The organism is Streptomyces sp. NBC_00667, from assembly GCF_036226825.1.
GTDB lineage: Bacteria > Actinomycetota > Actinomycetes > Streptomycetales > Streptomycetaceae > Streptomyces.
Genome location: NZ_CP109022.1, coordinates 6259313 through 6374655, shown reverse-complemented (window position 1 = coordinate 6374655; position 115343 = coordinate 6259313). Strand labels below are relative to the sequence as shown.

Annotated in this window: 81 protein-coding genes (2 of these 81 running past the window's edge); 33 read left to right on the top strand and 48 right to left on the bottom strand. The window is 74.0% G+C overall.

Features of this window, described 5'->3' with window-relative positions; all coding sequences use genetic code 11:
* A protein-coding gene (locus OHA81_RS28865; protein ID WP_329200706.1) for an SDR family NAD(P)-dependent oxidoreductase crosses the window boundary here: on the bottom strand, positions 1-1662 show its beginning. The gene continues 5484 nt to the left of window position 1, outside the view; 1662 of the gene's 7146 nt are visible here — the first part of the coding sequence; it begins with the start codon at positions 1660-1662; its stop codon lies off the left edge, out of view.
* Between the two features lie 462 nt (positions 1663-2124).
* On the opposite strand from OHA81_RS28865, the gene OHA81_RS28860 reads away from it, so the two are divergent.
* Positions 2125-3018, top strand: coding sequence for a LysR family transcriptional regulator (locus tag OHA81_RS28860; RefSeq protein WP_329200705.1), 894 nt, complete (start codon positions 2125-2127; stop codon positions 3016-3018).
* A gap of 91 nt (positions 3019-3109) precedes the next feature.
* Positions 3110-4330 carry a putative Ig domain-containing protein gene (locus tag OHA81_RS28855; protein WP_329200704.1) on the top strand — a complete coding sequence of 407 codons (1221 nt, stop codon included), beginning with the start codon at positions 3110-3112 and terminating at the stop codon, positions 4328-4330.
* Here the strand turns inward: OHA81_RS28855 and OHA81_RS28850 are convergent.
* From OHA81_RS28850 to OHA81_RS28840, 3 genes are all read right to left on the bottom strand, one after another.
* Complete coding sequence (locus OHA81_RS28850) at positions 4317-4931, bottom strand: DUF3592 domain-containing protein (RefSeq protein ID WP_329200703.1); 615 nt, start codon at positions 4929-4931, stop codon at positions 4317-4319. The genes OHA81_RS28855 and OHA81_RS28850 overlap by 14 nt on opposite strands.
* Positions 4932-5136: 205 nt before the next feature.
* A complete protein-coding gene (locus OHA81_RS28845; protein ID WP_329200701.1) occupies positions 5137-5991 on the bottom strand; it encodes a DMT family transporter in 855 nt (284 codons plus the stop codon).
* Positions 5992-6057: 66 nt separating this feature from the next.
* A complete protein-coding gene (locus OHA81_RS28840; RefSeq protein ID WP_329200699.1) occupies positions 6058-6912 on the bottom strand; it encodes an MmyB family transcriptional regulator in 855 nt (284 codons plus the stop codon).
* 239 nt (positions 6913-7151) lie between these two features.
* Between OHA81_RS28840 and OHA81_RS28835 the strand changes: the two genes are divergently transcribed.
* A complete protein-coding gene (locus tag OHA81_RS28835; protein WP_329202593.1) occupies positions 7152-8525 on the top strand; it encodes an MFS transporter in 1374 nt (457 codons plus the stop codon).
* Positions 8526-8706: 181 nt separating this feature from the next.
* The gene (locus tag OHA81_RS28830) at positions 8707-9453 is read left to right on the top strand and encodes a hypothetical protein (RefSeq protein ID WP_329200697.1); all 747 of its coding nucleotides are present in this window, start codon (positions 8707-8709) and stop codon (positions 9451-9453) included.
* Positions 9454-9470: 17 nt separating this feature from the next.
* On the opposite strand, the gene OHA81_RS28825 is transcribed toward OHA81_RS28830, so the two are convergent.
* From OHA81_RS28825 to OHA81_RS28805, 5 genes are all read right to left on the bottom strand, one after another.
* Positions 9471-9866 (bottom strand): DUF2267 domain-containing protein, encoded by a 396-nt coding sequence (locus OHA81_RS28825; protein ID WP_329200696.1) that lies wholly within the window; start codon positions 9864-9866, stop codon positions 9471-9473.
* Positions 9867-10017: 151 nt separating this feature from the next.
* Positions 10018-10701 (bottom strand): esterase/lipase family protein, encoded by a 684-nt coding sequence (locus OHA81_RS28820; protein WP_329200694.1) that lies wholly within the window; start codon positions 10699-10701, stop codon positions 10018-10020.
* 194 nt (positions 10702-10895) lie between these two features.
* Positions 10896-11405, bottom strand: coding sequence for a hypothetical protein (locus OHA81_RS28815; protein WP_329200692.1), 510 nt, complete (start codon positions 11403-11405; stop codon positions 10896-10898).
* Complete coding sequence (locus tag OHA81_RS28810; RefSeq protein ID WP_329202591.1) at positions 11402-12655, bottom strand: molybdopterin-dependent oxidoreductase; 1254 nt, start codon at positions 12653-12655, stop codon at positions 11402-11404. The genes OHA81_RS28815 and OHA81_RS28810 overlap by 4 nt, the downstream gene beginning before the upstream one ends.
* Before the next feature lie 580 nt (positions 12656-13235).
* Positions 13236-14102 carry a helix-turn-helix domain-containing protein gene (locus tag OHA81_RS28805; RefSeq protein ID WP_329200690.1) on the bottom strand — a complete coding sequence of 289 codons (867 nt, stop codon included), beginning with the start codon at positions 14100-14102 and terminating at the stop codon, positions 13236-13238.
* A 244-nt stretch (positions 14103-14346) separates the two neighbouring features.
* Between OHA81_RS28805 and OHA81_RS28800 the strand changes: the two genes are divergently transcribed.
* From OHA81_RS28800 to OHA81_RS28780, 5 genes are all read left to right on the top strand, one after another.
* Complete coding sequence (locus tag OHA81_RS28800; protein WP_329200688.1) at positions 14347-22158, top strand: non-ribosomal peptide synthetase; 7812 nt, start codon at positions 14347-14349, stop codon at positions 22156-22158.
* Positions 22155-32693, top strand: coding sequence for a non-ribosomal peptide synthetase (locus tag OHA81_RS28795; protein ID WP_329200686.1), 10539 nt, complete (start codon positions 22155-22157; stop codon positions 32691-32693). Before OHA81_RS28800 ends, OHA81_RS28795 begins: the two co-directional genes overlap by 4 nt.
* Positions 32694-32761: 68 nt before the next feature.
* Positions 32762-32962, top strand: a complete 201-nt coding sequence (locus OHA81_RS28790) for an MbtH family protein (RefSeq protein ID WP_329200685.1) — start codon at positions 32762-32764, stop codon at positions 32960-32962.
* 101 nt (positions 32963-33063) lie between these two features.
* Positions 33064-34386 (top strand): MFS transporter, encoded by a 1323-nt coding sequence (locus OHA81_RS28785; RefSeq protein ID WP_329200683.1) that lies wholly within the window; start codon positions 33064-33066, stop codon positions 34384-34386.
* 209 nt (positions 34387-34595) lie between these two features.
* Positions 34596-34781, top strand: a complete 186-nt coding sequence (locus OHA81_RS28780; RefSeq protein ID WP_329200681.1) for a hypothetical protein — start codon at positions 34596-34598, stop codon at positions 34779-34781.
* A gap of 81 nt (positions 34782-34862) precedes the next feature.
* Here OHA81_RS28780 and OHA81_RS28775 read toward each other — a convergent pair whose 3' ends face one another.
* Complete coding sequence (locus OHA81_RS28775; protein ID WP_329200679.1) at positions 34863-35402, bottom strand: hypothetical protein; 540 nt, start codon at positions 35400-35402, stop codon at positions 34863-34865.
* A gap of 194 nt (positions 35403-35596) precedes the next feature.
* Entirely contained in the window at positions 35597-36634 is a 1038-nt protein-coding gene (locus tag OHA81_RS28770) for a helix-turn-helix transcriptional regulator (RefSeq protein WP_329200678.1), read from the bottom strand.
* A 182-nt stretch (positions 36635-36816) separates the two neighbouring features.
* On the opposite strand from OHA81_RS28770, the gene OHA81_RS28765 reads away from it, so the two are divergent.
* Positions 36817-37035 carry a response regulator transcription factor gene (locus OHA81_RS28765; RefSeq protein ID WP_329200676.1) on the top strand — a complete coding sequence of 73 codons (219 nt, stop codon included), beginning with the start codon at positions 36817-36819 and terminating at the stop codon, positions 37033-37035.
* Here the strand turns inward: OHA81_RS28765 and OHA81_RS28760 are convergent.
* The 10 genes from OHA81_RS28760 to OHA81_RS28715 all read right to left on the bottom strand — a co-directional run bounded on the left by OHA81_RS28760 (position 37029) and on the right by OHA81_RS28715 (position 61156).
* Positions 37029-38351, bottom strand: coding sequence for an MFS transporter (locus OHA81_RS28760; protein ID WP_329200674.1), 1323 nt, complete (start codon positions 38349-38351; stop codon positions 37029-37031). The genes OHA81_RS28765 and OHA81_RS28760 overlap by 7 nt on opposite strands.
* A gap of 41 nt (positions 38352-38392) precedes the next feature.
* The gene (locus tag OHA81_RS28755; RefSeq protein WP_329200672.1) at positions 38393-39964 is read right to left on the bottom strand and encodes an amino acid adenylation domain-containing protein; all 1572 of its coding nucleotides are present in this window, start codon (positions 39962-39964) and stop codon (positions 38393-38395) included.
* Between the two features lie 126 nt (positions 39965-40090).
* Positions 40091-43345, bottom strand: coding sequence for a non-ribosomal peptide synthetase (locus OHA81_RS28750; RefSeq protein WP_329200671.1), 3255 nt, complete (start codon positions 43343-43345; stop codon positions 40091-40093).
* Between the two features lie 129 nt (positions 43346-43474).
* Positions 43475-46684: a non-ribosomal peptide synthetase gene (locus OHA81_RS28745; RefSeq protein ID WP_329200669.1), complete on the bottom strand. Its 3210-nt coding sequence runs from the start codon at positions 46682-46684 to the stop codon at positions 43475-43477.
* Positions 46681-48462, bottom strand: coding sequence for a condensation domain-containing protein (locus tag OHA81_RS28740; protein ID WP_329200667.1), 1782 nt, complete (start codon positions 48460-48462; stop codon positions 46681-46683). The genes OHA81_RS28745 and OHA81_RS28740 overlap by 4 nt, the downstream gene beginning before the upstream one ends.
* Entirely contained in the window at positions 48459-48680 is a 222-nt protein-coding gene (locus OHA81_RS28735) for an MbtH family protein (protein ID WP_329200665.1), read from the bottom strand. Before OHA81_RS28735 ends, OHA81_RS28740 begins: the two co-directional genes overlap by 4 nt.
* Positions 48681-48730: 50 nt before the next feature.
* Positions 48731-50998 carry a pyridoxal-phosphate dependent enzyme gene (locus OHA81_RS28730; protein WP_329200663.1) on the bottom strand — a complete coding sequence of 756 codons (2268 nt, stop codon included), beginning with the start codon at positions 50996-50998 and terminating at the stop codon, positions 48731-48733.
* Between the two features lie 2 nt (positions 50999-51000).
* Entirely contained in the window at positions 51001-52008 is a 1008-nt protein-coding gene (locus OHA81_RS28725) for a GHMP family kinase ATP-binding protein (protein WP_329200662.1), read from the bottom strand.
* Positions 51974-53554 carry an argininosuccinate lyase gene (locus OHA81_RS28720; protein ID WP_329200661.1) on the bottom strand — a complete coding sequence of 527 codons (1581 nt, stop codon included), beginning with the start codon at positions 53552-53554 and terminating at the stop codon, positions 51974-51976. Before OHA81_RS28720 ends, OHA81_RS28725 begins: the two co-directional genes overlap by 35 nt.
* A gap of 96 nt (positions 53555-53650) precedes the next feature.
* A complete protein-coding gene (locus OHA81_RS28715) occupies positions 53651-61156 on the bottom strand; it encodes a non-ribosomal peptide synthetase (RefSeq protein WP_329200660.1) in 7506 nt (2501 codons plus the stop codon).
* Positions 61157-61410: 254 nt separating this feature from the next.
* On the opposite strand from OHA81_RS28715, the gene OHA81_RS28710 reads away from it, so the two are divergent.
* Positions 61411-61869 (top strand): hypothetical protein, encoded by a 459-nt coding sequence (locus tag OHA81_RS28710; protein ID WP_329200658.1) that lies wholly within the window; start codon positions 61411-61413, stop codon positions 61867-61869.
* Between the two features lie 158 nt (positions 61870-62027).
* Here OHA81_RS28710 and OHA81_RS28705 read toward each other — a convergent pair whose 3' ends face one another.
* Complete coding sequence (locus OHA81_RS28705; RefSeq protein ID WP_329200656.1) at positions 62028-62759, bottom strand: hypothetical protein; 732 nt, start codon at positions 62757-62759, stop codon at positions 62028-62030.
* 492 nt (positions 62760-63251) lie between these two features.
* On the opposite strand from OHA81_RS28705, the gene OHA81_RS28700 reads away from it, so the two are divergent.
* Positions 63252-64379: an AMP-binding protein gene (locus tag OHA81_RS28700; RefSeq protein ID WP_329200654.1), complete on the top strand. Its 1128-nt coding sequence runs from the start codon at positions 63252-63254 to the stop codon at positions 64377-64379.
* 38 nt (positions 64380-64417) lie between these two features.
* Here OHA81_RS28700 and OHA81_RS28695 read toward each other — a convergent pair whose 3' ends face one another.
* The 6 genes from OHA81_RS28695 to OHA81_RS28670 all read right to left on the bottom strand — a co-directional run bounded on the left by OHA81_RS28695 (position 64418) and on the right by OHA81_RS28670 (position 70644).
* Positions 64418-64900, bottom strand: coding sequence for a hypothetical protein (locus OHA81_RS28695; RefSeq protein WP_329200652.1), 483 nt, complete (start codon positions 64898-64900; stop codon positions 64418-64420).
* A gap of 202 nt (positions 64901-65102) precedes the next feature.
* Complete coding sequence (locus tag OHA81_RS28690) at positions 65103-65711, bottom strand: GOLPH3/VPS74 family protein (protein WP_329200650.1); 609 nt, start codon at positions 65709-65711, stop codon at positions 65103-65105.
* Positions 65712-65922: 211 nt separating this feature from the next.
* Positions 65923-66858 (bottom strand): NADP-dependent oxidoreductase, encoded by a 936-nt coding sequence (locus tag OHA81_RS28685; protein WP_329200648.1) that lies wholly within the window; start codon positions 66856-66858, stop codon positions 65923-65925.
* A gap of 302 nt (positions 66859-67160) precedes the next feature.
* Entirely contained in the window at positions 67161-68579 is a 1419-nt protein-coding gene (locus OHA81_RS28680) for a cellulase family glycosylhydrolase (RefSeq protein ID WP_329200646.1), read from the bottom strand.
* A 158-nt stretch (positions 68580-68737) separates the two neighbouring features.
* A complete protein-coding gene (locus tag OHA81_RS28675) occupies positions 68738-69634 on the bottom strand; it encodes a hypothetical protein (RefSeq protein ID WP_329200644.1) in 897 nt (298 codons plus the stop codon).
* On the bottom strand, positions 69631-70644 hold the full coding sequence (locus OHA81_RS28670; RefSeq protein WP_329200642.1) for an SPFH domain-containing protein: 1014 nt from the start codon (positions 70642-70644) through the stop codon (positions 69631-69633). The genes OHA81_RS28675 and OHA81_RS28670 overlap by 4 nt, the downstream gene beginning before the upstream one ends.
* Positions 70645-71027: 383 nt before the next feature.
* On the opposite strand from OHA81_RS28670, the gene OHA81_RS28665 reads away from it, so the two are divergent.
* The 4 genes from OHA81_RS28665 (at position 71028) to OHA81_RS28650 (ending at position 76080) form a co-directional block, all read left to right on the top strand.
* Positions 71028-72425, top strand: a complete 1398-nt coding sequence (locus tag OHA81_RS28665) for an MFS transporter (RefSeq protein ID WP_329200640.1) — start codon at positions 71028-71030, stop codon at positions 72423-72425.
* 57 nt (positions 72426-72482) lie between these two features.
* The gene (locus tag OHA81_RS28660) at positions 72483-74411 is read left to right on the top strand and encodes a helix-turn-helix domain-containing protein (RefSeq protein WP_329200638.1); all 1929 of its coding nucleotides are present in this window, start codon (positions 72483-72485) and stop codon (positions 74409-74411) included.
* Positions 74412-74463: 52 nt separating this feature from the next.
* A complete protein-coding gene (locus OHA81_RS28655; protein WP_329200636.1) occupies positions 74464-75381 on the top strand; it encodes a MurR/RpiR family transcriptional regulator in 918 nt (305 codons plus the stop codon).
* 315 nt (positions 75382-75696) lie between these two features.
* A complete protein-coding gene (locus OHA81_RS28650) occupies positions 75697-76080 on the top strand; it encodes a hypothetical protein (protein WP_329200634.1) in 384 nt (127 codons plus the stop codon).
* Positions 76081-76104: 24 nt separating this feature from the next.
* Here the strand turns inward: OHA81_RS28650 and OHA81_RS28645 are convergent, their stop codons facing one another.
* Both OHA81_RS28645 and OHA81_RS28640 read right to left on the bottom strand, forming a co-directional pair.
* Positions 76105-77490, bottom strand: coding sequence for a sensor histidine kinase (locus tag OHA81_RS28645; protein WP_443056801.1), 1386 nt, complete (start codon positions 77488-77490; stop codon positions 76105-76107).
* A 58-nt stretch (positions 77491-77548) separates the two neighbouring features.
* Positions 77549-78226 carry a response regulator transcription factor gene (locus OHA81_RS28640; RefSeq protein WP_329200630.1) on the bottom strand — a complete coding sequence of 226 codons (678 nt, stop codon included), beginning with the start codon at positions 78224-78226 and terminating at the stop codon, positions 77549-77551.
* A 133-nt stretch (positions 78227-78359) separates the two neighbouring features.
* Between OHA81_RS28640 and OHA81_RS28635 the strand changes: the two genes are divergently transcribed.
* Complete coding sequence (locus tag OHA81_RS28635) at positions 78360-78980, top strand: hypothetical protein (RefSeq protein WP_329200628.1); 621 nt, start codon at positions 78360-78362, stop codon at positions 78978-78980.
* Between the two features lie 10 nt (positions 78981-78990).
* Here the strand turns inward: OHA81_RS28635 and OHA81_RS28630 are convergent, their stop codons facing one another.
* Together OHA81_RS28630 and OHA81_RS28625 are read right to left on the bottom strand one after the other, a co-directional pair.
* Positions 78991-80616 carry an AMP-binding protein gene (locus tag OHA81_RS28630; protein WP_329200626.1) on the bottom strand — a complete coding sequence of 542 codons (1626 nt, stop codon included), beginning with the start codon at positions 80614-80616 and terminating at the stop codon, positions 78991-78993.
* A 111-nt stretch (positions 80617-80727) separates the two neighbouring features.
* Positions 80728-83010 (bottom strand): HelD family protein, encoded by a 2283-nt coding sequence (locus tag OHA81_RS28625; protein WP_329200624.1) that lies wholly within the window; start codon positions 83008-83010, stop codon positions 80728-80730.
* A 246-nt stretch (positions 83011-83256) separates the two neighbouring features.
* Between OHA81_RS28625 and OHA81_RS28620 the strand changes: the two genes are divergently transcribed.
* The gene (locus tag OHA81_RS28620) at positions 83257-83598 is read left to right on the top strand and encodes a hypothetical protein (protein WP_329200622.1); all 342 of its coding nucleotides are present in this window, start codon (positions 83257-83259) and stop codon (positions 83596-83598) included.
* Positions 83599-83660: 62 nt separating this feature from the next.
* The gene (locus tag OHA81_RS28615; RefSeq protein ID WP_329200620.1) at positions 83661-84473 is read left to right on the top strand and encodes a class I SAM-dependent methyltransferase; all 813 of its coding nucleotides are present in this window, start codon (positions 83661-83663) and stop codon (positions 84471-84473) included.
* A gap of 60 nt (positions 84474-84533) precedes the next feature.
* Here the strand turns inward: OHA81_RS28615 and OHA81_RS28610 are convergent, their stop codons facing one another.
* On the bottom strand, positions 84534-85973 hold the full coding sequence (locus tag OHA81_RS28610; RefSeq protein ID WP_329200618.1) for a multicopper oxidase family protein: 1440 nt from the start codon (positions 85971-85973) through the stop codon (positions 84534-84536).
* A 447-nt stretch (positions 85974-86420) separates the two neighbouring features.
* Here OHA81_RS28610 and OHA81_RS28605 point away from each other — a divergent pair, with 447 nt between their 5' ends.
* Positions 86421-86924, top strand: coding sequence for a hypothetical protein (locus OHA81_RS28605; protein WP_329200616.1), 504 nt, complete (start codon positions 86421-86423; stop codon positions 86922-86924).
* 63 nt (positions 86925-86987) lie between these two features.
* On the opposite strand, the gene OHA81_RS28600 is transcribed toward OHA81_RS28605, so the two are convergent.
* From OHA81_RS28600 to OHA81_RS28575, 6 genes are all read right to left on the bottom strand, one after another.
* Positions 86988-87581, bottom strand: a complete 594-nt coding sequence (locus OHA81_RS28600) for a TetR/AcrR family transcriptional regulator (RefSeq protein WP_329200614.1) — start codon at positions 87579-87581, stop codon at positions 86988-86990.
* A 70-nt stretch (positions 87582-87651) separates the two neighbouring features.
* Positions 87652-88245, bottom strand: coding sequence for a HutD/Ves family protein (locus OHA81_RS28595; RefSeq protein ID WP_329200612.1), 594 nt, complete (start codon positions 88243-88245; stop codon positions 87652-87654).
* 53 nt (positions 88246-88298) lie between these two features.
* On the bottom strand, positions 88299-90062 hold the full coding sequence (locus OHA81_RS28590) for a glycosyl hydrolase family 18 protein (protein ID WP_329200610.1): 1764 nt from the start codon (positions 90060-90062) through the stop codon (positions 88299-88301).
* Positions 90063-90213: 151 nt separating this feature from the next.
* A complete protein-coding gene (locus OHA81_RS28585; RefSeq protein ID WP_329202589.1) occupies positions 90214-91608 on the bottom strand; it encodes a VWA domain-containing protein in 1395 nt (464 codons plus the stop codon).
* 150 nt (positions 91609-91758) lie between these two features.
* Positions 91759-91962 (bottom strand): cold-shock protein, encoded by a 204-nt coding sequence (locus OHA81_RS28580; protein ID WP_030228921.1) that lies wholly within the window; start codon positions 91960-91962, stop codon positions 91759-91761.
* Between the two features lie 236 nt (positions 91963-92198).
* Positions 92199-93161: an NADPH-dependent F420 reductase gene (locus tag OHA81_RS28575; protein ID WP_329200608.1), complete on the bottom strand. Its 963-nt coding sequence runs from the start codon at positions 93159-93161 to the stop codon at positions 92199-92201.
* On the opposite strand from OHA81_RS28575, the gene OHA81_RS28570 reads away from it, so the two are divergent.
* Positions 93069-93560 carry a hypothetical protein gene (locus OHA81_RS28570; protein WP_329200606.1) on the top strand — a complete coding sequence of 164 codons (492 nt, stop codon included), beginning with the start codon at positions 93069-93071 and terminating at the stop codon, positions 93558-93560. The genes OHA81_RS28575 and OHA81_RS28570 overlap by 93 nt on opposite strands.
* Before the next feature lie 69 nt (positions 93561-93629).
* Here the strand turns inward: OHA81_RS28570 and OHA81_RS28565 are convergent, their stop codons facing one another.
* The 4 genes from OHA81_RS28565 to OHA81_RS28550 all read right to left on the bottom strand — a co-directional run bounded on the left by OHA81_RS28565 (position 93630) and on the right by OHA81_RS28550 (position 97377).
* Entirely contained in the window at positions 93630-94991 is a 1362-nt protein-coding gene (locus tag OHA81_RS28565; RefSeq protein WP_329200604.1) for an FAD-dependent oxidoreductase, read from the bottom strand.
* Positions 94992-95139: 148 nt separating this feature from the next.
* The gene (locus tag OHA81_RS28560; protein WP_329200602.1) at positions 95140-95673 is read right to left on the bottom strand and encodes a GNAT family N-acetyltransferase; all 534 of its coding nucleotides are present in this window, start codon (positions 95671-95673) and stop codon (positions 95140-95142) included.
* Positions 95674-95744: 71 nt separating this feature from the next.
* Positions 95745-96812, bottom strand: coding sequence for a GNAT family N-acetyltransferase (locus OHA81_RS28555; protein WP_329200601.1), 1068 nt, complete (start codon positions 96810-96812; stop codon positions 95745-95747).
* A 76-nt stretch (positions 96813-96888) separates the two neighbouring features.
* A complete protein-coding gene (locus OHA81_RS28550) occupies positions 96889-97377 on the bottom strand; it encodes a hypothetical protein (protein WP_329200599.1) in 489 nt (162 codons plus the stop codon).
* A gap of 256 nt (positions 97378-97633) precedes the next feature.
* Here OHA81_RS28550 and OHA81_RS28545 point away from each other — a divergent pair, with 256 nt between their 5' ends.
* The 4 genes from OHA81_RS28545 to OHA81_RS28530 all read left to right on the top strand — a co-directional run bounded on the left by OHA81_RS28545 (position 97634) and on the right by OHA81_RS28530 (position 101728).
* Positions 97634-98218, top strand: a complete 585-nt coding sequence (locus tag OHA81_RS28545) for an HPP family protein (protein WP_329200597.1) — start codon at positions 97634-97636, stop codon at positions 98216-98218.
* A 150-nt stretch (positions 98219-98368) separates the two neighbouring features.
* Entirely contained in the window at positions 98369-99118 is a 750-nt protein-coding gene (locus OHA81_RS28540; RefSeq protein ID WP_329202587.1) for a VOC family protein, read from the top strand.
* A gap of 55 nt (positions 99119-99173) precedes the next feature.
* The gene (locus OHA81_RS28535; RefSeq protein ID WP_329200595.1) at positions 99174-100232 is read left to right on the top strand and encodes a PHP domain-containing protein; all 1059 of its coding nucleotides are present in this window, start codon (positions 99174-99176) and stop codon (positions 100230-100232) included.
* A gap of 134 nt (positions 100233-100366) precedes the next feature.
* Positions 100367-101728: an NAD(P)/FAD-dependent oxidoreductase gene (locus OHA81_RS28530; protein ID WP_329200593.1), complete on the top strand. Its 1362-nt coding sequence runs from the start codon at positions 100367-100369 to the stop codon at positions 101726-101728.
* A gap of 90 nt (positions 101729-101818) precedes the next feature.
* On the opposite strand, the gene OHA81_RS28525 is transcribed toward OHA81_RS28530, so the two are convergent.
* Complete coding sequence (locus OHA81_RS28525; RefSeq protein ID WP_329200591.1) at positions 101819-102688, bottom strand: UbiA family prenyltransferase; 870 nt, start codon at positions 102686-102688, stop codon at positions 101819-101821.
* A 108-nt stretch (positions 102689-102796) separates the two neighbouring features.
* Between OHA81_RS28525 and OHA81_RS28520 the strand changes: the two genes are divergently transcribed.
* From OHA81_RS28520 to OHA81_RS28510, 3 genes are read left to right on the top strand one after another with little or no spacing between them, the layout of a single operon-like run.
* The gene (locus OHA81_RS28520; protein ID WP_329200589.1) at positions 102797-103858 is read left to right on the top strand and encodes a type III polyketide synthase; all 1062 of its coding nucleotides are present in this window, start codon (positions 102797-102799) and stop codon (positions 103856-103858) included.
* A gap of 14 nt (positions 103859-103872) precedes the next feature.
* Positions 103873-104412 (top strand): isoprenylcysteine carboxyl methyltransferase family protein, encoded by a 540-nt coding sequence (locus OHA81_RS28515; RefSeq protein WP_329202585.1) that lies wholly within the window; start codon positions 103873-103875, stop codon positions 104410-104412.
* A complete protein-coding gene (locus tag OHA81_RS28510; protein ID WP_329200587.1) occupies positions 104409-105437 on the top strand; it encodes an NAD(P)/FAD-dependent oxidoreductase in 1029 nt (342 codons plus the stop codon). Before OHA81_RS28515 ends, OHA81_RS28510 begins: the two co-directional genes overlap by 4 nt.
* A 73-nt stretch (positions 105438-105510) precedes the next feature.
* Here the strand turns inward: OHA81_RS28510 and OHA81_RS28505 are convergent, their stop codons facing one another.
* Entirely contained in the window at positions 105511-106653 is a 1143-nt protein-coding gene (locus OHA81_RS28505) for a hypothetical protein (RefSeq protein WP_329200585.1), read from the bottom strand.
* 176 nt (positions 106654-106829) lie between these two features.
* On the opposite strand from OHA81_RS28505, the gene OHA81_RS28500 reads away from it, so the two are divergent.
* The 4 genes from OHA81_RS28500 (at position 106830) to OHA81_RS28485 (ending at position 109374) form a co-directional block, all read left to right on the top strand.
* Positions 106830-107147: a hypothetical protein gene (locus OHA81_RS28500; RefSeq protein WP_329200583.1), complete on the top strand. Its 318-nt coding sequence runs from the start codon at positions 106830-106832 to the stop codon at positions 107145-107147.
* A 105-nt stretch (positions 107148-107252) separates the two neighbouring features.
* Positions 107253-107444: a DUF6381 family protein gene (locus OHA81_RS28495; protein ID WP_329200581.1), complete on the top strand. Its 192-nt coding sequence runs from the start codon at positions 107253-107255 to the stop codon at positions 107442-107444.
* A 16-nt stretch (positions 107445-107460) separates the two neighbouring features.
* On the top strand, positions 107461-107970 hold the full coding sequence (locus OHA81_RS28490) for a mycothiol transferase (protein WP_329200580.1): 510 nt from the start codon (positions 107461-107463) through the stop codon (positions 107968-107970).
* 255 nt (positions 107971-108225) lie between these two features.
* Entirely contained in the window at positions 108226-109374 is a 1149-nt protein-coding gene (locus tag OHA81_RS28485) for a serine hydrolase domain-containing protein (RefSeq protein WP_329200578.1), read from the top strand.
* Between the two features lie 69 nt (positions 109375-109443).
* On the opposite strand, the gene OHA81_RS28480 is transcribed toward OHA81_RS28485, so the two are convergent.
* The gene (locus tag OHA81_RS28480; RefSeq protein WP_329200576.1) at positions 109444-110796 is read right to left on the bottom strand and encodes a M64 family metallopeptidase; all 1353 of its coding nucleotides are present in this window, start codon (positions 110794-110796) and stop codon (positions 109444-109446) included.
* Between the two features lie 137 nt (positions 110797-110933).
* On the opposite strand from OHA81_RS28480, the gene OHA81_RS28475 reads away from it, so the two are divergent.
* The gene (locus tag OHA81_RS28475) at positions 110934-112292 is read left to right on the top strand and encodes a tetratricopeptide repeat protein (protein WP_329200574.1); all 1359 of its coding nucleotides are present in this window, start codon (positions 110934-110936) and stop codon (positions 112290-112292) included.
* Between the two features lie 20 nt (positions 112293-112312).
* On the opposite strand, the gene OHA81_RS28470 is transcribed toward OHA81_RS28475, so the two are convergent.
* Both OHA81_RS28470 and OHA81_RS28465 read right to left on the bottom strand, forming a co-directional pair.
* On the bottom strand, positions 112313-113242 hold the full coding sequence (locus tag OHA81_RS28470; protein WP_329200572.1) for a LysR family transcriptional regulator: 930 nt from the start codon (positions 113240-113242) through the stop codon (positions 112313-112315).
* Positions 113243-113432: 190 nt separating this feature from the next.
* Positions 113433-115343, bottom strand: partial view of a TIM-barrel domain-containing protein gene (locus tag OHA81_RS28465; protein WP_329200570.1) — the 3' portion only. The gene runs 1317 nt beyond the window's last position; only the last 1911 of its 3228 coding nucleotides appear in the window; its start codon lies off the right edge, out of view — the gene reads right to left on this strand; it ends in the stop codon at positions 113433-113435.

Sequence of the window (115343 nt, the reverse complement as noted above, 5' to 3'; positions counted from 1 at the left end):
GGTCTCCTCGAAGGTGTCGGCGTAGGGCGTGGCCGCGCAGCGCGTCGCGTGGCCGGGCGCGGTGTGCAGCAGCACGGTGCGCGTGCACTCCACCGCCGTCCGCTGGAAGCCCTGCAGCACCGCGCCGGCCGTCACCGCCTCCCGGGTGAACAGGTAGGCCGTTCCCATCAGTACGCCGACCCGCGCGCCGCGCGCCGCCAGTGGTGCGGCGGCCGCCGCCGCCATGGCCGCGGAGCGCTCGTCGTGGATACCCCCGGCGAACAGCACGTCCAGCGCTTCCGGTTCGGGGCAGGCCAGCAGCCGTTCGATCTGCTCCTCCCACAGCGGGAAGGAGGCTCGCGGTCCGACGTGCCCGCCGCACTCCAGCCCCTCGAACACGAACCGGCGGGCCCCTTCGGCGAGGTACCGCTCCAGCAGCCCCGGTGAGGGCACGTGCAGGTGGGTGCGGATGCCTGCGGACTCCAACGGCGCTGCCTGCGCCGGGGTGCCGCCCGCGATGATCGCGTACGGCGGCCGGGCCTCGGCGACGGCCGCCAGCTGCTCGCGCCTGAGTTCCGGCGGGGCGAAGCCGAGCAGGCCCACGCCCCAAGGGCGTTTCCCGAGCCGTTCGGCGCTCTCCGCCAGCAGCCGGCGTACGTCCGGGCCCTCCATCACCGCGAGCGCCAGGTAAGGGACCCCGCCCGCGGCCGCCACCGCCCCGGCGAAGGCGGCCTGGTCGCTGACCCGGGTCATGGGGCCCTGTGCGACGGACGACGGCCGGGTGAGCGGCCGGGCCGACACCGCCGCCGACAGGTGTCCGGTGATGGCGGCCCGGACGGCCCGGAGCACGCCGCCCGTGGTCCGGTGGTGCCCGGCGAGCCGGGCGGCCGAGGCCGCGTCCTGCCCGACCGGCAGCAGCTGCGTCCGCAGGTCCCGGGCGCCGAGCAGGGCGTACACGGGCCCTTCGGGCGGTTCCAGGTCGGGCCGCGCGTAGACGCGGTGTCCGTCGACGAGCCGCGTCTCGGAGCCGTCCATCGCCCTGAGCGCGGCGGCCACCTGCCCGGGCAGACCCGCCTCCCCTTCGGTGGTCAGGGCCAGTTGTACGTCGAGCAGGACCCCGGCCGCTCCGCCCGCGACGGCGGCCGCCGCCGTGTGCGGGCCGATCCCGCCGAGGGCCCGTACGGGCACCCCGACGTCCGGGTCCCCGAGCAGCTGCTGGAGCAGCACGAAGGTGGTGGCGCCGCCGACCCGGCCCCCGGCTTCGTGGCCCTTGGCGACGAGCGCGCCCGCGCCTGCGGCCACGGCGGCCGCGGCTTCGGCCCGGCTGGTGACCTCGGCCCAGACCCGGGGCCGTCCGGCCGCCGCGGCCCAGGCGGCCACCTCGGTCGCGGTGTGGTTCGTGGGGTCTGCGAGCAGCACCGTGTCCACCTCGGCCGGGAGATCCTGCGGCCGGGTGGGGCAGGCGGCGGGTACCCGTACTCCGTAGCGCCGCCCGGCCCCCAGCCTGCGGGCCAGTTCCGCGAAGCCGCGCCGCGCCGCGCCCGGCTCCCGGCCGAGGTCGAGCAGCCCCAGGGCCCCGGCCCGCTCGGCTGCGGTCACGATCCTCGGGTGCGGCTCCTCGAAGGGGCTGACGGCGACGACGAGGTCACGGGTGGCGGCGGAATGCGGGGGCTGGGGGGTCACGGACGCTCCTCTTCCAGTGCTGTGTACGTGGCGCAGTACGGGGCGGAAGAACGGAAGGGCGCAGGGCTGTGGCAAGGGAGGGCGCGGCCGTCTCGTACATCGGCCGGGCGACCCGCCGTCGGTACCGGTCTTGTTCGGTTGTCGAACATCCTCACGCCGCGTTGCATCGTGCGGGGGCCGCCTCACACTGTCAACAGGCATGCGGAATCGCCTGCTTCACACCATCGGCGGGCGCCCGCCGCGGGCCGGGACACCTGAACCGGCCTTCGGTGCGCCGTGGCCTGGGGCGTTACCCGTCCGGCCGGGCGGCCCCGGCCCGCAGACCGGCGCGGGGCGGGCCCGCGGGCATGCCGCGCCGGCATACCCGGCCGCCCCTCCCTGTATGAACGACCGCCGATGGCACGGCAGTTGTTCACGCGACTGGCACTTACGAGTGCGGCCGCACGCGGTTACCGTCCGGTCATGACCCCCACACTCGTACAGTTGCGCTACCTCGTCGCCGTCGCCGACTGCCGGTCCATCACCGGCGCCGCTTCCTCGGTCTTCGTCGCCCAGTCCGCACTGTCGCGTGCCGTCCAGGCCATGGAACGCGATCTGGGCGTGGAGCTCCTCGCCCGCCGGGGAAGGGGGGTGGACCTCACACCGGAGGGGGCCCGGGTCGTCCGGCTGGCCCGTACGGTCCTCAACGCCGTGGACGCCATAGACGACATAGGCAACCCCCACGGGAAGGGCGCACGGGCCGCCCTGACCCTCGTCACGACCCCCACCCTCGCCCTCGATCTGGCCACCGACCTGGTCACCGCCTTCACCGAACGGCATCCGACCGTGGACGTCCGGGTCCGCCAGCACGACAGCAGAGAGGCGCTGACCGCCGAAGTCGGCAACGGGCGTTCGGAGCTGGCGCTGGTCGACCTGCCCGTCGACAAGGAGTTCTCGGCCCATTTCATCCAGGAGCGGGAGGTGGTGCTCATCTCGCCGATCGGCTCCCGCCTGCCGCAGCCCCTTCCGTTCCGCCTGCTCGACGGCCTGCCGATGGTGCTGCCCACCCCGGGGACCGGCCGGCGCACCGAGATGGAGGCCATGTTCAGCTGCCTGGGCGTGCGGCCCGTACCGTGTCTGGAAGTGGATGAGCGCCTCGCGTGGGTGACGGGCGTGACCGACGGGCGCGGCTCCGTGATCTGGTACCGCGACGTGGTGTCGAGGGCGTTCGGCAGCCGGGCCGAGATCCGCTCGTTCACCCCGCCCCTGCTGCGCCCCGTGGGCATCGCGCACGCCCGCCGGCCGCTGAGCCGGGCGGCCCGCGCCTTCATCGCGCACGCCGTGCACGATGCGCCCGTACGGGAACCCGTGCGCTGACGGAAGGAATGCCCGCCCGGCATCGAACGATGCGCGAACGGTGGGCCGTTGGGCCTGGCGCCCCTTGCCGACACACCCTCACATGGGGCGCATGCCACGACTCCTCACGCCCCGCCTGGCCGCCGCCGCCCTCGCGACCGCGGCCGTCGCCACGATCCTGCCGTCCGCCGCCTGGATGAGCAGCGCCACCGCCACGGCGGCGGCCGCGCCCCCGGCGCCGGAGAAGAAGTGCACGCTCCCCGGCGGTCTCACCGAGCTCAGCGGTCTCGCCATGAGTCACAAACACCCGGGTGTCTTCTACGCCGTCAACGACAGCGGCAACACCAACCAGGTCTTCGCCATCGACTGCGGCTCCACCACCGGCCGGCTCGCGGCCACCTTCACGGTCTCCGGCGTCGGCAACACCGACTGGGAGGCGCTGGCGATCGGCAAGGACGCCTCGGGCGGCCCCGCGATCCTCGTCGGCGACATCGGGGACAACCTCGCCGGCCGCGCAGAAATCACGGTGCACTCCTTCGCCGAACCCGACCAGCTGGCCAACGCCACGGTGACGCCGGTGACCTACCGCTTCGCGTACGCCGACGGCAGGCACGACGCCGAGTCGCTGCTCGCCGACCCCGTCTCCGGGCGGCTCTACGTGGCGAGCAAGGTCATCGGCGCGGCGGGCCGGCTGTACCAGGCCCCGCTGCCTCCGGTGACCGGGCAGCTCAACACCCTCACCGCGGTCCGGCCGGGCCCGGTGTTCGCCACCGACGGCGCGTTCTCCCCGACGGGGACCTCGTACACCCTGCGCAGCGGCGGGCCGCTGGGCGCCAACACCGCCACCGTGTACGACGCGGCGGGGGGCAAGCTCGCGGACGTCGCCCTGCCCGCGCAGTCGCAAGGCGAGACGGTGACGTACGCGGACTGCTCCGACCTGCTCGTCGGCTCGGAGAACGACACGCAGATCTGGCGGGTACCGCTGCCGCCGGAGGCAGCGCCGGGCTGTGGTTCCGACCCGACCCCCACTCCCACGCCGACCCCCACTCCCACCCCGACCCCGACGCCCGATGGCTTGAAGTTCCCCAGCCCCGGTCCGCAGACGTGCAAGTTCAACCAGTCCTGCACCATCCGGTTGACCGCCACCGGCGGGAAGCCCCCCGTCCGGTACTCCGCCTCCGGTCTTCCGTGGGGCCTGGCCCTCGACCCGGCGTCGGGGCGCGTCTCGGGCAAACCCTGGAGCAGCGGCACGGTCACGGTCACCGCGAGCGCCACCGATTCCACCGGGGCCGCCGCCGGTACGGCCTTCGCCCTGGCCGTCAACTGGTTCTGAGACGGTCCGAGGGCCCCTCCGGGGCCCGCTTCGCCCAGGCGATCACCGTACTGAGGCCGAGCAGGGCGGCGGCCCAGGCAGCGGGCTTCCAGGGCGTGGTCCGCCCCTCCAGCTCCGCGGAGACCCGTTGCGCGGGATCGTAGGCGACCTCGACCCGGTCGCCGACCTCCGCCACGGCCCGGTCCTCCTTCAACTCGGCCGGGTAGCCGCCCGGGCAGCCGAGGACGAAGCGGTACACCGTCCGCGTGGGCGGAGCGCCTTCACCGGCGGAGTGCTGCACCTTGGTGTGCACCTCCCGCACGGCGCAGGTGGCGGTGGCCGGCCGGGCAGCCGCCTGGTCGGCGGCCGCCACCGTCAGGAGCATCCCCAGGGACAGCAGCAGCGCCCCGAAGAACCCGCCGCTGCCTCCGACCAGCACGGCGTACGCCGCGCAGCAGCCGAGGACCAGTACGGCGCCGCCCACCAGCGCGACGGCGCCCGAGGGCGCCGAGGAGCCCCCGTAGCACCAGCTCGCCCACCCGTACACACCGCCGGCGGCCACCCACGGCAGTACCGCCGTACCGGCCCGCCGAACCCGCCGGCCACCGTCATGCACCCCCACCACCCCCACCCATTGGGACGCCCCCGCCCCACCCCCGGTTGCCCCGGAGCACAGGCGCGCGGGGATTTCGTGGCGCATGCGCGGACACTCGACCGCCGCCACGCTGACACGGGCCGCCGGTTCGCCGTCCCGATGGTCTCCACCGTCCGCCGCGTCGCCCACGTCAGGCCCGGGCCGGGCGAGCGGGCCGGTGACCCCGCGGCCCTCAGTCGGCGCTCGCGCCGGCCCGGGCCAGAGCGAGCACCCCGGCGCAGATCAGGGCCACGCCCAGCAGTTGGGGGAGCAGCCACCAGTGGGTGCGCAGGTGTTCCTCGTACAGCAGCACCCCCAGCGCGACGCTCACGCCCGCGTCGCCGAGGGTCAAGGCGGGCTGCGACGCGACCAGCGGGCCGCCCTGCATGGCGTGTTCGAGGAACAGCAGGGCGCAGATGCCGGTCGCGCCGAAGGCGTAGGTCTCCCAGGTCGTCAGGAACGCGACGACGCCGTGCTCGTCGAGCACCCGCACGGCCGACTTCATCAGCGCGGCCGTGAGCGCGTAGCAGACGGCGGTGGCCGCGCCGAGGCACCCGGCCCGCATCCGGCCGGGCGGCCGCCGCAGTCCGACCACCGCGAGCACCGCCACCGCCAGCGCGCACGCCGCCATGGCCGGCGCCCAGCGGTCGACCGGGACATGCGTGTGCTGCCCGGCCGGTGATGCGGCCACCAGTACGATCGCGAGCCCGGCCACCACGCCCGCCACGGCGAGCCACATCCGGCCCGGCAGCCGGCTCCGCGCGACCATCGAGGCGATCAGCAGCGCGAGCGGAAGCTCCAGTACGAACAGCGGCTGCACCAGGGACAGCGCGCCCGTGGCCAGCGCCGCGGCCTGCCCGACGCCGGCCGCGATCACCGCGAGGATCCCGGCGATCCACACCGGCCGCCGCAGCAGATCGCGGATCAGGCCGAACCGCAGGCCCCGGCCCTGGGGGACGGTGAGCGCCGCCCGCCGCTGCAGCACGGTCGCGAGCGCGTTGCTGAGCGCCGCGAACAGCGCGAAGAGGACCGGCAGTACGAAACCCATGGCCCGATCCTCACCGCACGCGCCGGCGCACCGCGCCCGCGACACGTCCGCGCCGCGGCCCGTACCTCAGGCCGGGACGAGCGACAGGGACCGCAGGCGTTCGAGACGCTCCCGGGTCTCCTCGTCCAGCGGTACGTAGGTGACCAGCCGCGGTCCCGCCGCCGGACCCAGCCACAGGTTGGTGTGTTCCAGGTGCAACAGCCCCACGTGGCGGTTGCGGATGTACTTCGACTTCCCGCCCTGGCCGACCACCTCGTGCCGCGCCCAGATCTCCCTGAACTCGGGCGACGCCGCTTCCAGCCGCGCCAGCAGCGCCTTCCAGGCCGGCTCGGCCAGGTGCTCGGCCATCGAGGCCCGGAACTTCGCGGCCATCAGCCGGTTCGTCTCCGGCAGTTCCACCACGGCGTCCCGCCAGTCCTGGTCGGTGAAGGCCAGCCACAGGCAGTTGCGGTCCTCGGGCGCCACCCGGTCGAGGTCGCACAGCAGCTGCCCGTACGTCCGGTTGTACGCGAGGATGTCGTACCGGCTGTTCTGTACGGCGGCCGGGATCGGGTCCAGCTGGTCGAGCATCGCCCGCAGGGCCGGCGTCACGCTCGGGCAGGGCGTGAGCGGCGCCGGATCGACACCGCCGGCCAGGGCGAACAGGTGCGCGCGTTCGCTGCGGTCCAGCAGCAGGGCACGGGCGAGCGCGTCGAGCACCTGCGGGGACACCTGGATCTCGCGCGCCTGCTCCAGCCACGTGTACCAGGTGACGCCGACGGCGGCGAGCTGCGCGACCTCCTCGCGGCGCAGTCCGGGGGTGCGACGGCGGCGGCCCCGTACGAGGCCCACCTGCTCGGGGGTGATCCGCTCCCGGCGGCTGCGCAGGAAGTCCGCCAGTTCGTGCCGGCGCATGTCGCTTTCGGGGGCCACAGTGGTCATGGTTCCAGGGTGCCGCACCTCGCATCCCCTTGCCAGGTACTGCTGGTACCAGGATAAGGAGACTCTGGTACCAGGCTGAGCGCGGGTGGATCGTCTTCCTCGTGAGCGAAGCAACGAACACGACCCAAGCGACCCGAGCGACCCTGCGGCGCGCCGACCCCTCGCCCCCTCGGCTCCCCTCGGGCCCGGCCACCACCACGGGCACCACCTCCGTCCCCGTCGTCCGCCACGAAGCGGCGCTGGGGGCCCTCGGGCTGTTCACCGTGCTGCTGGGCGCGGCCCTCCCACTGATCGACTTCTTCATCGTCAACGTGGCGCTGCCGGCCATCGACAGCGACCTCGCCGCCGGCCCCGCCCTGCTGGAACTGATCGTCGGCGGCTACGGAGTCACGTACGCCGTACTGCTCGTCCTCGGCGGCCGCCTCGGCGACACGATCGGACGCCGCCGGCTGTTCCTGGCCGGTATGGCCGCCTTCGGCGTCACGTCGCTGGCCTGCGGCCTGGCGCCCACCGCCTGGACGCTGGTCGCGGCGCGGGTGGCGCAGGGGGCGTCGGCGGCGCTCATGCTGCCGCAGGTCCTCGCCACCATCCAGGCCACCACGCAGGGGCCGCGCCGGGCCCGCGCCATGAGCCTCTACGGTGCGACCGCGGGGCTGTCGATGGTCGCCGGGCAGATCCTCGGCGGCGTGCTGGTCGCCGCCGACGTGGCCGGTTCCGGCTGGCGTTCGGTGTTCCTCGTGAACGTCCCGGTCGTGCTGGCGGGGCTGGTGCTGGCCGTCCGCGCCGTTCCGGAGACCCGGTCGAACCGGCCCGCCACGGTCGACGTACCGGGAACGCTGCTGCTGGCGCTCTCCCTCGTGTCCCTGCTGCTGCCGCTGACCGAGGGCCGGGCGGCCGGATGGCCCCTGTGGACGTGGGTCTCGCTGGCTGTCTTCCCGCCTGCGGCCGTGGCCTTCTACCTGACCGAGCGCCGTGCCGACCGCCTCGGGCGGACCCCGTTGGTCCCGCCGAGCCTGCTGCGGCTGGAATCGCTGCGACGCGGCCTGATGATGGTGGTGCCGTTCTCGATCGGGTTCAGCGGGTTCATGTTCGTCATCGCGGTGTCGCTCCAGCAGGGGCTGCGGATGGGGCCGGTGCCGGCGGGGCTCGCGCTGGTGCCGATGGCGCTCGCCTTCTTCTCGGCCTCGCTGGCCGGACCGCGGTTGATCGGCCGTTACGGCAGCCGGGTCGTCACCGTCGGCGGGGTACTCCAAGCCCTCGGCATCGGCCTGCTGTTGCTGGCGGTCCGGGGCGACTGGCCCGAGCTCGGGCTCCTCGCCCTGGCGCCGGGTGTCGCGGTGGCGGGTCTCGGCCAGGGTCTCCAACTGCCCGTACTGATGCGTTTGATGCTTTCGGACGTACCGGCCGACCGGGCCGGTGTGGGCAGCGGGGTGATGGTGACCACGCAGCAGTCGGCGCTGGCCCTCGGCGTCGCGACCCTGGGCAGCCTGTTCCTCGCGCTGACGGAGTCGGTGGGGATGCGGGACGCCGTCATGACGACCCTGCTGGTCCAACTCGGCCTGATCGCGGTGACGGTACTGCTCAGCCTCCGCCTCCCGCGCGTCATGCGGTGACGGGGGCGGCGGCCGCGGCGAAGCCCCTACGGGCGCTCGGGGTCGGCCTCGCCACCGGGTCAACCTGTCCGTGTTTACCGGTCGGTGCGGGAAGCGTGGTGCGGGTTTCGGGTAAAGAACGGCTTGCGTCTGGGTAGCATCCGGAAGCACCACCGTGAGGTATGAGGAAAGTGAGCCGCACATGGCCGACGAGCCTGTCACCACGCCCATCCACGACCTGTACGCGCAGCGGTTCGCCGCCGATCTCGAAACCAACCGCAAGGAACAGGCGGACCTGACCGCGCAGATCGAGGAACTCGAAGCACGCCTGAGGCAACTCAAGTCGGACGAGAACTGGCTCTGCGGAGTACAGGGCGTACTTCCCCCCGCCGGCGCCGTGGAGGCCACGGTCGCGGCCTCGCCCGCGACGGACGCCACGGGCGCCGTTCCTCGGCCCCGCCGGGCGAAGAAGAGCACGGGCGGCGCGGCGCGGGCGAAGAAGGACTCCGGCGCTGCCGTACCCGCCGCGGAAGCCAAGGCCGCCGTCCGCAAGCCGGCCGCCCGCAAACCCGCTGCCCGCAAGGCGGCCGCCCGCAAGCCCGATGCCGCCCTGCCCGGCACCAGGAAGCCGGCCGGGGCGGAGGAACCCCCGCTGCGCGAACTCGTCCACGCCCTCCTGGTGCAGGCCGCCGAACCCCGCATGGTGAGCGAGGTCACCGCCGATCTGGCGCGGGCGCACGCCGGCCGCAAGGCCTCCGGTCAAGTGGTCCGCAACACCCTGGAAGGACTCGTCAAGAAGGGGCAGGTGGAGAAGGAACACCGTCAGGGTTCGGTGATGTACACCGCCGTCCGGCCCTCCGCGCAGGGGGTGGTGTCCGAGGCGGGCGCCGACGCCGAAGCCGGCACGGTTCCCGCCACGGACACCGCCGCTGCCACCGCCGCGCCTTAGTCGACGGGCGGCCCTCGTCAGACCGGTTCGGGGAGGCCGAACAGCAGCGCGTACCCGGGCGGCAGCTGGGCGAGCGCGCGCTGGAGAACGTCCGCGTCGACGACGTCGGCCACGGTACTGAGGACCGCGCCGCTGTCCCAGTGCGCGGTGTCGGGGGTCGCGCCCTCGATCAGGAGCGCGACCGCTTCCGCGAACTCCGGCGGCCCCAGTGGTGAGGTCGCCGGGACCGCGTCGAGGAGGGGCGGCGAGCAGGGGGCGGGGAGCTGGGCGGCGAGTTCCTCGCGCTCGCCGTCCGCCAGGTGGCCGCCCAGGGTGGCCAGCACCGCCCGGGTGGAGCGCTCGGCTTCACGTGCGGTCGGATATTGGCCGCGTTCTTGGACCTGGGCCAGGTACTCGTCCCATGCGATGGCCACGGTGGGCCTCCTCGTCTTCGTCCTGTTTCGTGCTCGCTTACAGGGCGAGCCTGCCCCGGACGGCCCGCCGCAGCCTCCGGGCAGCACGTGCATCTGGGCCGGGTCCGCGGGATCCCACCCGTTCGGTGGTGAACCGCCGGTCGATGACCGCTCAGCCGACGTGGGCCCTGACCTCCTCGTAGACCCTGGCGTCGGCGGGGAAGGCCGTGTGCTGCACGCATCCGGTCTCGGTGTTCACCGCGCCGTCGAGGGCGACGGAGCTGCTGTCGGGGCTGATGATGCTGTCGCACTTCGACCACCACGTGGCGTAGCGGGGTGAGCCAGGGGTCTCGTCACCGGCGTTGAGCTCGCCCAGGAAGCGCGACCCGGGGCGCATCTCGACGCAGGACGCGCCGCCGCACAGCATTGCGGCGCCCGTGCCGTGGTTGGGGCCGGCGAGGGAGACCCACGCGTCGACCTTGTGCTCGCCTCCGAGGTTCTTGAGGTAGTAGCGGGAGGAGAGGGAGCCCATGGAATGCGTGACCAGGTCGACCTTGGCGGCGCCGGTGGCTGCGAGGACGCGGTCGATCTCGTCGGCGAGCTGGTGGGCGGTCGTGACGTTGGACTGGGAGGTGGGGTAGCTCCACTGGTCCAGGCGGCCGGCCGGCCAGCCGTCCGAGCGGAAGCGGTCGGCCATGGTGTTCCAGGTGGAACCGTCGCTGTTCCAGCCGTGTACGAAGACGATCGGATCGGGCCCGCCGGCAGCCGGTGCCGTCGCCACGGCGGCAGCCTGGGGGATGAACGCGGCGAAGGCGAGTGCAGCGGCGGGCAGGGCCCGCAGGAGGTTGGGGTTCACGCCGCCAGGTTGTAGCGGAGCCACCCGTCCCGGTCACCGGCTCCGGCCGACCCCCTCACCCGACTGGACGCCGTCTTTCACCCGAGGAACGTTTCGCCGCGGGCCGGTCCCCGGCTCGTCGCCCGGATCCTGCGCCGCCTCACGGCGCGTACCGGCCCGTACCTGCCTGCGCATGCCCGCGCCGGCGCCCGCGCTCAGCGGCGTCGGCGCCGCGGCCACCGCGGCGTGCTGCGGGCCTGACGCCGGCGGCGCGCCGCCCGTGCAGGCCGCGCCGCGTGCCACCTGCGGGCCAGGAGGACCGCTGCCGAGGCGGCGAAGAGGGCTGCGGTGATCAGCAGCCAGCGTCCCAGGAAGCCGTCGGCCGGGAGCCCGGTGGCCGCGGTGTAGTGGCCGACCCGGCGCAGGATCAGCGGCCACCAGACCAGCAGCAGGAGCCCCGAGACGAAGGCCGGGACGCGTACGTGGTTCACGTCCGGCCACGGCGCACCCGGAAGCTGCGCGGCCCGGTCGAGCACGGAGTACAGGGGGAGCAGCACGAGGTCGTGCACGAGCGCCGCCCCGACGAACCACAGGGCCACGCCCACGGTGTCCCCCTCGAGCAGGCGCACGCCCGCGTGGGCGGTGAGGGCGAAGGAGGCCAGTACGAGCAGCAGGTGCAGCGGGGAGGCTCCGTAGCACCGGCGGAACGAGGTCGCACCGCTCATGCCGGCTCTCCGAAGGTGAGGCGGGTGACCCATTTGGTGTTGTTGACGCCGGGGGCGCCGGGGACGATGACGCGGGCCGGGTAGCCGTGGTCGGGCGAGAGGACTGCCCCGTTGACGCGCAAGGCGAGGAGCGAGCGGTGGTCGCGCACCTGGTTGTCCCGCAGGGCCACCGAGCTGAACGACCCTCCTCGCTGCACCGATTCCACCAGGACCTGCGGGGCCTGCGTGCCCGGCCCGACCAGTGCCGCCAGAGCAGTGAGCCGTACCCCGCTCCACAACTGGTCGGAGGTGGACCACCCCTCGACGCAGGCGATGGGCAGGGCCGCCTCGTTCTGCTCCATGGCCAGCAGATCCTCCCGGGTCAGCACCACCTGGCGGCCCGGGCCGCGTACGGTCAGCCGCCAGGCGGGGCCGATGTCACTGGGCCGGATGCCGACGGAAGCCGCGGTCTTGTTGATCTGGAAGCCGTTCGGCCCGGAGCCGGGGTCCAGGCCGTGCGGGGCGAGCAGCGCGGTGCGGCGCCACCGGCCGCCCACGCTCTGCCCGGCCGTCACCGCGAACAGCGCCAGGGAACCGAGCCCGACCATGCCGACGGCCCCGCGGCGGGAGATGGTCGCCGCCGCCGGCCGGGGTGAGACCAGCCCGGCCGCCTCCGGGGTACCGGCCGCCGGCCGCGCGCCCGGGGCGCGTACGGCGCGGACCGCTCGCGGCAGCCGCGAGGCGACGTGCACGGCGAAGGCACCGATGAACACCCACGCTCCGTAGAAGTGCAGGGTGTAGAAGGAGCCCGGGAAGATGTAGTGCAGTTGCACGTTGAGGATGCCGGTGGCGAACTCGAAGCCCGCGCCGCCCACCAGCAGGAGCAGTGACAGGCGCTCGATGCCGTGGCTCACCGACCGCACGGGCGGCCATTCGAACAGTTTGGGGATGACCGACCAGAGCTTCGCCAACAGCACCGGAACGAGCACGATCCCGAGGACGACGTGCAGGCCCTGGGTCAGCCGGTAGAGCCAGTGCGGCGAGGTCGGCCAGGAGAACAGGTAGAAGCCGAGCCATCCCTTGTCCGGAGTCTGGTCGTTGACCGGCGCCAGATCCGGGTTGTACGCCGCGTACGACAGCAGGCCCGTCACGAACAGGAGGATGACTCCGACCAGCAGCACGAGCCCGAACACGGCTGTCAGCCACGGTCCCCGCAGCGGGCTGCGCCAGAATTCGGGACGCGCGGGTCCCGGCGGCGGGGCAGCGGGCAACCGGACCGCGGGTGCGCGCCGCGGCCTGGGGGCGGGCCCGGGGCGGCCCTGCCCGTCGTCGTTCGCCTCCACCGGGACCACCTCCGCGCACGCGCTCGCCGACCGTCGGGGAGACGATCTCGCACGGGAGGCCCCTCCGGGCCGGTGACACGCCCTCCGGGGCCGCACGGTGGCGCCGCGACCCCCGACCGGCCACCACTGCGGCGCGGCGCGGCCGCTCCCCCTCCGACCGCACCGACCGCGCCGACCGCGCCGACCGGAGCCCGGCGCGGCCCCCTCCCCCGCGCCGGGCTCCGGTGCGCAGTGGCCCCGGTCCGCGCCGGGCCACGGTCCGCGGTGGCCCCGCTCCCCGTCAGCGGCCGTCCGGTCCACCGCCCTCCCGGCGCCTGCGGCGACGTTGGCCGAGGGCCCCCGCCACAGCGATCAAGCCTCCTGTGAGCGCGCCGGACACCAGGATGCGCAGCAGGTTCTCCATCGAGTACTCCCCCTCAGAGCCGTGGGTGCGGGTGCCTGACCGGCTACGAACGGGGACACTACCGACGTGCGGGCGGCCTGGCTTGGACGAATGTGACCTCGCCCCTCACAGCGCGACGGCTCCCTCCGCCACCCGGGCGGCGGCCATCCGGGCGGGAGTGGTCCCGGCCAGGTCCCGGAACTCCCGGTTGAGGTGGGCCTGGTCGTAGAAACCACAGGTGGCGGTGACTTCCGCGAGGTTCACGCCCTCGCGGGCGAGCAGCCCCGCGGCCCGGTGGAAGCGCAGCACGCGGGCCGACGTCTTGGGCGTCAGGCCGATCTGTTCGGTGAACCGGCGTACCAGGTGGCCCCGGCTCCATCCGACTTCCGCCGCGATCCGGGCGACCGGTACCGCACCGCCGGCGCGGGAGAGCAGTCGCCAGGCGTGGCCCACCTCGGGAGCGGGGTCCGGGCCGCGTTCGATCCGGGCCGCCAGCGCGTCGTCCAGCAGGTCGAACCGGGCCTGCCAGCTGCCGGCGGCCGCCAACCGCTCCACCAGCACCCCGCCTTCGGGGCCGAGGACGTCGCCGAGGCCGGCCACCCTGTTGGTCAACTCGCTCATCGGCACGGCGAACAGCCGGTAGGCGCCCAGTGGGGTCAATTCGAGCCGGATCGCCTCCTGGCCACCAGGGTGGTCACACACCCGGGGCCCGTCCTCCAGCCCGGCGACCAGCGAGCCGGTCACCGCGCTGCCCCGACCCGCCTCCCCCAGCCGGCGGACCTGGGCGAACGGCTCCCCCAGACTGATCAGCACGACCGCCCGGCCCGTGGGAACCAGCCGCACCCGGTACGGCGCGGCCGCCGCCTCCCAGTAGCCCGCGTAGCTGTGCAGGAACGGGCGCAACCTGGCCGGCCACGGCCGGGTCACCCGCCACCGGTCCCCCACCCGGGTCATCTCGACGCCCGGGCCGGCCGTGCCCGTCCTCGACGCCATCCGCACGTCCTCTCCCCTCCCCCTCCGGCGCCGACGGCGTCAGCGCCGGAGGGACTCCCGCACCACTGCATGGTCGAGGCATCAGCCTAGACATGTCACGTACCTGCGGGACCGGGTTGCGCCGGTGGGCCCGAGGCCCTGTCAAGGGGCGTATTCGTGGGACTTTCCGGCCTTCGCGCCGGTCACGGACAGTGGCCCCAGTCGTCGTTGATCGACCGATCCGACTGAGGAGACTGACCACCGCATGGCCACTCACGACCACGGGTTCCTGCCCCTGACCTCGCCGCAGAGCGGCGTCTGGTTCGCGCAACAGCTCGGTCCCGCCCGCTGCGACTACACCATCGGCGAGTACCTGGAGATCCACGGGGCGCTGGACGCCGATCTCTTCGAGCAGGCGCTGAGCCGGACGCTGGCGGAGACCGAGGCGCTCGGCATGCGGTTCGCCGAAGTGGAGGGCGAGGTACGGCAGATGCGCGCCGACCGGCCGCCCTTCCGGCTGGCCACGGCCGATGTCGGCGCCTGCTCCGATCCGGCCGCCGAGGCCGACGCGCTGATGCGGGCCGAGCTGGCGCGGCCGACGGACCTCGCGACGGGCGACGTGTCGCGGCACCTGCTCGTACGGACGGGACCGGGGACCCACCGCTGGCTCCAGGCGTACCACCACATCGTGGCCGACGGGGTGAGCGGGTCCCTCCTCGCCCGCCGCGTGGCGGAGGTGTACTGCGCCCTGGCGACCGGCGCCCCGGTGCCCGCCTGCGACGCGGCGCCGTGGGAGCGGATCGTCGCGGAGGAGCGCGCCTACCGGCAGTCCGAGGAGCACTCCCGCGACCGGGAGTTCTGGCGGGCGAAGCTCTCCGGCGCCCCCGAACCCGTGAGCTTCACGGGACACTCCCCGGCCCGGCCGACCGGCACTGCCGTACGGGTGAGCCGCGAGCTCGACCCCGTCGACGCAGGGACCTTGCGGGACGCCGCCCGGCGGCTCGGCACCCGCTGGTCGGCTCTGGTCATGGCGGCAGCCGCCGGCTACCTGCACCGCGTCGGCGCCACCGAGGACGTGGTCCTGGGGCTGCCCGTCACCGGGCGCACCACACCCGCCGCGCGCCGTACGCCGGGGATGTTCTCCAAGGTGCTGCCGCTGCGCCTGAGGGTCACGGGGTCGATGTCCGTGGAGGAGCTGGTCCGCAGCACCTCGGCGGGGATCAAGGAGGCGCTGCGGCACCAGCGTTACCGTGTGGAGGAGCTGTACGGCGGCGCGGACGGATCGGGGGCCCGGCCCTGGGACGCCGTGGTCAACCTGATGTCCTTCGACTACGGGCTCTCCTTCGACGGCGCGCGTGCCACCGCGCACAACCTTGCGGTCGGCCCGGTGGACCACGTGTCGGTCAATGTCTACGACCGCGGTGGGGAGGGCCCGCTCACCGTCCAGGTCGAGGGCGACGCGGCAGAGGGCGGCACGGACGCGCTCGCCGCACAGCAGGACCGGTTCATCCGGTTCCTGGTGGCGCTGGCCACCGCCGACCCGTCGGCCCCGGTCGACTCGCTCGGGCTGCTGACGGACGCCGACGAGGAGCGGCTGGCCCTCCTCGGCGACGGCGGCAGCACCGCGACCACGCGAGGCGCATGCCTGCACCGGCTGTTCGAGGAGCAGGCGGCGCGCACCCCGGACGCGGTGGCCGTGGTCTGCGCCGACGAGCGGCTGAGCTACGCCGAACTGGACGCCTGGGCCGAGGACATCGCGGGCCGGCTGCGTCCGCTGACCGCCCCGGGCATGCCCGTCGGTGTCAGTGTGGAGCGCTCCCCGGCCATGGTCGCCGCGCTCCTCGGCATCCTCAAGGCGGGCGGCTGTTACGTGCCGCTCGACCCCGCGCTGCCGCGCCGCCGGATCGCGTACGTGGTCCGGGACGCGGCCATCCGTACGGCCGTTGCCGGTCCCGGCGCCGCCGACTGCCTGCCCGCGGAACTGGACGCCGTGGTGGCGACGGGCGACCGGCCCGCCGGACCGGTCGCCTCGGCCCACTCCCGCCCGGACCTGCCGCTGTCCCCGGACAGCCCCGCGTACCTCCTGTACACCTCGGGCAGTACGGGCGAGCCGAAGGGGGTCCTCGTCCCGCACGCGGCGGCGGCCGACTTCGTCCTCGGGCACCTGGCCCTGTGCGGTGCGGGAGCCCCCACGACGGCCCGGGGCTCCGGCGAGCGGTTCCTCGGCTTCGCGTCCCTGTCCTTCGACGTCTGCGTCCTCGACGTCTTCGGTGCGCTGCTCAGCGGCTCGGCCCTGGTCCTCGCCACCGACGAGGAGCGCACGGACGTCGACCGCCTCCAGGCGCTGCTGGCCCGGGAGCGGGTCACCGTCGCCGACCTGCCGCCCGCCCTGCTGCCCCTGCTCGACCCGACCGCCCTGCCCGCCCTGCGCTTCCTGTCCACCGGCGGCGAGGCGCCCTCCGGGGACGCCGTCGACCGGTGGGCCGGCGACGGGCGCGAGGTGTGGAACGCCTACGGGCCGACCGAGGCCGCGGTGTCCGTCACCATGCACCGGTGCGCGTCCCCCTCCGGCGGGCGGGTCCCGCCCATCGGCCGCCCCATGGTCAACCACCGGGCGTACGTGGTGGATCCGCAGCTGCGCCTGCTGCCGCCCGGCGCGGCCGGCGAGTTGTGCGTCTCCGGCGCGGGACTGGCCCACGGCTACGCGGGGCGCCCCGGGATGACCGCCGAGCGGTTCGTGCCGGACCCGTTCGCCGAGGTGCCCGGCGAACGGATGTACCGGACCGGGGACCTCGTCCGCTGGTCGGCGCAGGGCGAGCTGGAGTTCCTCGGCCGCATCGACCAGCAGGTCAAGGTCAACGGCCACCGCATCGAGCTGGGCGAGATCGAGAGCGTACTGGGCCGCCACCCCTCGGTGGGCCAGGCCTCGGTCACCGTGCACGAGGCGGCGGGCGGCGGCCGGCGCCTGGTCGCCTTCGTGGCGCCGGCCCCCGGTGCGACGGCGGCCGGAGCGGCGGAGCTCGCCGCCCACTTGGCCGAGGCGCTTCCCCGCTACATGGTTCCCCACACCTTCGTCGAACTGGACCGGCTGCCGCTGACCGCCGGCGGCAAGGTGGACCGCAAGGCGCTGGTCGTCCCGGCCGGCGCGGAGGCACCGCCCGCGACGGCCGACGGGCCGCAGGGCCCGTACACCTCGGCCGAGCGGACCCTGAGCGCACTGATCGGTGAGGTCCTCGGCTGCCGGGCGGCCCCCGGTGACAACTTCTTCGCACTCGGCGGCGACAGCATCGCCGCCCTGAGCCTGGTCAGCCGGGCCCGGGCGCGGGGGTTCTCCTTCACCCTGCGCGAGGTCTTCGAGCACAAGACGGCCTCCGCGCTCGCCGCGGCTGCCGCAGGCCCCACGGGCGGCGCGGCCGGAACCGCCGGTGAGGAGGAATACGGCGAACTGCCCGCGACGCCCGTCATGCGGTGGCTGGTGGAGGGGCCCGGCCCGTACGGCCGTTTCAGCCAGTCCCTCGTGCTCGCCCTGCCCGAGGGTGCGGACGACACCCGCCTGCTCCGGGTCCTGCAGGCGGTCGTCGACCACCACGCGGCCCTTCGGCTGCGCACCGCCGACGGCCCCGAGGGCACGCTCTGCTCGGTCGGAGCGCCGGGAACGGTGGACGCGGCCGGCCTCTACCGCAGCGTGGACACCACCGGGCTGGACGACGCGGCACGCACCGCCCTGATGGAGCGGGCGGCGGCCGACGCCGCCGCTGAACTGGACCCCGCCGCCGCAGTGGTGTTGCGGGCGGTCCGCTTCGGGGGCGCAGGCGCCCCGGGACGGCTGCTGCTGTGCGTGCACCACCTCGCGGTGGACGGGGTGTCCTGGCGCATCCTGATGGAGGACCTCGCCGAGGCCTGGGCGGCGGTGTCGGAGGACCGGCCGGTACGGCTCACCCCGGGCGGCGCCTCCTTCCGCGACTGGGCGGAGCACCTCCAGCGGCAGGCCCACTCCCCCGAGGTCCTGGAAGAACTCCCCTTCTGGCAGGCGGCCTTGGCCCCGGTCACGGCCCCGTCCGCGGCTCCCGCGCCGTGGGACCGGGTGCCCGACCCGGTCCGCGACACCGCCGGCACCACCCTCACGCTCACCCTGGACCTCCCCGCGGAGGTCGCCGCCCCGCTGCTCTCGGCGGTTCCCGCGGCCCTTCGTACCGGACCTGCCGAGATCCTGCTCGCGGCGCTCGCCCTGGCGACCCGCGATCCCCTGGCCGGTGGCGGCAGCGGGCCCGGGGCCCTGCTGCTCGACCTGGAGGGCCACGGCCGGGCCGACCGCACGGGCCGGCACGACCTGTCCCGCACCGTGGGCTGGTTCACCACCCAGTACCCGGTCCGGCTCGACCTGAGCGGTCTCGACGCGGCCGGGGCGCGCACCGGCGGTGACGCGCTCGCGGAGCTGGTGGGCCGGGTCCACGACACCCTGGCGGCCGTGCCCGACCACGGCACCGGCTACGGCCTGCTGGCCCGGCTGAACCCGCGGACCGCGCGGGAGCTGGCCGGGGCGGCGCAGCCGCGGGTCCTGTTCAACTACCTGGGGCGGTTCGACGCCTCGGGGGACTCCCCGTGGGGGCCGGCCGCCGAGGCGGGCGGTCTGCGCGCGGCCTGCGATCCGCAGATGCCCGTCGACCACTGCCTCCAGATCGACGCCCTCGCCCTGGACGGACCGGCGGGCCCCGCCTTCCGCGCCGTCCTCACCTGGCCGCAGCACCTGGTCGACCGGTCCGAGGCGCAGGCCCTGGCCACCGGGTGGGAGGAGTCCCTGCGGCTGCTGGCCCGCTGGGCGCCCTCGTCCGCCGGGGCGGTGCGGCCCGCGCCCCGGGACTTCCCCCTGGTGCGCCTCACGCAGCCGGAGGTCGACCTGCTGGCGGACCGCTACCCCGCCATGAGCGACGTCACCACCCTGTCCCCGCTGCAGGAGGGCTTGTTCTTCCACGCCTCCTATGACGCCGCGGGCGTGGACGCCTACACCGGGCAGCTCGTGCTGACCCTGGACGGCGCCCTGGACCCCGGGGCCCTCGCCTCGGCCTGCCGCGGACTCCTGGCCCGCCACAGTGCACTGCGGGCCGCCTTCACCGACCGCGGCCTGGACCGGCCCGTACAGGTCGTCCTCGGTGCGGTGGACGCCCCGTGGGAGAGCGCCGACCTGTCCGGCCTGGACGAGGAGGCGCGGGAGCGTGCCTGGGAGGAGCTGCTGGCCGCGGACCGGGGACGCCGCTTCGACCTGGAGCGGCCGCCGCTGGTGCGCTTCACCCTGGTCCGGGTGGGCCCCGGCCGCCACCGCCTGGTGATGACGAACCACCACATCCTGTGGGACGGCTGGTCCTCGGCGGTCCTGCTGCGCGAACTGCTCGCCGGCTACGGAGCGGCCACCGGCCCGGAGCCGGCCGACGCCGTGCCGGGCATCCCCTACCGGGACCACCTCGACTGGCTGGCCCGCCAGGACCGGGACGCCGCCACCGCCGCCTGGGGCTCCGCCCTGGCCGGTCTCGACGAGCCCACCTTGCTGGGGGCCGCCGACCCGCACCGGCTCGACGCGCTGCCCGAACGGATCTCGCTGGAACTCCCGCCCGGCCTGACCGAGCGCCTCACCGAGCGGGCCCGGTCCGCGGGCATCACCCTCAACAGCGTGGTGCAGGGTGCCTGGGCGGTCCTGCTGTCCCGGCTGACCGGCCGCGACGACGTGGTCTTCGGCGGTACCGTCTCGGGCCGCACGGCCGACCTCGAAGGCATCGAGGAGATGGTCGGGCTGCTGATCAACACCCTGCCCGTCCGCATGCGGGTGGACCGGGCGGAGCCGCTGATCGCCGCTCTGGGCCGGTTCCAGGACGAGCAGGCCCGGCTGATGGACCACCAGCACCTCGGCCTGGCCGACATCCAGCGTGCCACCGGGCTGGGCACGCTCTTCGACACCACCGTGGTCGTCGAGAACTACCCGCTCGACCTGGAGTCGATGCGGGAGCCGGTCGGCGGAGTGCGGCTGACGGGGGTCGACGGCTGCGACGCCACCCACTACACCCTCAACCTGATCGTCCTGCCGGGTGAAAGGCTGCGACTGCACCTGGACCACCGGCCCGACGTGCTGGACGCGCGGGCCGCGCGCAGCGTGGCGGACGCGCTGGAGCGGCTGCTGGTCACCGCGGCCGACGCTCCGCGGACCCCGGTCGGGGAGATCGACCTGCTCTCCGCCGAGCAGCACCGGCTGATCGAGGAGTGGAACGGCACGGCCGTCCCCGTGCCCGACACCACGCTCGTGGAGCTGTTCGAACGGCAGGTGGCCGCCACCCCTCACGCCCCGGCGACCGTGTTCCGCGGGGAGCGGCTGTCGTACGCGGAACTGGACGCGCGCGCCGAGCGGCTCGCGGCGGCGCTGCGGGCCCGCGGTGCGGGTCCGGAGCGGATCGTGGCCGTCGCGCTGCACCGCTCGACGGAGATGGTGGTGGCGCTGCTGGCCGTGTTGAAGTCCGGGGCGGCGTACCTGCCGGTCGACCCCACCCTCCCCGCGGACCGGGTGGCGTACCTGCTGTCGGACGCGCGGCCGGTGCTGCTGATCACGACCGAGGACGTGGAGCCGCTGCTGCCCGGGACCGGGCCGGTACGGGTGCGCCCCGACGCGGCAGCCGGGGCCGACGGGCCGGCGGCGCGGGCGCCGCTGCCCTCGCACCCGGCGTACGTGATCTACACCTCCGGTTCGACGGGCCGGCCCAAGGCGGTCGTCGTGGAGCACGCGGCCATCGTCAACCGGCTGCTGTGGATGCAGGACCGCTACGGGCTGGGCCCCGACGACCGGGTGCTCCAGAAGACCCCGTTCGGCTTCGACGTGTCGGTGTGGGAGTTCTTCTGGCCGCTGCTGACGGGCGCCGTGCTGGTGGTCGCCGAGCCCGGCGGGCACAAGGACCCGGCCTACCTGGCCGGGCTGATCCGGCGCGAGTCGGTCACCACCGTGCACTTCGTGCCGTCGATGCTCGCGGTCTTCGCGCAGGAGCCGACGGCCGGCCGGTGCCGGTCCCTGCGCCGGGTGGTGTGCAGCGGCGAGGCGCTGCCCGAGGAGCTCAAGAACCGGTTCCTCGATGTGCTGGACGTGCCGCTGCACAACTTGTACGGGCCCACGGAGGCCGCGGTCGACGTGACCCACTGGGACTGCCGCCGCGAGGACCGGGGCCCGGTGCCGATCGGCAGGCCGATCTGGAACACCGCGCTGTACGTCCTCGACCCGGCCGGGCTCCCCGTACCCGTAGGTCTTCCCGGCGAGCTGTACCTCGCCGGTGCCGGGCTGGCCCGCGGCTACCTGCGGCGGCCGGAGCTGACCGCGGACCGCTTCCCGCCGGACCCCTTCGGGCCGCCGGGCTCGCGGATGTACCGCACGGGTGACATCGTCCGCCGGCGTGCCGACGGGGCGGTGGAGTACCTGGGCCGCACCGACGACCAGGTGAAGATCCACGGCTTCCGCATCGAGCTCGGCGAGATCGAGACCTCCCTCGCCCGCCTCCCCGGCGTCGGCCGCGCCGCGGTGGTGGTCCGCGAGGACGCGCCGGGCGAGCGCAGGCTCGCCGGATACGTGGTCCCCGCCACCGGGGCGGTGCTCGATCCGGCGGCGATGCGGGCCGAACTGGCGCGGGCGCTGCCGGAGTACATGGTGCCCCTGCTGGTCGTGCTCGACACCCTGCCGGTCACCCCCAACGGCAAGCTCGACCGCAAGGCGCTGCCAGCCCCCGCCTCCCAGGCCGCCCCCGCGGGGCACGAGCCGCCCGCCGGGGAGACCGAGGAGTTCGTCGCGCTCGTCTGGGAGACGGTCCTGGACCGCACCGGCATCGGTCGTCACGACGACTTCTTCGCGCTCGGCGGCCATTCGCTGAGCGCCACCCGGGTGGCGGCCCGGCTGCGCCAGGCACTCGGCCTGGAACTGCCCCTGCACACCCTCTTCGAACACCGGACCGTCGCAGGCCTCGCCATGGCGGTCGAAACGGCCCTCTTCGCCGACATCGCCGCCACGGCGGACGACGCAGCACTTCCACTCGTAACCCAGGGAGAGACCTCGTGACCACCCAGGAGAGCTCGCCGGCGGCTGTGCCGCCGGCCGTCGACAGCCGGCTCGCCGCGGCCCGTGAGCTGCTGCGCCGCCGGGTCCAGGCCGCGCTGGCCGATCCGTCGGCCGCCCACGGCCCTGCGGCGGGCGGCGCGGAAGGCACCACGGCCGGGGACGGCGCCCCCGCCCGTGAGCCCGTCGCCTCCTTCGCCCAGGAGCGGATGTGGCTCGCGGACCGGATGGCGGACGGCCGCTCCGGATACGCGGTCCCGCAGGTCGTCCGGATGCGTGGCACGCTGCGCCCGGAACTGCTGCGCCAGGCCCTGACCGCCGTGGTGGGCCGGCACGCCACGCTGCGCACCGTCTTCGAGGAGCGCGACGGGCTGCCGCACCCCGTCGTCCTGCCGGCGTCCCTGGCCGTACCGCTGCCGGTCCTCGACCTCGGTGCGGGACCTCTGGAGGACCTGGAGCTGCGGGCCGAAGGACTGGCCCGCGAGGAGGTCCGCCGGCCCTTCGACCTGGCCGACGGCCCCTTGTTGCGCGCCCTGCTGATCCGGCTGGGCGCGCAGGACCACCTGCTGGTGCTGGTGGTCCACCACATCGCCACCGACGGCTGGTCCATGGGATTGCTGTGGCAGGAACTGGCCGACGGCTACACCGCCCTGGCACAGGGCCGGCCGCTGCCCGCACCGGCCCTGCCGCTCGACTACCAGGCGTACGCCCGCTTCCAGCGCGAGCGCTTCGACCACGGCTTGATGGAGAACCAGTTGAGGTACTGGGAGCACTCGCTCGCCGGCCTCGAACCGCTGGAGCTGCCCACCGACCGGCCCCGGCCGACCCGCCGGAGCGGCGACGGACAGAGCCTGGCGTTCACCCTCGACCCGTCGCTCACCCAGCGGCTGCGCGGCCTCGCCGAGGCCCGCGGAGTCACCCTGTTCATGACGCTGCTCGCAGGGTTCCAGGCCGTGCTCGCCCGCTACGGCGGCAGCACCGACATCGCGGTGGGCACGCCGGTCGCCGGGCGCGACCGGGTCGAACTGGAGCCGCTGGTCGGCTTCTTCGTCAACACGCTGGTCCTGCGCACCGACCTGTCGGGGGAGATCGGCTTCGACGGGCTGCTGGACCGTGTCCGCCGCGTCACGCTCGACGCGTACGACCACCAGGAGGTGCCCTTCGACCGGGTGGTGGAGCGGCTGAGTCCCGAACGGGTCGGCGACCGCAACCCGCTGGTACAGGTGATGTTCGCGTCCGCCCAGGACGAGACGGCCGGGCTGCGCCTGCCGGGGGTCGACGCGCAGGCGGTCACCGCCGACTTCGGCGGCTCCCTCTTCGACATCAGCGTGTTCGTGGCCGAGGGCGCCGACAGCTGCACGGGCTCCTTCGTCTACGACACCGACCTGTTCGACCGCGCCACGGCGGAACTGCTCCTCGCCCACTACCTGGAGCTGCTGGCCGCGGCCGCGGCCGAACCCGGCCGCCCCCTCGGGGAGCTGCTGCCCGCCGCCGCCACCGCCGAGCGCCTCGTCGGGGCGGGGCACGGCGCCGTGCGCACCGACCTCGCCCCCGCCGCGCTGCCCGCCCTGTTCGCCGAGCGGGTGCGCAGCTCCCCCGGCGCCGTGGCCGTCGTGTGCGGGGCGGAGCAGCTCACGTACGCCGAACTCGACTCCCGCTCCGACGCACTGGCCGCCCTGCTCACCGAGGCGGGAGTCGTCCGCGAATCGGCGGTGGCGCTGCTGCTGGAGCGCTCCCTCCAGGTGCCCGTGGCCATGCTGGCCGTCCTGAAGGCGGGCGGCGCGTACGTCCCCCTCAACGCCGGCTTCCCGGTCGAGCGGCTGCACTGGATGCTGGAGCGGACGGGCGCCCGGCTGCTGCTCACCGATCCGGTCACGGCCGGCCACGAGGCCGTCGCCACCGTACCGGCCGGCGTACGGGTGCTCGACGTGACGTCGGGGCGGGCGGGGGCGGTGACGGCCGCGGCGGACCTTCCGCCCTGCGTGCCGGACCAGCTGGCCTACGTGATGTACACCTCGGGGTCGACGGGCGAGCCCAAGGGCATCGCCGTCACCCACGCCAACGTGGCCGCACTCGCCCGGGACGCCTCCTTCGGCCCGGCGCACCGCCGGGTGCTCGCCCACTCCCCGCTGTCCTTCGACGCCTCGACGTACGAGCTGTGGGTGCCGCTGCTGGCCGGAGGCACCGTCGTGATGGCACCGCCCGGCCGGATCGACACGGCGGCGCTCGCGGACCTGGTCCGGGAGCACGCGGTCACCACCCTGTGGCTGACCGCCGCCCTGTTCGACCTGGTGGTCGACGAGTGCGTGGAACTCCTCACCGAGGTCCGGGAGGTGTGGACCGGCGGCGAGGCAGCATCACCGCAGGCCTTCCGCCGGGCCCTGGCCGCGGCCCCCGACACCCTGCTGACCAACGCCTACGGCCCCACCGAGACCACCACCTTCGCCACCCGGCACACCCTGGACGCCCGTGCGGGCCACGGCGTCGAGGGGCGCGTCCCCATCGGCACGCCGCTGGACGACACCCGGCTGTACGTACTGGACGAGCGCGGCCGCCCGGTGCCCGAGGGCGCCGTCGGGGAACTGTGCATCGGCGGCACGGGACTCGCCCGCGGCTACCTGGGCCGGCCCGGACTGACCGCCCGCCAGTTCGCCGTCGACCCGTACGGGCCGCCCGGTGCCCGCATGTACCGCACCGGCGACCTGGCCAGACGCCGCCCCGACGGCACCGTCGACTACCTGGGACGCGCCGACCAGCAGGTGAAGATCCGCGGCTTCCGCATCGAGCCCGGCGAGATCGAAGCCGAACTGCTGCGCCTGCCGCAGATCGGCCGGGCCGCCGTCGTCGTGCGTGCCGACTCCTGCGGCGAACAGCAGCTCGTCGCGTACGTGGTGCCCGCGCCCGGCGGGAGCGCCGACCCCGACGAGCTGCACCGCGCGCTCGCCGCCCGCCTCCCCGCCTACATGCTGCCGGCCGCGATCCTCCCGCTGGAAGAGCTGCCCGTGACCCCCAACGGGAAGCTGGACCGCCGCGCCCTGCCCGCTCCGCCCGAACAGGGCGTGCAGCGGTCCGGTTTCACCGCTCCCGCCTCCGCCACCGAGGAGCTCGTCGCCGAGGTGTGGGGCGAGATGCTCGGCCAGGACCGGATCGGGCGGCAGGACGACTTCTTCGCCCTCGGCGGCCACTCGCTGCGCGCCACCCGGGTGGTGTCCCGGCTGGGCGCCCGGCTCGGCGGGGCCGTCCCGCTACGGCTGCTGTTCGAGAACCCGGTGCTCGAAGGGTTCGCCGCGGCCCTGGACCTGCTGCGCGGGGACACCCCGCCGGCCGACCCGGCGGACGCCGCCGACGACGTGATCGGCCCGCGCCCGGCCGACTCGCCGGCGCCGCTGTCCTTCGCCCAGCAACGCCTCTGGTTCCTGGACCAGTTGCAGCCGGGACGCCCCGACTACAACATCCCCGTCGTCGCCCGCCTGCACGGAGCGCTCGACGCGGCCGCCCTCCTCGACGCCCTGCGCACCGTCGTCACCCGGCACGAGGTGCTGCGCTCGCGGATCGGCGAGGGACCGCTCGGTCCCGTACAGGCCGTCGAGCCGGCGGAGGTGTTCGTCCCGCTGCTCGCCGACCTCTCCCCACTGCCGCTGGAGCAGGCCCGTTCGCGGGCGCTGGGCATGGCGTACGCGGACGCCGCGGCTCCCTTCGACCTGACGGCCGCGCCGCTGCTGCGGGCCCGGCTGGTGCGGACGGCCGCCGAAGAACACCTCCTCGTGCTGGTCCTCCACCACACCGTCGGCGACGGCTGGTCGATGCCGGTGCTGTGGCAGGAGCTCTCGCACTCCTACGCCGCGCTGCGCCGCGGCGAGCAGCCGGCCCTGCCCGCCCTGCGCGTCCAGTACGGGGACTTCGCGCACTGGCAGCAGCAGCGCCTCGCCTGCGGCGCGGCCGACCGCGGGATCGCCCACTGGCGCGCCCGGCTGGCCGGCCTCGCGCCGCTGGAACTGCCCACCGACCGGCCGCGCCCCGCCACCCGCTCGGGTGCCGGCGACACCGTCTCCTTCGAAGTGCCGGCCGCACTCGCGGCCCGCCTGGGCTCCGTGGCCCGGGAGCACGGCGCGACCCTGTTCATGGTGCTGCTGGCCGGCTTCCAGTCGCTCCTGGCCCGCTACACGGGGCAGCACGACATCGCGGTGGGTTCCCCCATCGCGGGCCGCGACCGCACCGAACTCGAGCCGCTGATCGGCTTCTTCGTCAACACCCTGGTCCTGCGCACCGACCTGTCGGGCGATCCCGCCTTCACCGCGCTGCTGGGCCGGGTCCGGGAGACCGCGCTCCAGGCGTACGAGCACCAGGACGTCCCCTTCGACCGGCTGGTGGAGGAGCTGCGGCCGGAGCGCGACCTCAGCCGCAACCCGCTGTTCGACGTGCTCTTCCAGCTCCACCCGGAGCAGCCGGACGCGCTGCCGCTGGAGGGGGTGCGGGTGGAGACCGTCGAGACCGCCAACGGGACCTCGAAGTTCGACCTCAGCCTGGCCATGACCGAGCACCCGGGCGGTCTGACGGGCACCCTGAGCTATGCCACCGACCTCTTCGACCGCGGCACGGCGGAGCGGTTCGGCGCCCACTACCTGCGCCTGCTGCGCTCGGCCGCCGAACGGCCGGACGCGCCCCTGTCCGCGCTGGAGGTCCTGTCGGTGGGCGAGCGGGCCGCCCTGCTCGGGGAGGGCTCCCCCGCCGCCGCGCACCCCGCCGCGCCCGCGGCGACCCTGCACTCCCTGGTGGAGGAGCAGGCCCGGCTGCGGCCCACCGCGGTCGCGGTGACCTGCGGGGAACGCTCCACCGGTTACGGCGCGCTCAACGCGGCCGCCAACCGGCTGGCCCGCCGGCTGCGGGAGCGCGGCATCGGCCCGGAGACCACGGTCGCCGTCATGACCGGCCGTGACACCCGTACGGTCGTCGCCGTACTGGCCGTCCTCAAGGCGGGCGGCGCCTACGTCCCCCTCGACCCGGGACACCCGGCCGAGCGGATCCGTACGGTCCTCGCGGACAGCGGGGCCCGCCTGGTGCTGACCGGCGGACTGCCCGACGGGCTCCCGCCCCGGATGCCGGACTCCGTACCCGTGCTGGAGGTGGACGAGGTCACCCCGGTGGCGGGCGCCGCCGACGCGGACGACCCGGAGGCGGCCGACCTGCCCGCCCTGGCCGGACCGGGCAACCTGGCCTACCTGCTGTACACCTCCGGGTCCACCGGCAGGCCCAAGGGCGTCGCCGTCCCGCACGCCGCGATCACCGGCTATCTGGCCGCGCTGACCGCCACCTTTGGGATCGGCGCCGAGGACACGGTCCTGGCTCGCACCGCGCTCACCTTCGACCCCTCGGTCCGCGACCTGTTCGCCCCGCTGACCACCGGCGGGCGCGTCGTACTGGCCTCCGAGGACGAGGCCGCGGACCCGGACGCGCTGGCCCGGCTGCTGCGCACCGAGCGGGTCACGGCCCTGCTGTCGATCGTGCCGTCCATGCTGGCCCCGCTGGTCGAGGCCGTCCCGGAGCCCTGCCCGGACCTGCGGCTGGTGATGACCACGGGCGAGGCGCTCACCGCGGGGCTGGCCCGCGCGGCCCGCGCGCTGGGTCCGGCGGAGCGGCTGCGACTGGTCAACCAGTACGGACCGACCGAGTGCACCAACACCACCACCTACCACGTGGTGACGGACGCCGACATCGACAGCGGCCGCATCCCCATCGGCCGCCCGCTGCCCGGGGCCCGCGTCCTCGTCCTCGGTGAGCACCTCGAACCGCTCCCGCGCGGCGCTGTCGGCGAGCTCTTCATCGCCGGCCGCGGAGTCGCCCGCGGCTACCTGGGCGATCCCCGCCGCACCGCCGAGGCCTATCCGCCGGACCCCTACGGTCCGCCCGGCGCCCGGATGTACCGGACGGGCGACCTGGCGCGGCTGCGCGCCGACGGGGTCCTGGAGTTCCACGGCCGCCGCGACAACCAGGTCAAGGTCCGGGGCCACCGGATCGAGCTGGGCGAGGTGGAGGCGGCCGTACTGCGCCACCCGGACGTGGCGCGCGCCGTCGCGGCCGCCCACGGCGAGGGCGCCGACCAGGCACTGGTGGCGTACGTGGTGTTCGAGCCGGGGGCGGCCGCTGACGCGGCGGCCGTGCTCGACGCGGTGCGCGAGGTGCTCCCGGCCGCGCTCGTGCCCTCGGTGCTCGTCACGCTCGACGCCCTTCCGCTGACGCCCAACGGCAAGGTCGACCGCCGGGCGCTGCCCGCGCCGGAGCCCGGCACGGGCGGGGCGGCCCGCGCGTACCTGGCGCCGCGCACCGAGCTGGAGCGCACGGTCGCCGAGGTGTGGGAGGAGGTGCTCGGCGACGGCCCGGTGGGCCTGCGCGACCACTTCTTCGAGCGCGGCGGCCACTCCTTGCGGGCCACGCGGGTCATCTCGCGACTGCGGACCCTGCTGGGTCTGGAGATCCCCGTGCAGTTGCTGTTCCGCCACCCCGTCGCCGGTGACCTGGCTCGAGCGCTGGCCACCTCGGCGGACAGCGGCGAACGGGCGATCCCGGCGCGGGCGGCCGGACCGGGACCGCTCTCGTTCGGTCAGCAGCGGCTGTGGCTGCTGGACCGGCTGCAGCCGGGACGGCCCGACTACAACATGCCGGGGGCGATGCGGCTCAGCGGGACGCTCGACACCGCGGCGGCCCTGGGCGCGCTGCGGGACGTCGTCACGCGTCAGGAGGTGCTGCGTTCGCGGATCGCGGCCGACGGGGGCGGTGTGGAGGAAGCCCGCCTCGTCGTGGAGCCGGTGGAGGTGTTCTCTCCCGCGTTCACCGATCTGGTCACCGGTGCGCCGGCCGGCACCGATGCGGCCGCCGCCGAGGAGCGCGCGCTCGAACTGGCCGCGGCGGATGCCGCCCGGCCCTTCGACCTGGCCGCCGCACCTCTGCTGCGGGCCCGGCTCATCCGGGTCGCCGAGCGGGAGCACCTGCTGGTGATCGTCGCGCACCACATCGCCTTCGACGGCTGGTCGGTCGCCGTGTTCTGGCGGGAGTTCTTCGCCGCCTACCGTGCGCGGACCGAGGCCGGCGCCGAGCCGCTGCCGGAACTAACCGTCTCCTACGGCGCGTTCGCGGCATGGCAGCGGGAGCGGCTGACCGGCGACCTGCTGGCGGAGCAGCTCGGCTACTGGCGCGGACAGCTGGCGGGGCTGGCCCCGCTGGACCTGCCCACCGACCGGCCGCGGCCGTCCGTGCCCTCCGGGCGCGGCGACCAACTGCCCTTCACCGTGCCCGCGCCGCTGCTGGAGCGGCTGCGCGAACTGGGCCGACAGCACGACGCCACCCTCTTCATGGTGCTGCTGGCCGGCTTCCAGGCGCTGCTCGCCCGCTGGTCGGGGGCCCAGGACGTGGCGGTGGGCTCGCCCATCGCGGGCCGCGACCGCAGTGAACTGGAGCCGCTCGTCGGCTTCTTCGTCAACAGCCTGGTGCTGCGGGGGGACCTGTCCGGAGATCCCGCGTTCACGACGCTGATCGGCCGGGTCCGGGAGACCTGCCTGGAGGCGTACGCCCGGCAGGACGTTCCCTTCGAGCGGCTGGTGGAAGAGGTGCATCCGCAGCGCGACCTCAGCCGCAACCCCCTCTTCCAGGTGATGCTGGTGCTGAACGAGGAGGCCGCGGCCGCGCCGGCGCTGCCGGGTCTGGCCGCGGAGCCGCTCGCCCTGGCGAGCGGCGCCTCGAAGTTCGACCTGTCCCTGTACTTCTCCGAGGAGGACGGGGAACTGCACGGGGAGGCGGTGTTCGCCACCGACCTCTACGACCGGCAGACCGTCGCCCGGATGACGGACGCCCTGCTGGAACTGCTCGCCCGCGCTGCGGACGCGCCCGACGCACCGGTCGGCTCGCTGGCCCTGCTCGGCGCGGCCGAGGAGCAGCGGGTCCTGCACGAGTGGAACGACACCGCCGAGGCGGGCGCGGACCGGCCGTTGCACGAACTCGTCGGGGAGCAGGCCGCGCGCACCCCCGGCGCGGTCGCGGTCGACGACGGTACGCGGAGCCTGGACTACGCCGGGCTGTGGGCGGCCGGCGGGCGCCTCGCCCGGGAACTGGCCCTGCACGGGGTCGGCCCGGACACCGCCGTCGCGGTGTGCGTGGAGCGCTCGGTCCTGCTGCCGGTGGCGCTGCTGGGCGTACTGCGCTCGGGCGGGCTGTACGTGCCGGTGGACCCGCAGTACCCGGCCGACCGGGTCGCGTACATGCTGTCCGACAGCGGGGCCCGGGTGCTGGTGGTCGCCGGTGGCGGCGCCCGGCTCCGGACGCCCGACGGCGTGCGGGTGGTCGACCTGGAGGCGCTCCTCGCGGCCGACGGCGCGGCCGGCCCCGCCGGGGCTCCCGCGCCCGTCGCGCTCGCCCCGGAGCACCTCGCCTACGCCATCTACACCTCCGGGTCGACCGGTCGGCCCAAGGGGGTCATGGTGCCCCACCGCGCCCTGGCGAACTTCGCCCGTGACATGACACGACGGCTGGCCCTCGCCCAGGGGGACACGGTGGCCGCGGTCACCACGGCGTCCTTCGACATCGCCGTGCTGGAGCTGCTGGTGCCGCTCGCCGCGGGAGCCACCGTACGCGTCGTGGACCGCGAGACGGCTCGGGACGGAGTGCTGCTGGCCAGGGAACTGGACGCGGCCGCCGCCACCGTGGTGCAGGCCACCCCGGCCACCTGGCACCAGCTGATGGAGACGGGCTGGCGCGCCCCCGCGGTACGGGCGCTGTGCGGTGGCGAGGCACTGCCTGCGGCCCTCGCCGAGCGGATGCGTGCGGCCCTGGGCACCGTGTGGAACGTGTACGGGCCCACCGAGACGACCGTCTGGTCCACGGCCCACGAACTGTCCGGCCCCGCGGGCGGCGGTGCGGTGCCGATCGGCTCGGCACTCGCCAACACCCGGCTGTACGTGCTGGACGAGCGGATGCGTCCGGTCCCGGCCGGCGTGTTCGGCGAGCTGTTCATCGCGGGTGACGGGGTGGCCCGCGGCTACCACGGCCGGCCCGCAATGACCGCGGACCGCTTCGTCCCCGACCCGTACATGCCGGGAGGCCGGCTGTACCGCACAGGGGACCTGGTGCGCCGGCTCCCGGACGGCAGCCTGGAGTACCGGGGCCGGGCCGACGGCCAGGTCAAGGTGCGCGGCCACCGCATCGAGCTCGGCGAGATCGAGGCCGCGCTCGCCCGCCACCCGCAGGTGCTGGCGGCCGCCGTGGCCGTCCACGGCGAGGGCGTCGACGCGGTACTCGCCGGATACGTGACCTGGCGGGACACCGAGGGGGACCTGCGGGCCCTGGGTGACTTCCTGCGCGAGGACCTGCCCGAGTACATGGTCCCGCGGGTCCTGAGCGCGCTGGAGCGGCTTCCGCTCACGCCCAACGGCAAGCTCGACCGGCGGGCGCTGCCCGCCCCGTCGGCCGCGGCTGCCCTGGAGGGCCGGGCACCGCGGGTGGCGCCGCGCGACGCGGCGGAGCTGCGGATGGCCCGGCTGTGGGAAGAGGTCCTCGGGGTGGCGCCGATCGGCGTCCGCGACGACTTCTTCGACCTGGGCGGCCACTCGCTCAAGGCGTTCCGGCTGATGGGCGCCGTACAGCGGGAGTTCGGGGTGGAGCTGCCGCTGAACATGGTGTTCCGCCGGCGCACCGTGGAGCTGCTCTGCGAGGCGCTCCCGGAGGCGGGCGCGGCGGCCGCCCGGCTGCTGGTCCCGCTCGCCGAGGGGGATCCGGCGCGGCCTCCGCTGATCCTGGTGCACCCGCGCGGCGGTGACGTCGTCTGCTACCGGGACCTGGTGCGCGGGCTGGCCGAGGCCCCGGCCGGCGACCGGCGGGTCCTGGGACTGGAGTCCGTCGGCTACAACACCGCGGACGTACCGCTGGAGCGGGTGGAGGAGATGGCCGAGCGCTACCTCGCCGCCGTCCGGGAGGAGGTGCCGAACGGCCCCTATCTGCTGGCGGGCTGGTCCTTCGGCGGTACGGTCGCCTTCGAGATGGCGGTACGTCTCGAAGCCGCCGGGGAGACGGTGGCCTTCCTCGGCCTCGTCGACACGGCCGCTCCCGGTCCGGTGCCGCGCGCGGACGCCACGGCGGGCGATCCGGATCTGCTCGAGTACGGCATCGCCGCCGGGCTCGACGCCGCCGAAGCGCGCGGACTCGACGAGGACGGCCTCCTCGACGCGCTGGTCCGGCGCGGCCGCGAGGACGGCAGCCTTCCCCGCGGTGCGGCCCCGCAGGCACTGCGGCGCCTGCTGCGGGTCGCCGAGGCCAACGGCGCCGCGTCGGCGGCGTACCGCACCGAAGCCGTCCTGAACGCGGCCGTCCACCTCTGGACGGTGGCCGAGGTGCACGGCGAACTCGCCACCCCGCTGGTGGATCCGGGGCCCTGGCGGCTGCGCACCGGCGGAGCCCTGCGGCACGCGGTGGTCCCCGGCAACCACCACACCGTGATGGACCCGCCGCACGCCGCGGCGTTGGCGCGGGCTCTCGGCGGGGCCCTGCCCGCCTGACCCGAAGTTTCCGTACCCCCGACACGCACCCGACACGCACCCGACACGACAAACAAGGAGAGACAGACATGAACGACTCGACGACCCGGCAGTTCCTCGTGGTGGCCAACGACGAGGAGCAGTACTCCCTCTGGGAGACCGACCGGCCCGTCCCGCCCGGCTGGTACGGACAGGGCTTCCAGGGCACCAAGGACGAGTGCCTGGCGCACATCGACCGCGTGTGGACCGACATGCGCCCGCGCAGCGTCCGCCTGGCCGCGGCCGGCTGACCGCCGCCCGACCGCCGTCCCACTGATCACCGCGGCGCCCGGCGTCCCTCCCCCGGGGGGCCGGGCGCCGCGGCGCACGAAGGAAGGACCGAAGAACCGTCATGAATCCGCCCGTGCCACCCGCGCCGCCGCCGCGGCGGCTGCTGCCCCTGTTCACCCTGGTGGCAGTCTCCGGCGTCTCCTCCCTCGGCATCGCCATGACCCTGATCGCCGTGCCCTGGTTCGTCCTCCACGGCACCGGCAGCGGCGCCCGCACCGGGTTGGTCGCCGCGGCGGAGATGCTGGGGCTGCTGTGCTCGGCCGTGCTCGCCGGCCCGGTCGTGGACCGGTTGCCCGCGCGGGCCGTCAGTACCGGTGCCGACGTGCTGAGCGCCGCGGCCCTGGCCCTGGTTCCGCTGCTGCACTCCCGGGACGCGCTGCCGCTGCCGGTCCTGGTCTGCCTGGTGTTCGTGGTGGGCGCTGCGCGCGGCCCCGCCGACACCGCGAAGCAACTCCTGCTGACCGGGGCGATGGAGGGCGCCGGCGTCACGGCGGAGCGGGCGACCAGCGCCGTCGAGGGGGCCCGCCGGATCGGCATGATGACCGGCGCCCCGCTGGCGGGGCTGCTCATCGCCACCGCGGGGCCGGTACGGACCCTGTGCGCGGACGTGGCGGCGATGCTGTTCTGCGCCCTCCTCGTGGCCCTGATGGTCCCGGCCGCGGGCGCGACCCGCACGACGGGCCCGGGGGTGACCTCGTACGTACGGGACCTGCGCACGGGATGGACGCGGTTGCGCGACGACCGGCTGCTGCGGGCCATGACCACCGTCCTGCTGGTGACCAACGCGCTCGACGGGGCGCTGAACGGAGTGCTCTATCCGGCGTACGGCACGCGGGTGCTGCACAGCAGTTCCCTGTTCGGGGCGATGGTCACGGCCATCGGGGCGGGGGCGCTGCTGGGTGCGGCCCTGTTCGGCTGGACCGGTCACCGGGCTCCGCGCCGCGCCCTGTTCGTGGCGGCCTTCGTACTGGTGGGAGCGGTGCGTTGCGCCGCTCTGGCGGCCGAGCCGGCGCCGGTCGTGCTGCTGGCGCTGCTGACCCTCTCCGGGATCGGGTCGGGGGTGGTCGGGCCGCTGATGATGTCGGTGGCGTACCAGCGGGTGCCGCAGGAGGTGCGCGGGCGGGTCTTCGGGCTGCTCGTCGCCTGCGCGCTGGCGGCCACACCGCTCGGCATGCTCGGTGCGGGGGTCCTGCTGGACCGCTGGGGGCTGACCTGGTCCCTGGTGGCGACGGGGGCCGTCTACCTGGGTGTCACGCTCGCGCCACTGGTGCTGCGGGTATGGCGCCAACTGGACATACCGGATCCGGCCATGCCCCAATGGGATCAGACCGGGGGCCGCGCCGAGGGTGCGGTTCAGGTACCGGTTCCGGCGTCGAGCCACTGAGCGGTTCGTATGGTTTGAGGGTGATTTGCCGCCCCTCACCTTAACGCCAGGCAGCTTGATGAACGCTCGGGTGGCACTCCACGGGTGCTCGCGGACGGCAGAGTTGGTTTCGCAGGACAACGACCGGCGCGGTTCCCCCACGAGGCGGACCGCGTCACCACCAGACCATCTCCTGGGGGGAACCCATGCTGAAGCGCTACCTTCTCACCGTGTCCGTCACGGTTGCCGCCCTGCTGGTGCCGGCCGGCGCGGCCTCGGCCGACACCGGCCCGGACGCCCCGGCGGCCACGGCGGAGGTCCACGCCCCCGCCCCGCGCCCCGTGATCGTGCGGAGCACCACCAACTCGGGTACGGAGCGGGGCAAGACCCCCACCGACAGCTCCTGGGGCGGCTGACGCCCGCACCCGCCCGACCAGCGGGTGCAGGACGTACGGGAAGGGGCCGCCTCGTCGAGGCGGCCCCTTCCCGTACGTCGCTCAGCCCGTCGGGGCCCGCAGACGCGTCACGGCGTAGCGGGCACCCGCGGTGAACTCGGCCCGGCGCGACCAGTGCGCCGGGACGTACAGCACCTCACCGGGGCGCAGGCGGCACGCGAACGACGTGGGGCCCGGTTCGGTGGCCGCCGCGGTCCGCGTACGGGAGAGCCGCCAGGTCCCGGCGCCCGCGATCTGGTGGACCAGCAGGTGGTCGCCGCCGCCGTCTCCGGGCCGGACCGCTCGGGCGGCGCCCTCGCCGCCGTCGGCGGTGTCCACGGCGAGGGTGCGGGCCGAAAGCCCGGTCAGGCAACCCAGTTGGGCCGTCAGGAGACCGAGCTGGCTGTCGGCCAGTTCCGGCTCGCAGGCCCCCGGTCCTTCGACGAGGGCGGGGTGGTCGTACTCGGGCCACAGGATGCCGGGGGCGCGTCCGAGGTGGACCGACAGGAAGAGGCCCAGCTCCCGCAGGTGCAGCGCCGCCGGCTCCTCCACGGGACGAAGCCCCGTCCCGCACACCGCGGATCCGTCGTCCGGCATGTCCATGTGCCCCGCCCCCTTGACTTGCGCCGATCGGCCGCGGCTTCGGCGTCGGCGTTCCCGGCACGGGCGCGCGGGCGACGGACCGTCAGCTCACGGCTCTCATCGGGGAAGCATCCGGCACGGGGCCGCGCCGGCACCAGACACGTGTACCCGTTCCCGGATTCGCGCGACAGGAACGGGGGGCCGGCGGCGGCAGTTCACTCCTCGGGCACGTCGGCGGCGGCGAGGCCGGGGGCGGCTTCGGCGGCGGCGAGGCCGGGGTCGGCGCCGAGCAGTCCGCGCATGGCTGCGGCGACCCCCGCCTGGAAGCGGCTGCCGGCGCCCAGCTCCTCCATGATGTCGGCGATGTGACGGCGCGCCGTACGCAGGGACATCCCCAGCCTCCTGGCGATGGCCTCGTCCTTGAGCCCCGCACCGAGGAGTTTGATGATCGTCTCGTGGATCTCTCGAGCCACTTCCTCCAGCCCCTGGCCGGCCGCGTTGGAGAACGGCGTGGCCAGGTCCCAGGTCTGCTCGAAGATGGAGCAGAGGTAGGCCACGGTGGAGGGTTCACGGATGACCACCGCCCCCCAACTGCCGTCCTGGGCCGGAATGAAGGCCAGTTCGCGGTCGAAGACGATCAGGCGGCCGAACAGCTCGTGGGCGGTGCGGTACTCCGCACCCAGGGCCGAGGCCGCCGCGACATAGGCCTGGCTGGGGCCGTTGAAGCGCGCGGTGTGGTGGTAGAGGCTGCGGATGGATATGCCGCGTTTCAGCATGGCCTCGTCACGGCGCAGGGCCTCCTGCATGGCCTCCGGCACCCGGCTGCCGCCGCCCGGCTGCGAGGTCAGCATCTCCCTGACACAGGCGTCCGAGGCGCGGTTGAGGGCGCCGCGTACGTCCTGCAGGTTCTCCAGGACCTCCAGGGACTCGCCCGCGGTGCGGCGCTGGAGGTAGTGCGGTTCGAAGCGGCCGAGTTCCGCGCGGATGCCGCTGATCATCCGCTCGCGCTCGCGGATCTGCACCTCCAGCGGGGCGACGAGCTGGGAGGCGGCGGTGTCGGGCGCGACCGCGAAGGCCACCGAGGTGTCGTCGGGGCCGATGTGGAGCAGGTGCGCCCGGCGCAGCCGTTGGGTGCTGCGGCGGACCTCCTCCGGATCGCGGCCGGTCGCGGAGGCGACGGCGTCCACTTCGAGGCTCCGGTGTTCGAGCACCCATCCGTAGACGTCCAGGTCGGCGTCCTCCAGATCAGGCACCAGGTCGGAATCAACGTTTGCCCCATTTTGCACTTTTTACCCCGGGTCGCTTTGCTGCCAGGCATGTTGGTGAGGTGCCCGTCCCCTGGCCCCAGGATAAACAAGACGAAAGTCTGTTCCTACGGAACACGGCCGCACCTGCGCCCCGTCACCACGCACCCGGACAACCCGAGGAGTACCCCGTGCACGACACCGCTGTGAACAGCGTCGCCCTCACCCCGCGCGAGCGGGAGGTCCTCGCCCACCTCGCGCAGGGCGACACGTACCGGATCATCGCCCGCCGGATGGGGCTCAGCCCGCACACCGTCGACACCTACCTGCGCCGGCTGCGCAGCAAGACCGGGGCCGTCAACCGCACCCAGCTCACCCACCTGGCGTTCCAGCTCGGCTACGGCTACTGAGCGGCGGCCTCGGCCGGGACGGCGGGCTGCTCCTCGAACTCCCGCATCCGGCGCAGCGGCGAGCACACCAGGACCAGGGGAGCCGCGGACAGCGCCGCGGTGAAGAGCCACAGCGCGGCCCGCACGCCGAACACCTCGCCGAGGACGCCGGCGAGCACACCGCTGACCGGCAGGACGCCCCACACCAGGAAACGCATGGTGGCCGTCATGCGCCCGAGCAGGTGCGGCGGGCACACGGTCTGCCGGTAGGCCACCTGGCAGATGTTGTACACGGTCACCCCGGCCGACTGGACGAGCGATCCCAGCACGAACAGCGCGAGGCGCCAGCCGTTCCCGGCCAACGGCAGGAGGAGCCCGAACGGCATCGTGACCAGCAGCGACAGCCAGGTCAGCCGGGCCGCTCCCACGGCGCGCGTCAGGCGTTCCGTGGCGACCGCGGCGAGCAGCGAGCCGACCGTGGCCGTGGTCAGCACCCAGCCGACCGCCGCGGGCGCCAGCCCCACCGTCCGGGTCAGGAAGAGGACCTCGACCGCCATGACCCCGCTCAGGAACAGGTTCACCGAGGCCGTGTTCAGGGCGATGAGCCGCAGGACCCGGTGTCCCAGTACGTAGCCGAGGCCCTCGCGGATGTCACGGAGCAGGTGGCGGCGCCCGGCGGGGGCGGGCCGCTCCTCCCGGGCGCGGATCCGTCCCAGGAGGACGACGGAGGCCAGTGAGGTGGCGGCTTGTCCGGCGAGGGTGCCGGCCGGGCCGAACAGCTGGACGAGGAAGCCCGCGACGCCGGGCCCGCTGAACTCGGCGGCCGAACGCACCGTTTCCAGCTTGGAGTTGCCGCCGATCAGGGTGGACTCCCCCACCAGGGTCGGCAGGTAGCTCTGGTCGGCCACGTCGCCGAACAGCCGGGCGCACCCCAGCAGCAGGGCCACCGCGTACAGCAGCGGCATGGAGTGCAGGCCGGACAGGTACGCGAGCGGCAGGCCGGTCAGCAGGACGGTGCGGGCCAGGTCGGCCGCGATCATCACGCTGCGGCGGCGCATCCGGTCGACCCACGCGCCCGCGGGCAGCCCGAGCAGCAGGAAGGCCGCCTGTTCGGCCGCTGCCAGCAGGCCGACCTCCATCGCCGAGGCGTGCAGGGTGAGGACCGCCATCAGCGGCAGGGCGACGTAAGTGATGCTGTTGCCCAGCTCGTTGCATATGTGGGAGGACATGAAGAGGCGGAAGTCGCGCCGTCGTGTGCGGACGAGGGCGGCCGGCTCGGCTGCGGGGCTCGGCGGGGACACGGGCGCGGACGCCGGTTCCGCTGCGGGGACGGACATCTGGAGGTTCCCTTTCTGGGGAGGGGTGCGGGGGAGCCGCGTCAGCGGGACACGGTGGCGGCGGCCGGGGAGGGCAGGGCGGGCAGGGCGCGCGGATCGAGCTTGCCGCCCGGAGTACGGGGCAGTTCCGCCAGGATCACGATATGGGCCGGAACCAGATGACCGGGCACCCGGCGGGCGAGGTGGCCGCGCAGTCCCCGCCCGTCCAGCGTGCTGCCGGGCACCGTCACCACGTAGGCCGCGACCTGGGGTTCGCCGCGGTCGCGCACCGCGCGGGCGACCACGTCCAGGACGTCGGGGTGGGCGGCGACGGCGGCCTCGACCTCCTTGAGCTCCACCCGGAAGCCGCGGATCTTGACCTGGTCGTCCGCGCGCCCCAGGAACTCCAGCGTGCCGTCCGCGGTGCGCCGGACCCGGTCGCCGGTGCGGTACATCCGCTCGCCCGGCCGCCTACCGAAGGGGTCCGCGACGAAGCGTTCCGAGGTCGGCGCCGGCCTGCCGTGGTAGCCGCGGGCCAGGCAGTCGCCGGCGAGGTACAGCTCGCCCGCCGCCCCGGCCGGCGCCTCGGTCAGCGCCTCGTCGAGGACGTACGCCCGCACGCCCGGGAGCGGGGTGCCCAGCGGGATGACCTCGTCGCCGGTGAGGGCGAGCAGTTCCGCCGGGCCCGCCTCGTAGGAGGTGGCGGTGATCGTGGACTCGGTCAGGCCGTAGCAGCTGACCACGGGCGGGCCGCCCGCGGCGGCCCAGCGCTTGAGGTCGGCGGTGCGTCCGGCGTCGCTGCCGATGACCACCCGGCGCAGGTCTGCGGGCAGTTGCCGGGGCCGGCGCTCCACGTCCTTCGCCCACTGCGCCCAGTACGGTGTGGGCAGGTTCACCACGCTCACCCCCCGCTCGGCCAGGAAGGGTTCGAGCTCGGCCGGCGACAGGACGTTGTCCTCCACGAAGACGGCCGCGCCCCCCGTGCACCAGGTGGGCAGGGCTTCCTCCAGGGCCACGTCGAAGGCGGGCGCCGCGAACTGCAGCACCCGGTCCGCCCGGGTCAGCGCGTAGCGCTCCGCCAGGACGGCGCTCTGGGCGGCGAGTGACCGGTGGGCGACGGCCACGGGTTTGGGCCGGCCGGTCGAACCCGACGTGAAGAGCACGTAGGCGAGCGAGTCGGGGTCGCAGGCCGCCGGCTCGGGCAGCGCCTCCCGGCCGGCCTCCTCCTGCGGCCGTCCGTCCGTGCCGGCCCAGAACAGCTCGCGTCCGCAGCGCCGTTGCAGGTCGGCCGCCGCCAGGTGGCCGGGGGCGACCGCGTACCGGGTGCCGGCGGCGTCCGTCAGCGTACGGAGCCTCTCGTCGGGGGTGTCCAGGTCCACCGGCAGCAGCGCCGCGCCGGCATACCAGATCCCGAGGACGCCGACCGCCCAGTGCAGGCCCCGGCGCACCCCGAGCAGCACGGTGTCCTCCGGGCCCGCGCCGGCGGCCCGGAGCTCCCGGGCCAGGGCACGGGCGCGGCGGTCGAGCAGGCGGTACGTCAGCTCGCCTTCCGGCCCGCGTGCCGCGATCGCGTCGGGGGTGAGGTCCGCCTGCCGCGCGATCCGCAGCGGTACGGGGGTCTCGGTCCGGGTCATGGTGTCTCCAGGTCGGTACGGGGCTCGCGGCCGGGGCCGCAGGGGCCCCGGCGTGGGCGGGCGGTCGGGCGGCGCGCGGTGGGGCGCGGTGGTGTCGGGCGGGCGGGGCGCGGTGGGGACGGCCGGTCAGGCGTGGTCCCGGGCGCGCGGGCGCAGCACCGGACGGGCGGGCCGGCCCGGGCCGTCCGCGGCGACCGCCCCTGCGGCGGCGAGGCGGGCTGCCAGCCCGGCGGGGGTCGGGGTTTCGAAGAGGTCCCGGATGGTCAGCCGGGCGCCGCACTCGCTGCGGACGCGGCCCATGAGCCGGGTGGCGAGCAGGGAGTGCCCCCCGTGCGCGAAGAAGTCGTCGTCCGGGCCGGCGCCGGGCAGGCCCAGCACCTCGGCGAAGATCGTGCAGAGCGTCTGCTCGGCCCGGGTCTCCGGGGCGCGGCCGGCGGGACGCGCCACGGTGGCGGGGTCCGGCAGGGCCTTGCGGTCGAGCTTGCCGTTGGTGGTGAGCGGGAACGCGGGCAGGGCCAGGAACATGGCGGGGACCATGTAGTTCGGCAGGGCCAGACCGAGGGCGGAGCGCACCTCCTCGGGAGCGGGCGAGCCGGTGTAGTAGGCGATCAGCCGCTGCTGCCCGGCCTGGTCGCGGTCGACGGCGACCACGGCCTCGCTGACGCCCGGCACGGCGCGCAGGGCCGTCTCCACCTCGCCGAGCTCGATGCGGTTGCCGCGGATCTTGACCTGGTGGTCCTGGCGGCCGAGGAAGTCGAGCTGGCCGTCCGCGCGGAGCCGGGCCAGGTCGCCGGTGCGGTACATCCGGCTGCCCGGCTCGGCGGCGAACGGGTCGGGGACGTAGCGCTCGCTGGTGCGGCGGGGGTCGCGCAGGTAGCCGGGGCCCACGCCCGTTCCCGCGATGAACAGTTCACCGGGCACCCCCGGCGGTACCGGGGCGAGGCCCTGGTCGAGGACGTACAGGCGGTTGTTGCGCAGCGGGCGGCCGACGGGCAGCCGCCCTTGTTCGAGCAGGGCGCCCACGTCGTGGCCGATGAAGGCGTGGGTGTTGTCGTCGGAGCACTCGGTGAGGCCGTAGGCGTTGATGATCACCGCGTCCGGGTAGCGGGCGTACCAGCGCTCGCACAGTTCCGGGGGCAGGACTTCGCCGTTGACGATGAACCAGCGCAGCTCGGGGAGCGCGGGCGGGACGGCTCCGGTGTCCCACAGGTCCACGGCGGCGCGGACGAAGGAGGGCACCGTCTCCAGCACGGTGATGCCGCGGCGCGCAGCGTCGGCGAAGAGCACGGCCGGGTCGCGGGCCGTGTCCCGGCTGACGAGGTGCACCCGGCCGCCGGTGATCAGCGGCGCGAGCATCTGCCAGACGGAGATGTCGAAGGTGAGCGGGGCGTTCATCACCACCCGGTCGCCGGTGGTCAGTTCGAGGTCGTCCAGCTTGCTCAGCAGGTGGTTGTTCATGCCCCGCCGGTGCACCATGGCGCCCTTGGGCTTGCCGGTGGAGCCGGAGGTGAAGCAGACGTACGCCAGTGCGTCGGGTCCGCCGGCGAGGGGGGCGCGCGACGCCGGGGCCGTGTCGCCCGTGTCCGCGAGGGCCAGGACGCGGACGGCTCCCCCGCACGCGTCGGCGATCTCCCGGGCCCGCTCCTGCTGGGCGGGGGCGGCCAGCAGCCAGCCGATCCCGCCCGCGCCGAGCAGGTCGGCGGTACGGGCGACGGGCCCTTCGGGGTCGAGCGGCACGTAGGCGGCGCCCGCCCCCAGGATGCCGAGCAGGGCGACCGGGACGGCGGCGGTGGGTTCGCTGAGCACCGCGACGAGGTCTCCGGCGCCCACGCCGGCTTCGAGCAGCCGCAGGCTGAGCGTGTCGGTGCGGGCGATCAGCCCCGCGTAGCCGATCTCCCGGCCGCGGTCGTCGGTGACGGCCGTCGCGGCCGGGGTCAGCGCCGCCTGCTCCCGTACCCGCTCGACCACCTCGGCGTAGTCCTCGTCGCAGGCGGTGTCGTTCCACTCCACCAGCACCCGGTGCCGTTCGGCGGCGGAGAGCAGGTCCAGCGCGCCGACGGGCAGCCGGGGGTCCTCCACCACCGCTTCCAGGAGGCGGACCAGCCGGTCGAGCATGGCCCGGGCCTGGTCCGCGCCGAAGACGTCGGGGCGGTAGTCGATCTGGAGGCGCAGCCGGGTGCCGGGGACGGCGGTCAGGGTGAGCGGGTAGTGGGCGGCGTCGTGCGGGTCCACGCCGGTGACGCGGAGGTCACCGCCGGAGAGTGCGGCGAGCCCGTCGGCGTCGACGGGGTAGTTCTGGAACGCGACGCAGGAGTCGAAGAGTTCCCCGGCGCCGGCGAGGCGCTGGACCTCCACGAGGCTGAGGTGGTGGTGCTCGATCAGCGCGGCCTGCTCCTCCTGGAGCCGGCCGAAGAGCTCCACGAGGGGCTCGGCGCGATCGATCCGCACCCGCACCGGAACGGTGTTGATGCACAGCCCCACGATGTCGGCGACACCGGGCAGCTCCGGGGAGCGGCCGCTGACGATGGCGCCGAACACCACGTCCTCGGAGCGCAGTTGCTGGCCGAGGAGCAGGGCCCACGCGCCTTGCAGTACGGTACCGGGCGTCAGCCGGTGGGCACGGGCCAGCTCGGTGAGCCGGTCGGTGGTGGCCCGGGCGAGCTCGGTCTCCACCCGGTCCGGGAGCACCGCGCCCGGGGGTACGGACACCGGCGCCGTCCTGCTGCCGCCGGCGAGGCCGGCCAGCGACCGGCTCCAGGCGTCCCGGGCGGCCGCCGTGTCGCGGGTGCCGAGCCAGCGCAGGAAGGAGGAGTACGGGGTGACGGGCGCGGGCCCGCTGCCGTCGGGGCGGGCGTCGTGGGCGGCGAGGAGTTCCCGGACCAGGACGGGCCAGGACCAGCCGTCCATCAGGATGTGGTGGTAGGTGAGCAGCAGCCGGTGGCTGTGCGGCCCGGTGCGGATGAGGGTGAAGCGCAGCAGCGGCGGCCGGGCGAGGTCGAAGCGGCGGGCCCGGTCCTCGGCGAGCAGCGTGTCGAGGGCACGCCGCAGGGCGGGGCCGTCGAGGGCGGAGAGGTCCTCCTCCCGCCAGGGGGCGCGCACGTCGCACTGCACGACCTGTGCGGGGTCGCCGGAGGCGCGGCGCAGGAAGCCGGCGCGCAGGTTGGCGTGCCGGGCGAGGACGCCGTCGGCGGCGTCCCGCAGCCGGCGGGCGTCGAGGGGGCCGCTGAGGTCCAGCAGCAACTGGGCCACGTAGACGTCGCGTTCGCTCTCGTCGAAGAGGGAGTGGAAGAGGATGCCGTCCTGGAGCGGTGACAGGGGCAGCACGTCCTCGACGCGGGACCGGACGGAGTCGGGTGACGGCTCGGTCGGCGGGTGGTTCACGACGGTTACCTCCGGTGGTGCGGGGTGGGTCGGGGGGCGGTTCGGGCCCGGCGGGTGCGGCGGACCGGCGGGTCAGGCCGGCAGGCGGGCAGGCCGGCAGGGGCTCAGGCGGGCGGGCCGGCAGGCGGGTCAGGCCGGCCGGGGGCGGCGGGGGCGGCGGACCACCGCCGGTTCGTCGGCGGGCACGTCCTGCTCCGGGCTCTCGGTCAGCGCCACGGCGAGCTGCTCCACCGTCGGCGCGGCGAAGAAGGCACGGATGCCCACGGTCGAGCCGAGAGCCGAGCGCACCTCGGCGAGGAGACGGGTGGCGAGCAGCGAATGGCCGCCGAGGTCGAAGAAGTTGTCACGGACGCCGACCCGCTCATGGCCGAGGACGGCCTCCCAGACGGCGCACAGGGCGCGCTCGGTGCCGTTCCGCGGGGCCACGTGGGCCCGGTCGGCGGCGGCCGGGGCGGGGGCGGGCAGGGCCGCCGTGTCGATCTTGCCGTTGGGTGTCACGGGGAAGCGGTCCAGCAGCGTGAGCGAATGCGGAACCATGTAGTCGGGCAGGGCCGCGGCGAGGTGGTCGCGCAGGGCGGCCGCGCTCGGGGCCTCGGCGCCGTCGGCCGGCACGGCGTATCCGGCGAGCGCGGGGCCGGCGGGGCCGGTCACCACGGTGACGGCGGCCTGTCCCACCGCGGGGTGCGCGGCGAGCACGTTCTCGATCTCGCCGGGTTCGATGCGCAGGCCGCGGATCTTGACCTGGCGGTCGGCCCGGCCGAGGTACTCCACCTGGCCGCCCGCGTTCCACCGGGCCCGGTCGCCGGTGCGGTACATCCGCTCCCCCGCGGGCCCGTACGGGCAGGCCACGAAGCGTTCCGCGGTGAGGCCGGGGCGGTTCAGGTAACCCTGCGCCAGACCGCTGCCGGCGATGTACAGCTCGCCGGGAACCCCCGGGGGGACCGGGGCGAGCCGGTCGTCGAGGACGTACAGCCGGGTGCCGTCCAGGGGCCGGCCGATGGGGATCCGGCCGTCGGGGACGGGACGGCCGGGCGCGAGGGGGAAGACCGCCGAGAAGGTGGTGGTCTCCGTCGGCCCGTACGCATTGGTGACGGTGGTGTCCGGACAGGCCTCGCGGACCCGGCGGACCATGGGCGGCGAGGCGGCCTCGCCTCCCGTCATCACCTCGCGCAGGGAGGCCAGTTCCGGCAGGTGCGCGTCGGCCAGTACGTTGAAGAGGGTGGCCGTCAGGAAGGTGCCGGTGACCTTCCGGTCGGCGATCAGGCGGGCGAGTTCCGCGACGTCCAGGTCCCCGGGCGGGGCCACCACCACGACGCCGCCGTTCAGCAGCGGCACCCACAACTCATAGGTGGAGGCGTCGAAGGCGTGCGGGGAGCGGAACAGCACCCGCTCGTGGGCCCCGCCGCGCCAGCGGCTGTCCCGGGCGAGGGCGACGACCTCACGGTGCGGGACGGCGACCCCCTTGGGGGTGCCGGTGGAACCGGAGGTGTACATCACGTAGGCCAGGGCGTCGGCGTGCCCGGGGCCGCGGACCGTGGTGCGCGCGGCCCCCGTACCCGGTCCGGGCCGCAGCACACGTCCGGCACCGAGGGTTTCGCGGAGTGCGCCGTCGGACTGCGGGGAGTCCGTGACCAGTACGGCGGCGCCGGCGCCGGCCACGACGGCGGCGGACCGCGCCCGCGGGGCCCGCGCGTCCAGCGGCAGGTAGGCGGCGCCGGCCTTGAGCACGCCGAGGCAGGCGGCGATCAGCTCGACGGAGCGCTCCATCAGCACGGCGACGGTATCGCCGGGGCGCACTCCGAGGTCCTCCAGGCCGTCGGCGACCGCGTCGGAGAGCAGGTCGAGTTCCCCGTACGTGGCCTCGCGGTCGGCGCAGACCACGGCGGTGCGGCCGGGGTGCTCCGCGGCCCGCTCCGCGAACAGCGCGTGCACGGTCGCGCGGGAGTCCTGCGGGCGCGCGGGGCGGCCCGCGCGGCCCTCCAGCAGCTCGGCGCGCTCCCCGGGGGCGAGGACGTCCAGGGCGGCGAGGGGGGCGGCGGGATCGCGCACGGCCTCGGTGGTCAGCCGTACCAGCCGGTCGAGCAGTGCCTGCGCGGTGCCCCCGTCGAACAGGTCGTCCGCGTATTCCAGGGACAGGCCGATCCCGGCCGGGGCGCCGGTGACGGGGTCGCGGCGCTCGTCCACCTCCAGGGTCAGGTCGAACTTGGCGGTACCGGTGCGGACCGCCTCCACCTCCGTGACGAGGCCGGGCAGTTCGGGGGCGGGGCCTTCGCCGCGCTGTCCGGCGACGGCGACCTGGAACAGCGGGTGCCGGGACGCGGAGCGGGCCGGGTTGAGCCGTTCGACCAGGGATTCGAAGGGGACGTCCTGGTGGACGTGGGCGTCCAGGACCGCGTCGCGCACCCGGTCGAGAAGTTCTTCGAAGGCCGGGTCGCCGGAGGTGTCGGCGCGGACGACGAGGGTGTGCACGAAGAGGCCGATGACATCGTGCAGGGCCTCGTCGTCCCGCCCGTCGACGGGGCAGCCCAGCGGGAGGTCGGTGCCCGCTCCGAGCCGGGTGAGCAGGGCGGCGAAGGCGGATTGCACCGCCATGAACGGCGTCGCCCGCCGGGCCTGGGCGAGGTCCGCGAGCGCCGTGTGCAGGGCGGGGTCGAGGCGCGCCGTCACCAGTGCTCCGCGGTGGGAGGCGACGGGCGGCCGCGGCCGGTCGGCCGGTAGCTCCAGCTCCTCGGGCAGCCCGGCCAGGGCGCGGGTCCAGTGGGCGAGCTGCCGGGCGTGGAGGGACGCCGGATCAGCGGGGTCCCCCAGCAGCTCGCGCTGCCAGACCGTGAAGTCGGGGTAGTGGAGCGTCAGTTCGGGCCAGTTCGGGTCCTCGTGGCGGACCCGGGCGGTGTAGGCGGCGGCGAGGTCCCGGACCAGGAGGTCCATGGACCGGCCGTCCCCGGCGATGTGGTGCAGGACGAGCAGCAGGTAGTGGTCCTCGCTCCCGTGCGCGAACAGGTGCGCCCGCAGGGGGATTTCCGCGGCGAGGTCGAACGGCCGCCGGGCGGCGGCGGCGACGAGCCGCTCGCGCTCCTCGTGGGCGCACAGGACGACGGCCAGGTCCGGTGCGGCGGCGCCGGTGGCGAGGACCTCCTGCCGGGGGCGGCCCCCTTCGTCCGGGAAGAGGGTGCGCAGGGCCTCGTGCCGGTCGGTGACGTCGGCCAGGGCGCCGCGCAGCGCCGAGCGGTCGAGCGTGCCGCGCAGCCTCAGCCCGACGGGGATGCTGTACTGCGCGCCGTCATCGCCGTCGCGGCCGAGGAACCACAGCCGCTGCTGGGCGTGGGACAGAGGGATCACAGCAGTTCTCCGAGCTGGGATTCGAAGGAGTCGAGGTCCGCCTGGCTGATGTCGGCCAGCGACACGTCGGACGGGGTCAGTGCGGCCGCCCCGGGCCGGCCCGTGTACCGGGCGAGCGCGCGCAGCACGGCGAACCACTCCTCGGCGAGGGCGCGGACCCGGGTTCCCGGATAGGCGTTGCCGGCCCAGGTCCACGTGGCGCTGAGGATCAGTCCCCCGGGCCCTTCGTGGGCGGCCGCGTTGACCTCCACGGCATGGGCCATCGGCAGACCCTCGTCCGCGTCGTCCAGGGCGAAGGCGTGCCCGGGGGCGGCGGACCAGTCCCCGTCGTCCCCCATCGGGAACCGGCCGAGGTAGTTGAAGCCGATCTCGGGGATCCCGCGCCGGGCGAGGCCCGGGCCGGTCCGGGAGTTGAGGTGGCGCAGCAGCCCGAAGCCGATTCCCTTGTCCGGGACGGCGCGCAGGTCTTCCTTGACCAGGCGCAGGGCGGCGCCGAGTGCCGGCCCGCCGGCGCGGGCGTCGGCCGGGTCGGTCGGTCCCAGGTCGAGGCGGACCGGGTAGACGGTGGTGAACCAGCCGACGGTACGGGACAGGTCCAGGCCGTCGACCACGTCCTCCCGGCCGTGCCCCTCGACGTCGACCAGGACCCGGCCGCCGGCGGGGTCCTCGCCGGACGGGCCGTCGCCGCCGCCCTCGCCGTCGCCGTCGCGGCGCCAGTTCAGCACCGCCAGGGCCAGGCCGGTGAGCAGGACGTCGTTGACGGTGCCGTTGACCAGGCCGGGGACGGCCGTCAGCAGGGGGCCGGTGAACTCCGGCGGCAGGGTGAGCACATGGGTGTTCCGTGCGGTCTCCGGGTCGAGGGGGCCGGGTGGGCGCACGCCGGCGAGCGGGGCGGGGGCCGGGCCCAGGACGTCGTACCAGCGGGTGGCCTCGCCCATCCGGCGGCCCGAGGTCGCGTCGGCGCGCAGCAGCTCCGCCCAGTGCGCGAACGGGGTGTGAACCGGGTCGGGTTCGGGGGCGGCGCCCGAGGCCAGGGCGGCCCAGCAGGTGCGCAGGTCGTCCTGGAGGATGCGCCAGGACACCCCGTCGACGGCCAGGTGGTGGACGATGAGGGCGAGGCGTCCCTGCCGGTCGGCACCGCGGTCGAGCAGTACGGCCCGCAGCATGGTCCCGTCCCGGGGCGAGAGCAGCGCCCGCGCGGCCTCCATGCGCCGGCCCATGAGGGCGGGCAGTTCCTCGTCGGTGGCGGTGCGGGCGTCCACCCGCTCCACGAGCCCCGCGGCGGCCACCGTCCCGGGTTCGGGGATCTCGGCCGCCGGGACGGGCGCCGCGAGCCCCCCGGGCAGCCGCAGCCGCAGGACGTCGTGGGTGTCGAGCAGGGCCTGTACGAGACGTTCGGCCGCCGCGGCGTCGAAGCCCGCAGGCGTACGGACCACGAGCGACTGGTTGTAGCTGTCGACGGGGCCGTCCACCTCGCCGAGCCACTCCATGATCGGTGTGGCGGCGAGGGGGCCGAAGCGGCGCGGCGGCGCCGTCGGCCCGGACCGGCCGTGGGCCCGGTCGTCCGTACGGGCCGCGGCGGCGAGGGCGCTGACGCTCTCGCTGCGCAGCACCTCGCGGGTGGTGACCACCAGCCCCGCGAGGCGCGCCCGGCTGACGACCTGGATGGCCTGGATGCTGTCGCCCCCGAGGCCGGTGAAGCTCTGCCCGGGGTGGACCTCGGGCAGGCCCAGGACCTCGGCGAACAGGGTGCACAGAGTCGTTTCGTGGGCGGTCACCGGGGGGCGTTCCCGGCCAGGGCGGCCACCAGCGAGGCCGGTCGCATGTCGGTCCAGTTCCGCTCGACGTAGTCCAGGCAGTTCTGGCGCCCGTCGGGCCCGTGCACCAGGGTCCAGCCCGCGGGCACGGGCTGGGCGGCCGGCCACAGGGAGTGCTGGAGCTGCTCGTTGCGAAGGACGGTGTAGGAGGCCTGGTCGTTCTCGAAGGGGTTGCTCATGGGAGGTCACCTCGGATGTGGAAGGGAACGGAAAGGAAGGAAGGGGTTCGTCAACTACGGGGCGCGGGGCCCACGGAGAGCCGCAGCAGGCTCCGGGCGGCATCGAGGGCTTCGGTGACCCGCTGCGGCTCGCGGTGGCTCGCGATGAGGTACCCGAGCCGGTCGGCGGCGCTCCGTGCGCGCCGTACGGGAGTTCCGGGGGCGGCGGTGACCGTGACGGCCTCGATGCCCTCGGTCCGGGCCGCCGCCCCGGCACCCTCGACGGCCTCGAGGACCCCGTCGGTGTCGGCGAGCAGGAACTGGATGCCTGCGTGCCCCTCGTGGGCGGCTTTCAGCTCGGGCGGAAGTCCGACGGCCACCCGCAGCTGCTGCTCCAGCAGCCGTGTCCCGGTGGCGAGCCGTACCAGTTCCGGGATCATCCCGCCGGCCAGGCGCGGGTTGATCTCGATGACGGCGGGCCCTTCGGGGGTCAGTTTCACCTCGGTGTGGGTGGCGCCGAGGCGGACACCGGCCGCTTCGAGGGCCGCGGTCACCGTCTCGGTGATCTGCTGCGCCACCCCGGCCGGGAGCGGGGCGGGGAACAGGTGGCGGTGCTCCACGAAGTGCGGGCTGCCGGTGACGGACTTGGCCGTGATGCCCACGCACTCGGTGCGCCCGTCCCAGGTGAACATCTCCACGCTGTACTCCGGCCCGTCGAGGTACTCCTCGACGAGTACGGTGCCCGCGGTCGGCATGCCCCGGACGTTGGTGGTGACGGCGAGGATGCGGGCGGCCTGGGCGGCGGCGGCGGCTTCGTCGGTACAGAGCAGGACGTCGTTGGAGCCGGAGTCGTCGGCGGGCTTGACCACGCAGGGCAGTCCGGTGCGGGCCACGGCGTCGGCGATCCGCGCCGGGTCCCGGACGATCGCGTACCGCGGCTGGCGCACACCGGCGGTGCCCAGCGTGGCGCGCAGGGCCGACTTGTCGCGGCATACGGCCATCGCCTCCTGCGGGTTGCCGGGCAGGCCGAGCCAGCGGGCCAGGCCCGCCACGGCGGGCACGTAGAAGTCGCTGGTGGTGGTGATGCCGGCGATCTCCTCGCGCCGGAAGCGCTCCTGGATCGCGGCGCGCAGCGCGGGCGCGGAGTTGGTGTCGCAGCGCACCACCTCGGCGCCGGTGGCCTCCAGCCCCCGGTAGCGGTCCGGGTCGCCGGTCAGCAGGACGGGTGCGCAGCCCAGGTCCCGGGCGAGGTCCAGGGCCAGCATGCCGGTGCCGGTGGTGTTGGACTCCACGAACAGCAGGTGGCGCCGGATGTCCGCGGGCGCCTCGTAGTCGCTGCGCGACCAGGTGCGGGCGACCTGCCCGGCGGGGACGGCGGCCGGCCGGGTGGCGCGCGGCACCTGCGCGAGGGCGTGGGCGGCCCAGTGCGCCTCGTCGTACACGGTGTCGGCGTAGCGGTCGCCCCGGTCGGGCAGGATGCCGACGATGCGGGTGCCCGGTTCGGCGCGCTCCGCGAGGTCGCCCAGCACCCGGTAGACGGAACCGGAGGTGTTGCCGCCGAAGATCTGCTGCTCGCGGGCGAGGTCCCAGGCGGCGGCGAAGGCCTCGTGGTCGTTGAGCCAGTGCACCTCGTCGACGAGCGGGCGGTCGAGGTTCGCGGGCAGCAGGCTGTTGCCCAGTCCGCTCTGCAGGCGCTGCGGTACGTCGGGCTGGCCGAAGAGGGCGCTGCCGACGCAGTCGACGCCGACCACCCGCAGCCCCGGCAGGGTCTCCTTGACGGCGCGGGCGGTGCCGCACAGCGAGCCGCCGCTGCCGACCGCTGCTACCAGGGTGTGGAACTCGCCCAGGTCTGCGACGAGTTCGTCGGCCACGCCGCGGTAGGCACCGGGGTTGTCGGGGTTGGTGTACTGCTGCGGCCAGAACGCGCCGGGCAGTTCGCGCATCAGCTCCGCCAGCCGTTCCAGGCGGGCGCTTTGCCAGCCGTGGCTGGTCATCGCCTCGACCACGTGCACCCGGCAGCCCAGGGCGCGCAGTTTGGCGAGGGTGACGGGGTCGATGCGGGGGTCGGTGACGATGTGGACGTCGTGGCCGAGCGCCCGTCCGACGAGGGCCACGCCCAGGGCCATGGTGCCGGACGAGCTCTCGATGACGGGGGCTCCGGGGGCGAGGACGCCGAGCCGGCGGGCTTCGAAGAGGATGTTGCGGGCGACGCGGTCCTTCATGGCGAACAGGTTCTGCAGTTCCAGCTTGGCGTAGACCTCCACCCCGCGTGCCTCGCCCAGGCGGAGCCGGACCAGGGGGGTCCGGCCGATCGCGTCGGTGACGGTGTCGAACAGCATGGTCAGGTCTCCAGCTCGTGAAGGCGGTCGGCGGCGGTGCTCGCCGCGGGAGTGGCGTCGGGGTCCGGTACGGGCTCGTCGTGGGCCGGGTTCCAGCGGTCGCCGGCTCCGAGCGAGCGGTGTACGGAGACCTCCCCGCCGAGGGGGGCGCAGGCGGTCCGGATCCGGTCGGTCTTGGCGGCCAGCTCCGGGTCGGCCGCGTCCAGGAGGACGCCGAGCATGGTGCCGCTGTGGGCGAGCACCAGCCCGAGGCCGTCGACCTCGCGGCACAGGGCGCGCAGGTCGCGGAATCCGGAGCGGACCCTGCGCGCCGCGTTCATCTCGGCGCTGCGGGTGGCGACGGCGCCGACCTCGGCCAGGTCCGCGCCGGCGATCGCGGCGGCCAGCCGGTCCAGCAGCCGGGCGTACTCCCGTCGTTCGTCCGGGCCGATGCCCCCCGCCCGCAGGTTGTGGGCGACCGTGTCGACCTGCCCGCCCTCGTCGTGGGCGACGACGGCGAGCGGGGGCAGGACCCCGAGCCGGCGGCGCAGGCGCACCTCGCGGTGGTGGAAGGCGACGATCTCGTCGTACATCACTCCGTCGGCCGGTTCGATGCCGCGCAGGAAGGCCTCGGTGCGGTCCGGGTCGAAGGACCGGCCGAAGGCGGCCCCCACGGCCCGTACGGTGGCCACCAGGTCGGCGGAGGAACTGGCCAGCCCCTTGCCCTCGGGCAGGCCGCCGCCGATCTCCAGCAGGCCGCCGCCCTCGACGCCGAGCGAGGCGAGGACCACCTCGGCGACCCGCCGGGACTTGCCCTTGTGCGGGGGGTGGACGCGTACGCCGTGCTGTCCGGGCCGGTGGTGGAAGGTGGCCGTGGCCCAGCGGGCCAGCGGGAAGGTGACCAGGAAGTCCCCGTCCGGCTCCGGCAGCGCGCCCTGGAGCAGTTCCCCGAACGTGCCGAAGGCGTGGCCGACGGCGGGTGCGGGCGCGCCGGGCTCAGTCCCCGGAGCGTACGTCGTCACCGACGGCATCGCTGGTTCCCTCCGTTCCCGTGGTGCGGTGCTGCGGCCGGGCCGCTCCGTACAGCGCCCGGTCCCTCTCCTCGGCTCCGGCGCTCACGGCCCGGGCCCGCCGCACCCAGTCGGCGCGAAGCAGTGCCAGCTCTTCCCGCTGGGTTCGCAGCAGTTCGCGTACGGACGCGGGGCGGGCCGAACCGGCGGAGACCATGCGCTGCAGTCCGAGGTCCACGTCGAAGGCGGCGGCGAGCAGGGCCTCGGGGGCGCTCAGGGCCACTGCGTGTGCGGCGGCGGCCTCGGTCAGCAGGCCGGGTTCGCCCGGTGCGGGAGCGGCGCCGGCCGCGGCGGCGAGCACGACGTACCTGCCGGCGATCACCTGTGCGGTGCGCCAGGGGACTTGCTCGGTGAGGGTGAGGGCGTTGGCCAGGCTGAACCCGCCGAGGAACTCGCGTGCGCACACGGCGCGCATGGCGTCGGGCCGGAAGGTGAGCCGGCGCAGCACCTCGGTGAGGAGGCGGACGGTACCGTGCGCCGAGTCGAAGGCGTCCAGCAGGTGGGTGCCGGCTTCCTTGGAGACCTCGACCAGGTTGCAGAAGGGGGTGTTGCGCTGGCCGAGCAGCACGTCGAGGTGGAAGGCGGTGAGGTGCGCGGTACGTCCGCGGATGCGCTCCAGGACGGGGTAGTTCTTCTTCTGCGGCATCGCGGAGGAGATGCCGGACAGCTCGTCGGGCAGTTCGATGAAGCCGTATTCGCTGCTGCCCCAGGTCAGCAGGTCGGTGGTGAACCGGCTGAGGGCGGTGCCGAGGAGGCTGAGTTCCGCGGTGAGTTCGGCGCTCCAGCGGCGTGAGGCCACCGCCGTCAGGGCGTGCGGCTGCGGTCGGGAGAAGCCGAGCAGCCGGGCCATCCGGTCGCGGTCCCAGGGCAGTTCCTGACCGGCCATGGCGCCGGCGCCCAGCGGGCAGGCGTCGATGCCGTCGTAGGTCTGCACCAGCCGGCGCTGGGTGTGCAGGAGGTGCTCGGCGACCGCGGCGAGGTGGAAGCCGGGGGTGATGACCTGCGCGGCCTGGAAGTGCGTGTAGCCGGGCATCGGCATGTCACAGGTCGCCCCGGCCAGCTCGACCGTCACCTCGCACAGTTCCAGCAGGGCGTCGGCGAAGCGGGTGAGCTGGTCGCGTCCGTACATGACCTGGGCGCAGGCCTGGAGGTCGTTGCGGCTGCGGTCCACGTGCCAGCGGACGACGGGACGGGGCAGCCCGGCCTCGACGTGGCGTTCGAGGGCGAAGGCGATGTCCGACATGTTGGCACCGGGCTCGGCGGTGAGGGTGCCGGCCTCCACGGTGTCCAGTCGGGCCGCGATGTCGCGGGCCTCGTCGGTGGTGACGAGGTCCATGCGGGCGTACTCGGCGGTGAGGGTCTTCTCGATGGCGACGTAGTGGTGCAGCAGGTGGCGGGATTCGAACCCGAACTGCGGGGCGAGCACCTCGTCGTGCAGCAGTCCGCTCGGGCCGCTGCGGATGCGGCCGCTGAGCGCGGCGGTGGGTCCCGGGGCTTCGCTCGTCACGTGGTGGTGTTCCGTTCTGGTCTGGTCCGGTGCGGTGGTGGCTGGGAGGGAGGGCCGCCCACGGGTGCACCGCGGGCGGCGTTCGGGGGTGGCGGGTCAGCCGGCGTCGGCGGCGTCGAGCGCGGCGCGGACGGCTGCCGCGACGCCGGCGGCGTGCGGGAGCCGTACCAGCCCGTAGTGGTCGGTCGGGACCTCGTACCGGGTGAAGCCGTCGGGAACCCGGGCGGCCCACCGGTCGGCGGCGTGCGCGGCGGCGCCGGTGGCGCTCTGGTGGAAGTGGACGGGGAAGTGGCTGACGGGAGGCCGGTAGCGGGCGGCGGCGATCTGGCCGGTACGGAACACCGCGTAGTGGCGGGCCAGGTCGGCCGCGTCCACGCCGGGCGCGGTGCCCGCCCGCGCCACGTGCTCGGCGAGCGCCGCGATCCGGCCGGCGGCGGTCTCCTGCGCGCTCAGTGCGGCGCGCAGGGCCGCCCGGTCGCCTTCCTCTGGGTCGGTTCCGGCGGAGCGGGCCAGGTCCTCGTGGAACCACTCCAGGAAGGCGTGTTCGTCATAGGGCGCCCGGTCGGGCTCGGGGTAGGCGGTGTCCAGCAGGGTGAGCGTGGCCACCTCCTCGCCCGCCGCGTGCAGTTGGGCGGCCATCTCGTAGGCGAGCAGTCCGCCGAAGGACCAGCCGGCCAGGTGGTAGGGCCCGGCGGGGCGGATCCGGCGCAGGGCCGCGACGTGGGCTGCGGCGAGCTCCTCGACGGAGGCGGCTTCCTCGGTGGCTTCTTCGGCGGCTTCCTCGGCGGCTTCCTCGGCCACGGGGGCCGCGGGGGCCGCGGGCGCGAGTCCCGGCGCCGTCATCCCGTAGACGGGCCGTTCCCGGCCCAGAGCGCCGGCGAGCGCGCGGTAGCAGAAGACGTGCCCGCCGATCGGGTGGACGAGGAAGAGCGGGTCGCGGTCCCCGTCCGGCTGGATGCGCACCACCGGGTCGGTGGCCGCGCCCCGGTGACGGCCCCGCAGCAGGCCGGCCTGCCGGGCCACCGTCGGGTGCTCCATGACGGCCTGCACGCCGAGGCGTTCGCCGAACTCCCGGTTGATCCGCCCGATGAGCCGCAGGGCCAGGATGGAGTGCCCGCCGGCCGAGAAGAAGTCGTCGTGGATGCCGACCGGGCCGACGGCCAGCAGCTCCTCCCAGATGCCGACGAGGCGGGATTCGATCTCGTCGCGGGGCGGCACCGGCAGCCTCCCTCCGCGGGCGTCGGCCGGGTCCGGGTCGGGAAGGGCGGCCCGGTCGAGCTTGCCGTTGGCGGTCAGCGGCAGCGCATCGAGCCGGACCCAGGCGCCGGGGACCATGTACGGGGGCAGCCGCTCGGCGGTGTGCCGGGCCAGTTGCTCCGTGTCGGCGGCGTCCGGGGCGACGACGTAGGCCACGAGCCGGTCGCCCCGCGGCAGGACGGCGCATGCGTGCACCGCCGGGTGTTCGGCCAGGACGGTTTCGATCTCGCCCGGCTCCACCCTCAGACCGCGGATCTTCACCTGGTGGTCGGTGCGGCCCGCGTACTCGATCGCGCCGTCCGCCCGGTGGCGGGCCAAGTCGCCGGTGCGGTAGAGGCGGCGGACCGTCCCGTCGGGCGCGGTGTGCTCGATGAAGCGTTCCGCCGTGAGGTCGGGCCGGCCGTGGTAGCCCTCGGCCAGGCCGACTCCCTCCAGGAAGAGCTCGCCGGTCACCCCCAGGGGCACCTCGGCGAGGCGGGAGTCCAGGATGTGGGTGCGCATGTTCGCGATCGGCCGGCCGATGGGGACCGTGTCACCGCCGTCGGGACGGCAATGCCAGTGGGTGACGTCCACGGCCGCCTCGGTCGGACCGTACAGGTTGTACAGCTCCACTCCGGGAAGCAGTCGGAAGAATCGGTTCTGCACATCGAGCGGCAGGGCTTCCCCGCTGCACACCACCCGGGTGAGCCCGGCGGCTCCCGCCACGGCCTGCGGGTCGTCGAGGAACACGCTCAGCATCGAGGGCACGAAGTGCGCGGTGGTGACGGACTCGGAGCGCACGAGCTCTGCGAGGTAGGCCGGTTCGCGGTGGCCCCCGGGGCGGGCCAGGACGATCGTGGCACCGGTCAGCAACGGCCAGAACAGCTCCCACACCGACACGTCGAAGGTGTACGGAGTCTTGTGCACCACCCGCTCCCCCGGCTCCAGGCCGTACTCCTCCTGCATCCACAACAGCCGGTTGGCGATCGCCCGGTGCGAGACCACGACGCCCTTGGGCTTGCCGGTGGAGCCCGAGGTGAAGATCATGTACGCCGGGTCCCCGGGCGCGGCGTGCCGTACGACGCCGGCCGCGCCGACGGTGCCGGCTCCCCCGTCGGCACCGGCAACCCCGTGGGTGCCGTGCACGCCGTCGGTGCTGCCCGTGCCGTCCGTGCCGCCGTCCGCGTCGCCCGGGCCGCCCGGGCCGTCCGGCCGGACCACCGTGGCTCCGGCGGCGCGCAGCGCGGCCTCCCAGCGGTCGTCGGCGACCACGGGGCCGATCCGCGCCTCGGCGACCAGCGACAGGACCCGCGCCCGCGGGTGCTCCGGGTCCAGCGGTACGTACGCCGCCCCGGATTTCAACACCGCCAGCAGGGCGACCGGCAGGCTCAGGGAACGGTCGAGCAGCAGCCCGACGAAGGAGCCGGGCCCCGCCCCCGCAGCCCGCAGCCGGGCGGCGAGCCGCTCGGCTGCCTCGTCCAGGGCGCGGTAGCTCAGCTCCGCGCCCTCGAAGCGGACGGCCGGCGCGTCGGGGGTCGCGCGGGTCTGCGCCTCGATCAGCCGGGTCAGGACGTGCGGGCGGTCGTAGGTGCGGCCGGTGGCGTTCCACCGCGCGTAACGGTCCCGTTCGGCCGCGGACAGCAGGGTTCCCGCGCGGGCGTCGCCGTCCGGGGCGTCCGCCAGGTCCTGGAGGGCGGCCGTGTAGTAGCCGTGGACGTCGGCGATCTGCTCCGCGGAGAACTGCGCCGCATCGAAGCGCAGGCCGAGTTCCAGGAGCTCGCCGTCGGGGGTGCGGGAGAACTCGGCCCCGAAGGCGAAGTCCGTACTGGCCTCACCGGTCTCGTCCAGGACGGCGAACGCCGCCGCGCCGGGCCCGTCGCGCTCGATGTGGAAGTGCGTGAAGTTGAAGAAGGTTTCGAAGAGCGGGGTGCCGCCGGTCGTGCGCAGGATCTCGGCGAGCGGGAACCGCCGGTGCTCGTGCACGGCCACCTCCAGCTCCGCGACGTGCCGGACGAGTCCCCGCCAGGTCCCCCCGGCCGCGTCGAGGTCGAGCCGCAGCGGCAGGGTGTTCAGGAAGGCCCCGACCACCTTGTCGGCGTCGGCCTCCTCGGGGCGGCCGTTGTGCACGACGCCGGTGGTGACGTCGTCGGTGCCGCCCAGCAGCGCCATGACGCGCACGTGCGTGGCGAGCAGGACGGTGCGCAGCGGTACGCCCAGTCCGGCCGCCACGGCGCTCAGCCGCTCCTGGAGCCCGGCCGGCAGCGGCCGCAGGCACCAGTCCATCCGGGCGGGGCCGCCGGGGGCCCCGTGGCGGGGCAGGCGGGCGACGGTGGCGCCGGCCGTCTGCGCGGTCCAGAAGGCCCGCTGCGCCGGGTCGGCCAGGGCTGCGCGCTCCAGCGCGACGAAGGAGGCGAAGCGCGACCGGAGTCCGGCGGAGCCATCGGCCCTGTCGGCCCCGTCGGCCCCATCGGTCCCGTCCGTCCCGTCGGTCTTCTGGTCCGCCTCCGCCGCGCACAGCTGCGCGTAGCAGGAGGCGAGTTCGGTGAACAGCGACCGTTCGCTCCAGCCGTCCATGACGGCGTGGTGCTCCGCGATGAAGAGCTGGAAGTCGTCGTCCGAGAGCCGCTGGACGTGGAAGCGCATCAGCGGGGCGCTGTCCCAGGCGAAGGGGCGGGCGCGTTCGGTCGCGTAGCGGGCCGCGATCGCCGACTCCCGGGCCTGCGGGTCCAGGCCGCCGAGGTCCTCGAAGGTGATCTCGGGCCGTGCCCCGAGGTGGACGAGCTGCAGGGGCTCGCCGAAGCCGTCCAGGTCGAACGACGTACGGAGCATCTCGTGGCGGGCGGCGACCGTGGCCACCGCGCGTCGCCAGGCGCCCTCCGAGTAGGGCGCCTTGACGTGGTAGGCCGCGACGTTGTGGTACATCCGCCCCTCGGCGGCCGGCAGATCGCTGTGGAAGAGCATCCCGGCCTGGAGCCGGGTCATCGGGTAGGCGTCCTCCAGCCCCTCCGGGAGCGCCGCCCGGTCGCGCTCGGAGAGCAGCGAGAACGGCTCGTACGGGGCCTGCCCCGCCGGGTGCGCGGCCGCGTCCGGGTCCTGCGGGACCACCGTGGGCGCGAGGGCCCGTACCGTCTGGTGGCGCATCAGGTCGACCACCGCGAAGCGCAGGCCCCGCTCGCGTGCGCGGGCCAGCACCTGGAGGGAGCGGATGGAGTCGCCGCCGAGCGAGAAGTAGTTGTCCTCGGCGCCGACCCGCTCGTGGCCCAGCACCTGCCCGAGGATCTCGGCGAGCGCCGTTTCGACGGGGCCGCGCGGCGGCTGGTACGACCGGGCCGGTGCGAGGCCCCCGGTGCCGGGTGCGGGCAGCTTGCGGCGGTCCACCTTGCCGTTGGCGGTGAGGGGGAAGGCGGGCAGGGTGACGAACGCGCCGGGGATCATGTACCCGGGCAGGCGGTCGGCGAGGTGGGCCCGCAGGGCCTCCACGGTGGGCGCGCCCGCGCCGGTGGTGCCGTCCGCGGCGTCCGGTACGGCCAGGTAGCCGACGAGGGTGTCGGTGCCGCGGGCGTCCCGGGTCACGAGCGCGACCGCGGCGTCGACGAGCGGGTGGGCGGCCAGGGCCGCCTCGACCTCGCCGAGCTCTATGCGGAAGCCGCGCAGTTTGACCTGGTCGTCGATCCGGCCGAGGTATTCGAGGTCGCCGTCGGGCAGCACCCGGGCGAGGTCGCCGGTGCGGTACAGACGCGCGCCCGGGCCGGCGCCGGTCGCGGTCGCGTCGGCCGGGAAGCGTTCGGCGGTGAGCGCCGGGCGGTGCAGGTAGCCCCGCGCCAGACCGGCTCCCGCGACGAACAGCTCCCCCACCGCGCCGCGCGGAACCGCGCGGCCCCGGCGGTCCAGGAGGTGCAGCCGCAGGTCGGGGATGGGTACGCCGATGACGCTGCCCTTGCCCTCGGCCGCATCCCGGGCGGTGAGCGGCCGGTAGGTGACGTGCACCGTCGTCTCGGTGATCCCGTACATGTTGACCAGGCGCGGGGCGCTGTCCCCGTGACGCCCGAACCAGCCGGCGAGCGCGCTGACGTCCAGTGCCTCGCCGCCGAACACCACGTGGCGCAGTGCGAGCCCCCGGTCACCGGCGGTCCGCCGGTCCTCGTACTCCTCGTCGGCGCGGGCCAGCTGGTAGAAGGCCGAGGGGGTCTGGTTGAGGACGGTGACCCGCTCGTCGCGCAGCAGCCGGTGGAACTCCTCGGGCGAACGGCTGGTGTCGTACGGCACGACGACGAGCCGGCCGCCGTGCAGGAGGGCGCCCCACAGTTCCCAGACGGAGAAGTCGAAGGCGATGGAGTGGAACAGCGTCCAGACGTCGTCGGGGCCGAAGCCGAACCAGTGGTCGGTCGCGGAGAACAGCCGGGTGATGTTGCGATGGGGTACGAGGGTGCCCTTGGGCCGGCCGGTCGAGCCGGAGGTGTAGATGGCGTACGCCAGGTGGTCGGGGGTGAGCGTGACGGCGGGGGCGGTCTCCGGTTCGGCGGCGAGCGCGGCGGCGTCGGCCACCAGGTCGACGGTGTGCAGGGAGGGCGCGTCGACGGTGTGCAGGGAGGGCGCGTCCCACAGCGGCCGGGTGTCGGCGGCGCCGACGACGTGGCGCAGCCCGGCGTCGCCGATGATGTAACGCAGCCGCTCGGGCGGGTTGTCGGGGTCGAGCGGCAGGTAGGCGCCGCCCGCCTTGAGGATGCCGAGCAGGCCGGTCACGAGGTCGGCGGAGCGGCGGACGCAGAGCCCGACCAGGGTGTCGGGGCCGACGCCCTGCCGGCGCAGCCGGTGCGCGACCTGGTTGGCGCGGCGCTCGAGTTCGCCGTACGTGAGGCGGGTGGTGCCGTGGACGAGGGCCACGGCGTCCGGGGTGCGGGCGGCGTGTTCGGCGAAGCGTTCGTGCGCGCAGCCGGGGTGGTCCGTGCCGGTGCGGGCGGGCTGGGGGGAGGTGAGGCCCTCCTGTTCGCGGGCGGAGAGCATGGGGAGCCGGCTGACGGGTTCGCCGGGCCGGGCCGTGGCCGCGTCCAGTACCCGGGTGTAGTGGCGGGCGAAGCGCTCGATGGTGGCGGCCTCGTACAGGTCGGCGCGGTACTCCAGCCGGCAGCGCAGTGCGGCGCCGGTCCGTACGACGTCGAATGTCAGGTCGAACTTGGCCGTGCCGGGGGGCCCTTCGAGGAGCCGGGCGCGCGGTCCGGGCAGGCCCTCGGTCATCCCGCCCTCGTCGTGGAAGCCGAACATGACGTCGAACAGGGGCGGCCCGTCGGTGGTGCGCTCGGGGTTGAGGTGTTCGACGATCCGCTCGAAGGGGAGGTCCTGGTGGTCCTGCGCGTCCAGCACGGTGTCCCGTACGCGCTCCAGGTGCTCGCGGAACCCGGGGTCGTCGCACAGGTCCGCGCGCAGGACGAGGGTGTTGACGAACAGCCCGACGGTGTCCTGGAACTCCTCGCGGTTGCGGTTGGCCACCGGGGTCCCGACCAGGACGTCCTCGGTGCCGGTGTAGCGGCTCAGGACCACCTGGAAGGCGGCGAGCATGGCCATGTACGGGGTGCTCGCGGTGTCGCGGCAGAGCGTCGCCATCCGGGCGAGGACGGGGGCGGGAACCTCGAACTCATGCGTCGCGGCGGCTCCGCGCGCCGGGTCGTCGCCCGCCGCGGGCCGCCTGTCACGGGGCAGCGGCGCGACGGGGAGTTCGCCGTCCAGCCGCCGGGCCCAGCCTTCGAGCTGCTCGCGCGCGGCCGTGGTGCACAGCCATTCCTCCTGCCATTCGGAGAAGTCGGCGTACTGGAAGGCGGGTTCCGGCTGGGGGTCCCCGCCCGCGGTGGTGAGGGCCGCGTAGTCGGTGAGGAGTTCCCTGATCAGGATGGCGGTCGACCAGCCGTCGCCGACGATGTGGTGCATGCCCAGGGCGAGTACGACGCCGGTGCCGTCGCGTCCGGCGTCCTGCCGGGTGCGCAGCGCGGCGGCCCGGAAGAGGGGGCCGGTGCGCAGGTCGAAGGGCCGGTGGTGCTCGGCGGAGATCCACCGCTCGACCTCCTCGGGCGTACGGGCCGTGTCCGTCGACCAGTCCAGCCGCGCCGAGGCATCGATGCACTGGAGCAGTTGCCCGTCGCGCAGCTCGAAGCGGGTGCGCAGGGCTTCGTGCCGGTCCAGCAGCTGCTGGGCGCACCGGCGCAGGACGTCGGTGTCCACCTCTCCTTCGAGGGCGTAGAACACCGGCATGTGGTAGGTCGGCCTGCCCTCCTCCATCTCGTGGAGGAAATACATCCGCTGCTGGGCGCGTGATGCGCGGAACGCGCTGACCGGGGGCTCGGTGGGCCGGTCGGTCGGATCCTGAGTGGCCAAGACAACTCCCTCGGCCGCCACGCCGCTTCGGACGCGCGGCGCTGACTCCGCTTGCTTGCCCCTCCACCGTAGGGACGGCCCGGCGCCGCAATAAGTCCCGTTTCCCAGGTACCCGGTTCACGGGACACGCCCCGTCGGCCCCGTCCCCGCAGACGACATGACAGCTGTCACTTCACACGGGTGACCGGGGGCCTCTGCCCTTGGAGCCCGGTCCGGTACAGGATGTGATCAACACGTTGACCACGGGGGAGAACATGAACATCCTGAAGAAGAAGCCGGCGCCGGCCGAAGCTGTCGACACCGGCGTCCTGACACCTGCCGACTACCGGCTGCCGGTGTGGTTCTTCGGCTTCGAGGGCGTCCTCGCGGCCGCCTTCGACATCCTCCAGGCCTTCCCGTCGGCGTGGCCGGTACTGCTGGTGCTGCTGGCCGTGAACATCACCGTGTCGCTGACGGTGATGCGCCCGCGCCTCAAGCTCGCCAAGGCCCTGTGGCGCAGCAAGGAGACCCGCAAGGTCGCCATCGCCCTGGTCGTCCTGCGGATCGGCAGCCACTTCGCCATGAACGCGCTGGGCATGACCATCACATCCAGCCTCGGCCACATACTCTTCGCCGTGGTCATGGCGGCGACCACGGTCGGTCTGCTCGCCTATTCCCAGCACACCGCCATCCGCACCCTGACCACGGCCTCCACCGCCACCTCCGCGCGCTGAACGGGGCTGCCCGCCGCCCCGGCGGCGGGCAGCAGTCGGGGCCGCGGGCAGCAGTCGGGGCGGCGGGCAGCAGTCGGGGCCGCGGGCAGCAGTCGGGGCGGCGGGCAGCAGTCGGGGCCGTGGACCGCTTCGAAGCGACCCCCCGGCCGGCCCGCGGGTCAGGCCGCGGTGTTCCAGGCGGTCGTCAGTCCGTCCAGCCACGCGGGCGGCAGCTCCGCCGCGTCCCATTCCTCGCGCAGCGCCTGCGGTGCGGCGAGGAGCCGCTCCAGCACGGCGATGCTCGTGGACGAGTGCAGGAGCGAATAGCGGCCGTGCACCGCGATGGCGCTGCCCGGACCGAATGCCGCGAACAGCCGCTCCAACCGGTCCCGGTGGACCGTGGCGAACTCCGTCAGCCGTCCCGGGTACCCGGCCCGCTGCCGGGGGCTCATCGTGGCCAGGACGGCGGCGAGCACCTCTTCGGTCACCTCCGGATCCAGCTCCGAGACCACGGTGTACGACAGGTGCAGAGGTGTCAGCGCCACCCGCGCCCGCTCCACCTCCATCCGGCCGGCCCTCGGGTGCTCCCCGGCCGTGCCCGGCTCTCCGTCCGCCCCCACCACCTGCAGCAGGGTCCGCTCGGCCACGGCGCCGAGCTCTTCCAGGAGGTGTCCGGCACCGTCGAGCCAGCCCGTCGCGTACTCCTGGCCCTTGTCCCCGGGCGCGCTGCGTCCTTGGCCCCGCAGCTCCTCGTGGGCGAGAGCCAGCGCACCCGCCTCGACCAGCCCGATCAGTTCGCTCGCGTCGTCCGAAGGGACCCCGGCCCGGGCGAGGAGCTGCAGCAGCGTCGTCCTCGCGTTCTCGACGCTGACCTCGTCCAGCCACTGCCGTCCCTCGTCGGCCGCGCTCATCGGTTCCTCCTCATCGCTCGGGTGGTGCGGTGTGTGCAACGAGACCGCTCCCCTCATCCAACGGTCCAACGTCCGACGGCCGGGCCGTGCTCCCCACCCCTACCAGACCCACGGCCCTCGCGCCCCGTCCGCCTGGCCGGCCGGCGGACGAGGCGGCGCACGTACGGGGAAGGGCGATGACGCCACAACCGGAACCGATCACCGTCGACGGCGGCAAAGACTACCCAGCCGATCGGGCCGCCCGGTCCACGGGCAATTCGTCAGCGCCGGGCCGACGGCGCGCACGAGACGCCGAGCCGGACGAACCCGGACAGCCGCCTGCTGGTCAGCGGCTCCGGTTGGACCTTCCGCCGACGGGACAGCGCGTCCATGGTCAGGAAAGCACATTGCGTGACGGCGGGTTGAACCATTGGATTGCCTTCCGCGCCCTTGGTCCGATCGGAACCCCCACCGGCCCCGGTGCCGGTGGGATCCGGCTCCGGAAGGAAACGAATGGCATCGATGCCCGCCGGCCGGCCGCCCCGGCCCGAGGGGGTCGCCGACCACCGCGCGTCGGCCGGGCGCCGGCATGGGGACACGCTGGACGACCGACTGCGCACCTGGTCCCTGCAGTACGGACCGCGGACAGCGCTCGTGCACGGCGACACCCGCACCACCTACGCGAATCTGAACCGGCGGGTCGACCGCGTGGCCGCCGGCTTCCGGCTGCGCGGCCTGCGACCCGGGCAACGGGTCCTCGTCCAGCTGCCGAACGTTCCCGAGTTCGTCGTCACCGTGTTCGCCCTGATGCGCGCCGGCGCGGTCCCCGTGCTCTGCCCGCTCCCGTACCCCGCGTCCGAGGTCCGCCACCTCGTGCGGGTCACCGAGGCCGTCGGTTACGTCGGCCCCTCGACGTACCAGGGCTTCGACCACACGGCGATGGCCGCGGACATAGCGGCCCGAACCCCCTTCCTGCGGAGGGTGTTCACCTTCGAGGCACCGGGCGAGGCGTCCCCGTACGGCGGCTTCTCGACCGACCCGGCGGGATGCCACTACTTCCCGCTGGCCTCACTTGACTCCCCGCCCGGGCCGGCGCTCGCGCAGAGTGCCGGCCACGTGGCGTTCCTGCTGCTCTCCGGCGGCTCCGCCGGGACGCCCGGGCCCGTTCCGCGCACCCACAGCCACTACGCCGGCCAGGTGCGGGCGGCCGCCGAGCTGGTGTCGCTCACCGAGAACGACGTGTACCTCGCCGCGCTTCCTGCCGGGTCCGACGTCGCCTTCGGCTGCCCCGGCATCGTCGGCACCCTCTCCGTCGGCGGCACGGTCGTCCTGGCCGAGAACCCCGGGCCCGCTGCATGCCTCGCACTCATCGCACAGGAGGGCGTCACCTTCACGTCGCTGGCACCCGCCGACGCGCAGCACTGGCTAGAGGTACAACCCACGGTCGGTGCCGACGTGAGCAGTCTGCGCCTCGTGCAACTCATGGGCGGCGCGGCGCCTCCGCCCCCGGTCGTGGTCGAGCGGTGGGGCTCCGCGTGGGACTGTCGCGTCCAGCAGGTCTTCGAGGCCGCCGAGGGGCTGGTCACGCTCACCCCGCTCGCCGCCCTGGACGCGAGCGTGCCCAGCAGGGAGCCCGGCTGACTTCTCGCCCGAGGAATCGTCAAGGCCTGTGCATCACATCAGCCTGGGCGTTGGCTCGGTCGTTGGGTTCGGCGGCTCGCCGCGTTGCGGACGCGGCGGGTGCGTCCGTGCTCGGCCAGCAGGCTGAGGGCGGCAGGCGAGGTGACGAGCTGGGCGGCGGCGGCCGTGCGCTGGAACCAATCCGAAGCGGTCAGCAGTTCCTCGTCGGTCCACGGCTCGTCCAGCGCGAGGGACCTCAGCAGAGTCCACTCGTGCAGGCGACGGGCGAGGAAGGCGCGATCGCCGATGACCGTGGCCATCATCGAGGCCCAGGCGGGAAACCGGGGGCTGGTCAGCTGCTGGGCCGCCCGGCGTTCGAGGTGACGGTTCACGGCGCTCTCGGCCATGGCTGCGTCGTCGTCGCGAAGGATGGTGGCCAGCAGGTCGGCCTCCTCCACCTCCGCGACGCTCTCCAAGGCGCGCAGGTATCGGGCATGGCGCCGGTGCTCGGGGGGTTCGTCGAATTCGTGAGAGCCGGTCATGCGGCAATCACATCATCCCGCTCGACCATCTGACCACGTTCGAAGCAGGCTCCGGCGGGGGGACAAGGTGGGCGCCTGCCGGCGGGCATTCTGGTCGGGGTGGGTCAGGACGAAAGGGGAGGGTTGCCGCGTTGGTGCGGCTGTCCTCCCCTTTCCTATCCTGTATCGGCGTTGTCCGGCACCGCACTCGCGGGGGCAGAACTCAGGGGGCCCGCCAGACGTTGGAGAAGGCCGCGTTCTCGATGGACCGCCGCTGGCGCACCGCCTCCAGTTCCATCACGGCACCGTTGACGGCGGCCAGCACGGTGGTCACCGCGTCGCCGTCCGGGCCGGGAGCGTCCTCGGAGGGTCCGCGGCGGATGCCGACGGCCACGGCGAGGGCGCGGAGGACGGGTTCGTCCTCCTCCCAGCGCCTCCGCGCCCGCTGCCGGGCCGGTGAGTCGACGAGTTCCAGGTGCTCGGCCCCGAGCGACAGGCGTCCGCGCCGAGCCGGAGACAGCAGGCCGTCCTCTTCGAACGCCTCCTGGTAGGCGGCGGACAGGTCGCGGCCCCTGCGCCACAGCCAATCGTCGACGCGCTCGTACGGCTCCTGTCGCACGAGCGCCGACGCTGCCGCCCCGAGCAGCTGATCGTCCAGCGCCGGCTGCAGGCCGGGCAGGATGAGGTCGTCGTCGTCGAGAGTGACGGCCTCCGCCGCGATGAGATCGATCAGTTCGGCACCGGCCAGGGACAGGGACAGGTCACCCTGTCCCACAGGGCGCTCGGGCGGAGCCTCCAGGGCGACGATGAACAGGTCTTGCGCCGTGGTCATGAAGAGCTCCTTCGTGGTCGGCCGAACCAGCCTCCCGTCGCTGCCGGCGACGGTGCGGGTGCGGGTGCGGGTGCGGGTGCGGTGCGGTGCGGTGCGGTGCGGTGCGGTGCGGTGCGGTGCGGGGCAAGTATCGTCCCTGGGCTGATCGGCCGTCCGGCAGGAGGCTCGGCCGGCCGAGGTCCCGAGGGTGACCGTACGGCAGCTCCCGACCTCAGGGGACGGTGATGACGACCTTGCCCCGGATGTGCTCGTCGGCGAAGTCGGCCACCGCCTGCACCGCGTCGCCGAACGCGTAGCGGGCACCGATCTCGACGCGCAGACTGCCGTCCGCGGCCCGGCTCGCGAGATCCTCCAGATCGCCCGGTTCCGGGACGAACGAGCCGATGTAGACCGGGGTCACGCCGCGGCCCAGGTCGTCCGGGCCGAACAGCGGGGACACCAGCCTGCCACCGGACCTGGCCGCCCGTGCACAGGCGGCCAGCCCCTCACCGCGGTTGACCAGGTCGACGACCACGTCGACTCCGTCCGGCACCAGCTTCAGCGTCTCTTCGACCACGTCGGACTGCCGGTAGTCGACGGTGTCCGCGGCACCGAGCTCGCGGACGTAGTCCGCGTCCTGGGCGGTGGCCGTGGCGATCACGCGGGCTCCGAGGGCGTGCGCGAGCTGTACGGCGTACAGACCGATTCCGCCGGTGGCCCCGATCACCAGCACGCTCTCACCCTCGGTCAGCCCCACCGCCCGCAGCAGGCACACCGCGGTCATGCCGGACTCGGGAATGGCGGCCGCACGGACGGCGTCCAGGTTCTGCGGCCGATGGGCCAGCCGCGGACCCGGCGTGGCCACGGTGTACTCCGCCACGGAACCCGCCTGTCCGACGAACCCGAGCACCCGGTCGCCGGGCGCGTACCCGCTGACGCCGGCCCCGGCCTCCACCACGGTTCCGGCGACGTCCATCCCGACGATCAGCGGGTGCTCGGTCGGAAAGAGGTCCTTCGCCGCCCCTGTGACCAGCATGAGATCGAGCGGATTGAGTGCAGCCGCTTCGACCTTGACCACGACCTCGTCCGGTCCCGCGGCCGGCTTCGGCAGCTCGGCGATGGTCAGGCGGTCGAGCGATTGGTAGCCGGTGGCGACGAGGGCTTTCACGGGCGATTCCCTGAACTGAGGCCGCACCGGAGCCGTACCGACGACGCACGGCACGGGCGGAGGCGGTCACTGTCTGCCGACGCCTCAGGACCGTGGGCCTGGAGACGGCACGCTGTCCGTTTCTACGGCACCGGACCCGCTCGCGGGTCGAGGCTGTCCGGACCGCCGCCGCGCGCGACACGTTCGGCGCAGTCCTCAGGAGGACGGTGTCCACCTCACCCGGGCCGGTCAACGCCGCGTCGCGGCGGCGGTGCTGGACCAGCTCGCGACGGAACCGGGCCCGCCGTGACCGCGCCGGTGGGCTACCTCGGGCCGATCGTGACCCGGTACGTGGTTCCGCTCCTCCCGTGGGTGCTCACGGTGACGGTCTGGCCGTGGCCGTCCCACTTGGCGTTGCGGCCCTGGACCGTGACGCGGTAGCCGTTCGGGTAGGTGTCCTTCGGCACGGTGATCTCGGTGGGTCCGGCGGCGTTGTCGCGGGTGCGGAAGGTGAGGGTGTAGGTGCGTGTGGCGGGGTCGTACGCGAAGCCGAGCGGGTCACCCGCGACGGCCCGCGCGTAGGGCTGGACGAGCAGCCGGGCGTTGGGCTTCACCGCGCCCGTCTGGTCGAGGAAGCAGTAGCCGCCGCCCCGGCACCACTGCCACCACGTCCAGCCGCTGGAGAAGCGGTCCAGGGAGGCCGTCATGTCGGTGACGAACCGGCTCGCGTGCGGAACGTACGGGTTGCCGCCCCACTCACCGACGATCACCGGCATGCGGTGACGGGCCGGGTAGTCGCCGATCGCGGCCTCGTAGGCCGCGATGAAGGTGCCGTCGGGGTCGTAGTCACCGCCGGTCTCCATCGCGGTCTCGTAGAAGTGCGGCGCGTACCCGGCGTGCGGGTCGTCGATGGTCCCCATCCGGGTGGGGACGCCGAGACCGACGATGACGGTGGGTTCGACGAACACCCACGACTTCCGGTCGACGAGACGGACCGCCCGCGCGAGGCGGTTCCACATCTCGGTGAGCTCGCCGGCCTCGAAGCGGGCCGCGGCGGCAGGGAGGTCTTCGCCCTCGAGGAACCGCGCGAACGGCTCGTTCATCAGGTCGTAGCCGAGCAGCGCGGGGTGCCCGCCCAGGGCGGAGGCGACCGTCGTCCACATGCGGGCGTGCGCGGTGCGGAGGTCGGCGTCCTTGTACAGGTGGTCGAAGGCGGCCTGTACGGACGGCTCGAAGTACTCGGAGAACCAGTCCTCGGGTATCGGCCGGAACGGCAGGCCCTCGTCGCGCGTGGCCCAGGCGGGCACGCCGCGGGAGCCGAAGTGCAGTCCGTACACGTCCTGGTGGGCATCGAGGACCACCTTGACGTGGTAGTGGTCGGCCCAGTCGAGGATGCGGCGCATCTTGGCGAGGTAGCCGCGGTCGTAGTGCCCGGGCGTCGGTTCGAGGTCGTCCCAGAAGAACGCCAGGCGCGCGAGGTTGAACCCCCGGGCGGCCATGTCCTTGAGGTCGCCCTCGTGGATGTCGGCGAACGCGTCGGCGCCCCGGCTGCTCTTGTCGGCGAGGTTGAAGCCGCGCCACTGCAGCGCGCGGCCCTGGCCGTCGGTGGTGAAGGTGCGGTCGCCGACGGTGACGCGGTCGGGGCCGCGCTCGGGGTGGGCCTGGGCCTGCGCGGGCAGGACGCCGAGCAGGAGGGCCGCCACGCCGAGGGCGACGGGGGCGAAGCGGGAGGTCCGGCGCATGCAGGAGACCCTTTCCAGCGCAGTCGTCTCTGACGATGTGTCACGTGCCGGACGGATGTTACTGACCGGCGAGGCAAGTTCCCATCGTTTCGCCGTAGTTGTTGAGGGGACTTGCTGCTTCGCGGACCTCCCTGCCACGAGGCCGGCCGGCGGGGTGCTCACGTCAGCAGGCGCAGCGCCGTCGCCGCGATGCCCAGTCGTACGCTCTGACCCCAGGTCAGCTGCAGGGCATCCGCCTCCATGCCGTCGCCGAAGACCACGATCCGGTCCGACTCCACCGTCAGCCGCAGCCCCTCGCGCTGGTCCAGATGGCCGCCGACCCTCGAGGTTCCGGTCGCGGGCGACGGCCAGGCTTCGCGGACGAACCACAGGAGCCGGCGGTCCGACGGTGCGGGCAGCTGCGCCGTCCTGCCGCGCTCCAGCCACAGGGAGCGCAGCCAGCCGGTGGCGCCGGTGCCGGTGCCGACGAGTACGCCGGAGGACGCCTGGGCCTCGCCCGGACCTTCTTCGCCATCGGGGCCCAGGCGGTAGCGGGCCGTCTGGTGGCCGGGCGAGCCCAGGTAGATCTCGTTCAGCGCGAGGAGGCGCTGGGTGTCGTCGGCGACCGCCTCGACCATGGTCAGGTCTTCCGTCGGTCCCCCGCCGACTGCGGCGCGCAGGAGGGCGGCCGTGTCGGTGCAGCGGTGACGGACCAGCACTCCGGGGTTGCGTCCCGGGTCGGTGTCGATGCCGATCACAGGCTGTCCGGCGAGGTACTTCGCGGTGTTGGCGACCAGGCCGTCCTGTCCGACCACGACCACCACGTCCTGCGGCGCGAACAGGAAGCGGTCCAGGTCCGCCCGTTCCACCTGGGAGCTGCGCCAGGTGAGCGGTACCGCCGCCGCCACCTCGCACAGCGCCTGCCGGGTCCGGTGGTGGCGGCCGACCACGTCGTCGATCGAGCGCCCCCGGCTGGAGAGGAAGAACGCCGCCTGCCCGTGCGTCCCGTGCCGATCGATCAGCTCCTCGTACTCGGTCCTGCGGTGCACGAGCACCGCCCGGGGTGCCAGGCTCACGCGTCCGCCCCGGTGTCCGGGCGCCCGAGCCTGGTGAGGAGGCCGGTGAGGACGTCCGGAGTGAGCGTGATGCTCTCGACGCGCGGCAGGTTCTCCGCCAGCCGGGTCGCCGCCAGGGCGTACAGCGTGCCCGCGCCGGCCTCGTCGTGCACCTGCAGCCAGGAAGCCTGGGCCTCGGCCCGTGCCGACCCGGTCTCGCGCGCCGCTGCGGCGTCCGCCTGGGCCAGACGGACCTTGCGCGCCGCCTCGGCCTCGGTCCGTACGCTGTCGGCCGCCGCCTTCTCCTGCGCCTCGCGACGGGAGTTGACGCCCCGCTGCTCGATCAGCTGCTCCTCGCGCCGGGCCAGTTCGATCTGACTGGCCAGCTCGTTCTCGGCGATCGCACGCTCCCGCTCGACGGCGACGGCCCGCCGTTCGTAGGTGGCCCGGTCCGCCTCCTGCTGGATCTGCTCGCGGGCCGGTGTGCGCAGGGCGCGCTCCACCTCGGCCTCGGGCCGGATCGCGACGACGCGTACGGCCACCACGTCGATGCCGGTGTCCGGGAGCCGGGGCTCGGCGGCGAGACCGGCGGCGACGCTCTGCCGTACGGAGGCGACGCCGTCCACCAGGGCCACGGCCAGCGGGGTCCGGGCCAGCACGTCCAGCGTGTGCTGCTGCGCGGTCTCGGTGAGGAGGGTGGAGATCTGCTCCAGGGGCGCGCCGCGCCAGCTGCTGCTGTCCGGATCCACGGAGAAATCGAGCCGGTCCGCCGCCGCGGCCGGGTCGCTGATCCGGTAGGTGACGGTGGCCTGCACGGTGACGTCCTGGAAGTCGGCCGTACGGGCGTGGAACGCCATGGCCAGCTCCCGGTCGTCGACGGGCACTTCGGACAGTGCCGCCGACAGCGACCGGTACCAGAAGCTGAGCCCCCGGCCGTCGTGAACGAGGCGGCCGCGCTTGTGGTGGCGGATGTGGGCGGTGGGCGCGGAGCGCAGGTGCCGCCAGCCGAAGCGACGGGTGATGTCGGCCATGGTGAGAACCCCCTTGATTTCGTCATAATGACGATAAGCGGCTGGCTTGCATATCGTCAAGAGGACGAAAAGATGCCTTCCCGGACGGGATCCGTGGCGAGGAGGCGGCCGACGGCTGACGTCGGAGTTCAACGCTCTGTAGTCGGCACCGAACCAGCACGGGAGTCGGCACCGGCCCTCTCAAACGGGCGGAATTCTGCAAATCTGCCGCTATGCGCAGGGATTTCCACGGAGGGGGGAAATGAGCCGGCCGCGGTCGTGTGGTGATCCGGCACACAGAACGGCTCGCGATTGTGAGTGTCTGCCACATATGCCGCTGACCTGGGGACTTCTACGTTGTGGCCACACCCGACGTCCCCGCAGACACCCTGGAAGTGGTGCACATGACCTCCCATGCAACGAGCAGAACGAGCCCGTCCGGCATACGGAGGATCGTCGCTGCCAGTCTCATCGGGACCACCATCGAGTGGTACGACTTCTTCCTGTACGGCAGCGCCGCCGCCCTGGTGTTCAACAAGCTGTTCTTCCCGACCGCCGACCCCCTCACCGGGACGCTGATCGCCTTCATCACCTACGCCATCGGCTTCCTGGCCCGCCCCCTCGGCGGGGTCGTCTTCGGGCACTTCGGGGACAAGGTCGGGCGCAAGAAGCTGCTCGTGCTCAGCCTGCTGCTGATGGGCGGCGCCACCTTCGCGATGGGGCTGCTGCCGACCTACGCGGGCATCGGCGTCGGGGCACCGGTGCTGCTGACGGTGCTCCGGCTGGTGCAGGGGTTCGCGCTGGGCGGCGAGTGGGGCGGCGCCGTGCTGATCGTCTCCGAGCACGGCGGCGACGAACACCGGGGGTTCTGGGCCTCGTGGCCGCAGTCCGGCGCGCCCGGCGGCAACCTGCTCGCCACCGGGGTGCTGGCGCTGCTGGCGTCGGTGCAGTCGGAGGAGGCCTTCCTCGCGTGGGGGTGGCGCATCCCGTTCCTGTTGTCGGGCGTGCTGGTGGTGGCGGGTCTGTGGATCCGGATGTCCGTCGCGGAGTCGCCGGTCTTCCTCGCCGCTCAGGCCCGGGCCCGGCAGGAGGAGGGCGCGGGCAAGGAGAAGGCGCCCGTGGTCGAGGTGTTCCGCAGGAGCTGGCGCGAGGTGCTGACGGCCATCGGTACCCGGTTCGGGGAGAACATCTCGTACTACGTCCTCACCTCGTTCCTGCTCGTCTACGTCACCACCCACCTCGGCCTGCCCAAGAGCAGCGCGCTGAACGCCGTACTGATCGGTTCGGCCGTCCACTTCGTCGCCATCCCCGCCTGGGGCGCGCTGTCGGACCGGATCGGCCGCCGGCCGGTGACACTGATCGGCTCGGTGGGCATGGCCGTCTGGGCGTTCGCCTTCTTCGCCCTGGTCGACTCGCGGTCGTTCACGGTGACCACGGTGGCGGTCACTGCGGGTCTGCTGCTGCACGGGGCGATGTACGGGCCGCAAGCCGCCTTCATCTCGGAGATGTTCGTCACCGGCGTCCGCTACTCCGGCGCCTCCATGGGCTCCCAGCTCGCCTCGATCGTGGCGGGGGCGCTGGCCCCGGTCATCGCCGTCGAGCTGCTCAAGGACTACGGCTCGTCCCTCCCGGTCTCCGTCTACCTCTGCGGCGCCGCCGTGGTCACCACCGTCACGGTGGCGTTCGCGAAGGAGACCCGCGGCCGGAACCTGGCGGCGATCGGCCACGGCGCATCCGCACCCGCCCCTGCCGCGGGGCCGCGGGCCGCCGCCCGGGCGGCCCGGCCGTCCGACGCGGCCTGACCGCGGAGCCGGGGAATCCGGCCTCCCCCTCGGAGGCCTTCCGGAAGGGCTGTCAGCATGGGCCGCGTGAATGACGCCTCCAGCCCCCGCCCCCTCCCCGACAACCCGGTGGCGGCCGCGCTCCGCACGCTGCTCGGCCTGCTGGCCGAGGGGGCGCCGGCCGAGCGGTTCGCGGCGGCCGCCGGGGAGGTCCGTACCGGGGGCGCCGACCCGGCGGAGCTCGCCTTCGTCGAGGACGCCACGCGCGTCGCGCTGGACATCAGACGGACCCTCGGTCAGCACCGGCGCAGGGAGGCGGAGTTGACCGCCTTGTTCGACACGGCCGGGGATCTCGCCGCCCTGCGCGACCTGGACGCCGTACTGCGGGCGATCGTCCGCAGGGCGAGGACCCTGCTGGGCACCGACGTCGCCTACCTGACCCTCAACGACCCCGCGGCGGGCGACACGTTCATGCGCGTCACGGACGGCTCGGTCTCCGCCGCGTTCCAGCAGCTGCGCCTCGGCATGGGCGAGGGGCTCGGCGGTCTCGTGGCGCAGACGGCCCGGCCCTACGCCTCCAGCGACTACGGCTCGGACGGCCGGTTCAAGCACACCGCGGCCATCGACCGGGGCGTCGGCGAGGAGGGGCTGCGGGGCATCCTCGGCGTCCCGCTCCGCGTGGGGACGCGGGTGATCGGCGTGCTGTACGCGGCCGACCGCGCCGTCCGGGCCTTCGCCCCCGACGCGGTCGCACTGCTGTCCTCGCTCGCCGACCACGCCGCCGTGGCCATCGACGGCGCCCGGCTGCTGGAGGAGACCCGGGCGGCGCTCGTCGAGCTGGGCGGGGCCAACGAGACGATCCGTGCCCACAGCGAAGCGATGCGCCTGGCCACCGAAACCCACGACCGGCTCACCGACCTCGTCCTGCGCGGCGGTGACGTGGGCGATCTCGCGCGGGACGTCGCGGGCCTGCTCGGCGGCGGCATCGTGGTCCACGACGCCGACGGCACCGAACTGGCCCGGGTCCGCGCCGATCCCCTCGCCGCACCCCTGCGGGGGGTGGCGGACTCCCGCAGCGGCGGGCGCGCGGTCGCCGTGGACGGCGTCTGGGTGTGGGCGGTCATGGCGGGCGCCGAACTCCTCGGAAGCGTCGCCCTGACCGGCCGGCCCGGTCTCACCGACTCCGAACGGCGCCTGTTCGAGCGGGCCGGCCTGGTCACCGCCCTGCTGCTGCTGTTGCGGCGTTCCATAGCGGAGGCCGAGGACCGGGTGCGCGGCGAACTGCTCAGCGACCTGCTGACACCGGAGGGGGCGGGCCGGGTCCACGACGGGGCGAGCCGGCGGATACGGGCCCGTCGGCTGGGCCTGGACCTGTCCCGGCCGCATGCCGTGCTGGTGCTCCAGTGCGATCCGCGGCTACGGGGCCGCCTGGCGTCGGAGACGGCCCGCCGGGCCCGCGCCGCCCAGGGGTTGTCGGGCGTGCACCAGGGGCTCGTCGTCATGGTGGTCCCGGCGCCGCGCCCGGGGGACCTGGCCCGCTCGCTCGCCGCCGAGCTGGGGCTCGCGGCCGGCGCCCCGGTGACGGTGGGCGCCGCCGGGCCCGCGGAGCGGCCGGGCGCGTTGCCCGCCGTGTACGCGGAGGCGCTGCGGTGCGTGGAGGCCCTGCACGCGCTCGGGCAGTCCGGCCAGGGCGCCGGCCTCGCCGACCTGGGGTTCCTCGGCGTGCTGCTCGGCGACCGCGCCGATGTGAGCGGCTACGTCGAGCGGGTGCTGGGCCCCGTCATCGCGTACGACGCCCAGCGCGGGACCGATCTCGTCCGTACGCTGGACGCCTACTTCGCCCATGGCGCGAGCCTGTCCAAGGCGAAGGAGGCCCTGCACGTCCACGTCAATACGGTGGTGCAGCGGCTGGACCGGATCCGCCGCCTCCTGGGTGACGACTGGAACGCCCCGGCTGCGGCGCTGGAGCTCCAGCTGGCCCTGCGTCTGTACCGTCTGACCTCGTGACTCCCCGGTGAGCTATGTTTGATCACGAGTGGCATGAGAAGGAGGCCCGTCGGTGTCATCGGGGCAGCAGGAACGCGCTCAGGCGGCCGCCATCACGCCTGGCGGACAGGCCGCGGAGCACGAGCGTGCCCCCGCCGACCGGGTCCGGGCGCTGTTCGACGGGCACCCCCTGTCCCCCGGTCAGCGGCGGATCGCCCAGTATCTGATCGACCACCTCACCGAGGCCGCGTTCCTGTCGATCACCGAACTCGCGGAACGGGTCGGGGTGAGCCAGCCCTCCGTGACCCGCTTCGCGGCGTCGCTGGGTTTCAGCGGCTATCCCGCCCTGCGCGAGGTGTTGCAGCCGATCGCGCTGAACGCGGTGGCCGGCCATCAGGAGAGCCGGGAGCAGATCCGTCACAACGAGCTCCAGGCGGCGGTGGACGCGGAGATCGAGAACCTGGAGAACGTGCGCAGGCTGCTGGCCGACACCGACCGGATCCTGGACATCGGCCGTGACCTGGCCCAGTCGGTCCCCCTCACCGTGCTCGGTCTGCGCATCTCCGTCTCCCTCGCGGAGTACTTCGCCTACGCGGCCCGGCGCATCCACCCCGACGTGCGCCTGGTGACGAGCGGTGGCAGCGTCGCCTACGACGCGCTGCTCCAGGCCCGTGCGGCGGGCGGCACCTGGGTGCTGGCCTTCGCCATGCCCCGGCACGCGAAGGAGACCCTCGCCGCGGTGCGGACGGCCCGCAGCGCCGGTCTGCGCGTCGTGCTGATCACCGATCCGACGCTGGGTCCCCTGGTGGAGGAGGCGGACGTGGTACTCACCGCGGGCACCGGATCGCGGCTGGTGTTCGACTCCTACGCGGCGCCCGGGGTGTTGTCGGCGGCCCTGCTGCAGGCCATGGCGGATGCGGACCCGGAGCGGACGCAGGTGCGCCTCGAAGGGTACGAGCAGGCCGCTGACCTGCACGGATTCTTCCTCTAGCGCGGAAGCGGGCGCTCCTTTTCCGGATAGGAACGTTCACGCGAGAGCCGCATGAATTTTTTCATACGCTTGCTTACTCGACGGTATATATGTTTACTGAGGCGCGGCCGGAATCCACCAGATGCCGGGGAGAGCGACCCCACGCCCTCCCGAGCGAGCACCCAGCAGCGAGCGACTCCTCCTCACGCCCGCTTCCGGGTACACGATCCGGGCTTTCGGATCCCGTAGACCGCCGTGGCGGCCTCGATCAACCCCTGGGTCGAGGCCGCCCACCCCCTCTCGATCAGAGTTCGACACCACTCGGAAGCGACGAGAATGCCCCAGACGGCCTCTGTCACCCTCAGCCCGGACTGGCCCTGTCAGGTCAAGGCCCCCGGAAGTCACGACTGGGAACGCACCGCCATCCGCTGGCTGCGCGACTTGCTGCCGGCCCGGTACGCGGCGTACTCGACGTTCAACCGCCATCCCGTCCTCCTCACCCGGCACGCGCGCATCCAGCTCCAGCACGAGATACGCGCCGTGCGGGTGGCCCTGGAAACCTGCCGGGCCGAGCTGCCCTCCCTGGGCGTCGCCGAGTCCGTCATCGAGAACACCATCCGGATGTACGCCGTCGAACTCGACCAACTCGCCCGTCTGGCCCGGGGCGTCCGCCTGATCACCGACGCGCTCCTCGTCAACGGCGCACCCCGCCGGCGCTAGGCGGTCTCTTTCGGATCTTGCGGGTCAGGCAAGATCCGAAAGAGACCGCCTAGGCGTCCGCGGCAGCGTCGCCACCAGGCGGGCGCCGCCCCCGGGGGCGTCGTGGACCCAGAGGGAGCCGCCCAGCCCGGAGGCGATGTCGCGGGCTATCGCCAGGCCCAGGCCCGACCCTCCCTCGTCCCGGCTGCGGGCGTCATCGAGCCGGGTGAAGCGTTCGAAGACCCGTTCCCGGTCCGCCTCCGCGATGCCGGGCCCGTCGTCGGACACCTCCAGCACCGCGACGCCGCGCTGCTCGTCCACCCGTAGGGACAGCGACACCCGCCCCGCGGCGTGACGTTGCGCGTTGTCCAGCAGGTTCCTGACGAGCCGGGACAGCCACAGGGTGCTGCCGCGCACGGTCACCCCCGGCGCGAGCTCCGCCTCCACCGGGACCCGGTCGCCCCCGCGCGGGCGCGCCGCCTCCCGGGCGACCGCGGTGAAGTCGACCGGGGCGGCCGGAGCCGGCTCGGCGGTGTCCAGGCGCGCCAGCAGGAGCAGGTCCGCCGCCAGGTCCTGCAGCCGGACCGTGTCCTCCAGCGCGCCGCCGACCAACTCGCCCCACGAGGCGGGGTCGGGGTGCGCCTGCGCGACCTCCAGTTGGGTACGGAGCACCGTGATGGGGCTGCGCAGTTCGTGCGAGGCGTCCGCGATGAACTGCCGCTGCCGGATCCCTGCGGCTTCGAGCCGGTCCAGGGCCGCGTTCACCGTCACCGCCAGCCGGGCCACCTCGTCCTGGCTCGGCGGCACGGGCACCCGGCGGTGCAGGTCGCGCTCGCCGATCTCCGCCATCTCCGCGCGGATCGCCTCGACGGGCCGCAGTGCCCAGCCGGTCACGCGCCAGGTGACGAGGGCCACGGTCAGGACGAGCAGCGGCACCATGACCGCCAGCGCGGCGGTGATCATGTCCCCGGCGGCGTCGGCCTGCCGCAGCGAGGTGCCCGCGTAGACGGTGACCAGCCCCGACGCGGTGGCGGTGGTGACCTGTACGACGCGCTGGCGGTGCTCCTCGCGCACCGGACGGCCGTTCCACGTGTCGCGGACCGTTCCGGGCCGTGCGGGGCGGACCCCGGACAGGGCGGGACGCCCCACCAGGTTGGGGCTCGCCGCCAGCACCCGGCCCCCGGCGTCCACCACCTGGAGGAAGTCCGTTCCCCGCCCGGCGGCCAGCACGGGGTCCAGCCGGCCTCCCGCCGCCATCCCCGCGGTGGCCACCGCCTGCCGCTCCGCGTCGGCCTGGGCACTGCGCACCAGGTTGCCGTGGAGCAGTCCGAGCAGCGCGAAGGAGGCCGCCCCGAGGGCGACGGCGACCACGGCGGACGCCCCGAGCGTCGCCCGGGCGCGTACGGAACGGGGCCGCGGGCCGCCCGCCAGGAGCCGGCGCAGCGCAAGGGCCCGCGCGCGCAGCCCGGCGCCGGGGCGGGACGTCCGCTCAGCCACCGTCGGCCGCCAGCCGGTAACCGGCGCCGCGCACCGTCTCCACCGCGGCCCGCCCGAAGGGTGCGTCGATCTTCCGTCGCAGGGCGCTGACGTGCACCTCCACGACGTTCAGGTCACCGTCGTAGGCGGCGTCCCACACGTTCTCCAGGATCTCGCGCTTGGGCACCACCTCCCCGGCCCGCCGGGCCAGGTACTCCAGGACGGCGAACTCCCGCGAGGTCAGGCGCACTTCGGCCCGGCCTCGCGTACACCGCTGCGCGGCCGGGTCGACCACCAGGTCACCGAAGGTCATCGTGTGCGGGCGGCGGCGGCCGGTGCGCCGGACCAGCGCGCGCAGCCGGGCCACGAGGACGACGTAGGAGAACGGCTTGGACAGGAAGTCGTCCGCGCCGGTGTCCAGGGCTTCGGCCTCGTCGTACTCGCCGTCCTTCGCGGTGAGCATCAAGATCCCCGACTCGCAGCCCGCCGCGCGCAGCCGGGCACAGACCCGGTAGCCGTTCAGGCCCGGAAGCATGATGTCGAGCACGATGGCGTCGTAGTCGTGCTCGGCGGCCAGCCACAGCCCTCGGGTGCCGTCGTGGGCGACGTCCACCGTGAACCCTTCGGCTCCGAGCCCCCGCTGCAGGGCGGCGGCCAGCCGCCGTTCGTCCTCGACCACCAGTACGCGCATGGGGTCAAGGTTCGCAGGTCGCCCCGCGCGGTTGCTGAAGAGGTCTTCAGCTCGCTTCAGCGCAGCTTCAGGATGCGCGGCGCACGATCTGCCCTGCCGGGCGGAGCGCCCGGAGTACGCGAGGAGCACTCACATGACCCAGTCCACTCCCCAGCCTTCCGACGACCGGCCCGCGGACGCCGGTGAGGCGAAAGCGGTGCCGGCGGACGCCTCGCCGGCCGGCCGTCGCGGCAGGCTCGTCCGGCTGACCCGGCAGGGGCGTACGCGTGGGGTGGCCCTCGGGCTGGTGGTGCTGGTCGGCGGCGCGGCGGCGGCCGTGGCGGTCGCGGAGCACCGGCACGAGGAGCGGGAGGGGCACGCGTCCTTCGCCCGGGAGCACGGCCGGGGTGACGGTCCGAAGGCCGGCCGGGCGCAGGCGGGGCCCCACGCCGACGGCCCGAGGGGAGGCCGCGGCACGGAAGACGGCGCACCCGGGTGGCGGCGGCCGGGCCGGGAAGGCGGCGGCGCGAAGCCGGCCGCTCCCGCGCCGCTGCCCTCGCTGCCCGCCACCCAGGCCGTGGACAAGGCGGCGGGAGCCGTGTCGGGCGGCAAGGTGGAGTCGCTGCGCGTGGTCGTGGAACAGGGCGGGGCGAGCGCGTGGGACGCCGTGGTCCTCGGCCCGGACGGGGTCAGGCACGACGTCACCCTCTCCGGGAGCGACGGCACGGTGACGGGCAACTCGGTGCGGGAAAAGGGCCCGAAGGCCCCTCGCTGACGCTGCCCGCTCAGTCGGTCGCGAGGAGGCGGGTGGCCGCCTCGCGCATCTCGACCTTGCGGATCTTTCCGGTGACGGTCATCGGGAACTCGTCCACGACGTGGACGTAGCGCGGGATCTTGAAGTGTGCGAGGCGGCCCCCGCAGTACGCGCGGACGGCTTCGGCGGTCAGCGGCTCTGCGCCTTCGCGCATCCGGACCCACGCCATCAGCTCCTCACCGTACTTCGCGTCGGGGACGCCGATGACCTGGACGTCCAGGACGTCCGGGTGTCCGTGGAGGAACTCCTCGATCTCGCGCGGGTAGATGTTCTCGCCGCCGCGGATCACCATGTCCTTGATCCGGCCGGTGATGCTCAGGTAGCCGTCCTCGTCCATGACGGCCAGGTCGCCGGTGTGCATCCAGCGTGCCGCGTCGACGGCTTCGGCGGTCCGCTCGGGCTCGCCCCAGTAGCCGAGCATGACGGAGTAGCCCCGGGTGCACAGTTCGCCCGGCTCCCCGCGCGGGACGGTCCGCCCGGAGGACGGATCGACCACCTTGACCTCCAGGTGGGGGCCGACACGGCCCACGGTCGACACCCGGCGTCCGACGGAGTCGTCCGCGCGGGTCTGCGTCGACACCGGTGAGGTCTCCGTCATGCCGTAGCAGATGGAGACCTCCGTCATGCCCATCTTGTCGATGACCTCCTTCATCACCTCGACGGGGCACGGGGAGCCGGCCATGATGCCGGTCCGGAGGCTGGAGAGGTCGTACGCGGCGAAGCCGGGGTCGGCGAGTTCGGCGATGAACATCGTCGGCACGCCGTACAGCGAGGTGCACGACTCGGCCTCCACGGCCGCCAGGGTGGCCGCGGGGTCGAACGAGGGCGCCGGGATGACGAGCGCCGCGCCGTGGCTCGTACAGGCCAGAGCGCCCATCACCATCCCGAAGCAATGGTAGAAGGGAACGGGGACGCAGACCCGGTCCTGCTCGGTGTAGTGGCACAACTCCCCGACGAAGAACCCGTTGTTGAGGATGTTGTGGTGGGACAGCGTCGCCCCCTTGGGGAAGCCGGTGGTCCCGGAGGTGTACTGGATGTTGATGGGGTCGTCGGGGCTCAGCGCCGCCCGCGCCCGCTCCAGTCGGGCCGCTTCGCCCTGCCGGCCGCGCTCCAGCAGGGAGGCCCACAGGTCGCCTTCCAGCAGGACGACGTGCTCCAGCTCCGGGCAGCGCGGGCGCACCTCCTCGATCATGGCCGCGTAGTCGGAGGTCTTGAACCGGTCGGCGGCGGCGAGCAGCCGGATCCCCGACTGCCGCAGCACGTACTCCAACTCGTGCGAGCGGTAGGCGGGGTTCACCGTGACCAGGATCGCCCCGATCTTGGCGGTCGCGTACTGGACCAGCGTCCATTCGGGGCGGTTGGGCGCCCAGATGCCGACCCGGTCGCCCTTGGTGATGCCGAGGTCCAGCAGGCCGAGGGCGAGGGCGTCGACGTCCGCCGCCAGTTCGGCGTAGGTCCAGCGGCGTCCGGTGGCCATGTCGACGAGGGCGTCGCGCTCGGGGAACCTGCGCGCGGTGCGGTCCAGGTTCTCGCCGATCGTGTCGCCGAGCAGCGGCACTTCGTGGACCCCGTACGCGTAGCTGGACTCTGCGGACACACGGCCTCCTGTAACCAGTGGTGCGGGCGGGCCCGGTGGGCCGGCGCCCTCCTATGATCACCGCGCGGGGCCGTCGGGGCCAGGGCCCGTACTCCCCCGGGGGCGTCCGCCTCACATCGGCAGCAGCTGCTCCCCCAGTTCCTCGGGGAGGGGCCCGGTGTGGAGGACACCGAGGGACTGCGTCGCGCGGGTCAGCGCCACGTACAGGTCGCTCGGCGCGATGTCCGCCGGCTCCACGACGAGCACCGTGTCGAACTCCAGCCCCTTGGCCTGGCGCGGGTCGAGGAGCACGACCTCGTGGGTGAGGTCCGGTTCCGCACCGGCCCGTACGCCGGGCAGCGCCGCGGCCAGGGCCTCGTGCAGCGGGCGTGGGGCGATGACCGCGAGGCGGCCCTCCGCCGGGGTGCCGGCGCGCACCGCCCCGGCGACCGCGGCGGGGAGGTCGTCCGCCGCCCGCGACCACGGACGCACGCCCGTGGACCGCACCGAGCGGGGCGGCTCGAAGCCGGGGTGGCGGGCGCGGAGCACGGCGGAGGCGACGTCCATGACTTCTGCGGGCGTACGGTAGTTCACGCCGAGCCGCACCAGCTCCCAGCGGTTGCCGACGTACGGGGCGAGGATGCGCTTCCAGGAGCCGCAGCCCGCCTCGTCACCCGTCTGCGCAGGATCCCCGACCAGGGTCATGGAGCGGGTCGGGCAGCGCCGCATCAGCAGCCGCCACGCCATCGCGGACAGCTCCTGGGCCTCGTCGACGATGACGTGGCCGAAGGCCCAGGTACGGTCGGCGGCCGCGCGCTCGGCGGCGCTGCGGTGGTCGGCCTCCTCGTGCCGCTCGGCCATGCGCTCCGCGTCGATGATGTCGTGCGCGGCCAGGTACTCGTTCTCGGTGTCCTCGAACTCGTAGGACTCCGAGCCCTGCGAGAGGTCCAGGACGCCCTGCGCGTACGCGATGCGCTCCAGCCGTTCCCGCTCCTCGGCGGCGCGCCGCGCGCTGTCGTCCTCGCCGAGCAGTTCGGCGGCCTCGTCGAGCAGCGGGATGTCCGCGGGTGTCCAGCCGGTCTCCGTCGCGGGCCGCCGGATCAACTCGGCGTCGGCGGCGTCCAGGTACGTGGGGTCCGCCAGGAAGTCGGTGACCAGTTGTTCGGGGGTGAGGGGCGGCCAGAGGGTGTCGATGGCCGCGTGCACCTCGGGGCTGGTGGCGATCTCCTTGCCGAGCTGGGCGATGTCGTCGGGTCCCAGCAGGTTGGGTCCGCCGTACGGGTCCGCGCCGAGCCGGTCGGCGAGCTGCTCGGTGAGCGCGTCGATGACGCGGAACGCGAAGTAGGGCCGCGCCAGGTTGTGCGGGAGCCCGGTGCCGCGGGCCCGGTCGCGGGCCTCGTGGGCCATCGTCCGGTCCAGGAGCAGAGTCCCGTAGTCGTCGTGGTCGATCTCCAGGGCCGGTTCGGGGACCACGGAGGTGTCCTCGCCGCTGCCCGCCGGGACGGTCTCCGGCAGCGCCTGCCGGTCGCCGACTACCCGGGCGAGTACCCCGGCCATCGCCGCGCGGCCCTTCACGGCCGCGGCGCCGGGGCGGTCGGTGCGGGTGGCGTGCACGCCGGGGAAGAGCTCGCCGACCGTGGCGAGGAGCACGCCCGTCTCGCCGAGGGAGGGCAGGACCTCGCCGATGTAGCCGAGGAACGCCGGGTTGGGGCCGACGATCAGCACACCGCGCTTGGCGAGGAGCTCGCGGTACGCGTACAGGAGGTAGGCGGCGCGGTGCAGGGCGACCGCGGTCTTGCCGGTGCCGGGGCCCCCTTCCACCACGAGGACGCCGGCGTGCGGGGAGCGGATGATCCGGTCCTGCTCGGCCTGGATGGTCTCGACGATGTCGTGCATCCGCCCGGTCCGGGCGGCGTCGAGGGCGGCGAGCAGGACGGCGTCCGCGTCGGCCCCTTCGTGGCCGGTGCGTTCGGTGTCGGTGAGGTCCAGGATCTCGTCGTGCAGTGCGGTGACCTCACGGCCCCGGGTGGTGAGGTGGCGGCGCCGGCGCAGTCCCATGGGGGTGTGGCCGGTGGCGAGGTAGAAGGGGCGGGCGACCTCGGCCCGCCAGTCGAGGACGAGGGGGGTGCGGTCCTGGTCGTCCTGCCTGATTCCGATGCGGCCGATGTGGTGGTCCCGGCCGTCGGAGAACTCCAGCCGGCCGAAACACAGGCCGTTCTCCCCGGAGTTCAGAGCGGAAAGCAGCCCCGACTGCTCGGCGACCAGCACATCGCGCTCCAGGCGCGCCTGCAACCCGCTTCCCGGTTCCGCGAGCGCGCTCCGGACGGCGCGTTCGGCCTGGTCACGCAGGTCGTCGAGGCGTGCGTAGAGCCCGGTGATGAATTGCTGCTCATTCCGGAATTCCTCGGTTGACAATTCCACTCCTGACGCGATACAGTGTCCACGTAAAGATGCTTCACGTTTCCCCTTGCAGTGCCATATGGGTCTACGTGAAATAACCAATATACGCAGAGAATCACCCCGGCCGCCATTGAGGTCCGGGGTTTTTTGTTGTGGGCTCCCCGCTCCCGTCCGCCCCGGCCGCCCCACTAGGGTGGGACGGCCGAAGTACCGAGAGATGCCGGGCCGCGGTGTGGCCGCGTGGCAGGAGATGGAGCCCCCATGGACGTTCAGCACTTCACGCGGATCACCGCGTTCATCGAGGCGCGCCTCACCCCGCTGTTCGCCGCCGAAACCGGCAGCGAGAACGGCTTCGCGATGGACGACACCTCCCGGGCCCTGCGCGCCCTGCGCAACGCGGTGCTGGAGGCGTCCGCGGTCAAGGGCCTCATCGAGAAGCGGGCCGGGGCCGAGCCCGCCGTCCGCCGCGTCATCGACCAGTCGGTGGAACACCACTGGGACGTTCTGCGCGGCATCGCCCGTCAGTGGGAGGACCACCCCGGCTTCGCCCGGGAGTTCAAGCGTCACGCCTGGGAACTCGACGGGGTGCCCGCCGCGGGCTGACCTCGCGCCCGACACAGTCCGTCCTGACGCCCTGCGGGCACGCGGTGCGCCATCGTGGTCGTATGACGGAGCAGAGGTTCGACGTCTGGGCCGCGGGAGAAGCCTACGAAAGGTACATGGGGCGCTGGAGCCGCCTCGTGGCCGACCGGTTCGTGGACTGGCTGGGCGTCGCGGAGGGCGCGGTGTGGCTGGACGCCGGCTGCGGCACGGGCGCCCTGACCTCCTCGGTGGCCCGGCGGGCCCGCCCGCGCCTGGTCGTGGGCGCCGACCGTTCCGCCGGCTTCCTCACGGCGGCGCGCGCCGCCGTGGCGCCGCCGGCCCGGTTCGTGCTCGCCGACGCGCTCTCGCTGCCCGTGCGCGACGCAGCCTTCGACGCCGTGGTGAGCGCCCTCGTCCTCAACTTCCTCCCCGCACCGGGCGCCGCGGTCGCCGAGGCGGCGCGTGCGGCGCGCCCGGGCGGGCTCGTCGCCTGTTACGTGTGGGACTACGCCGAGGGCATGGAACTCCTGTACCGCTTCTGGGAAGCGGCCGCGCCAATGGATCCGGCAGCGGCCGCCGTCGACGAGCGCCGCCGCTTCCCGCTGTGCCGCCCGGAGGAACTGCGCGCGCTGTGGACGGCGGCGGGGCTGGACGGCGTGCACGTCGCCCCGATCGGGGTGAGGGCCGAGTTCGCCTCGTTCGCCGACCTGTGGGAGCCGTTCCTGGCCGGCCAGGGACCCGCCCCCGGCTACGTGGCGGCCCTCGCCCCGCCCGAGCGGGAGCGGCTGCGCACGGCCCTGCGCGCTGCGTTGCCGTCCCGGCCGGACGGCTCCCTCACGCTGGGTGTGCGCGCCTGGGCCGTCCTGGGCCGCAAGGCGTCCTCCGGCGCGGCCTGAACGGCCGCGCCGGGTCACCGCGCCGAGCGACCGTGCCGAGCGGCAGCGACCGCGTCCGGGTCAGGAGATGCGCATGTTCGCCATCATGCCCATCGCCCCGTGGTCGAACAGGTGGCAGTGGTAGACGTACGTGCCCCGGTACCCGGTGAAGGTCGCCTGGATCTTCACCGTCTCGCCCGGCTTCAGCGGCACGGTGTCCTTGAGCCCGGTCTCCGGGCCTTCGGTCACCGCCTGGCCGTTGCGTTCCAGCACCCGGAACTGCACCAGGTGCATGTGGAAGTTGTGCGGCGCGTACTGGTTGGCGTTGCGGACGGTCCAGATCTCAGTCGCACCGTAGGCGATCTCGGTGTCGATCCGGTTCATGTCGTACGTCTTGCCGTTGATGTACGCCATGCTGCTCGGGGCGCCGGTCTCGTCCATCCGCATCTCGAAGCTGCGGTCGACTGTGGCGGTGGGCAGCGGCGGGAGCGTCCTGAGCTGCGCCGGGACCACGCTGTCGTCGCGCGCGGAACGGGTGACGCGGAACTGGAGGACCGCCCCGATCTCGTTGGCCGGCTCGTCACGGTCGATGTGCTTGTTGCGGAGCTCGATGGTGGTGCCGACGGGGTAGCGGGAGAAGTCGATGACGACGTCGGCCCGCTCGCCCGGGGAGATGGACACCGTGTCGGTGCGGTACGGGGCGGTCAGCAGGCCGCCGTCGGTGCCGATCAGCACGAGCTCCGAGTCGTCCGCGAGGCTCAGGCCGAAGAACCGCTGGTTGGCGGTGTTGGTGAAGCGCAGCCGGTACTTGCGCGCCGCGACCTCGAAGTAGGGCCAGGCCTTTCCGTTGGCGAGGATGACGTTGCGGTGCCGGAAGTCGCCCATTTCGTAGACCAGTTCACCGGTGTCGGTGAAGCGGGCGTCGCGCAGCGAGACGGGGATGTCGTAGCTGCCGGACGGCAGGCCCAGCCGGCGTTCCGTGTCGTCGGTGAGGATGTAGGTGCCCGTCATGCCGCGGAAGACGTTCTCCGACTCCATGTGGTGGGCGTGGTCGTGGAACCAGAGGTTCGCGTGCGGCTGGGTGTTGGGGTACGTGTAGGTCTTGGTGCCGCCCTTGGCCGCGATGAGGTCCATCGGGGAACCGTCGCTGTCCTGCGGGACGTGGGCGCCGTGGAGGTGGATCGAGGTGGGCACGTCCAGCGAGTTGGTCTGCTTGACCACGACCCGGCGGCCCGACTCGGCCTTGATGACGGGGCCGGGGAAGGAGCCGTTGAAGGTGCGCAGCTTGGTGGTCAGTCCCGGCACGACCTCCTTGGAGGCTTCCTTCAAGGACATCCGGTAGTAGCTGGTGGTGCTCGTGGTGAGGTACGGCTGGAGCACCGGCGCCAGCGGCATCCGCTGCGTGAACTTCGCTATGCCGGCCGGGTCGAGCTCGGCTCCGGCGGCGCGCGGCTCGTCCGCGGCGGCGTTCACGACCGGCAGCAGCATGCCACCGGTTCCGATGATGCTGGTGGCGGCCACGCCTGCCCGGACGACGGTCCTACGACTGATCACTGTTCCCCCGAGGGTGCTGCCCCGGCGACTGACGCGCCGGCGGGTTGACATGTAGGCGGTAGCGGATGGGGCAAGTGTGCGAGTGGCCGGTCGTGACTCGCTCGTGTGCCGCACAAGCCCCGTCCGACCCGGGGCGAACTCCCGCCAAGTGGCGCCATCCGGCCAAATCCTTGGCATGGGCCTGACATTTCAAGACCCCTGTGCGACCTTCCGTGAACGTGCACGTGACCGTGTGCGCGAACGCGTGCGTGACCGACCGCACCGGTCCTCCGGGCGGTCTCCGGTCCAGGCGCGAAAGCTCTCTCCCCCGGCCGTCCCCGGGTACCCCCCACCCGCGGCGGCCGGACGCACTGTGGCGCGGCCCTCCGGGCCCCGCCCGTACACCCCCACAGGTACGTGGCAAGGAGGAGCGACATGAGGAAGTTCCCGACCTGGCCGGGCGTCACCGCGCTGGTCGCCGCGGTGGTCCTCGGCGGATCCACGACGGCTCTGGCCCTCGGCCCCACCGCCGACCAGAAGGTGGACGGCGTCATCGTCGTCTCGGGCAACACCTGCAGCTGGACGAACGCCCCCACCAGCGCCGTCCCGCCCGGCGCCCTGACCGTCGACCGGAGCGGCATCAACGCCCCCGGCGGCAATCTGTCCTGCGGGGGCGGCATCACCGCCTCCCTCAACAACAACCCGGCGTTCACCTTCGACGACGCGAGCGGTGTCGCGAGGACGGACGCCATCGACATCAACGGCAAGATGAGCTTCATCTCCTGCCGGTTCAAGGCGACCAACATCGTGTGGAACCGTGACGGCTCCACACGCCGGTACGTGAACCAGGCCTTCACGGCGACCAAGGTCTCGGGCAGTTTCCTGTGTCCGGGCTCGGTGACCACGGCCGCCGGCGACGCCTCCATGCTGTTCCACTGAAACGTGCGGCCTTGCTGACCGGATGCGCGCTCCGGGCCCCAGTGGCCCGAGGCGCGCATCACCTCACTGCGGGCGCAGGGAGCGCCAGATGCTGTCGGGCAGCAGCTTGGCGGCCTCGTCCAGGTCGATCTCGTACGTGCTGGACAGCCAGCGCCGGGCGGTCTCCGCGACCGGCCCCATGACCAGCACCTCGATCACCGGACCGGGCATCGTGGCGATCTCGCCCTTCGCCACGCGGGCACCGAACCACTGCGCCATCGGCTGGAGCATGACGGACTTCGCGGCGGAGATCTCCTCGGCGTGGACGGCGAGGTAGCCGGAGTAGGCCGAGGCGTGCAGGAAGAGCGCGGCGTCCCGGTGTTCCTCGGTGAAGCGCAGGTACGACCGGACCAGCGCGCGGACGCCGGTGCGTGCCGTCCGCGTGCGGAGCAGGGCGGCGATCATCTGCTCGAACAGCTCGCCCATGCAGCGGGTGTAGAGGGCGGCCGCGAGGCCGTCGAAGCTGCCGAAGTGGTGGTACAGGCTGCCGAGGCTCACCCCGCTGGCCTTGGTGACGGCGTTGACGGTGAAACCCTGCTGTCCGGCCTCCGCGTACACCCGCAGCGCGGAGTTCAGGACCAGGTCGACAGTGGCCTGGCCACGCTGTTGCTTCACCATGCGGGTCAGCGTAGAACAGAAACCGGCCCGCACCGTCCCCGCAAATCCGCCCCGTTCCGGCATGCGGTCATCAGGGGTGCGGGGTCAGCCGGACCACGGCCGTGTGGCCGTCGGCGCGGAGCGCGCGGTTGCCCGGACCGGTGACCAAGGCGGCGTCGTAGGGGCCCAGCCGGTGGGAGCCGCCGAGCAACGCCGGAGCGTCCAGTGCCACGACCAGCAGGGTCGCGCGGGGCGGTACGGCGAGCACCACATCGCCGCGTACGACGGCGACTTCGGCCTCCACGGCCTCCCTGCGGTACATCACGTTGAAGTTCACGACGGGCCCCCCGAGGAGCCGGCACTGCGTGGGCCGGTCGCCGGGGAAGCGCTGCGGGGCGAAGCGTTCGTCCACGAGGCGTCGTACGCCACCGATCGTCAGGTCCATGCCCGCGCCTTCGGCGAGGGTGAGCGTGCGGTCCACTCCGGGAAACGCGGAGAACGGCCCGTCGGCGCTCACGTCGGCGAGGCTGGCCCGCCAGAGGAACTCCTCCATGCCGGCGCCCTCGGGCCGGACGGCGATCTCCCTGGTGACTCCGCCGCCGTTCTTCCAAGGAGCCGCCGGCCGGCCGGCCGCGCGCAGCACGCGCACCCCGTCGTCCGTGCCGTTGGTGGTGCCGTCCGTCATGTCGCCGCCCTTCCGGGCCCGGGTACGCACCCGGGCCCGGCCGAGACTAGCCGTCAGGGCTGCGGGCCCACCACGAGGTCGTCCGCGTGGACCGCGCCCTGTCCGTACCAGCCGTGCAGGTAGACGGTGACCGCACCGGAGGCGCCGGTGGTGAACGGCACGTCCAGCTCGGTCCAGCCGGCCGAGCTGGTCCACGTGCTGCCGTTGGCCCCGCCGCGCACGCCGAGGTAGGCGTAGCTGCCCTGGACCCAGCCGCTGAGGGTGTAGGCGGTGTGGGGCGCGAGGGTCAGGGTCTGCGTGCACTCGCCGCTCTGCGCGGAGGTCGGCGAGGCCTTGAGGGCATACGCACCCCCGTGCACGGGGGTGGTGACGACGGCGCCCCCGCTCTCGCAGGTCCACGGCGCGAGAGAGCCGCTCTCCAGGCCGCCGTTGACCAGTGCCCCACTGTCGCCGCCCGGTCCGGGGACGGTCAGGGTGAAGCCGGTCGAGTGGACGAGCCGGCCCCCGGTGGCGGTCACGGTCAGCGGGTAGCGGCCGGGCGCGGCCGAGGCGCCGACGGCGACCGTCAACCGGGCGGAGCCGCCCGCCGTGACGGTGGCGGGGCTGAGGGTGGCGGTCACCGCGGCGGGGGCTCCGGTGACGGTCAGGGTGAGGGGCTGTGCGGCGCCGGAGACGACGGCCGTGGCGACCGTCGCGGTGGCCGTGGCGCCGGGGGCGACGGAAGCCGACCCCGGGGTGACCGACAGGGAGAAGTCGTCCACGACGGGTCCGCCGCCGCCCGTGAAGGGGGCGAACGTGTGGGTGAAGTACCACGGGTCCTGGGCGATGCCCGAGCAGGTGTCGGATCCCCCGGTCCCGGGGCAGCCGCCGTTGTCGCGCTGGAGGGCCCAGAAGGAGAGGGTGTTGATGCCCTTGGCCGTGGCCCAGTCGTAGACGGCCGTCGCGTCGGCGGTGGTGAACGTCTCGGCCGGGCCGTAGTCGTCGATGCCGGGCATCTCGGTGACGCCGATCATCCCCCAGAGCTGGGCGGGGGTCTTGCCCGGGTAGAGGGTGGCGAGCTGGTCGTGAAGGCCTTCGGCGGCAGTGCGGGTGTCGTCGGCCATGTGGTGCGTGGCGCCGTCGTAGTAGTCGAAGGTCATGAGGTTGACGACGTCGACCTGCGCGCCCGCCGTCTTTGCGCTCTTGAGCACGGCCAGGCCACTGCTCGCCAGGCCGCTCGTGGTCGTGGGAAGGGTGTAGGAGACCTGGAGGGGGCGTCCGCCCGCGGCGGCCCAGTCCTGCACCTTCTTGATCGCCTGGTTGCGGCGGTCGATGCCCGCCTTGTTGGTCAGCGAGTTGTCCTCGATGTCCATGTCCAGGCGGGTGATGTCGTAGGTGGTGATGACCTTCTCGTACGCGGCCGCGATGGAGTCCACGTTGGTGCAGCTGTCGGCGATCTCGGTCCCGCCGTTGTCGGCCGCGTAGCCGCCGAACGAGGGGATGACGTCCCCGCCGCGCGAACGGATCGTGGCGAAGTCGGCGCCGAAGACGGACGCGGAGACGGGCTGTGCGGTACTCCCGTTCCAGTACGGGGTGCAGGAACCCTTGGCCTCGGTCTGCACGAAGGCCATGGTCAGGTACTTCGCACCGGACTTCTGCGCGAGGTCGGCGGGGCTGTCCGAGGAGTACGCCTCGAAGTACGGGGCGAACACGTGGGCCGGCAGTGGCGTCGCCGCGTGCGCGGCGCCACTGCCCGCTCCGAGCACCAGGCCGGCCGAAGCGGCGAGGGTGGCGAAGGCGGCGAGTAAGGAGTGAACGGGGCGTGGACGTCGTCTCATCGAAGCTCCCGGTGGGGCGCGAGCGAACGGGCGGACGCCCCATGATTGGTCTGGACCAGCCGGACGGTCAAGGGTCCAGACCAATCGGAACGCTCACGCGGCGACGGCAACTCCACTGCGTGGGCCAGGGGGTTGACGGCAAGTGGCCCGGTCAGCGCAGGATGCCCGCCTCTCGGGCGGCGCGGATCCAGGACGGGAACTCCGACAACAGGCGGTCGTAGAGTTCCGGGTCGGAGATCCGGTCGATGTCGTCCACGGCGAAGAAGCCGACGTTGTCGACACGGCGTCCGGGCATGGTGTCGAACCGTTCCAGCACGCCGAACCCGGCCCTGCCGAGGCCGACGAACTGCCAGAACACGGGCTCCTCGACGGCCGCGCGGAGCTCCCGCTCGATCTCGTCGTTGCGGTAGACACCGCCGTCGGAGAAGAACAGGACGAGGGTGGGGGCGGGGACCGGATGGTCGCGTACGTAGGCGCGCACCTCGGCGATGACCCGCTGCTCCTCGTTCTGGAAGCCGACCGCACGCATGTCGACCTGACCCGGGAGCAGTCCCTTGGCCGGCTTGTTCCGGCCGAAGAGGCTCATCTGGCCGACCCGCACGTGCAGGCGCAGCCATTCGGGGAGCCCGGCGATCGTGAGGTCGGGCAGCCGGGCGGGATGGGTGGCGAAGGTCCAGGCCTGCATCTCGCCGTCGTCGTCGAGCTGCGCCGCGACGGCGGCCATCCGTTCCACCACCCCGGCCACCGTGCCGCGCGAGTACAGGGTGGACATCGAGCCCGACGCGTCGAGCACGAGGATGACCCGGGCGCTGACTTCGGCGGCGCCGCTCTTGGTCAGGCTGACGGCCACCTGCTGCTTGCGCAGGGAGAGGCGCTCGCGCATCTCGGTGGGCAGCTGCTCCTCGCCCTTGACCATCCGGACGGCGGCCGCGCGCACGGGCTCGCGCGCGGGGGCCGGCATCGGGGCCGGCGCCGGTGTCGGTGCGGGAGCGGGAGCGGGAGCCGGTGCGGGAGCCGGTGCGGGAGCCGGTGCGGGCGGTTGATCGTCCACGGTGATGCCGAAGTCGGTCGCCAGTCCGGCCAGACCGCTCGCGTACCCCTGCCCGACCGCCCGGAACTTCCAGGCGCCCGCGCGCCGGTAGAGCTCGCCGCTGATGTACGCCGTCTCGGTGTCGGCGGTCATGTCGAAGCGGGCGAGCTCGGCCCCGGACGCCGCGTCGAGCAGCCGCAGGTGCAGCCCCGGGACCCGGCCGAAGCTGCCGCCGTCGGCGGAGGCACACAGGACGACCCGCTCGATCTCCGGCTCCAGGGCGGCCAGATCGACGTCGAGCGCGTCCGCGCCGGGCTGTTTACCGAGGTGGCGTACGGAGCCCGAGGCGTGCCGCGGCTGGTTGTAGAAGACGAAGTCGCCGTCGGAGCGGACCCGCCCACCGCCCGTCAGCAGGAGTGCCGACGCGTCCACGTCCGGTACCCCGGGCCCGGCCGACCAGCCGAGCACGGCTCTGACGGAGGATGACCCGACGGGCAGGTTGGCGCCTTTGCTCAATATCGTCACGGCGCACAGTCTGCCCCTCCGCCCCGGCGGGGCGGAACGTCCGCGCGGGGCGGAACGCATCCCGCATCAAGGCCCCGGCAACGCGTGGGGGCCCGCACCTCACGGTGCGGGCCCCCACGTCGGTCACACGCCAAGGTTGCGTCAGGCGGGAACGATGTTCTCGGCCTGGGGGCCCTTCTGGCCCTGCGTGACGTCGAAGTTCACCTTCTGGCCTTCCTGAAGCTCACGGAAGCCCTGGGTGGCGATGTTCGAGTAGTGGGCGAACACGTCAGCGCCGCCACCGTCCTGCTCGATGAAGCCGAAGCCCTTTTCCGCGTTGAACCACTTCACGGTGCCAGATGCCATATGAGTTTCTCCTTCGGGGCTGTACCCGGACCCACACTGTGCGGGAACCGGTGTTGAAGTAATGATTGCCCCGTCCGAAAAGCATCGGAATAAAGTTTTTGGGAACCACAACTGCAACTGCGCTGACCGTAGCACAGTGCAGACCCTCAGGCACGGAAGGTTTCCGCGTTTTCATTCCCAACGCCGTGAACCTTCACCGGCATTCGCCGGATTTCTGTACCGGCGGCAACAGATATTCAGCCGCGGAAGGCCGCCGGCCTCTCCGGCGAGGCCTCCGCGAGCGCCTTGGTGACGGCGTCGACGCCCGCGCGCAGGCCGTACACCGGGGTGTCGGGCTGCTGACGCCAGGAATCGTCGATGCCGCCCGCGTCGACGGTGTCGAAGCCGAGCTCGTCGATGAGCGCCCGTACGGTCTTCTTCGCCGCCTCGTCGTCGCCGGCGACCGGCAGCGCCATCCGGTCGGGGGCGCCGGCCGGCCGGTGCCGTTCCAGGATGTCGACGGCGTAGGTGCCGTTGAAGGCCTTGACGACCGGGTGGCCCAGGTGGCTTTCGGTCCAGCGGCTCTCGGTCAGCCCCTCGTCCTCGATGCCGGGGATGCGGCCGTCCCGCTCCCGGGGGTAGTAGTTGCCCGTGTCGATGACGGCGAAGCCCTCCGCCGCGCCGTCGAAGAGCCCGGCGGGCAGGTCGGGCACGTTCTTGAGCGGGACGGTGACCACGACGACCTCCGCGCCGCGGGCCGCCTGCGCGACCGTGACGGGCGTGGCCCCGGTCTCCTCGGCGAGCGCCGCCAGCGTTTCGGGTCCGCGGGAGTTCGCCACCGAGACCTCGTGTCCGAGGGCGGTGAGCCGACGGGTGAGGTTGCCGCCGATGTTGCCGGCGCCGATGATGCCGATCTTCATGAGCTCTCCAGTGCAGTGCGGGTTTCGGGTATCGCCTTTGTCCGAACCCCACTGGACCCGACGGCATTCCGGATCCTTCGACACGGCCCGGTGGATTTTCAGCCATTCTTCGCAGCGCGAGAACCGAAGTGGCCCGAGAGAGGTCTTTCGGGGCAGCGCCGGGGACCGTACCGGCGCGTTTCGCACCACGGGGAAAGGTACGAAAATATGTCCAAGCTTCTGACCAAGCGCACGGCCATTGCCCTCACCACCGCGGCGACCGCCGCCGCGGCCGCGCTCTCCCTGACCTTCGTCACCCATGCGTCCGCCTCCGCGCCCGCCCCGGGCACCATTCGGGCGGCAACCGCACTCCCCTCCGTGTCGGGCAGCCCCGAGGGCGCGTTCACCCGTATCGCCGACTTCTACGGCTCCTACATCGACGCGGTGTACGACAGTGACGGCAAGACGGCCGACCAGCTCCGCGCCTCCTACCTCTCCAAGCCCCTCCAGCAGGAGCTCAGGCAGTGGGAGGAGGCGAACCACGCGAACGGCGTGCTGCGCGCCCAGAACGTGCCCCTCCAGTGGAAGGTCGACTCGACCGGCAGCGGGACCGGCAAGACGAACGCCACGGTCACCCTGACCTGGGGCGGCGGCGACACCACGGAGATCCACGTCCAGGCCGACCTCAAGACGCGCAAGATCACCTCGATCAAGGACTGATCCGCGCACCGGCACGGCGAGGGGGGCCCGCCGGCGGCGGGCCCCCCTCGCTGTGCCGTCCCTCGGCTCTTACGCTCCGCTCGCGCCGAGCATGTCCTCGCGCTCGACCAGCTTCACGCGCTCACGGCCCTGCGGTTCACCGAGCGCCTTCTCCGCGGCGTCCAGCTTGTACCAGCCCTCCCAGGTGGTGAACCGGACCTGCCGCTCCGCCAGGAACGCCTCGACGGCCTCCGGCGCCGGCGAGGCCGGGGTGAGCAGCCGCCCCTCGGCGTGGTCGGCGAGCAGGTTCGCCACCGTCTCGTTCGCGTCGCCCTTGGTGTGGCCGATCAGGCCGATGGGTCCGCGCCGGATCCAGCCGGTGACGTACGTCGAGGGCAGGTGCGCCCCGGCCTCCATCACCCGGCCGCCCTCGTCGGGGACGGTGCCGGACTCGACGTCCCAGGGCAGCTTGGGCAGTTCGTCGGAGAGGTAGCCCACGGCCCGGTAGACCGACTGCACGTCCCAGTCGGTGAAGCGGCCCGTGCCCTTGACGTTGCCGGTGCCGTCGAGTTCCGTGCGCTCGGTGCGCAGGCCCACGACCTTGCCGTCCTCGCCGAGCACCTCGACGGGCGATTCGAAGAAGTGCAGGAACAGCTTGTGCGGGCGGTCGCCGGTGTCGCGGATCGCCCAGTTCTCCAGGGTCTTGGCGACCATGTCGGCCTGCTTGTTGGCGCGGCGGGCGGCGATCGAGCCCTCGTCGTAGTCGATGTCCTCGGGGTTGACGATGACCTCGATGTTCGGCGAGTGGTCCAGTTCCCGGAGCTCCATCGGGCTGAACTTCGCCTGCGCCGGGCCGCGACGGCCGAAGACGTGCACTTCGAGGGCCTTGTTTGCCTTGAGGTCGTCGTAGACGTTCGGCGGGATCTCCGTCGGCAGCAGTTCGTCCGCCGTCTTCGCGAGGATGCGGGCGACGTCGAGCGCGACGTTGCCGACGCCCAGGACCGCGACCTTCTCGGCCTCCAGCGGCCACGTGCGCGGGACGTCCGGGTGGCCGTCGTACCAGGAGACGAAGTCGGCGGCGCCGTAGGAGCCGTCCAGTTCGACGCCGGGGATCCGCAGCTCGCGGTCGGCGGTGGCGCCCGTCGAGAAGATCACCGCGTCGTAGAACGCGCGCAGCTCGTCGAGGGAGATGTCGTTCGGGTAGTCGACGTTGCCGAAGAGGCGCACCTGCGGCTTGTCGAGCACCTGGTGCAGGGCGGTGATGATGCCCTTGATGCGCGGGTGGTCGGGGGCGACGCCGTAGCGGATCAGGCCGAAGGGTGCCGGCATCCGTTCGAAGAGGTCGATGGAGACGCCCGGTTCGGCGGCCGCCTCGGACTTGAGCAGCGCGTCGGCCGCGTAGATACCGGCGGGGCCGGCGCCGACTATCGCTACCCGCAGAGGGCGAGGCATGTGTGGGTTCCCTTCGACCGACAAACTGGCTGATCAAGGTGAACCCTAAGCTAAGGCCACCCTAACCAGACACCCGCCCCCTTCTTATGACCCCATAAACAGCTCTTATGACATCCCAAAGGGATGCTTGGGGGATCGGGCGGCGTCCTCAGGCCTCGTACTCGGTCAGGTCGATGAAGTGGACGTCGAGCAGGGCTCCGGTGCCGGGGGCCTCGACCCGCCGCTCCGACTCCATCCCCAGCTTGCGGATGACGTTCTCGGACTCCTCGTTGCCGGCCCGGTTGACCGCGATCACCCGGTCCAGCCCCCGGTCCTGGAGGGCGAACTCCAAGGTGGCCTGCGCGGCTTCCGAGGCGTACCCCTGTCCCCAGAACGGCCGGCCCAGACGCCAGGTGATCTCCACGGCGGGCATGACCTCGGGCAGCCACTCCGGCACCGTCAGACCGACGGCGCCGATCAGCTCACCGGAGGCCAGCAGCTCGACGGCGAACTGGCCGAAACCCTCCTCGTCCCACTCGTCCTCCCAGCGCTCGATGGCGTCGGCCGTCTCGTCCAGATCGAGCGTGGAACCGTCACCGATCCAGCGCATCACCTCGGGGTCGGCGTTGATCTCCGACAGCGGGACGAGGTCGTCGTCGGTCCAGCGGCGGAGCAGGAGGCGGGGGGTACGGATCTCGGTCATGCCCTCATCCTGCCGAACACGGCCCCACCAGGGTTAATCGGGCCGGTCGGGCGGGCCCCCCGGCCGGGCTTTCAGGGGCGACGCAGCAGGTAGTGAACGGCGCCGTCCGCGGAGCCGTCCCGTGCGAAACCGGCCCGCCGGACCACGGCGTGCGAAGGCGCGTTGGCGACGTCGACCACGGCGCGCAGCGCGGTCGGCCCGGGCTGCGCGAAGGCCCATCCGGCCAGGGCGCGCAGGGCTTCGGTGGCGTGCCCGCGGCCCCGGGCCGAGGGGAGGAGGTCGTAGCCGATCTCCGCCTGGCCCTCGGGGTCGGGAGCGCCGTGGAAACCGATCCCGCCGATCGCCCTGCGGTCGGCCTCGCGGACGATGGCGTACGGGCCCCAGCCGGGGTGGTACTCCCCGACCTCGCGCGCCAGGCCCAGCATCCCGGCGGCGATCCTGGTCCCCTCGGGCGGGCCGTCCTCGGCCCAGACGAAGCCGCCGTTACCGCCGGTGTGCAGGTCGGCGGCGGCCGAGGGGCTGATCTCGCACAGCACGACGCCCTTCCCGCGGACGGGGTCGGCGTACCAGCGCCAGTGCCGCCGGCGGGGCAGGCCGGGGAGGTCGGCCCGGCCGGTGGCCGCCAGGAGCGTGTCCCACGCGTCCGCCCCGGCCGGGCGCGGTGCGTGCGGGAAGAGCCGGTCGAGGACCAGGGCGCTGGTGTGCGGGGAGCCGGTCCAGCCGGTGGCGCCGAGGCCGTGCAGGATGTCGTGGGTGTGCAGCAGCACCTCGGTGGCGCCCATGGCGGCGAACCCGTCGGCGCCGGCCGCCCCGGCGGGGTGCCAGGCGCGGTCGTCCGGGCGAGCCGCCAGGACGGTGGCCGCCAGCACGCGTCCGCTCGCCTCGACGAGGTCCGTCAGGCGGCCGGGGGTGGTGCCGGGGGCGACGCCGACTCTGATCGGCAGCCAGGACGCGGGCGCGCGGGACGCCAGCTGCCCGGCGAAGGCCGTCAGGTCTCCGGCCAGGTGGACGGCGGTGTCGTGGCAGCTCCACTCCAGCCCTGCCGCCGGCCGGGACCAGTCGCGGTCCGCGACCTCGCGCAGGGCGGCGACGGCTTCCCCGACGGTACGGGTGAGGTCGAGGGCGGTGAAGGCGGTCATGACGTGGACCTTAGGCCGTACGGGGGCCGGGGAGGACGGCCGGGGGCGCCCGGGAGACGGGACCCGGGCGGCGTGTTCAGTCGGGAAGGCCCGAGCCGCAGCGGGAGCAGAAGCGGGCGTCCCGTTCCGGGGCGAGCCGGCCGCAGTGCGCGCACACGCGGTGCAGGAGGCAGGCCGTCTCACCGCCCTCGGGGGCGGGCGGCGTACCGATGCCGAGGCCGGGGCGACGGGGGTGGACCGTGAGGTAGGCGATGCCGTCGGGGCCCGCGGTGAGGGCGCGCCGGGTGTTCTTGGACAGCAGGGCGGCGGTGTGGGGCCGCAGGTCGTGGGGACCGTTCTCGGTGTCGAGCCGGCCGCTGCCCTCGACCACGACCAGCAGGACGTCGAGCGCCGGTTCGCGGTGTTCGGCGATCGCCCCGCCGGACGGCAGCCGGATGAGGTTCGCGTCCAGTACGCGCCCCGCCTCGGTCAGCCGCCAGAGCGCGCCGGTGGCGTCGGCGGGGGCGTCGGCGATGACCGCGTCCAGGTCGGTGGGGGCACCGGCGAGGTGCGAGCGCGTGGTCATGTTCGTCCTTCCTGGTCCCTGAACGGGAGTCCCGGCTCCTCGGCGGGAGTCCCCCCGTCCCTCGACGGGAGTGCCCGGTGACCCCCGCAGTCATACACGATCGGTTCCGGTCATTCGTGGCTGATGCGGCCTTTGCCCGCCCCCGGCGACCAGTGTCGTACGCCTGACCGATAAGATCGGGCCACCGCTCCCCCGCCCCGCCCTTGCGCCGTGAACCCCGGCCCGGCCGCCCGCACCGGAAAAACGCCTGCCCCACATGAGTTCCGACACCGCCCTGTACCCGACCCCGCCCGTCACCGACGGCTTCGCTCCGCCAGGGCCCGTCGTCCCCGAGCGGTCCCGCCAGGTCCGGGTGCCGACGGGCCGGGCTCCGGCGCGGCCGACCCCGGCCGCGGCCTTCCACAGCGTCAGCGCCGTCACCACCGTACTCCTGGCCCTCGTGGCGATCGGCACGATGATCCACGAACCGGTGCTGATACCGCCGCTCGCGGCCAGCGCCGCCCTCGTGCACAGCGCGCCCACGCTGCCGCTCGCGCAGCCGCGCGGTGTGGTGCTGGGGCACCTGCTCGGTGCGACCGTCGGCTACGGCGCCCTCGCCCTGGCCGGCAGCAGCGCATGGGCGGCCGCCGTCGCCGCGGGCATCACCCTCGCCCTGCTCATCGTCGCGCGGACCCCGCACTCCGCGGCCTGTGCGACCGCCGTCATCGTCGTGCTCCAGAGCCCGGCGCCGGCCAGGTTCGTGCCGCTGCTGTTCGGTTCGACGGTCCTGCTGGTCCTCACCGGTTACGCCGGCTCCCGTATCCGCCGAAAGGCCCCGAAGTACCCTGCCTATTGGTGGTGACTCCGCAGTGGCGCGCCTCCGCGCCACCGAGGGTGCTCGGGCGCTACTTCTTGTGACCGGACGGCGCGGTCACGGTGGCGGTGAAGGGCGGAACAAGCGGTGGAGATTTCGACGAAGGACGTTTTCGGAGCACCCTGCTGGGTGAGCCTGATGGCCCGTGACCTGGAGGCCTCCCAACGTTTCTACGCGGCCGTGGTGGGCTGGAGCTTCCGCCGGACGCGCCTGGGCGAGGGCTTCTCCGTGGCCCGGGTCGACGGGGTTCCGGTGGCCGGCATCGGCGCCCTCGCCGGGGACCTGGCGGTGCCCGTCGCCTGGACCCCTTACTTCGCGGTGGACGACGCGGACGTGGCGGTGGGCCGCATCAGGGAGCGCAGCGGCACGGTGGCCGTCGGCCCGGTCTCCTTCCCGATCGGCGGCCGCGGCGCCATGGCGGCCGACGTGGACGGTGCGGTGTTCGGGATCTGGGAGGGCCCGGTGTCCCCCGACTGGCGGGTGGGCCGCGGCCCCGCCCCGGCCTGGCTGGAACTGCGGACCCGCAACGCGTTCGACGCGGCGCTGTTCTACGGGGAAGTGCTGGAGTGGGCCACCGGCCGCCCGGGCTGCTGCGAGGTGTCCTACGAGGAGGACCAGGTGGTGCTGCGCCACGACGGGGAGCCCGTGGCCCGGCTGAACAGCGGACCGGTGGAGGCGGCTTCCTACAGCCCGCACAGCCGGCCCCGCTGGCACGTCCACTTCCGGGTGCCGCGCCTGGAGCCGGCCATCGACGCGGCCGTCGCGATGGGCGGCCGCAGCGTCTCGGACATCACCTCCAACGCCCGGGAGCGGTGGGTGGCGCTGCGCGACCCCGACGGGGCCCTGTTCACCCTCACGACCTCCCTGACGACGCCGCTGGCACTCTGATCTCCGACGTGCCCGCTCCGGCGTCCCTTGCCACACTGGGCGCAGGAGGTGCGCGATGGACCCGGTGGCGGCGCTGAACCGCATCGCCTTCCTGCTGGAACGCGGCCGGGCCCCGACGTACCGGGTGCAGGCCTTCCGCACGGCTGCGGGTGTCGTCGAGCGGCTCGGCCCGCAGGAGGTGGCCGAGCGGGCGGCGGCCGGTTCGCTGGAAGCCGTGAAGGGGCTGGGGCCGAAGACCGGCCAGGTGGTGCGGGAGGCGCTCGCCGGGGAGATCCCCGGTTACCTGCGCAAGCTGGAGGACGAGGTCGCGGCGCACCCCGAGGGGCCGCCCGCCACCGAGGCCGCCCGTGCGCTGCGGGCGGCACTGCGCGGGGACTGCCATCTGCACTCCGAGTGGTCCGACGGCGGCAGTCCCATCGAGGCCATGGGCCGTACCGCCATGGAGCTGGGGCACGAGTGGGCGGTACTGACGGATCATTCGCCGAGTCTGAAGGTGGCCCGGGGGCTCTCGCCGGAGCGGTTGCGCGAGCAGCTGGACGTGGTGGCGGAACTGAACGCGGGGTGGGCGCCGTTCCGGCTGCTCACCGGCATCGAGTGCGACATCCTCGCCGACGGGTCGCTCGACCAGGAGCCCGAGCTGCTGGACCGGCTCGACGTGGTGGTGGGCTCCGTGCACTCCAAGCTGCGCATGGACGCTCCGGCCATGACCCGGCGGATGCTGGCGGCGGTGCGCAACCCGCTGATGGACGTGCTGGGGCACTGCACCGGACGCCTGCTGACGGGGAGGACCCGGCCGGAGTCGGAGTTCGACGCGGCCGCCGTCTTCGCGGCGTGCGCGGAGTCCGGTACGGCGGTGGAGATCAACAGCAGGCCGGAGCGGCTGGACCCGCCGCGGCGGCTGCTGCGGCTGGCCGTGGAGGCCGGGACCCTGTTCGCCGTCGACACGGACGCGCACGCCCCCGGGCAGCTGGACTGGCAGCTGCTGGGCTGCGAACGGGCCGTGGAGTGCGGGGTGACGGCGGACCGGGTGGTCAACACCTGGCCGGCGCCGGAGCTGCTCGCCTGGACCCGCACCCGCCGCCCGCCGGTCCGGCGCTCCCAAGCCGTCTCCTAACCCCGGCTCGCGCCCTACCGGGCCCTGCACGGGCCCTGTCCGGGCGTGAAACGGGCAGGAAGGGTTCACGGGCCGCGGGCGCGGGGCAGACGTACCGGACACAGCAACCGACCTTTTGCGAAGGGACCTGCACCGTGTCGCGATCGAGGATTCTCGTAGTGGGCGCCGGCTTCGCCGGGGTGGAGTGCGTACGGCGCCTGGAGCGCCGGCTGTCCCCCGCCGAGGCCGAGATCTCACTGGTCACACCGTTCTCGTACCAGCTCTACCTGCCGCTGTTGCCCCAGGTCGCGGCCGGGGTGCTCACCCCGCAGTCCGTCGCCGTCTCGCTGCGCCGCAGCAGCAAGCACCGGACCCGGATCATCCCGGGCGGGGCGATCGGCGTCGACCCGAAGGCCAAGGTCTGCGTCATCCGCAAGATCACCGGGGAGACCGTCGACCAGTCCTACGACCTGCTGGTCCTCGCCCCCGGCAGCGTCACCCGGTCGTTCGACATCCCCGGGCTGGGCGAGCACGCCCGCGGGATGAAGACCCTCGCCGAGGCCGTGTACCTGCGCGACCACGTGATCGCCCAGCTCGACCTCGCCGACGCCAGCCAGGACGAGGCCGAGCGCACGGCACGGCTGCAGTTCGTGGTGGTCGGCGGCGGTTACGCCGGTACGGAGACGGCCGCCTGCCTCCAGCGCCTGACCCGCCACGCGGCGACCCGATACCCGCGGCTGGACCCGGAGCGGATCAAGTGGCACCTGGTGGACCTGGCGCCGAAGCTGATGCCGGAGCTCGGCGACAAGCTCGGCAAGGCCGCCCTCGACATCCTGCAGAGGCGCGGCATCGAGGTCTCGCTCGGCGTGTCGGTGGGTGAGGTCGACGCCGAGAAGGTGACGCTCACCGACGGCCGGGTGCTGCCGAGCCGCACCCTGATCTGGACGGCGGGGGTGGCCGCCAGCCCCCTGGTGGGCACGCTGGACACGGAGACCCTCAAGGGCCGCCTGGTGGTGCGCCCCGACCTGACGGTGCCGGGCGCCGACGGGATCTTCGCCCTCGGGGACGCGGCGGCCGTACCGGACCTGGCGACGGGCGGCGACGCCCTCTGCCCGCCGACGGCGCAGCACGCCATGCGGCAGGGCCGGGCCGTCGCCGAGAGCGTCATCGCGACGCTGCGGGGCCGGACTCCGCGCCCGTACGTGCACAAGGACCTCGGACTGGTGGTGGACCTCGGCGGGAAGGACGCGGTCTCCAAGCCGCTCGGCATCGAACTGCGGGGCCTGCCGGCGCAGGCGGTGGCGCGCGGCTACCACTGGTCGGCGCTGCGTACCAACGTCGCCAAGACCCGGGTACTGACGAACTGGCTGCTCAACGCGGTCGCCGGGGACGACTTCGTCCGTACCGGCTTCCTCGCCCAGCGGCCCGCGACGCTGCGGGAGTTCGAGCACACCGACGCCTACCTGACTCCGGCGCAGGTCCGGGAGCACACGGCGGCGCTGCACGCGCGCGGCTGAGCCGCGCCCGGGTCCGGTCCCGGCGGTCTTCGAGGACCCTGAGGGCTGTCCCGCGCCGCCCGGCGGGCGGCGCGGGCTATGCGACAGCCCTCAGGCGGTGCCCGCGCCGCGGGCCAGGAGCAGGGTGACGTCGGCGGCCGCGACCGCGAGCGTGCCGAGGAACGGGGCGCGGCCGCGGCCCCGGCCGGTGGCGAGCAGCACGGCCGCCGTGAGGGCCAGCAGCCCCCACCCATAGGGCGTCACCGGACCGGGCGGGCCGAGGACCAGCGCGGCGGCCGAGCCGAGCACGAGGAGGGCGGCCACCGCGGCCGAGCCGCGGGCGCCGAGCCGCTGCGGGAGTCCGGTCACGCCCGTGGCCAGGTCGTCCGCGATGTCGGGCAGGACGTTGGCGAAGTGGGCGCCCGCACCGAGCAGGGCGGCCGCCGCTCCGAGCCAGAGCGGCGGCCACGGCTGCCCCGGGAGGCCGAGCGTGACGAAGGCCGGCAGCAGACCGAAGGCGAGGGCGTACGGGAGCCAGGACGCGAGGGTGCGCTTGAGCCACAGGTTGTACGCCCAGGCGGCCGCGACCGCGCAGAGGTGCACGGCGCCGGCGAGCCATCCCGAGGCCAGGGAGAGCGGTACGCACAGCGCCAGCGCCACGACTGCGGCGGCGCTCACGGTCCCCGGCGCCACGGCGCCCGCCGCGAGCGGCTTGTCCGGCCGGCCCGTGAGCCGGTCGCGCCGCATGTCGGCCCGGTCGTTGGACCAGCCCACCGAGAGCTGGCCGAGCGCGACGGCTCCGGCCGAGGCCGCGCAGCCGGCGGTTCCCCGGCCGGTGGCTGCGGCCAGCACGGCGGTGAAGAGGGTGACGGCGGCCGCCGGCAGCGGGTGGCAGGCGGCCAGCAAGGCGGTGGCGACCGTCCCGGAGCCGGGTTGTGCGGCGGTTTCGCCGGGTGGTGCGGTGGCGCGGGTTGCGGGCACCGCCCCACGTTAAGGGCCGGGCGTCCCGTCCTCCGGGACCGGCGTGCGGCGGCACGCCCGGTTCGTACGGTTCGGTGAAAAAGACCGTTTCTTCCCTATGTTGGGGCGATGACACGTGTCCTGGCAGTGAGCAGCGTGTTCCCGCCCCACGCGTACCGGCAGCCGCAGATCACGGAAGCCCTCGCCCGCTGTCTGCCGCCGGGCTCCGACACCGGCCTGCTGCGCCGGGTGCACTCCTCGGTACGGGTCGAGCGCCGCCACTTGGCGCTCCCGCTGGAGCGGTACGGGCCCGGCAACGACTTCGGGGCCACCAATGCCCTGTTCCTCGAAGCGGCGCTCGACCTCGGCTCCCGCGCCATCGGACTCGCCCTCGCCGAGAGCGGCCTCGCCGCCCGGGACGTGGACCTGGTCATGTCGACCACGGTGACCGGGCTCGCCACGCCTTCGCTGGAGGCTCGGCTCGCCGCCCGCACCGGCCTGCGGCCGGACGTACGGCGCCTGCCGCTGTTCGGGCTCGGCTGTGCGGCGGGCGCCGCCGGCCTCGGCCACCTGCACGACCACCTCACGGGCCGGCCGGGCCACGCCGCCCTGCTGCTCTCCACGGAACTGTGCTCGCTCACCCTCCAGCCCACCGACACCTCGATGGCGGCCCTGGTGGCCGGAGGGCTCTTCGGGGACGGGGCAGGCGCGCTGCTGGCGGTGGGGGCCGGCCATCCGCTGTACGGGAGCGCCGATGGCCCCACGGTGGTGGACGCGCGCAGCCGCCTCTACCCGGGAACCGAGGCCCTGCTCGGCTGGGACATCGGCCACTGGGGTTTCCGCATGGTGATGGGCCGTGAACTGCCCACCCTGGTCAGGCTGCACGTCGCCGAGGAGGTGGAGGCCTTCCTCGCCGGGCACGACCTCAAGCCCGCCGACGTGGCCGCCTGGATCTGCCATCCGGGCGGTCCGAAGATCCTCGACGTCCTCGGGGAGGCCCTGGGGCTCCCGGACACGGCCCTCGCGGCGAGCCGCCGTTCGCTCGCGACTGCGGGCAACCTCTCCTCCGCCTCCGTGCTGCACATCCTCGGCGAGGTCCAGAGCGCCGGTCCGCCTCCGCCGGGCTCGATCGGGCTGATGATCGCCTTCGGCCCGGGCTTCGCCTCCGAACTCGTCCTCCTGCGCTGGTGATGCCGATCATGCCCATGCCCCTGTACCTGCTGCTGCTCGCCCTCGTCGCGGGCGAGCGGCTGGCCGAACTCGCCGTGGCCCGCCGCAACGCCGCGTGGAGCCGGGCACGCGGCGCCCGGGAGTACGGCCGCGGCCACTACCCGGCCATGGTCGCGCTGCACACGGCCCTGCTCGCGGGGTGCGCCGTCGAACCCTGGGCGGCGGACCGCCCGTTCCTGCCCCTGCTCGGCTGGCCCGCACTCGCGGTGGCCGTGGCCGCGCAGGGGCTGCGCTGGTGGTGCATCGCCACCCTCGGCCCGTACTGGAACACCCGGGTGCTGGTGCTTCCCGGGCTGACGCCGGTGGCGGCCGGGCCCTACCGGCTGCTGCGCCACCCCAACTACCTGGCGGTGGTGGCCGAAGGGCTCGCGCTGCCGTTGGTCCACTGCGCCTGGGTGACGACGGCCGGTTTCTGCGTACTGAACGCGCTGTTGCTGCGGGTGCGGATCCGCTGCGAGGAGTCCGCGCTCACGTACGCCCGTACCGGGGGCAGCCTCGTGGTCGCCGCGCCGTGATCGACCTCCTGGTGGCCGGCGGCGGTCCGGCCGGGCTGGCGACGGCCATCCAGGGAGCCCTGGCCGGGCTGGAGGTGGTGGTGGCCGAGCCGCGCCCGACCCCGATCGACAAGGCCTGCGGGGAGGGGCTGATGCCGGGCGGCGTGCGCCGGCTGGCGGAACTGGGTGTCCCGGTGGCGGGCCGCGCCTTCCACGGGATCCGCTACGTCGACGGGCTGAGCGGACTGAGCGCGCAGGGGCTGTTCCGGGACGGCCCCGGGTGCGGGGTACGGCGCACGGACCTCCAGGCGGCGCTCGCGGCCCGGGCCGCGGACCTGGGCGTACGGGTGGTCGCGCGGCGCGTGGAAGAGGTCCGCCAGGACGATCACCGGGTCGGGGCGGCGGGTCTGACCGCCAGGTACCTGGTGGCGGCGGACGGCCTGCACTCGCCGGTCCGGCGCGCCCTGGGCCTGTCGGCGCCGCCCGCGCCGGGGCGGCCTGCCCGCTACGGCCTGCGCCGCCACTACGCGGTGGCGCCGTGGAGCGAGCTGGTGGAGGTGCACTGGGCCCCGCGGTGCGAGGCGTACGTCACTCCGCTCGGACCCGACCGGGTCGGGGTGGCGGTGCTGACCTGCGAACAGGCCCCCTTCGACGTACAACTGGCCCGTTTCCCGCTGCTGTCGGCCCGGCTGCCACCGCCCGGGCCGGGTGACGCGGTGCGCGGGGCGGGGCCGCTGCGGCAGCGCTCGCGCGCGAGGGTGGCGGGGCGGGTGCTGTTCGTGGGGGACGCGGCGGGTTACGTCGACGCGCTGACCGGGGAGGGCCTGACGCTGGCGCTGGCGGCCGCGGGCGAACTCGTACGGTGTGTCCGCGCGGGGCGGCCGCAGGAGTACGAGCGGGCCTGGCGGAAGGTGTCCCGGAGCTACCGGGCGCTGACCGGGGCCCTGTTGTGGGCACGCGGGCAGCCCTGGCTGGCGGGGCGGATCGTGCCGCTGGCCGCCCGGTTGCCGGGGGTGTTCACGCGGGCGGTGAACCTGCTCGCCTGAAGGCCCGCGGGGCCCGGGCGGCGCCTCTCGCGCGGCCCGGGCCCCGCGGCGGGACCGTCAAGGGGGCAAGGCGTCAGGCGCCCTCGGCCTCCTCGGCCACCGGGGCCATCGGGACCGCCGGGACCGCCGGGACCGCCGGGACCGCCGGGGGGCCGTACATCAGGGCCAGCCCGGCCAGTACGGAACCCGCGCCGGCGCACAGCACCGTCACGACGCCCGCCCAGGCGTGGGGGCCGCCCAGCGCCCCGGCCAAGGGGTCGAACACGGCAATGCCGCCGGCGAGATGGAGCGCGACCACCCCGAGCGCGGCGATCGCCGCCGCCCGCCACACCGCCGGGGTGTCCCGCACCGCCAGCAGCACGCCGAGCCCGAGGCAGAGCACCGCGACGACCGTCGCCAGATGGCCCACGGGGCCGGCGGCCGGCAGCGCGGCCGGGTCCCCGGGCAGGTGCACGACCCCGCACAGCAGCAGTGCGGCGGCCGCGGGCCAGCGCAGTACGTGGTGCAGGACGCCGGGCCGCGCCCGGGCGGGCTCTCGGCCGGGGGGCGGGGGCGGCTGCGGGGCCTGCTCCGAGCGGGGCGCGGTGTCCGGGTCCTCGGGGATTGCGGCACCGGGGCCGCCACCGCCCCCCTCCCCGCCGCTCTCGCCGTCCCCGCCGTCCCCGGCCTTCTCGGCATGGGCGGTGGGGGCGGTGGGGGCGGTGGGGGGCTCGCCGGCGGCGGGTACGTCCGCGGGGGGTCCGTGCGGCGAGGCGGCGGGTTCCGTCGGCCGGCCGGAGCCGCCGCCGAGGGTCCGGGCCAAGATCGCCACGTCCTCGACGGACCGGCCGAGGGCTGCCGCACGCAGCGCGATCCCCGCCTCGACCTCCCCGTCCGCAGGCTCGCCCAGCAGGGCGACCATGAGCCGGACGTCGTCGACGGAACGCGACACGGCGGCCGCGGCCACCGCCTCCTGTCCGGACCGGGACAGCAGACCCGTCTCCTTCAAGAGGCCCACCAGGGCCGTGACCTCCTCGACGGGCCGGCAGGTGGCCGCCGTGTCCAGCAGGGTCCGTACCGTCTCCGGTGACACTCCGGCCGACGCGACGGCCGCAGGAGGTCCGGGGCTGGCGGATCCTTCGGTCGGCTCGGAGTGGGCGTGGGCCCCGTCCCGGACGCTTTCGGGGTCGCCGTCGGGGTCCTCGTACCGGGCCGCGCGGAAGTTGAGGTCGTTCATGAAAGGCTCCGTTCGCCGACGCACGGGTCCGCACAGCGCGCATGGTGCGTCATGGGAAGAGCACGTTTAGTTGCATTGAGGGGCACGTGCGTGCACTGCGCCATTCGGGGCGGGCAAACGGGGGGTGGGCCGGCCCCTGGTGATTCCCCGGGCCGCCTCGGGGCAAGCGGTGTTGCATGACTGTCTATCTCGTCACCATCCCCGGGACCCTGCTGACCGAGCTCACCCCCGAGGCGCGGACGCAGCTGGTGAGCGCGCTGCGGCCGGCGGATCCGCGGGGCACCGAGCTGGGGGTCGCGGAGGACCTGGACATCCTGTCGTTCTACTCCGGCTCCTCCGCGTTCAGCCTCCACGTCGAGGTCGAGGCCTCCGACACCTCGTCGGCGGTGGACAAGGCCCGGGACCTGGCGTCGTCGGCGCTGCACGGCGCGGGACTGGATTCCGGTACCGCCCCGCTCGGGGACCCCGTGATCACGGGGATCGCCGGCGAGTAGCCCACCTGCGGTGACGGGGCCGGGGAAGGCTTCGAGATGCGTGCGCGCCGCGCGGCTGATTCCCTGGTTCCGCCCGCTCTCCACCACTGAGCCAAGGAGCAGATCATGAGCGTTGCAGGCGGATCCGGTGGCCGGTCGCGGCAGTTGCGCGAGAAGGCCCAGGAGATGAGGACCGCGGCCGAGCGGTCCAGCGACCCCCAGGAACGCAAGCGGCTCGAGGACAAGGCCCGCCGGCTCCAGGAGCAGAGCGAGATGGAGAGCCGGATGATCGACGATCCGGGCATGGACCTGCGGTAGCGGGACCGGCTGCGCCGTGAAGGCCACGGAGGTCTTGGCCGACGCCTACGGGCGTGTCCGCGAGGTGGTGCACGAGGTGCTGGACGGGCTCTCGGCCGAGGAGCTCAACGCGCGCGTCGACCCGGCGGCGAACTCCGTCGCGTGGCTGGTCTGGCACCTGACCCGGGTGCAGGACGACCACGTGGCGGACGCCGCCGGGCTGGAGCAGGTGTGGCATGCCGGGGGCTGGTCGGAGCGGTTCGGCCTGCCCCTGCCGGCCGACGCCACCGGCTACGGGCACACGGCGCGGGAGGCCGGGAAGGTCCGCGTCGAGTCGGGCGAGCTGCTGCTCGGCTACTTCGACGCGGTGCACGAGCAGACCCTGCGGTTCGTGCGGGGTCTGGGCGCCGCCGACCTGGGCCGGGTGGTGGACGAGCGCTGGGATCCGCCGGTCACGCTGGGAGTGCGCCTGGTGAGCGTGCTGACGGACGACCTCCAGCACGCCGGCCAGGCCGCTTTCGCCCGCGGGGTGCTGGAGCGCCGGTAGCGCTGCCCGGAGCCGCCGTCCGGCCCTCGCGGCCGGGCGGCGCGCCGTGTTCGGGCGGCGGGCGGCGGGCGGCGCGCCGTGTTCGGGCGGGCGGCGTTCGGGCGGCGGGGGTGGCCGCCGCACGGCCTTCGCCGGGGCACCGTCGGATCCGGGGGCGCCGGAGCGATGAATCCGGGGCGCCCCGGGAGTCTTGACTGCCGAGGCCGGTACACCGCCGGCCGCACACCCGTTACGGCCATCGGGAGAGGTGGGGTCATGACCAGCCTGCGCGAGATCCTGGCATCGCACGTGGACAGCGGCTACCTGGCGGGGGCGGTGGGCCTGGTGGCCCGCGGTGACCGGGTCGAGGTGGCGGCGGTCGGCTCGGCCGGGATCGGCGGCCTTCCCCCCGTGGCCCGGGACACGATCTTCCGCGTGGCCTCGCTGACGAAGCCGGTCACGGCAGCTGCGGCGATGACACTGATCGAGGAGGGGCGGCTCGCCCTCGACGAACCGGTCCGCGACCTGCTCCCGGAACTCGCCTCGCCCGTGGTCGTCCGTACGCCGTCGAGCCCGCTGGACGACGTGGTGCCCGCCGAGCGGCCCATCACCGTGGAGCACCTGCTGACCTTCCGGGCCGGGTACGGCTTCCCCGCGGACTTCTCACTGCCCGCCGCACAGGCGCTGTTCACCGAGCTCAAGCAGGGCCCCCCGCAGCCCCAGCTGACCGCGGAACCGGACGCGTGGATGAAGACGCTGGCCCGGATCCCGCTGCTGTACCAGCCGGGCGAGGCGTGGCTCTACAACGCGTGCTCCGACATCCTGGGCGTCCTGATCGCCCGCGTCTCGGGGCAGCCGCTGCCCGAGTTCCTCGCGGAGCGGATCTTCGAGCCGCTCGGCATGCGGGACACGGGCTTCGCCGTTCCGGCGGCCGATCTGGGCCGCTTCACCGACTACTACCGGGCCGGCGGCGAGGGCGCCCTGGAACTGGTCGACGCCCCCGACGGGCAGTGGAGCCGGATGCCGGCCTTCCCGTCCGCGGCGGGCGGGCTGGTCTCGACGGCGGATGACCTGTACGCCTTCGGCCGGATGCTGCTCGCCGGCGGGACCGTCGACGGACGGCGGCTGCTCCGCGCCGAGTCGGTCCGGCAGATGACCACCGACCGGCTGACCCCGGCCCAGCGGGCCGGGGGCGCGCTCTTCCTGGAGGGGCAGGGCTGGGGGTTCGGCGGCAGTGTGGACGTCGCACGCCTGAACCCCTGGAACGAGCCGGGGCGTTACGGCTGGATCGGCGGTACCGGGACGGCGTCGCACATCGTCCCGGCCACCGGCACCGTCACCGTTCTGCTCACCCAGCGCGAACTGAGCGGCCCGGCCTCGCCCGCCCACATGCAGGAGTTCTGGCGGTACGCGGCCGGGTCCTGACCCGGGCCGCGGCCCACGATCCGGTGGCGCCCGGCCGGTGGTGAGCGGTCAGAGGTCAGCGCTCAGCAGTCAGCGGCGCACGCTCCAGCCCACGGTGGTGCGCATGCTCGCGGCGATCTTCGGGTCGCGTACCGAGGGGGTCCGGTCCTCGGCCGTGACCGTCAGCTCGTGGGTCCGCCCTCCGGAGAGGGACAGCTCCCCCACCCGTACGTCGCTGCGCCCTGCGAATCGTTTCAGCTCGTGCCCGTCCAGGTACCAGCGCACCACGAGCTGTCGGCCGTCGGCGCTCGCGAGACGGAGGACGGAGACCTTCGCCCGGTCCCGCGTGCGCAGGGTGCGGTCGGTCGGGGTCAGTGCGGTGACGGTGTGGGCGTGCCGGTGGAAGCCCGCGATCATCGCCTCGACGCCGGGGAGGCTGAACGGCTTGCCGAGCACCCGCATGATGGAGTTGTCGGTCGGCCGGTTGAGGCCGGTGACGAAGTAGCCGCCGCCTTCGTACGCGCCCACGGTGCCGCCGTCCGGGGACTGTTCGCCGAGCCAGCGGTACCACTTGGACCGGGTGTCGCGCATGCCGTCGGCGGTGAGGGTGGAGGTGTTGGACTCGGCGGGCTCGGGGCCGGTGTAGTGCTCGTAGCCGGGGGTGCCCGGATAGAAGTACTCGTCGGCGAGCTTGCCCAGCGAGTGGCCGGTCTCGTGGATGGCGACCTGGCCGGACTTGGCGTTCCCGGCGGAGGCGGTGGAGATCCCCTCGTAGCCGAGGGTGGGGCTGGGCTCGTTGTAACCGGCCCCGCCGTACTTGGTGCTGTTGGACAGGACGATCACCAGGTCGGCGGCGGGCGCCTTCGCCACGTACGCGTCCACCTTCGGCTGGTCCACGCACAGCAGCCGCTCGATGTCCTCGCACCAGAAGTAGGAGCCGAGCGCGGTGTCCCGGGTGGTGGCCCGGTCCGGGTCTCCGGAGATGCCGGACTCGCGGGAGACGGCGTCGACCGTCCAGACGTTGAACAGGTTGCGGTAGGTCGCGTACGGCTCCACGGCCGTGACCTCGGCCCACTTCTGCCGGGCGTCGTCGTGGAACTTCCCCAGTTCGGCCGCGGTGTAGCCGTCACCGATGACGACGACGTCGAGGCGGTCCGCGGTGGGCCCGTTGTCGACCGTCTTGGTGACCTCGCCGTCCGCCTCGCGCTCGGCGGGGGAGAGGCCGGTCGGCGCCTTGTCGCGGCCGGCGGCCGGCACGCGGACGTTTCCGGAACCGGCTTCGCCGCCCTGTTCGGGCCCGGGTATCTCGACCTGTACCCCGTGCGGTGCGGCCGGGCCGGGTGGCGGGGCGGCCGCCCCGGCAGGTACGGCGGCCAGGAGCACTGCGCCCGCGCCGAGGGCGGCGACGGCCAGACGGACGGTCGAGCGGATGGGTGACCCCATGAAGTCCCTCCCCGAGGAACATAAACAATAAGATAAGCAGGCTTAACTGGGTGCTTAAGTTAGGGGCGCGTACAGGACGCGCGCAATGGGCATCTCCCGCTGAATACTGGGGATTTCACGTGACCCGAGGGGACTTCATGGACGAACCGGCTGAAATCGGACGCCGGGTACAGCGCCTGCGTGCCGAACGCTCACTGACCCAGCGGCAGTTGGCGGAGCCGGTGTACACGCCGGCCTACATCTCCACCCTTGAGTCGGGCCGGGTCCGCCCCTCCGAAGCCGCCCTGCGCTTCCTCGCCGACCGCCTCGGCACCTCCTACGAGGAACTGGCCACGGGCCGCCCCGCCCATCTGGCCACCGAGCTGCGCCTCGCGCTGACCGACGCCCAGCGGGCGCTGGCCACGGGCGCCGCCGACGAGGCCGCCGTCCTCTTCCGCAGGCTCCTCACCGACGCCGAACAGCTCGGCCTGGACCCCGAACGGGCGGAGGCGCTGCTGGGGCTGGGCGACTGCTGCCTGGAGGGCGGGGAACTCGCCGACGCCATACGTCACTTCGAGGAGGCGGAACGGCTGCTGGCGCACGAGCCGCTCCCCCGTCGTGCCCGCGCCGTCCGCGGCCGGGCCGTGGCCCACCTGCTCGCCGGGGAACTGCGCTATGCGTGCTACCTCCTGGAATCGGCCATCGACGAGCTGAACGCGAGCGGGCTGGGCGACCCCGAGGCGCTGGTCCTGCTTTACGCCGCGGCGATCGGTCCGTACATGGACATGGGGGCCCACGCCCGTGCGGCCCACGCCGCCGAACTGGCCCTGGCGCTCGCCGGGCAGGTGCAGGACCCGGCGCTGGTCGCGGGCATGCACCGGCAGGTCGCGCGCACCTTCCTCGCGGAGGGGCGGATGGCCGACGCAGACGCCTCCCTCGCCAAGGCCCAGGCGGTCTACCGGCAGTTGAGGCTGCGCACCGACCTGGCGCACTGCCACTGGATGCGCGGCTACGTCCAGGCTCAGCGGGGCGAGCTGACCGCCGCCGAAGCGGAGTTGCGCACCGCCCGGGACATGCTCGCCGCCAAGCGGGCGGCGCTGTACACCGCCCAGGTGGAGGTCGAGCTGGCCGACGTACTGCGCCGGCTGGGCCGGTACGACGAGGCCACCGTGCTGCTGTCGGCGCTCCTGGAACTGGGTGAGCACCACGGCGCCGTGCACGCGGGCGGAGCCCACCGGCTGCTCGGTCTGATCGCCGAGGAGCGGGGTGACGCCGAGGCCGCGGAGGAGCACTACGTACGGGCGCTGTCGCTGCTGGAGCGCAGTGGGGCCAGCGGTGATCTCGCGGACCTGTGCCGGCTCCTGGGAGACCTGCTGCGCCGCTGCGGCCGCACGGAGGCCGCCTTGGACGCGTACCGCACGGGCCTCGGGCACCGGGCGGTCCCGGGCACCACGACGCTGGGCCCCGCACCGGCGGCTCCGGCGGGGACCCCTGCCGCTCCCCCGGAAGCGGGCTGAGGCGGCGGCCCCCGGGGCCCTCACGCACCGCGGGGGCCCTGCGTGTGCCGGGCCGCGCGGGCGGTGCAGGAGCGGGCGACCTCGTCGGCGAAGAGGCGGGCCGGCGGGGGCAGGGCGCTCCAGCGGCGGACGGCCCAGCCCACCGCGAGGGGTGGCAGGGCGGGGACGGGCAGCAGCCTGAGCGGTCCGTCGCATCCGGGGACCCGCCAGCCGGGCAGGGCCGGCACCAGGGCGTGGCCGAGCCCGAGTTCGGCCAGCAGCAGGGCGGTGTCCCAGTCGGCCACGCTGGTGTCGGAGCGGCTGATCCGGACACCGCGGGCGGCGAGGGCGGCGTCGAGGTGGGCGCGGGAGGCGGAGTTCTCGGGGAGCCTGATGTGCCGGATGCCGCTGAGCTCCGCGGGTTCGAGGCGGGCCCGGGTGGCGAGGGGGTCGTCGGCGCCGACGGCGAGGACCCAGGGCAGGTGCATGACGGGGCGCTGCTCGATGCCGCGGACTTGGTCGCCGATGGTGATCCAGGCGAGGTCGAGGTCGTCGGCGGCGAGGGCGGCGAAGCAGCTGCGGCTGGAGTTCTCGGTCTGGAACTCCAGGCTCACGTCGGGGTGGCGGCGGCGGAAGGTGACGACGGCCTCGGACATGAAGTGCCGCACGGTGGTGGCGCCGGTGGTGACGCGCACCGATCCGGCGTCCCCGTGGACGAGGTCCTCGAGGCGGCGCAGGGCGCCGTCGAGACCGGCCATGCCGTCGGCGGCGGCCGTGAGCAGGATGCGGCCGGCCTCGGTGGGGACCACTCCGCGGGCATGGCGTTCCAGGAGGGCGACGCCGGTCTCCTTCTCCAGGCGTCGGACGTGCTGGCTGACGGCCGGCTGGGTCCGGCCGAGGTCGCGGGCGACGGCGCTGAGGCTGCCGGTGCGGCACACGGCGACGAAGACGCGGAGGTCGTCGAGGGTCATGAGGGCCAAGCTACAGCTTGGGTCCGAGCACGAAATACCGGGATTGACTTGGGGTTTGGGCTCCGTGAGGATCGAGGCAGGGCCCGGGCGGCAACCCGGCCCCGCGCCCGCCACGGAGTCCGGACTCCAGGCGGGCGCGGGGCCGGGTGTCGACCCACAAGGCCCACAAGGCCCGTAAGGGCCTACGGGCTCAGGGTGTGAAGGTCCACCGCTGGGCCGGGGTGCCGGCACAGGCGGTGCGGGTGAGGCGGGTCCCGTCGGCGGTCGCCGACCCCTCCGGGGTCAGGCACTGTCCGGCGCTGCGCAGGCTGCCGTCGGGTCCCGGCTGCCAGATCTGGCCGGTGGCGGCGCCGCACGGCTGTACGGTGACGGCCGCCGCGTTCGTGGCGTCCAGGCAGACCCCGCCGAGCCCGGTGATGTGGCCGTCGTTCCGGAGCGTCCAGCGCTGGTTGGGGCCTCCGTGGCAGGCGTACAGGGTGGGTTCGGTGCCGGGGGCGGTGCTGCTGTGCGGGAGGTCCGCGCAGCTGCCCGACGCGGAGTCGACGAGGAGGGCGTCGGCCGGGAGGGGCGCCGCCCGGCCGGTGAGGGTGAGTTCCGCGGCGCTGGACCAGGGTCCTCTGCCACCCGCCTCGGTCAGGGCGCGCAGGCGCAGGTAGCGGCCCGTCTTCGCGGGCAGGGTGATCCGTTCCGGTGCTGCGGTGTCGGCGAAGGTCCCGGTGGCCGCCGGCGGCCCCCAGTCGGTGGTGGTGTCGGACACGTAGATCTCGTAGGAGCCGATGCGGCCGTTGACCCCGCCGTCCTGCCGGGGCAGGTAGCCCAGGCCGTCGACCGTGTAGCGGGCGCCGAGGTCGATGCTCACCTCGTGCGGCAGCGGCGCGGGGGTCGTGGAGGACCAGGCCGTGTGCCACGTCGTGGCCGGGTCGCCGTCGAAGGCGTTCGTGGCGGCCCCGTTCTCGGCGGCGGTTTCCTGGCTGTCGGTGGAGAGCAGGCGCCAGGCCGACTGCGGCAGCGGGTCGGAGCCGGTCGGGAGCGGGCCGGCCACGGGGAGGGTGACCCCGGCGGCCGTGACGCCGAAGGCGCCCTGCTTCGTGCCGGTCTTGACCCACAGGACACCGGAGCGGTCGGCCGGATCGAAGAACCACCCGGTGGCGGCGGCGTCGTACGCGCCCTTCGTGGTGAGCCGGGTGAGGGCTGCGCCGTCGACGGTGAGGGCGGTGGGTGCGGAGGCGACGTGGAGGGTGAACTCGTAGCCCCGCGCGGCCGGTTGTCCGGCGTAGCTGCCGGTGGGGGCGCCCACGGACACGGTGACGGCGCCCGTACCGGAGGTGGGGGCGCTGACGTTCACCTGCTGGCGGGCGAAGGCTCCGGACTGGTAGGCGCGGGTGCGGCCGTCGTCCTCGTAGAGGCTGAACGCCGAGTTGCCGCGCGGGTGGATGTCGTAGGTGAGGGTGGAGAGGGGTTTCTCCCCCGTGTAGTTCATCTGGGGCCACATCGGCACGATCGCACCGCCCTTGACGAAGAGCGGCAGCGTGTCGAGGGGCGCCCGGTAGCCGTTCAGCCAGCCCGGGCCCGAGTAGGTCGTGCCGGTCCAGTAGTCCGTCCAGGTGCCGGCGGGCAGGTAGATGCCGTCGCGGACGGAGGTGTCGGAGACGACGGGCGCGACCAGGAAGGAGTCGCCGGCCATGAACTGGCCGCTGGTGAGGTTGCCGCGGGCCACCGGGTCGTCCGGGTACTCCAGGACCATCGCGCGGGTGCTGGGCACTCCGGTGTCGTGTGCGACGCGGCTCATCGTGTACAGGTAGGGCATCAGCCGCATCTTGAGCTGGAGGTACTTGCGGTTGATGGACAGGTAGGGCTCGGCGAACCGCCAGGGCTGCTTGTCCTGGTATCCGGCGGCGGGATTGGTCGCGCCCCAGCCGGACATGGTCATGAACGCCGGGGTGAAGGCCTTCCACTGGAGGTCGCGGGCGTACGTCTTGGGGCTGCCGCCGAAGATGCCGTCGATGTCGCCGGAGGCGTAGTTGAGGCCGGACAGGCCGGCGCCGGTGATGGCGGGGACGTGCCAGCGCATGTCGTCCCAGGTGCCGTTGGTGTCGCCGGT

Excerpts from the sequence above, each read along its gene's own strand:
- OHA81_RS28640 (WP_329200630.1), bottom strand. The coding sequence starts at position 78,226 with ATGCGCGTACTGGTGGTCGAGGACGAACGGCGGCTGGCCGCCGCCCTG.
- OHA81_RS28855 (WP_329200704.1), top strand. The coding sequence starts at position 3,110 with ATGCCACGACTCCTCACGCCCCGCCTGGCCGCCGCCGCCCTCGCGACC.
- OHA81_RS28830 (WP_329200697.1), top strand. The coding sequence starts at position 8,707 with ATGGCCGACGAGCCTGTCACCACGCCCATCCACGACCTGTACGCGCAG.
- OHA81_RS28805 (WP_329200690.1), bottom strand. The coding sequence starts at position 14,102 with ATGGCGTCGAGGACGGGCACGGCCGGCCCGGGCGTCGAGATGACCCGG.
- OHA81_RS28700 (WP_329200654.1), top strand. The coding sequence starts at position 63,252 with ATGGCATCGATGCCCGCCGGCCGGCCGCCCCGGCCCGAGGGGGTCGCC.
- OHA81_RS28790 (WP_329200685.1), top strand. The coding sequence starts at position 32,762 with ATGAACGACTCGACGACCCGGCAGTTCCTCGTGGTGGCCAACGACGAG.
- OHA81_RS28840 (WP_329200699.1), bottom strand. The coding sequence starts at position 6,912 with ATGACCACTGTGGCCCCCGAAAGCGACATGCGCCGGCACGAACTGGCG.
- OHA81_RS28590 (WP_329200610.1), bottom strand. The coding sequence starts at position 90,062 with ATGAGACGACGTCCACGCCCCGTTCACTCCTTACTCGCCGCCTTCGCC.
- OHA81_RS28665 (WP_329200640.1), top strand. The coding sequence starts at position 71,028 with ATGACCTCCCATGCAACGAGCAGAACGAGCCCGTCCGGCATACGGAGG.
- OHA81_RS28815 (WP_329200692.1), bottom strand. The coding sequence starts at position 11,405 with ATGAGCGGTGCGACCTCGTTCCGCCGGTGCTACGGAGCCTCCCCGCTG.
- OHA81_RS28660 (WP_329200638.1), top strand. The coding sequence starts at position 72,483 with ATGGGCCGCGTGAATGACGCCTCCAGCCCCCGCCCCCTCCCCGACAAC.
- OHA81_RS28760 (WP_329200674.1), bottom strand. The coding sequence starts at position 38,351 with ATGTCCGTCCCCGCAGCGGAACCGGCGTCCGCGCCCGTGTCCCCGCCG.
- OHA81_RS28495 (WP_329200581.1), top strand. The coding sequence starts at position 107,253 with ATGAGCGTTGCAGGCGGATCCGGTGGCCGGTCGCGGCAGTTGCGCGAG.
- OHA81_RS28565 (WP_329200604.1), bottom strand. The coding sequence starts at position 94,991 with ATGCCTCGCCCTCTGCGGGTAGCGATAGTCGGCGCCGGCCCCGCCGGT.
- OHA81_RS28515 (WP_329202585.1), top strand. The coding sequence starts at position 103,873 with ATGCCCCTGTACCTGCTGCTGCTCGCCCTCGTCGCGGGCGAGCGGCTG.
- OHA81_RS28690 (WP_329200650.1), bottom strand. The coding sequence starts at position 65,711 with ATGACCACGGCGCAAGACCTGTTCATCGTCGCCCTGGAGGCTCCGCCC.
- OHA81_RS28600 (WP_329200614.1), bottom strand. The coding sequence starts at position 87,581 with ATGGTGAAGCAACAGCGTGGCCAGGCCACTGTCGACCTGGTCCTGAAC.
- OHA81_RS28575 (WP_329200608.1), bottom strand. The coding sequence starts at position 93,161 with ATGGGTGACGAAGGTCAGGGAGAGCGCGGCCGCGGCGGCGGTCGCCGC.
- OHA81_RS28650 (WP_329200634.1), top strand. The coding sequence starts at position 75,697 with ATGCCCCAGACGGCCTCTGTCACCCTCAGCCCGGACTGGCCCTGTCAG.
- OHA81_RS28755 (WP_329200672.1), bottom strand. The coding sequence starts at position 39,964 with ATGACCCGGACCGAGACCCCCGTACCGCTGCGGATCGCGCGGCAGGCG.
- OHA81_RS28670 (WP_329200642.1), bottom strand. The coding sequence starts at position 70,644 with ATGGCCGACATCACCCGTCGCTTCGGCTGGCGGCACCTGCGCTCCGCG.
- OHA81_RS28860 (WP_329200705.1), top strand. The coding sequence starts at position 2,125 with ATGACCCCCACACTCGTACAGTTGCGCTACCTCGTCGCCGTCGCCGAC.
- OHA81_RS28800 (WP_329200688.1), top strand. The coding sequence starts at position 14,347 with ATGGCCACTCACGACCACGGGTTCCTGCCCCTGACCTCGCCGCAGAGC.
- OHA81_RS28635 (WP_329200628.1), top strand. The coding sequence starts at position 78,360 with ATGACCCAGTCCACTCCCCAGCCTTCCGACGACCGGCCCGCGGACGCC.
- OHA81_RS28735 (WP_329200665.1), bottom strand. The coding sequence starts at position 48,680 with ATGAGCAACCCCTTCGAGAACGACCAGGCCTCCTACACCGTCCTTCGC.
- OHA81_RS28570 (WP_329200606.1), top strand. The coding sequence starts at position 93,069 with ATGTCCAAGCTTCTGACCAAGCGCACGGCCATTGCCCTCACCACCGCG.
- OHA81_RS28485 (WP_329200578.1), top strand. The coding sequence starts at position 108,226 with ATGACCAGCCTGCGCGAGATCCTGGCATCGCACGTGGACAGCGGCTAC.
- OHA81_RS28730 (WP_329200663.1), bottom strand. The coding sequence starts at position 50,998 with ATGCTGTTCGACACCGTCACCGACGCGATCGGCCGGACCCCCCTGGTC.
- OHA81_RS28845 (WP_329200701.1), bottom strand. The coding sequence starts at position 5,991 with ATGGGTTTCGTACTGCCGGTCCTCTTCGCGCTGTTCGCGGCGCTCAGC.
- OHA81_RS28620 (WP_329200622.1), top strand. The coding sequence starts at position 83,257 with ATGGACGTTCAGCACTTCACGCGGATCACCGCGTTCATCGAGGCGCGC.
- OHA81_RS28705 (WP_329200656.1), bottom strand. The coding sequence starts at position 62,759 with ATGAGCGCGGCCGACGAGGGACGGCAGTGGCTGGACGAGGTCAGCGTC.
- OHA81_RS28480 (WP_329200576.1), bottom strand. The coding sequence starts at position 110,796 with ATGGGGTCACCCATCCGCTCGACCGTCCGTCTGGCCGTCGCCGCCCTC.
- OHA81_RS28710 (WP_329200658.1), top strand. The coding sequence starts at position 61,411 with ATGAACATCCTGAAGAAGAAGCCGGCGCCGGCCGAAGCTGTCGACACC.
- OHA81_RS28595 (WP_329200612.1), bottom strand. The coding sequence starts at position 88,245 with ATGACGGACGGCACCACCAACGGCACGGACGACGGGGTGCGCGTGCTG.
- OHA81_RS28505 (WP_329200585.1), bottom strand. The coding sequence starts at position 106,653 with ATGAACGACCTCAACTTCCGCGCGGCCCGGTACGAGGACCCCGACGGC.
- OHA81_RS28470 (WP_329200572.1), bottom strand. The coding sequence starts at position 113,242 with ATGACCCTCGACGACCTCCGCGTCTTCGTCGCCGTGTGCCGCACCGGC.
- OHA81_RS28520 (WP_329200589.1), top strand. The coding sequence starts at position 102,797 with ATGACACGTGTCCTGGCAGTGAGCAGCGTGTTCCCGCCCCACGCGTAC.
- OHA81_RS28550 (WP_329200599.1), bottom strand. The coding sequence starts at position 97,377 with ATGACCACGCGCTCGCACCTCGCCGGTGCCCCCACCGACCTGGACGCG.
- OHA81_RS28680 (WP_329200646.1), bottom strand. The coding sequence starts at position 68,579 with ATGCGCCGGACCTCCCGCTTCGCCCCCGTCGCCCTCGGCGTGGCGGCC.
- OHA81_RS28555 (WP_329200601.1), bottom strand. The coding sequence starts at position 96,812 with ATGACCGCCTTCACCGCCCTCGACCTCACCCGTACCGTCGGGGAAGCC.
- OHA81_RS28615 (WP_329200620.1), top strand. The coding sequence starts at position 83,661 with ATGACGGAGCAGAGGTTCGACGTCTGGGCCGCGGGAGAAGCCTACGAA.
- OHA81_RS28785 (WP_329200683.1), top strand. The coding sequence starts at position 33,064 with ATGAATCCGCCCGTGCCACCCGCGCCGCCGCCGCGGCGGCTGCTGCCC.
- OHA81_RS28545 (WP_329200597.1), top strand. The coding sequence starts at position 97,634 with ATGAGTTCCGACACCGCCCTGTACCCGACCCCGCCCGTCACCGACGGC.
- OHA81_RS28605 (WP_329200616.1), top strand. The coding sequence starts at position 86,421 with ATGAGGAAGTTCCCGACCTGGCCGGGCGTCACCGCGCTGGTCGCCGCG.
- OHA81_RS28475 (WP_329200574.1), top strand. The coding sequence starts at position 110,934 with ATGGACGAACCGGCTGAAATCGGACGCCGGGTACAGCGCCTGCGTGCC.
- OHA81_RS28580 (WP_030228921.1), bottom strand. The coding sequence starts at position 91,962 with ATGGCATCTGGCACCGTGAAGTGGTTCAACGCGGAAAAGGGCTTCGGC.
- OHA81_RS28560 (WP_329200602.1), bottom strand. The coding sequence starts at position 95,673 with ATGACCGAGATCCGTACCCCCCGCCTCCTGCTCCGCCGCTGGACCGAC.
- OHA81_RS28540 (WP_329202587.1), top strand. The coding sequence starts at position 98,369 with ATGGCCCGTGACCTGGAGGCCTCCCAACGTTTCTACGCGGCCGTGGTG.
- OHA81_RS28695 (WP_329200652.1), bottom strand. The coding sequence starts at position 64,900 with ATGACCGGCTCTCACGAATTCGACGAACCCCCCGAGCACCGGCGCCAT.
- OHA81_RS28500 (WP_329200583.1), top strand. The coding sequence starts at position 106,830 with ATGACTGTCTATCTCGTCACCATCCCCGGGACCCTGCTGACCGAGCTC.
- OHA81_RS28535 (WP_329200595.1), top strand. The coding sequence starts at position 99,174 with ATGGACCCGGTGGCGGCGCTGAACCGCATCGCCTTCCTGCTGGAACGC.
- OHA81_RS28725 (WP_329200662.1), bottom strand. The coding sequence starts at position 52,008 with ATGCCGTCGGTGACGACGTACGCTCCGGGGACTGAGCCCGGCGCGCCC.
- OHA81_RS28775 (WP_329200679.1), bottom strand. The coding sequence starts at position 35,402 with ATGGACATGCCGGACGACGGATCCGCGGTGTGCGGGACGGGGCTTCGT.